Annotated in this window: 104 protein-coding genes, 3 tRNA genes and 2 pseudogenes (1 of these 109 only partly in view); 39 read left to right on the top strand and 70 right to left on the bottom strand. The window is 71.9% G+C overall.

Translation table 11 applies throughout. The features are described from left to right. The 3 genes in view from ASF78_RS15180 to ASF78_RS23240 are tightly spaced (at most 18 nt apart) and all read right to left on the bottom strand, a layout consistent with a single transcriptional unit that may run on beyond the window. Positions 1-220, bottom strand: the beginning of a protein-coding gene (locus ASF78_RS15180) for a putative zinc-binding metallopeptidase (protein ID WP_082495114.1). It extends 830 nt beyond the left edge of the window; 220 of the gene's 1050 nt are visible here — the first part of the coding sequence; its start codon is at positions 218-220; its stop codon lies off the left edge, out of view. A gap of 9 nt (positions 221-229) precedes the next feature. Next, complete coding sequence (gene cofC / locus ASF78_RS15175) at positions 230-832, bottom strand: 2-phospho-L-lactate guanylyltransferase (protein WP_056591185.1); 603 nt, start codon at positions 830-832, stop codon at positions 230-232. A gap of 18 nt (positions 833-850) precedes the next feature. Continuing rightward, the gene (locus ASF78_RS23240; RefSeq protein ID WP_255354826.1) at positions 851-982 is read right to left on the bottom strand and encodes a hypothetical protein; all 132 of its coding nucleotides are present in this window, start codon (positions 980-982) and stop codon (positions 851-853) included. Positions 983-1099: 117 nt separating this feature from the next. On the opposite strand from ASF78_RS23240, the gene ASF78_RS15170 reads away from it, so the two are divergent. Continuing rightward, positions 1100-1678, top strand: a complete 579-nt coding sequence (locus tag ASF78_RS15170) for an HhH-GPD-type base excision DNA repair protein (protein WP_056591184.1) — start codon at positions 1100-1102, stop codon at positions 1676-1678. Positions 1679-1690: 12 nt separating this feature from the next. On the opposite strand, the gene ASF78_RS15165 is transcribed toward ASF78_RS15170, so the two are convergent. The 5 genes from ASF78_RS15165 to ASF78_RS15145 form a co-directional block, all read right to left on the bottom strand. Beyond that, positions 1691-1915 (bottom strand): hypothetical protein, encoded by a 225-nt coding sequence (locus ASF78_RS15165; protein ID WP_056591182.1) that lies wholly within the window; start codon positions 1913-1915, stop codon positions 1691-1693. Positions 1916-2091: 176 nt separating this feature from the next. Next, a complete protein-coding gene (locus ASF78_RS15160) occupies positions 2092-2856 on the bottom strand; it encodes a coenzyme F420-0:L-glutamate ligase (protein ID WP_056591179.1) in 765 nt (254 codons plus the stop codon). After that, a complete protein-coding gene (locus ASF78_RS15155) occupies positions 2853-3869 on the bottom strand; it encodes a TIGR03557 family F420-dependent LLM class oxidoreductase (RefSeq protein ID WP_056591177.1) in 1017 nt (338 codons plus the stop codon). Before ASF78_RS15155 ends, ASF78_RS15160 begins: the two co-directional genes overlap by 4 nt. Positions 3870-3923: 54 nt before the next feature. Beyond that, positions 3924-5246 carry a M1 family metallopeptidase gene (locus ASF78_RS15150; protein WP_200940631.1) on the bottom strand — a complete coding sequence of 441 codons (1323 nt, stop codon included), beginning with the start codon at positions 5244-5246 and terminating at the stop codon, positions 3924-3926. After that, positions 5243-9082 carry a Pls/PosA family non-ribosomal peptide synthetase gene (locus tag ASF78_RS15145; protein ID WP_056591175.1) on the bottom strand — a complete coding sequence of 1280 codons (3840 nt, stop codon included), beginning with the start codon at positions 9080-9082 and terminating at the stop codon, positions 5243-5245. The genes ASF78_RS15150 and ASF78_RS15145 overlap by 4 nt, the downstream gene beginning before the upstream one ends. A gap of 174 nt (positions 9083-9256) precedes the next feature. On the opposite strand from ASF78_RS15145, the gene valS reads away from it, so the two are divergent. Next, a complete protein-coding gene (valS, locus tag ASF78_RS15140; RefSeq protein ID WP_056591172.1) occupies positions 9257-11896 on the top strand; it encodes a valine--tRNA ligase in 2640 nt (879 codons plus the stop codon). Position 11897: 1 nt separating this feature from the next. Further along, on the top strand, positions 11898-13700 hold the full coding sequence (locus ASF78_RS15135; protein ID WP_056591167.1) for a long-chain fatty acid--CoA ligase: 1803 nt from the start codon (positions 11898-11900) through the stop codon (positions 13698-13700). A 161-nt stretch (positions 13701-13861) separates the two neighbouring features. On the opposite strand, the gene ASF78_RS15130 is transcribed toward ASF78_RS15135, so the two are convergent. The 8 genes from ASF78_RS15130 to ASF78_RS15095 form a co-directional block, all read right to left on the bottom strand. Next, on the bottom strand, positions 13862-15058 hold the full coding sequence (locus ASF78_RS15130; protein WP_056591164.1) for a hypothetical protein: 1197 nt from the start codon (positions 15056-15058) through the stop codon (positions 13862-13864). A gap of 203 nt (positions 15059-15261) precedes the next feature. After that, a complete protein-coding gene (locus ASF78_RS15125; protein WP_056591160.1) occupies positions 15262-15576 on the bottom strand; it encodes a chorismate mutase in 315 nt (104 codons plus the stop codon). Between the two features lie 30 nt (positions 15577-15606). Then, positions 15607-16887, bottom strand: a complete 1281-nt coding sequence (clpX, locus tag ASF78_RS15120; RefSeq protein ID WP_056591159.1) for an ATP-dependent Clp protease ATP-binding subunit ClpX — start codon at positions 16885-16887, stop codon at positions 15607-15609. Positions 16888-17121: 234 nt separating this feature from the next. Further along, positions 17122-17823, bottom strand: coding sequence for an ATP-dependent Clp protease proteolytic subunit (locus ASF78_RS15115; RefSeq protein ID WP_056591158.1), 702 nt, complete (start codon positions 17821-17823; stop codon positions 17122-17124). A gap of 34 nt (positions 17824-17857) precedes the next feature. Then, the gene (locus ASF78_RS15110; protein WP_156374199.1) at positions 17858-18457 is read right to left on the bottom strand and encodes an ATP-dependent Clp protease proteolytic subunit; all 600 of its coding nucleotides are present in this window, start codon (positions 18455-18457) and stop codon (positions 17858-17860) included. A 222-nt stretch (positions 18458-18679) separates the two neighbouring features. Further along, positions 18680-20086, bottom strand: coding sequence for a trigger factor (tig, locus tag ASF78_RS15105; RefSeq protein ID WP_056591154.1), 1407 nt, complete (start codon positions 20084-20086; stop codon positions 18680-18682). Between the two features lie 184 nt (positions 20087-20270). After that, positions 20271-21563 (bottom strand): glycosyltransferase, encoded by a 1293-nt coding sequence (locus ASF78_RS15100; RefSeq protein WP_056591151.1) that lies wholly within the window; start codon positions 21561-21563, stop codon positions 20271-20273. Between the two features lie 162 nt (positions 21564-21725). Beyond that, positions 21726-21799: transfer RNA gene (locus tag ASF78_RS15095), tRNA-Pro, on the bottom strand. A 107-nt stretch (positions 21800-21906) separates the two neighbouring features. Here ASF78_RS15095 and ASF78_RS15090 point away from each other — a divergent pair. Continuing rightward, positions 21907-21977 (top strand) — tRNA-Gly (locus tag ASF78_RS15090). An 18-nt stretch (positions 21978-21995) separates the two neighbouring features. Here ASF78_RS15090 and ASF78_RS15085 read toward each other — a convergent pair. The 5 genes from ASF78_RS15085 to ASF78_RS15065 form a co-directional block, all read right to left on the bottom strand. Continuing rightward, positions 21996-23687 (bottom strand): SulP family inorganic anion transporter, encoded by a 1692-nt coding sequence (locus tag ASF78_RS15085; protein ID WP_056591149.1) that lies wholly within the window; start codon positions 23685-23687, stop codon positions 21996-21998. A 20-nt stretch (positions 23688-23707) separates the two neighbouring features. Continuing rightward, complete coding sequence (locus tag ASF78_RS15080; RefSeq protein ID WP_056591146.1) at positions 23708-25612, bottom strand: alkyl/aryl-sulfatase; 1905 nt, start codon at positions 25610-25612, stop codon at positions 23708-23710. A 48-nt stretch (positions 25613-25660) separates the two neighbouring features. After that, positions 25661-26518, bottom strand: a complete 858-nt coding sequence (locus tag ASF78_RS15075; protein WP_200940630.1) for a bile acid:sodium symporter family protein — start codon at positions 26516-26518, stop codon at positions 25661-25663. 9 nt (positions 26519-26527) lie between these two features. Beyond that, positions 26528-26770 (bottom strand): hypothetical protein, encoded by a 243-nt coding sequence (locus ASF78_RS15070; protein ID WP_056591144.1) that lies wholly within the window; start codon positions 26768-26770, stop codon positions 26528-26530. A gap of 68 nt (positions 26771-26838) precedes the next feature. Further along, positions 26839-27480: a hypothetical protein gene (locus tag ASF78_RS15065; protein ID WP_056591141.1), complete on the bottom strand. Its 642-nt coding sequence runs from the start codon at positions 27478-27480 to the stop codon at positions 26839-26841. Positions 27481-27636: 156 nt separating this feature from the next. Between ASF78_RS15065 and ASF78_RS15060 the strand changes: the two genes are divergently transcribed. Further along, a complete protein-coding gene (locus ASF78_RS15060; protein WP_200940629.1) occupies positions 27637-27936 on the top strand; it encodes a dihydrofolate reductase family protein in 300 nt (99 codons plus the stop codon). Positions 27937-28210: 274 nt separating this feature from the next. Then, positions 28211-28516: a hypothetical protein gene (locus ASF78_RS22815; protein WP_056591140.1), complete on the top strand. Its 306-nt coding sequence runs from the start codon at positions 28211-28213 to the stop codon at positions 28514-28516. Between the two features lie 81 nt (positions 28517-28597). Here the strand turns inward: ASF78_RS22815 and ppk2 are convergent, their stop codons facing one another. The 8 genes from ppk2 to ASF78_RS15020 all read right to left on the bottom strand — a co-directional run bounded on the left by ppk2 (position 28598) and on the right by ASF78_RS15020 (position 35628). Beyond that, positions 28598-29527 (bottom strand): polyphosphate kinase 2, encoded by a 930-nt coding sequence (ppk2, locus tag ASF78_RS15050; RefSeq protein ID WP_056591139.1) that lies wholly within the window; start codon positions 29525-29527, stop codon positions 28598-28600. Between the two features lie 99 nt (positions 29528-29626). Beyond that, positions 29627-29755 carry a hypothetical protein gene (locus ASF78_RS23235; protein ID WP_255354824.1) on the bottom strand — a complete coding sequence of 43 codons (129 nt, stop codon included), beginning with the start codon at positions 29753-29755 and terminating at the stop codon, positions 29627-29629. A gap of 221 nt (positions 29756-29976) precedes the next feature. Next, positions 29977-30378, bottom strand: a complete 402-nt coding sequence (locus ASF78_RS15045) for a universal stress protein (RefSeq protein WP_056591138.1) — start codon at positions 30376-30378, stop codon at positions 29977-29979. Continuing rightward, a complete protein-coding gene (locus tag ASF78_RS15040; RefSeq protein WP_056591134.1) occupies positions 30375-31847 on the bottom strand; it encodes a mannitol dehydrogenase family protein in 1473 nt (490 codons plus the stop codon). The genes ASF78_RS15045 and ASF78_RS15040 overlap by 4 nt, the downstream gene beginning before the upstream one ends. Before the next feature lie 70 nt (positions 31848-31917). After that, a complete protein-coding gene (locus tag ASF78_RS15035; RefSeq protein WP_200940628.1) occupies positions 31918-32988 on the bottom strand; it encodes an ABC transporter substrate-binding protein in 1071 nt (356 codons plus the stop codon). Positions 32989-32990: 2 nt separating this feature from the next. Further along, on the bottom strand, positions 32991-34157 hold the full coding sequence (locus tag ASF78_RS15030; protein ID WP_056591133.1) for an ABC transporter permease: 1167 nt from the start codon (positions 34155-34157) through the stop codon (positions 32991-32993). Then, positions 34154-34924 (bottom strand): ATP-binding cassette domain-containing protein, encoded by a 771-nt coding sequence (locus tag ASF78_RS15025; protein WP_056591132.1) that lies wholly within the window; start codon positions 34922-34924, stop codon positions 34154-34156. Before ASF78_RS15025 ends, ASF78_RS15030 begins: the two co-directional genes overlap by 4 nt. A gap of 2 nt (positions 34925-34926) precedes the next feature. Continuing rightward, positions 34927-35628 carry a nucleoside/nucleotide kinase family protein gene (locus ASF78_RS15020; protein WP_235518611.1) on the bottom strand — a complete coding sequence of 234 codons (702 nt, stop codon included), beginning with the start codon at positions 35626-35628 and terminating at the stop codon, positions 34927-34929. Positions 35629-35881: 253 nt separating this feature from the next. Between ASF78_RS15020 and ASF78_RS15015 the strand changes: the two genes are divergently transcribed. After that, entirely contained in the window at positions 35882-36610 is a 729-nt protein-coding gene (locus tag ASF78_RS15015) for an SDR family oxidoreductase (RefSeq protein ID WP_056591131.1), read from the top strand. Positions 36611-36644: 34 nt separating this feature from the next. Further along, positions 36645-37631: a LacI family DNA-binding transcriptional regulator gene (locus tag ASF78_RS15010; protein ID WP_056591128.1), complete on the top strand. Its 987-nt coding sequence runs from the start codon at positions 36645-36647 to the stop codon at positions 37629-37631. A gap of 9 nt (positions 37632-37640) precedes the next feature. On the opposite strand, the gene ASF78_RS15005 is transcribed toward ASF78_RS15010, so the two are convergent. From ASF78_RS15005 to ASF78_RS14990, 4 genes are read right to left on the bottom strand one after another with little or no spacing between them, the layout of a single operon-like run. Further along, positions 37641-38639 (bottom strand): LacI family DNA-binding transcriptional regulator, encoded by a 999-nt coding sequence (locus tag ASF78_RS15005; protein ID WP_056591124.1) that lies wholly within the window; start codon positions 38637-38639, stop codon positions 37641-37643. A gap of 35 nt (positions 38640-38674) precedes the next feature. After that, complete coding sequence (locus ASF78_RS15000) at positions 38675-39262, bottom strand: AAA family ATPase (RefSeq protein ID WP_056591120.1); 588 nt, start codon at positions 39260-39262, stop codon at positions 38675-38677. Between the two features lie 19 nt (positions 39263-39281). After that, complete coding sequence (locus ASF78_RS14995; protein ID WP_056591117.1) at positions 39282-40184, bottom strand: tagatose-bisphosphate aldolase; 903 nt, start codon at positions 40182-40184, stop codon at positions 39282-39284. A 57-nt stretch (positions 40185-40241) separates the two neighbouring features. Continuing rightward, positions 40242-41621, bottom strand: a complete 1380-nt coding sequence (locus ASF78_RS14990) for an L-fuculokinase (protein ID WP_056591115.1) — start codon at positions 41619-41621, stop codon at positions 40242-40244. 415 nt (positions 41622-42036) lie between these two features. Here ASF78_RS14990 and ASF78_RS14985 point away from each other — a divergent pair, with 415 nt between their 5' ends. Further along, positions 42037-43347 (top strand): vanadium-dependent haloperoxidase, encoded by a 1311-nt coding sequence (locus ASF78_RS14985; RefSeq protein WP_156374188.1) that lies wholly within the window; start codon positions 42037-42039, stop codon positions 43345-43347. Between the two features lie 307 nt (positions 43348-43654). Here the strand turns inward: ASF78_RS14985 and ASF78_RS22445 are convergent, their stop codons facing one another. The 4 genes from ASF78_RS22445 to ASF78_RS14970 all read right to left on the bottom strand — a co-directional run bounded on the left by ASF78_RS22445 (position 43655) and on the right by ASF78_RS14970 (position 46107). Beyond that, entirely contained in the window at positions 43655-43807 is a 153-nt protein-coding gene (locus ASF78_RS22445) for a hypothetical protein (RefSeq protein WP_156374187.1), read from the bottom strand. A 4-nt stretch (positions 43808-43811) separates the two neighbouring features. Further along, positions 43812-44981: a S9 family peptidase gene (locus ASF78_RS14980; RefSeq protein ID WP_056591113.1), complete on the bottom strand. Its 1170-nt coding sequence runs from the start codon at positions 44979-44981 to the stop codon at positions 43812-43814. A gap of 39 nt (positions 44982-45020) precedes the next feature. Continuing rightward, a complete protein-coding gene (locus ASF78_RS14975; RefSeq protein ID WP_056591112.1) occupies positions 45021-45560 on the bottom strand; it encodes a DUF6790 family protein in 540 nt (179 codons plus the stop codon). 85 nt (positions 45561-45645) lie between these two features. Beyond that, the gene (locus ASF78_RS14970; RefSeq protein ID WP_056591109.1) at positions 45646-46107 is read right to left on the bottom strand and encodes a peptidoglycan-binding protein; all 462 of its coding nucleotides are present in this window, start codon (positions 46105-46107) and stop codon (positions 45646-45648) included. 139 nt (positions 46108-46246) lie between these two features. Here ASF78_RS14970 and ASF78_RS14965 point away from each other — a divergent pair, with 139 nt between their 5' ends. Both ASF78_RS14965 and ASF78_RS14960 read left to right on the top strand, forming a co-directional pair. Beyond that, positions 46247-46885, top strand: a complete 639-nt coding sequence (locus tag ASF78_RS14965) for a response regulator transcription factor (RefSeq protein WP_056591106.1) — start codon at positions 46247-46249, stop codon at positions 46883-46885. Further along, positions 46882-48090: a sensor histidine kinase gene (locus tag ASF78_RS14960; protein ID WP_056591103.1), complete on the top strand. Its 1209-nt coding sequence runs from the start codon at positions 46882-46884 to the stop codon at positions 48088-48090. The genes ASF78_RS14965 and ASF78_RS14960 overlap by 4 nt, the downstream gene beginning before the upstream one ends. A gap of 84 nt (positions 48091-48174) precedes the next feature. Here the strand turns inward: ASF78_RS14960 and ASF78_RS14955 are convergent, their stop codons facing one another. The 4 genes from ASF78_RS14955 to ASF78_RS14940 form a co-directional block, all read right to left on the bottom strand. Then, complete coding sequence (locus ASF78_RS14955) at positions 48175-48876, bottom strand: Pr6Pr family membrane protein (protein WP_056591727.1); 702 nt, start codon at positions 48874-48876, stop codon at positions 48175-48177. A gap of 11 nt (positions 48877-48887) precedes the next feature. Beyond that, complete coding sequence (locus ASF78_RS14950) at positions 48888-50039, bottom strand: esterase family protein (RefSeq protein ID WP_056591100.1); 1152 nt, start codon at positions 50037-50039, stop codon at positions 48888-48890. A 23-nt stretch (positions 50040-50062) separates the two neighbouring features. Continuing rightward, positions 50063-53428, bottom strand: coding sequence for a bifunctional lysylphosphatidylglycerol synthetase/lysine--tRNA ligase LysX (gene lysX / locus ASF78_RS14945; protein WP_082495112.1), 3366 nt, complete (start codon positions 53426-53428; stop codon positions 50063-50065). 284 nt (positions 53429-53712) lie between these two features. Beyond that, positions 53713-54291 carry a hypothetical protein gene (locus tag ASF78_RS14940; RefSeq protein WP_056591099.1) on the bottom strand — a complete coding sequence of 193 codons (579 nt, stop codon included), beginning with the start codon at positions 54289-54291 and terminating at the stop codon, positions 53713-53715. An 82-nt stretch (positions 54292-54373) separates the two neighbouring features. Between ASF78_RS14940 and ASF78_RS14935 the strand changes: the two genes are divergently transcribed. Then, the gene (locus ASF78_RS14935) at positions 54374-55150 is read left to right on the top strand and encodes an SDR family oxidoreductase (RefSeq protein WP_056591098.1); all 777 of its coding nucleotides are present in this window, start codon (positions 54374-54376) and stop codon (positions 55148-55150) included. Between the two features lie 32 nt (positions 55151-55182). Beyond that, positions 55183-56181: a tetratricopeptide repeat protein gene (locus ASF78_RS14930; protein WP_056591092.1), complete on the top strand. Its 999-nt coding sequence runs from the start codon at positions 55183-55185 to the stop codon at positions 56179-56181. Between the two features lie 6 nt (positions 56182-56187). Here ASF78_RS14930 and ASF78_RS14925 read toward each other — a convergent pair whose 3' ends face one another. Further along, on the bottom strand, positions 56188-57717 hold the full coding sequence (locus ASF78_RS14925) for an alpha-N-arabinofuranosidase (protein ID WP_056591089.1): 1530 nt from the start codon (positions 57715-57717) through the stop codon (positions 56188-56190). Positions 57718-57785: 68 nt separating this feature from the next. Beyond that, positions 57786-58790, bottom strand: coding sequence for a LacI family DNA-binding transcriptional regulator (locus ASF78_RS14920; RefSeq protein ID WP_056591088.1), 1005 nt, complete (start codon positions 58788-58790; stop codon positions 57786-57788). A gap of 334 nt (positions 58791-59124) precedes the next feature. Here ASF78_RS14920 and ASF78_RS14915 point away from each other — a divergent pair, with 334 nt between their 5' ends. The 3 genes from ASF78_RS14915 to ASF78_RS14905 all read left to right on the top strand — a co-directional run bounded on the left by ASF78_RS14915 (position 59125) and on the right by ASF78_RS14905 (position 62838). Further along, positions 59125-60798, top strand: a complete 1674-nt coding sequence (locus ASF78_RS14915; RefSeq protein ID WP_056591087.1) for an extracellular solute-binding protein — start codon at positions 59125-59127, stop codon at positions 60796-60798. A 79-nt stretch (positions 60799-60877) separates the two neighbouring features. After that, positions 60878-61912: a sugar ABC transporter permease gene (locus ASF78_RS14910; RefSeq protein WP_082495111.1), complete on the top strand. Its 1035-nt coding sequence runs from the start codon at positions 60878-60880 to the stop codon at positions 61910-61912. Then, positions 61906-62838, top strand: a complete 933-nt coding sequence (locus ASF78_RS14905) for a carbohydrate ABC transporter permease (RefSeq protein WP_082495110.1) — start codon at positions 61906-61908, stop codon at positions 62836-62838. The genes ASF78_RS14910 and ASF78_RS14905 overlap by 7 nt, the downstream gene beginning before the upstream one ends. Positions 62839-62874: 36 nt before the next feature. Here ASF78_RS14905 and ASF78_RS14900 read toward each other — a convergent pair whose 3' ends face one another. Then, complete coding sequence (locus ASF78_RS14900; protein ID WP_056591086.1) at positions 62875-64509, bottom strand: beta-xylosidase; 1635 nt, start codon at positions 64507-64509, stop codon at positions 62875-62877. A gap of 123 nt (positions 64510-64632) precedes the next feature. On the opposite strand from ASF78_RS14900, the gene ASF78_RS14895 reads away from it, so the two are divergent. Genes ASF78_RS14895 through ASF78_RS14885 form a run of 3 tightly spaced genes read left to right on the top strand, consistent with a single transcriptional unit; the run spans position 64633 to position 66909 of the window. Beyond that, on the top strand, positions 64633-65694 hold the full coding sequence (locus ASF78_RS14895; RefSeq protein WP_056591085.1) for a LacI family DNA-binding transcriptional regulator: 1062 nt from the start codon (positions 64633-64635) through the stop codon (positions 65692-65694). A 30-nt stretch (positions 65695-65724) separates the two neighbouring features. After that, positions 65725-66141 (top strand): nitroreductase/quinone reductase family protein, encoded by a 417-nt coding sequence (locus tag ASF78_RS14890; RefSeq protein ID WP_056591082.1) that lies wholly within the window; start codon positions 65725-65727, stop codon positions 66139-66141. Between the two features lie 27 nt (positions 66142-66168). After that, on the top strand, positions 66169-66909 hold the full coding sequence (locus ASF78_RS14885; protein ID WP_235518609.1) for a GH25 family lysozyme: 741 nt from the start codon (positions 66169-66171) through the stop codon (positions 66907-66909). A gap of 119 nt (positions 66910-67028) precedes the next feature. On the opposite strand, the gene ASF78_RS14880 is transcribed toward ASF78_RS14885, so the two are convergent. Both ASF78_RS14880 and ASF78_RS14875 read right to left on the bottom strand, forming a co-directional pair. Then, entirely contained in the window at positions 67029-67229 is a 201-nt protein-coding gene (locus tag ASF78_RS14880) for a hypothetical protein (protein WP_056591080.1), read from the bottom strand. 344 nt (positions 67230-67573) lie between these two features. Continuing rightward, the gene (locus ASF78_RS14875; protein WP_056591077.1) at positions 67574-68656 is read right to left on the bottom strand and encodes a winged helix DNA-binding domain-containing protein; all 1083 of its coding nucleotides are present in this window, start codon (positions 68654-68656) and stop codon (positions 67574-67576) included. Between the two features lie 74 nt (positions 68657-68730). Between ASF78_RS14875 and ASF78_RS14870 the strand changes: the two genes are divergently transcribed. The 9 genes from ASF78_RS14870 to ASF78_RS14830 all read left to right on the top strand — a co-directional run bounded on the left by ASF78_RS14870 (position 68731) and on the right by ASF78_RS14830 (position 76576). Next, the gene (locus ASF78_RS14870) at positions 68731-69144 is read left to right on the top strand and encodes a VOC family protein (protein WP_056591071.1); all 414 of its coding nucleotides are present in this window, start codon (positions 68731-68733) and stop codon (positions 69142-69144) included. 17 nt (positions 69145-69161) lie between these two features. Next, the gene (locus ASF78_RS14865) at positions 69162-69776 is read left to right on the top strand and encodes an SGNH/GDSL hydrolase family protein (RefSeq protein WP_056591070.1); all 615 of its coding nucleotides are present in this window, start codon (positions 69162-69164) and stop codon (positions 69774-69776) included. 376 nt (positions 69777-70152) lie between these two features. Beyond that, entirely contained in the window at positions 70153-71088 is a 936-nt protein-coding gene (gene cysK, locus ASF78_RS14860) for a cysteine synthase A (protein WP_056591069.1), read from the top strand. 49 nt (positions 71089-71137) lie between these two features. Then, positions 71138-71722: a serine O-acetyltransferase EpsC gene (gene epsC / locus ASF78_RS14855; protein ID WP_056591066.1), complete on the top strand. Its 585-nt coding sequence runs from the start codon at positions 71138-71140 to the stop codon at positions 71720-71722. Between the two features lie 46 nt (positions 71723-71768). Then, entirely contained in the window at positions 71769-72119 is a 351-nt protein-coding gene (locus tag ASF78_RS14850; RefSeq protein WP_056591062.1) for a GntR family transcriptional regulator, read from the top strand. After that, on the top strand, positions 72116-73099 hold the full coding sequence (locus ASF78_RS14845; protein ID WP_056591059.1) for a DUF1648 domain-containing protein: 984 nt from the start codon (positions 72116-72118) through the stop codon (positions 73097-73099). The genes ASF78_RS14850 and ASF78_RS14845 overlap by 4 nt, the downstream gene beginning before the upstream one ends. A gap of 75 nt (positions 73100-73174) precedes the next feature. Further along, positions 73175-74218 (top strand): LLM class F420-dependent oxidoreductase, encoded by a 1044-nt coding sequence (locus ASF78_RS14840; RefSeq protein ID WP_056591057.1) that lies wholly within the window; start codon positions 73175-73177, stop codon positions 74216-74218. 8 nt (positions 74219-74226) lie between these two features. After that, positions 74227-74559, top strand: a complete 333-nt coding sequence (locus ASF78_RS14835; RefSeq protein WP_056591054.1) for an MGMT family protein — start codon at positions 74227-74229, stop codon at positions 74557-74559. Positions 74560-74662: 103 nt separating this feature from the next. Then, positions 74663-76576 carry an acyltransferase family protein gene (locus ASF78_RS14830; RefSeq protein WP_056591053.1) on the top strand — a complete coding sequence of 638 codons (1914 nt, stop codon included), beginning with the start codon at positions 74663-74665 and terminating at the stop codon, positions 76574-76576. Positions 76577-76578: 2 nt separating this feature from the next. Here the strand turns inward: ASF78_RS14830 and ASF78_RS14825 are convergent, their stop codons facing one another. Further along, positions 76579-77670 (bottom strand): PP2C family protein-serine/threonine phosphatase, encoded by a 1092-nt coding sequence (locus ASF78_RS14825; protein ID WP_056591052.1) that lies wholly within the window; start codon positions 77668-77670, stop codon positions 76579-76581. Positions 77671-77763: 93 nt separating this feature from the next. Here ASF78_RS14825 and eis point away from each other — a divergent pair, with 93 nt between their 5' ends. Next, complete coding sequence (gene eis / locus ASF78_RS14820) at positions 77764-79032, top strand: enhanced intracellular survival protein Eis (RefSeq protein WP_056591050.1); 1269 nt, start codon at positions 77764-77766, stop codon at positions 79030-79032. Positions 79033-79035: 3 nt separating this feature from the next. Here the strand turns inward: eis and ASF78_RS14815 are convergent, their stop codons facing one another. Then, positions 79036-79485 carry a ribose-5-phosphate isomerase gene (locus ASF78_RS14815; RefSeq protein ID WP_056591708.1) on the bottom strand — a complete coding sequence of 150 codons (450 nt, stop codon included), beginning with the start codon at positions 79483-79485 and terminating at the stop codon, positions 79036-79038. Positions 79486-79609: 124 nt separating this feature from the next. On the opposite strand from ASF78_RS14815, the gene ASF78_RS14810 reads away from it, so the two are divergent. After that, positions 79610-81598, top strand: coding sequence for a M13 family metallopeptidase (locus tag ASF78_RS14810; RefSeq protein WP_056591048.1), 1989 nt, complete (start codon positions 79610-79612; stop codon positions 81596-81598). A gap of 21 nt (positions 81599-81619) precedes the next feature. Here ASF78_RS14810 and ASF78_RS14805 read toward each other — a convergent pair whose 3' ends face one another. From ASF78_RS14805 to ASF78_RS14795, 3 genes are all read right to left on the bottom strand, one after another. Further along, the gene (locus tag ASF78_RS14805; RefSeq protein ID WP_056591705.1) at positions 81620-82147 is read right to left on the bottom strand and encodes a hypothetical protein; all 528 of its coding nucleotides are present in this window, start codon (positions 82145-82147) and stop codon (positions 81620-81622) included. Positions 82148-82253: 106 nt separating this feature from the next. Next, positions 82254-82874: a DsbA family protein gene (locus ASF78_RS14800; RefSeq protein ID WP_056591046.1), complete on the bottom strand. Its 621-nt coding sequence runs from the start codon at positions 82872-82874 to the stop codon at positions 82254-82256. Positions 82875-82941: 67 nt separating this feature from the next. Continuing rightward, positions 82942-84486, bottom strand: a complete 1545-nt coding sequence (locus ASF78_RS14795) for an NAD(P)/FAD-dependent oxidoreductase (protein ID WP_056591044.1) — start codon at positions 84484-84486, stop codon at positions 82942-82944. A gap of 82 nt (positions 84487-84568) precedes the next feature. On the opposite strand from ASF78_RS14795, the gene pepN reads away from it, so the two are divergent. Then, positions 84569-87169 carry an aminopeptidase N gene (gene pepN, locus ASF78_RS14790; protein ID WP_056591041.1) on the top strand — a complete coding sequence of 867 codons (2601 nt, stop codon included), beginning with the start codon at positions 84569-84571 and terminating at the stop codon, positions 87167-87169. Positions 87170-87342: 173 nt separating this feature from the next. Here the strand turns inward: pepN and ASF78_RS14785 are convergent, their stop codons facing one another. Then, positions 87343-87894: a toxin gene (locus ASF78_RS14785; RefSeq protein WP_056591038.1), complete on the bottom strand. Its 552-nt coding sequence runs from the start codon at positions 87892-87894 to the stop codon at positions 87343-87345. A 20-nt stretch (positions 87895-87914) separates the two neighbouring features. Next, positions 87915-90047, bottom strand: coding sequence for a 4-alpha-glucanotransferase (gene malQ / locus ASF78_RS14780; protein WP_235518608.1), 2133 nt, complete (start codon positions 90045-90047; stop codon positions 87915-87917). Between the two features lie 100 nt (positions 90048-90147). On the opposite strand from malQ, the gene ASF78_RS14775 reads away from it, so the two are divergent. Together ASF78_RS14775 and ASF78_RS14770 are read left to right on the top strand one after the other, a co-directional pair. Further along, positions 90148-92289, top strand: coding sequence for a prolyl oligopeptidase family protein (locus ASF78_RS14775; RefSeq protein ID WP_056591028.1), 2142 nt, complete (start codon positions 90148-90150; stop codon positions 92287-92289). Next, positions 92286-93425 (top strand): mechanosensitive ion channel family protein, encoded by a 1140-nt coding sequence (locus tag ASF78_RS14770; protein WP_056591027.1) that lies wholly within the window; start codon positions 92286-92288, stop codon positions 93423-93425. The genes ASF78_RS14775 and ASF78_RS14770 overlap by 4 nt, the downstream gene beginning before the upstream one ends. Positions 93426-93429: 4 nt before the next feature. On the opposite strand, the gene ASF78_RS14765 is transcribed toward ASF78_RS14770, so the two are convergent. The 3 genes from ASF78_RS14765 to ASF78_RS14755 are packed head-to-tail and all read right to left on the bottom strand — an operon-like array spanning position 93430 to position 94780. Next, positions 93430-93999 carry a dihydrofolate reductase family protein gene (locus tag ASF78_RS14765; protein ID WP_056591026.1) on the bottom strand — a complete coding sequence of 190 codons (570 nt, stop codon included), beginning with the start codon at positions 93997-93999 and terminating at the stop codon, positions 93430-93432. 60 nt (positions 94000-94059) lie between these two features. After that, positions 94060-94521: a glucose PTS transporter subunit IIA gene (locus ASF78_RS14760; protein ID WP_056591023.1), complete on the bottom strand. Its 462-nt coding sequence runs from the start codon at positions 94519-94521 to the stop codon at positions 94060-94062. A 16-nt stretch (positions 94522-94537) separates the two neighbouring features. Continuing rightward, positions 94538-94780, bottom strand: coding sequence for a glucose PTS transporter subunit EIIB (locus ASF78_RS14755; RefSeq protein ID WP_255354833.1), 243 nt, complete (start codon positions 94778-94780; stop codon positions 94538-94540). 130 nt (positions 94781-94910) lie between these two features. Here ASF78_RS14755 and ptsP point away from each other — a divergent pair, with 130 nt between their 5' ends. The 5 genes from ptsP to ASF78_RS14730 are packed head-to-tail and all read left to right on the top strand — an operon-like array spanning position 94911 to position 100619. Further along, entirely contained in the window at positions 94911-96614 is a 1704-nt protein-coding gene (gene ptsP / locus ASF78_RS14750) for a phosphoenolpyruvate--protein phosphotransferase (protein WP_056591022.1), read from the top strand. A 21-nt stretch (positions 96615-96635) separates the two neighbouring features. Next, the gene (locus tag ASF78_RS14745) at positions 96636-97019 is read left to right on the top strand and encodes a globin (protein WP_056591019.1); all 384 of its coding nucleotides are present in this window, start codon (positions 96636-96638) and stop codon (positions 97017-97019) included. A 20-nt stretch (positions 97020-97039) separates the two neighbouring features. Continuing rightward, a complete protein-coding gene (locus tag ASF78_RS14740; protein ID WP_056591015.1) occupies positions 97040-97909 on the top strand; it encodes an acyl-CoA thioesterase II in 870 nt (289 codons plus the stop codon). A gap of 45 nt (positions 97910-97954) precedes the next feature. After that, on the top strand, positions 97955-98959 hold the full coding sequence (locus ASF78_RS14735; protein WP_056591012.1) for a DNA topoisomerase IB: 1005 nt from the start codon (positions 97955-97957) through the stop codon (positions 98957-98959). A gap of 52 nt (positions 98960-99011) precedes the next feature. Further along, the gene (locus tag ASF78_RS14730; protein ID WP_082495108.1) at positions 99012-100619 is read left to right on the top strand and encodes an SDR family oxidoreductase; all 1608 of its coding nucleotides are present in this window, start codon (positions 99012-99014) and stop codon (positions 100617-100619) included. On the opposite strand, the gene ASF78_RS14725 is transcribed toward ASF78_RS14730, so the two are convergent. From ASF78_RS14725 to ASF78_RS14695, 7 genes are all read right to left on the bottom strand, one after another. Next, positions 100597-101091: a thioesterase family protein gene (locus tag ASF78_RS14725; protein ID WP_056591009.1), complete on the bottom strand. Its 495-nt coding sequence runs from the start codon at positions 101089-101091 to the stop codon at positions 100597-100599. The genes ASF78_RS14730 and ASF78_RS14725 overlap by 23 nt on opposite strands. A 20-nt stretch (positions 101092-101111) precedes the next feature. After that, complete coding sequence (locus ASF78_RS14720; protein ID WP_369816339.1) at positions 101112-102761, bottom strand: GTPase; 1650 nt, start codon at positions 102759-102761, stop codon at positions 101112-101114. Beyond that, on the bottom strand, positions 102737-104584 hold the full coding sequence (locus ASF78_RS14715) for a dynamin family protein (protein WP_056591007.1): 1848 nt from the start codon (positions 104582-104584) through the stop codon (positions 102737-102739). The genes ASF78_RS14720 and ASF78_RS14715 overlap by 25 nt, the downstream gene beginning before the upstream one ends. A gap of 184 nt (positions 104585-104768) precedes the next feature. After that, positions 104769-106451, bottom strand: a complete 1683-nt coding sequence (ettA, locus tag ASF78_RS14710; protein WP_056591004.1) for an energy-dependent translational throttle protein EttA — start codon at positions 106449-106451, stop codon at positions 104769-104771. A 176-nt stretch (positions 106452-106627) separates the two neighbouring features. Beyond that, positions 106628-107152 carry a single-stranded DNA-binding protein gene (locus ASF78_RS14705; RefSeq protein WP_056591000.1) on the bottom strand — a complete coding sequence of 175 codons (525 nt, stop codon included), beginning with the start codon at positions 107150-107152 and terminating at the stop codon, positions 106628-106630. Positions 107153-107283: 131 nt separating this feature from the next. After that, complete coding sequence (locus tag ASF78_RS14700; RefSeq protein WP_056590997.1) at positions 107284-108771, bottom strand: GTPase; 1488 nt, start codon at positions 108769-108771, stop codon at positions 107284-107286. Beyond that, on the bottom strand, positions 108768-110534 hold the full coding sequence (locus ASF78_RS14695; RefSeq protein WP_056590995.1) for a GTPase domain-containing protein: 1767 nt from the start codon (positions 110532-110534) through the stop codon (positions 108768-108770). Before ASF78_RS14695 ends, ASF78_RS14700 begins: the two co-directional genes overlap by 4 nt. Positions 110535-110652: 118 nt before the next feature. On the opposite strand from ASF78_RS14695, the gene ASF78_RS14690 reads away from it, so the two are divergent. Next, a tRNA-Arg gene (locus ASF78_RS14690) sits at positions 110653-110725 on the top strand. A 78-nt stretch (positions 110726-110803) separates the two neighbouring features. On the opposite strand, the gene ASF78_RS14685 is transcribed toward ASF78_RS14690, so the two are convergent. From ASF78_RS14685 to ASF78_RS23100, 7 genes and pseudogenes are all read right to left on the bottom strand, one after another. Further along, positions 110804-111838 (bottom strand): alpha/beta fold hydrolase, encoded by a 1035-nt coding sequence (locus tag ASF78_RS14685; RefSeq protein ID WP_162243368.1) that lies wholly within the window; start codon positions 111836-111838, stop codon positions 110804-110806. 637 nt (positions 111839-112475) lie between these two features. Beyond that, positions 112476-113057: pseudogene (locus tag ASF78_RS23105) on the bottom strand (hypothetical protein); the annotation flags it as partial. After that, positions 113054-113578, bottom strand: a complete 525-nt coding sequence (locus ASF78_RS14670) for a DUF6318 family protein (protein WP_235518643.1) — start codon at positions 113576-113578, stop codon at positions 113054-113056. The pseudogene ASF78_RS23105 and the gene ASF78_RS14670, both read right to left, overlap by 4 nt. A gap of 26 nt (positions 113579-113604) precedes the next feature. Next, entirely contained in the window at positions 113605-113883 is a 279-nt protein-coding gene (locus tag ASF78_RS22810; RefSeq protein ID WP_200940639.1) for a hypothetical protein, read from the bottom strand. Positions 113884-114095: 212 nt separating this feature from the next. Next, positions 114096-114419: an XRE family transcriptional regulator gene (locus ASF78_RS14665; protein WP_056590990.1), complete on the bottom strand. Its 324-nt coding sequence runs from the start codon at positions 114417-114419 to the stop codon at positions 114096-114098. After that, on the bottom strand, positions 114419-114793 hold the full coding sequence (locus ASF78_RS14660) for a type II toxin-antitoxin system RelE/ParE family toxin (RefSeq protein ID WP_056590989.1): 375 nt from the start codon (positions 114791-114793) through the stop codon (positions 114419-114421). The genes ASF78_RS14665 and ASF78_RS14660 overlap by 1 nt, the downstream gene beginning before the upstream one ends. Positions 114794-114845: 52 nt before the next feature. Continuing rightward, a pseudogene (locus tag ASF78_RS23100) lies at positions 114846-115062 on the bottom strand (hypothetical protein); the annotation flags it as partial.

Below are 115062 nucleotides of genomic sequence, written 5' to 3'. Positions count from 1 at the left end.
ACTGCCCCGAGCCGGAGTCGGCCGCCGCGAGCCAGTTGCACTCCCAGAGCCGGTTCGCGCACGGGAACCACCACGTGCCCTCGACGTCGCTGCCCTGCGCAGGTGCTGCGCGCATCGTCAGCGTCGGCGGGTGCAGTCCCAGCTCCAGGCCGCACCCGTCGCAGGCCACGGACTCGATGAATGCCACGTCCCCGCAGCGGGGACAACGGAAGAGGCGCACGCGCCGACGCTAGAGCACCGCGCGTGTCGCCGGGCCGACGCCGAGCCGCGCCACCTCGACCAGATCGTCGGGGACGTCCACGTCGCGACGCACGGTCGACATCGCACCGACCGCCAGCCGCACGTGCCCGGCCAGCTCGTGCGCGGCGGCGGACCCCGGCCCGAACTGCGGATCGAGCACCACCCCCGGCAGCGCCGCGAGGAGGGTCGTCCCCGTGCCGTCGGCGTCGGCCACGAACGCGCGCTCGTGGGCGCTCGCCATGCTCAGGGCGTCCGCGAGGTCGTCCGGCCGCAGCGCGGGCAGGTCACCCAGCAGGACGGCGACTCCGTCGCCACGTACCGCCGCGCGCTCGATGCCCGCTCGGACCGCACCGTTGAGCCCGCCGCCGGGTTCGTCGACGAGATCGACAGTCCCGCCGAGCAACCTCCGCAGCGGCTCGTCCGCCGTCACCACCACGACCCGCAGCACCTCGGGTGTCACCACGGCAGCCGCGATCGTGTCGAGCGCCATCGCCCGCACCAGCCCTTCCCGCGCAGACGCGGACAGCACGCCGGCGAGCCGCGTCTTCCCGTCGGCCGCCGGCTTCACGGGCACCACCACGACCCACCGCACCGTCGCATCCTGCCCCACTCAGCGCAGCTTCAGCCCTCGCGAGTCCGTCCCACCCATCGCGAGCAGGATGATCGCGTCGACGAACGCCCCCGTGCTCGCGAGAGGATGGACGAACCACCGTCGCTCCCTGCGCACGGTCGGGCCGAGCACGAGTGGACCGACGACGAGCGCTGGTTCGCCACCATCCCCACCATGCTGTCGTTCGCCGCGCGACGCGAGTGAGGCGTCCGACGGCCGTCGCGACCGGTCCTGCGCCAGAATGACCCCATGACCCTCTGGATGACCGGTGACGCCGACGCCGACCGCCTGCTCGACGACGACCCGTTCGCACTCCTGGTGGGCATGCTCCTCGACCAGCAGGTCACCATGGAGTCCGCCTTCGCCGGGCCCGCCAAGATCGCGGCGCGCATGAACGGCCTCGACGTGCACCGCATCGCGGAGGCCGACCCGGAGACGTTCGCCGCCCTGTGCGCGACGCCCCCGGCGGTCCACCGCTACCCCGGCTCGATGGCGGGCCGCATCCAGGCCGTCGCCGCTGCCGTGGCCTCCGACTATGACGGCGACGTCACCCGCCTGTGGACCGACGGCGACCCCGACGGGAAGACCGTGCTGAAGCGGCTCAAGGCGCTGCCCGGCTTCGGTGACCAGAAGGCGCGAATCTTCCTGGCACTCCTCGGTAAGCAGCGCGGCGTGCAGCCCGCGGGCTGGGCCGAGGCCGCCGGCGCCTACGGCGAGCCGGGCGCGCGCCGGTCGATCGCGGACGTCACAGACCCGGTGTCGCTCAGCGAGGTGCGCGCGACGAAGCAGGCTGCGAAGGCCGCCGCGAAGGCGACGGCTGCCCCCTGAGCCGGCTGGCGCTCAGGCGAACCGGACGGCACTGAGGATCGCGACGCCGACGAACAGCAGGGCGGGCGGGGCGACCGCTCCCACCAGCCGACGCCGGACCGCGATCACGACCGCTGCGCCGAGCGGGATCAACGCGACCAGTCCCACCACTGTCGCGGCGTGATCGTTCTGCACGACGCGTGCCAGGACGGCCGTGACGAGGTACACGATCAGGCCGAGGCCGGTCAGCGCGGACACGTCGGCGTCTCGTCGTCTACGCGTCGTCCGCGTGCCGTCGTCATCACGGTCGTCCTGCATGTCCGAGTCCCTTTCGCCTGGCCCGTGGCTCTCCCCGGGGCAGGCGCCGACGCTAGCCGGGTCGGGCACCGCGCGGACTGCTCCATCCACAGCTCCGCAGGCCAGCCGTCGAGGGCTCACTGCTCCCGCAGCGCGTCCTTCCAGCCCTGCGAGTACGCCTCGGCGCTGCCCTGCGCGAACATGTCCTCGGCGCCGAGGCGTACGAGCGCCCGGGCACCGGGTCCGTCCTCGTCGGTGACGAGGTGGCCGAGCCCGCGGACGACCGCGAGAGGTCGCCCCTCGGCCTTGCCCTTGACCAGCTCTCCTGCGGACGCGATCTCGTCGGCGACGGCGGCCTGGGTCATGACGAGCGGGCGGCCGAACGTGTCGACCTGTCCGCGCAGGTCGTCGAGGACGACGACCCCGGCGGCGCCGATCGCGATGTCGGTCACGCCCTGCCGCCACGGCCGCCCGGCGGTGTCGGTGACGACCACACCGATCCGGACGCCGAAGGCTGCGGACAGACCGGCCCGCAAGGATCGGGCGGATGCGTCCGGGTCGACCGGGAGCAGCAGGACGGTGCCCTCGGGCGTGTTCGAGGCGTCGACGCCGGCGGCTGCCATGACGAGCCCGAGCCGGTTCTCGACGATCCGGGTGACGCCGGTGGCGTGCTCGCGGGTGGCGACGACGCGGACGGTCTCGTCGGTGATGGCTTGCTCGCGGTCGTCGGCGGAGACGACCCTGCCCTCGGCCTTGGAGACGACCTTGCTGGTCAGGACGAGGACGTCCCCGTCGATCAGCGGGTCGTCGCGGAGCAGCTCGGTGAGCAGCTCCACGAGGTCGTCGCCGGGCGCGATCTCGGGCAGCCCGTCGGGCGCCCAGACCTCGAGCCGCGTGCTCATCGCACGAGCTTGGGCAGCACGTCCGCCCCGAACGTCTCGATCCACTCGCGCTGGTTGCGTCCGACGTTGTGCAGGTAGATGCGGTCGAAGCCGAGGTCGACGTACTTCTGGATCTCGGCACGGTGCTTGTCCGGGTCCGCGGAGATGACCATGCGGCCCTCGAAGTCCTCGGGGCGCACGAGCTTGGCCATCTGCTCGAAGTCGAACGGGGAGCGGATGTCGGCCTTCGGGAACTTCATGCCGCCGTTGGGCCACTCGTGCATCGCGTGCGCGAGGGCAAGCTCGTCGGTCTCCGCCCACGACAGGTGGAGCTGGAGGACCTTCGGCATCGCGTCGGGGTCCTTGCCGGCCTCGCGGGCGCCCTCGTCGAACTTGCCGAACAGGCCGGAGATCTTCTCCAGCGGCGCCCCGACGGTGATGAGCCCGTCGGCGTGCCGGCCGGCGCGCTTCGCGGTGACCGGGCCGGCGGTGGCGACGAGGATCTCGGGCGCGACCTCGGGCATGGTCCACAGGCGGGTGGACTCGACCTTGTAGAACTGCCCGGCGTGCTTGACGTCCTTGCCCGCGATCGACGCGGTGAACAGCTTCTTGATGATCTCGATGGCCTCGAACATGCGGTTGATCCGCTCGGGCGCCTCGGGCCAGTAGTTCGCGACGATGTGCTCGTTGAGCGCCTCGCCGGAGCCCAGCCCCAGCCAGTGGCGTCCGGGGTACATCGCGGCGAGCGTGGCCGACGCCTGCGCGACCATCGCGGGGTGCCAGCGGAACGTCGGTGCGGTGACGCCGGGGCCGATGTCACCGGTGGTGCGCTCGCCGAGGGCGGTCAGCACGTTCCAGACGAACGCCGCCTGTCCCTGCGCGGGGACCCACGGCTGGTAGTGGTCGGCGGCCATCACGCCGGAGAACCCGTGGGCCTCCGCGTGGACGGACAGCTCGACCGCCTCGGTCGGGTGGAACTGCTCGAGCATCGCCGCGTACCCGACCGTGAGGCCGTCCGCCGTGACCTGTGCCATCTACTGACTCCTGTGAGCGCGGGGTACGCGGTGCTCCGCGAGGTCGTCCCCGAATCACCCTAACCGCGGGACCAGGCCGGATGATCCCGGCGGCAGCTCGGGCAGGGCGGCTCGGTAGACCCACGACTCGACGAGGAGCGCCAGCGGGACGCCGGCCACCTCGGACGCGCACGCGACGAACAGCTCCGTGCTGACCGTCCCGTGCCGGTATCGCGCGGTCCATGTCCGCAGGATGTCGAAGAACACGTCGTCCCCCACGGTCAGCCGCAGGGCGTGCAGGGTGAGCGCTCCGCGCTTGTAGAGCCGGTCGTCGAACATCGCCGCCGCGCCGGGATCCCCGATGAGCAGGTCCTGCGGCAGCAGGGACAGGCGGGCGTGCGCCGAGCGCGCCTGGCGGTGCGCCGTCCAGCCGCCCGACTGCTCCGACCACAGCCACTCGGCGTAGCAGGCGAAGCCTTCGTGCAGCCAGATGTCCCGCCACCGTCCGACGGTCAGGCTGTTGCCGAACCACTGGTGGGCGAGCTCGTGGGCAACCAGCCGCTCCGACCCGCGCCGACCGTCCAGGTGGTTGGCACCGAACACGGACAGCCCCTGGGCCTCCAGCGGGATCTCGAGGTCGTCGTCGGTGACGACGACCGTGTACGGGGCGGCGAACGGGTAGGGCCCGAACCGGTCCTCGAAGAGCGCGATCATCGCCGGCTGACGAGCGAGGTCGTGCTCGGCCGCTGCCAGCAGCCGCGAGGGGACGATCAGCTGGGTGCCGTGCATCAGGCGCTGGTACCGCCCGATCTGCAGCGTGGCCAGGTACGGCGCCATGGGTTCGGCCTGCTCATAGGCCCAGCGGACCCGCCCGGCCCGGGGCGTGCGCGAGACCAGCTGCCCGTTGGCGAGCACCTCGTACCCGGCCTCCGCCGTCACGACGACGGAGAAGCTCGCCTTGTCGGCGGGGCTGTCGTGGCACGGGAACCACGTCGGTGCGCCGTCGGGTTGCCCGGCCACGATGAGCCCGTCCTCGAGCTCCTCCCAGCCGACCTCGCCCCACGGTCCGCGCGCCGGACCCGGCTGCCCGCCGTAGCGGACCTCGATCACCAGGGCGACGCCGACGGTGAGCGTGGCGCTGAGCCGGATGTCGATCCGGTCGTCGCGATGCGTCCACCGCGACGGCCGCTTCCCGTCGACGAGCACCTGACCGACGCGCAGCCCGTGCAGGGACAGCGAGACCCGGTCCACGGGGCGCGACGCCTGCGCGTGCACCACGGCGCGCGCGTCGAGCCGGTTGGTGGCCACCCGGTAGTCGAGCTCGAGCTCGTACCGGTCCACGGTCAGGCCGCCCTCGGGGCGGCCGGGAAGGTACGGGTCCTCCGGCGGTTGGGTCACGCCGGGGACACCGGGTTGCCCGTCCAGCGGGACCCGGCGGGGATGGTGTCGCCGCGCAGCACGAGCGACGCGGGTCCGACGCGGGCGCCGTCGTCGAGGCTCGCCGCGGGCAGCACGACCCCGTGCGGGCCCAGGCTCGCGCCGCGTCCCAGCTCGACTGTGTCCATGCTCATGACCCGATCATGGAACAAGTGTGTCTGCAGCACGCACCCACGGTTCACGGTGGCGGCGTCGCCGAGCGTCACGAGGTCGGCCTCGGGCAGCCAGTAGGTCTCGCACCAGACCCCGCGGCCGATGCGCGCACCGAGCGTCCGCAGCCAGACGGTCAGGGCAGGCGAGCCGTTCGTCGCCGGTCCCAGCCACGGCACGGCGACGACCTCCAGGAACGTGTCGGCGAGCTCGTTGCGCCAGATGAACGAGCTCCACAGGGGGTGGTCCCCGGGGCGGAGCCTGCCGACGAGCAGCCACTTGGCCACGGTGGCGAGCGCGCACGCGACACCCGCTGCCGCCAGCACGACGAACGCGGACGACGCGGCAGCCGCACCCAGACCCCACGCGTCGAGCGCGGCCTGCAGGACCAGGAGCACCGCGACCCCGAGCCCGAAGGTGCAGATCACCGGCACGATCCGGCAGAGCTCCACGAGCGCCCGGGCGACCCGCAGCCGCGTCGGGGGCGCGAACGTGCGGGCGTCGTCCGACTCCCCCGCCACCCGCCGCAGCTTCACGGGTGGCGACCCGAGCCAGCTGGTCCCGGCCCGCGCGTCCTCCGGCGTGGCGGACAGGACGGCGACGAGGCCCCGCTTGGGCACCGCGCGGCCGGGTGCGATCATCCCCGAGTTGCCGAGGAACGCCCGCTTCCCGACCTTGCTGCGCTCCACCCGGAGCCACCCGTGCCCGAGCTCGTAGGAGCCGATGAGGGTGTCGTCGGCGAGGAACGCCCCGTCCCCGACCGTGGTCAGGGTGGGGAGCATGAGAGCGGTCGACGCCTCCACGTCCTTGCCGATGTCCGCTCCGAGCGCCCGCAGCCACACCGGTGTCGCCATGCTGGAGTACAGCGGGAACAGGGTGGTGCGTGCGTCGTCCATGAGCCGCAGCGTCGCCCACACCTGCCAGCCCGCCCGGCTGCGCACGGCGTGGTACCCCTCGCGGAATCCCAGACCCAGCAGCCGCACGGACACGAGCGTGACCACGGCGAGCACGACGACCATCGTGATCGCGCCGAGCGGGGCGGCCCGCAGGGCGTCGACCGCCGCCTCGGACCAGGTCGTCGCGTCCCGCAGACCGAGCCCGACCACGAGCAGCCCGCACGCGGCCGCGACCACGGGCAGCGCGGCCAGCGCGGCGGCGGTCGCACCGTAGGCGGCCACCCAACGCCCGCCGCGGGGCGCCTTGTCACGCGGCCAGTGCCGCCGCGACGGTCCGTCGAACACCGCCGGCGACCCCACCCAGAGCTCGCCCGGCGGCACGGAGTCGAGCACCGCTGACCCGGGCGCGACCTCCGCCCACGCCCCGACCCGGGTGCCGGGCGCGAGCGTGCTGCGCGTCCCGACGGTGGCCCGCTTGTCGATCCGCACGCGACCCACCCGGAGCACGTCCCCGTCCAGCCAGTGCCCGCGCAGGTCGACCTCGGGCTCGACCGCGCACCCGTTGCCGAGCGTGAGGAGCCCGGTGACCGGCGGGATCGCGTGCAGGTCGACGTCACGGCCGATGCTCGCACCGAGCGCCCGCGCGTACTGCAGGGTCCACGGGGCGCAGGACAGGTTCTCCGCGCCCGCCGCCGCGGCCCACGACTCGGTGAACCAGAGCCGCAGGTGCACGGACCCGCCGCGCGGATACCGGCCGGGCTCCAGCCCGCGCAGCAGCGTCCGGGCGACGGCCACGGTGGTCCCCATGCGCCCGAGCGGGCTGATGAGCACCAGCCACCCGAGCGCCACCCACCACCAGACCCCGGGCACGACGGGCACCCAGGGCGCCCCGGTCGTGGCGACGAGCACCGCGTCCGCCGCCAGCAGCCAGGTCAGCCACCGCAGCCCGACGAGGGCGGCGAGCGGGAGCGCCAGCACGGTCTGGACCGCCTGCGCCCGGAACGGTGTGGGTGCCACGACACGCGCCTCGGCCACGACGGTCGGCTCGAACTCGTCCAGACGCCGGGCGAGGTCACCGATCCGCGGGTACTCGTAGACGTCGGCGACGGTCACCGTCGGGAACCTCGTGCGCAGCGCGCTCACCAGCTGCGCCGCGACCAGGCTCCCGCCGCCGGACGCGAAGAAGTCGTCGCGCGGTCCGGCCACGGCGACGCCCAGCGCCGCCGTCCACCGCTCGGCCACCCACTCGCCCGTCGGCGTCAGCCCGACGGCGGGAGCGGACTCCTCGTCAGGACGCGCGAGCGGCCAGGGCAGCGCATCTCGGTCGACCTTGCCGGACCCCCGGGTCGGGATCGACTCCACAGGGGCGAGCAGCGGGACCAGCGCGGCCGGGAGCGTGCCGGTGAGGCGGTGGCGGGCGTCGGCGAGGTCCAGCTCGACCCCGGGCTCGGGGACGAGGTAGCCGACGAGGACCGACGTGCCGGCCGGTGTCCGCCGTACGGCCGCAGCGGCTCCGGCGACTCCCGGCAGGCCGAGCAGGGCGGAGTCGACCTCGCCCAGCTCGATCCGTCGGCCGCCCACCTTGACCTGGTCGTCGGCGCGCCCGACGAAGACCAGCCCCTCGGGCTCGTAGCGCACGAGGTCCCCGCTGCGGTACGCCCGCTCCCAGCCGAGGCCATCGGCGGGTGCGTACTTCTCGGCGTCCTTGGCCGGGTCGAGGTACCGCGCGAGGCCGACGCCGCCGATGATCAGCTCGCCGAGACCGCCCTCCTCGACCGGCGACCCGTCGGGTGCCACGACGGCGAGGTCCCACCCGTCGAGCGCGTGCCCGATCCGCACCGGCCCGTCGCCGGTGAGCAGCGCCGCGCACGCCACGACGGTCGCCTCCGTCGGCCCGTACGTGTTCCAGACCTCGCGCCCCTCCCCGACCAGCCGCGCGACGAGCTCGGGCGGGCACGCCTCGCCGCCGAAGATGAGCAGCCGGACGCCTGCCAGCTCCTCGGCACGCCAGAGCCCGGCGAGCGTGGGGACGGTCGAGATGACCGTGATGCCCTGCGCGACCAGCCACGGTCCGAGGTCCATGCCGGTGCGGACGAGGGCCCGCGGCGCCGGGACCAGGCAGGCGCCGTGCCCCCACGCGAGCCACATCTCCTCGCAGCTCGCGTCGAACGCGACCGACAGCCCCGCGAGCACGCGGTCGCCCGGGCCGAGCGGCGCCGCCTGCAGGAACAGGCGGGCCTCGGCGTCGACGAACGCGGCGGCCGACCGGTGCGTGACCGCGACACCCTTGGGGGCGCCCGTGGAGCCCGACGTGAAGATGATCCAGGCGTCGTCGTCGAGCGTCGGGCGGCGTGGCTCCGCGGTGCGCCGCAGCGTAGCCACGTCGCCCTCGGTGAGCACCCGCGCCACTCCGGCCTCCCGGAACACGGTCTGCGCGCGCTCGTCGGGGTCGTCCACGTCCACCGGCACGTAGGCCGCCCCGGCGGCGAGCACCGCGAGGATCGCCGTGTACAGCTCGGCCGTGCCCGAGGGGATCCGCACGCCGACGCGATCCCCGGGTCCGACGCCCCCACCGGCCAGTCCCGCCGCGGCCGCCCGGACCGCCACCAGCAGCTCGGCGTACGTCAGGACCGTGCTGCCGTCGTCGATCGCGGGGGCGTCGCCGTGGGCCAGTGCGCTCGCCTCGAGGACGTCCAGGAGGGTGCGCGGGGCGGGCGCGAGGTCGGCACGGAGGAACCCCTCGGCCGCCATCGCCAGCCTCCCCGTCCGATCGTGTGTTCCCGATCATGCGCTCACGACCCGGCGAGTGGCGATCCTTGCACCCTGGCCACGCCGGACCGTGCGGTGACCGGCCCCGTTCACCGAGTGTTCGCCTGATCGTCGACGGAGCCTCGACGCCCCAGCTATCTGGGAAGATGTCGACCCATGAGCTCTGAGTACCCCACTGCGCCGTCCGACTCGCCCGCCGCACCCCTGACGACCACGGGCACGCGGCAGGTACCGGACCGGGTCTCGCTCGACGGTGTCGAGACCCGCTGGGACGAGGCGTGGACCGCGCAGGACCTGTACACCTTCGACCGGACGGCCACCCGCGAGCAGGTCTACTCGATCGACACACCTCCCCCGACGGTCTCCGGCTCGCTGCATGTCGGCCACGTGTTCTCCTACACGCACACCGACGTCGTCGCGCGGTTCCAGCGGATGCGCGGCCGCGAGGTGTTCTACCCGATGGGCTGGGACGACAACGGTCTGCCCACCGAGCGCCGCGTGCAGAACTACTACGGTGTGCGCTGCGACCCGTCGCTGCCGTACGACACCGACTTCACGCCCCCGTTCGAGGGCGGCGAGGGCAAGTCCGGCCCGCAGGTGCCGGTGAGCCGCAAGAACTTCGTCGAGCTCTGCGAGCGCCTGACGGTCGAGGACGAGCGGCTGTTCGAGGCGCTGTGGCGCCGGCTCGGCCTCTCGGTGGACTGGTCGCGGACGTACCAGACGGTCTCCGCGGAGTCCCGCGCCGTCGCCCAGCAGGCGTTCCTGCGCAACCTGTCGCGCGGTGAGGCGTACCAGGCCGAGGCTCCCGGTCTGTGGGACGTGACGTTCCAGACGGCGGTCGCGCAGGCCGAGCTCGAGGCGCGCGACTACCCGGGCGCGTTCCACCGCGTCGCGTTCCACGGTGCCGACGGGCCGGTCTTCATCGAGACCACGCGCCCCGAGCTGCTGCCCGCGTGCGTCGCCCTCATCGCGCACCCCGACGACGAGCGCTACCAGCACCTGTTCGGCACGACGGTCCGCTCGCCGCTGTTCGACGTCGAGATCCCGGTCCTGGCGCACTCCCTGGCCGAGCCCGACAAGGGCGCCGGCATCGCGATGTGCTGCACGTTCGGCGACCTCACCGACGTGCAGTGGTGGCGCGAGCTCCAGCTGCCGACGCGCTCCGTGGTGGGTCGCGACGGCCGCATCCTGCGCGAGACCCCGGACTGGCTCGCGTCGGACGCCGCCCGCGCCCGCTACGAGGAGCTCGCCGGCAAGACCACCTTCTCCGCGCGCGAGGCGGTCGTCGCCGGCCTGCGCGAGACCGGCGACCTGGACGGTGAGCCGGTGAAGACCGAGCGCAAGGCGAACTTCTACGAGAAGGGCGACAAGCCCCTCGAGATCGTCACCAGCCGCCAGTGGTACATCCGCAACGGCGGTCGCGACGAGACCCTGCGCGACGCGCTGCTGGCCCGCGGCACGGAGCTCGGGTTCAACCCCGACTTCATGAAGGTCCGGTACGAGAACTGGGTCAGCGGCCTCAACGGCGACTGGCTGGTGTCGCGGCAGCGGTTCTTCGGGGTGCCGTTCCCCGTCTGGTACCCGCTCGACCAGGACGGTGAGCCGCGCCACGACGCACCGCTCCTGCCCACCGAGGACCAGCTCCCCATCGACCCGTCCTCCGACGTCCCGGCGGGCTACACGGCCGACCAGCGCGGGGTGCCCGGCGGCTTCGTCGCGGACCCCGACATCATGGACACCTGGGCGACCAGCTCGCTGACCCCGCAGATCGTCGGCGGCTGGCGCACCGACCCCGACCTGTTCAGCCGCGTGTTCCCGATGGACCTGCGCCCCCAGGGCCAGGACATCATCCGCACCTGGCTCTTCTCGACCGTGGTCCGCTCGCACCTGGAGCACGGCTCGCTGCCGTGGTCGTCGGCCGCGATCAGCGGCTGGATCCTCGACCCGGACCGCAAGAAGATGTCGAAGTCCAAGGGCAACGTCGTGACGCCGATGGGCCTGCTGGAGGAGCACGGCTCCGACGCCGTCCGGTACTGGGCCGCCTCGGCGCGTCTGGGCACGGACGCGGCGTTCGAGGTCGGTCAGATGAAGATTGGGCGCCGCCTCGCCATCAAGGTGCTCAACGCCTCGAAGTTCGCGCTGTCGTTCGGTGCCGCCGACGAGCCGCTCTCGCTCGACCCCGCGCTGGTCACGTCCGAGATCGACCGCGCGATGCTGGCCGGCCTGGCAGACGTCGTCGACAGGGCCACCACGGCCCTCGCCGCGTACGACCACACCCGCGCGCTCGAGCTGACGGAGACGTTCTTCTGGACGTTCTGCGACGACTACCTGGAGCTGGTCAAGGACCGCGCCTACGGCGACCCGTCCCCGGAGACCGTCTCGGCCCGCGCCGCCCTGGCGATCGCCCTCGACGTGCTGCTGCGCCTGTTCGCCCCGGTGCTGCCGTTCGCGACGGAGGAGGTCTGGTCCTGGTGGCGCGAGGGGTCGGTGCACCGCGCGTTGTGGCCCACCGCCGAGCCGCTGCGCACGTCGGCGGACCCGGGCGTCGTCTCGGCCGCAGGCTCGGCGCTCGCCGCGCTGCGCAAGGTGAAGTCCGAGGCCAAGCTGTCGATGCGCACCGAGATCACGTCGGTCGACCTCGTCGTGCCCGCTGCCCTGCGCGCGGGCGTCGAGTCGGCGCTCGGCGACATCCGCGCGGCCGGTCGCGTCGTGGGCACGCTCACCCTCGTCGACGGTGAGGGCGAGACGTGCGTGGCGCGCGACGCCGTCCTGGTCCCCCCGGCTCCGAAGGACTGACGTGCGCGAGTTTCGGTCGGACGCCCTGGTCGAGCCGGACCCGGCCGCGAGCATCCCCGGGCTGCTCACGGCCCGGCTGGCCCGCGACCCCGACGGGGTGTTCGCCGAGCGCATCGTCGACGGCCGCTGGACGCCGGTCACGGTCTCGGCGTTCGTCGCCGAGGTCACAGCGGTCGCCAAGGGGCTCGTCGCGCGCGGCGTCGAACCCGGCGACCGCGTCGCGATCATGTCCCGCACGCGCTACGAGTGGACCCTGCTCGACTTCGCCTGCTGGGCAGCGGGTGCGCTCGGCGTGCCCGTCTACGAGACGTCGTCGGCGGAGCAGGTCCGCTGGATCGCAGCCGATGCCGGGGTGCGCCTCGCGATCGTCGAGACCGCCAAGCACGCCGCGGTCGTCGCACAGGTCCGGGACGACCTCCCCGGCCTGCGGGACGTGCTCGTGGTCGACGACGGCGCCGTCGCCTCGCTCGTCGCAGCCGGCACCGACGTCACCGACGCCGAGGTGGCCCGTCGCAGCGCGCTGGCCCGGGCCGACGACCTGGCGACGATCATCTACACCTCCGGCACCACGGGCCGACCGAAGGGGGTCGAGCTGACGCACGGCAACTTCGTCGCGCTGACGCTCAACGGCGTCGCGGGGCTCGGGGACGTCTGCGCGCAGCCCGGCTCGCGGACCCTGCTGTTCATGCCGCTCGCGCACGTGTTCGCGCGGTTCATCCAGGTGCTCTGCGTCCCGTCGGGCGCGGTCCTGGGACACACGCCCGACGCGAAGAACCTGCTCGACGACCTCGCGGCATTCCAGCCGACGTTCATCCTGGCCGTGCCGCGCGTCTTCGAGAAGGTCTACAACTCGGCCGAGCAGAAAGCCGGCTCGGGCACGAAGCTGACGCTGTTCCGGTGGGCCGCCAGGGCCGCGGAGGACTACTCGCGCGCGCTCGACGGGTCCGGCCCCGGCGCCACCCTGCGTGCCCGGCACAAGCTGGCGGGCACCCTCGTGCACGGCAAGCTCCGCGCGGCGCTCGGTGGCCGCGCGCAGTACGCCATCTCTGGCGGCGCCCCGTTGGGCGAGCGGCTCGGGCACTTCTACCGCGGCATCGGCGTCGAGGTGCTGGAGGGCTACGGGCTCACCGAGACCACCGCGCCGACCGCCGTGAACCGGCCGGGCCTCACCAAGGTCGGCACCGTCGGCCCCGCGTTCCCCGGCACCGCGCTGCGGGTCGACGACGAGGGGCAGATCTTCGTGTCCGGCCCGCACGTGTTCCGCGGGTACCGGCACGACGCCGAGGCGACCGCGGAGGCCCTGGTCGACGGCTGGTTCCGCACCGGTGACGTCGGCACGCTCGACGACGACGGGTACCTGAAGATCACCGGCCGGACCAAGGAGATCATCGTCACCGCGGGCGGCAAGAACGTCGCCCCGGCGGTGCTCGAGGACCGCCTGCGCGGTCACCCGCTGGTCAGCCAGGTCGTCGTCGTCGGCGACCAGCGCCCCTTCATCGGCGCGCTCGTGACCCTCGACGCCGACATGCTCCCCGGCTGGCTGTCCAACCACCGCCTGCCCGCCCTGTCGGTCCAGGACGCGGCGACGCACCCGGCGGTCCTGGAAGCGCTCGACCGCGCCGCCGACCGCGCCAACGAGGCCGTGTCCCGCGCCGAGTCGATCCGCAAGCTCCGCGTGCTCACCACCGACTTCACCGAGGCGAACGGCTACCTCACCCCGTCCTTGAAGGTGAAGCGCGCGCTGGTCCTCAAGGACTTCACGGCCGACATCGAGGCGCTCTACACGGACACCCGGGGCGACTGACCCCGCTCTCCCCTCGCTTCCCTCGCTCCACCGGAGCGTCCGAGGAAGTGGCTGCCAGAGCGCTCACTTCCTCGGACGCAACGGTGCGTCTCACCGGGACGTCCGAGGTTCTGAGCGCCCTGGCGACCGGATCCTCGGACGTTGCGGGCGGGATCCGGGGGTTACACCACCGTGCGGAGCCGGGCCTGGTCGGCCGACTGCGTCGGGACCGCCTCGCTCGGGGTCGAGTCGTCGGACCAGCGCAGCACCGCGCCGATGCCGTCGACGAGGTCCACGGTGCCGTCCTCGGCGAACGTGAGCCCGGCGTCCTGACCCAGCGCCGCCCGCACGAGCGCCACGTTGGCGTCCATCTCCTCGGCGCCACCGGTCACCCCGATCGAGGCGAGGTCGCTCTGGCTCGTCGCCACCTGGAGCGGCTCGGGCCCGACCCAGAGGGTGCGGTCCGCGAGCCCGGACGTCAGGGAGTCGACGTGCAGCACCAGCTCGGCCACCTGGCCGCGCCGGAGCACGTCGATCACGTCGTCGAGCGCCGTGACCGCTCCACCACCGCGTCCCTGGGCCTCCCGGAACCGGTCCAGCACCGCGTCGCTGCGCCGTGTCCGGAACCCCGCCAGCGCCTCGGCCACGTGCGCCTCGAACGACCCCTTCTTCAGACCCTCGCCCCGACCGCCCCCCGGCACGTCGACGAGCAGCTCCCGCGTGGGCTGACCGACGGCGTCCCGCACGAGGGAGACCGCACGTACGTCACCGGTGATCAGCACCAGGTCCGGGGTCCGCTCAGCGACGCGCTTGTCGAGCACCGCCGCGACCGCCTCGGCGTTGCGGCCCCAGGAGTCCTCCGCCCGCGTCTGGCTGCGCCTGTCCAGCCCGCCCTCGCGCGTCTTGTGCACGTCGTCGTGCCCACCGTCGACGGTCTCGGTCTCCGGACCGCCCTCGGTCCGGACCGTCCCGCCGGCGGCCCAGGTCAGGTCCGCACCGTTGCGGTCCACCGCGACCAGGAGGTACGTCACCGTCTCGTCGGCTGCGCGCACCGCCGGGAGCAGGGCAGGTGCGGGTCCGAACACCGCGTAGGACTGGGCCGGGGGCTCGGAGAGCACCCGGTCGACGACGACCCCCTCGGCGTCCGCCACGACGACCCGGCCGTGCGGGCCCCGCACACCGGTCGGGACGGAGACCAGCTCGGCGATGTCGTCGAGCACCCCCGCAGACGCGCCGTCACGCTCCAGGGCGCGTCGGACAGCCCTCCAGCGGTCGGCCGCCTCGGCGTCAGCGTTCGCGCCGGTCCTCGTCGCGTCCAGGTAGACGGTCGTGAACGGCGACGGCCGTCCGAGCAGCGGCTTGAGCCAGTGCAGGTCCATGGGCATCCCTCCGGGATCGAGATCCCCGGCTGCCGCACACTCACCCCCGCGGCCGGCCGGAGCTGACCCCACCTACCTTCCGCTCCTGCGGCACGCGGCGCCACCCCATCTTGTGGTCGGACCGAGCCTGCGCTCCGCTGCGGGCGAGTGACGCTCCGCGCCCCTCACCCTGCGCGGCGCTCCGGCACACCCCTTCGGACTTCTCAGTCGCGCTGCGCGTGCCCCTGGGCGATGGCCTCGTGGTGCTGGATGACCTCTTCGACGATGAACGCGAGGAACTTCTCCGCGAACACCGGGTCGAGGTCGGCGGTGCGCGCCAGCTCGCGCAGCCGGCCCACCTGCTGCTCCTCGCGCGCCGGGTCCGACGGCGGCAGACCCGTGGTCGCCTTGAGCACGCCCACCTGCTGGGTGGCCTTGAACCGCTCCGCCAGCAGGTACACCAGCGCGGCGTCGATGTTGTCGATGCTCCCGCGCAGGCGGGCCAGCTCGGCAGGGATCGGGGTCGGCAGGTCGCTCACGATCGCGATCCTAGGCGGATGACGGACCCGTCAGGCGCTCTTCTCGCGGGGTGTGCGCTTCTCCTCGCCGCTGTCCCGGGGGATCAGCGTCGGGTTGACGTTCTCCAGCACCACGTCCCGTGTGATGACCACCCGACCGACGTCATCACGGCTGGGCACCTCGAACATGACCTGCTGGAGGACCTCCTCCATGATGGCCCGCAGGCCACGTGCACCGGTCCCGCGCAGCAGCGCCTGGTCCGCGATGGAGGCGACCGCCTCCTCGTCGAACTCGAGCTCGACGCCGTCGATCTGGAACATCCGCTGGTACTGCTTGACCAGCGCGTTCTTCGGCTCGGTGAGGATCCGGACGAGCGCCTCCTGGTCGAGGCGGGAGACCGCGGCGACCACCGGGAGGCGCCCGATGAACTCGGGGATCAGGCCGTACTTCTGCAGGTCCTCGGGACGGACCTCCGCGAACAGGTCGCCCTCGTCGACGGCCTCCAGCAGAGGGGCGCCGAAGCCGACGACGCGCTTGCGCGCCCGGGCCGCGATGATGTCGTCGAGCCCGGAGAAGGCACCGGCCACGATGAACAGCACGTTCGTCGTGTCGATCTGGATGAACTCCTGGTGCGGGTGCTTGCGTCCGCCCTGCGGCGGCACCGAGGCAGTCGTGCCCTCGATGATCTTCAGCAGTGCCTGCTGGACGCCCTCACCGGAGACGTCGCGGGTGATCGACGGGTTCTCGCTCTTGCGGGCGATCTTGTCGATCTCGTCGATGTAGATGATCCCCGACTCGGCCTTCTTGACGTCGTAGTCGGCTGCCTGGATGAGCTTGAGGAGAATGTTCTCGACGTCCTCACCGACGTAGCCGGCCTCCGTCAGGGCCGTGGCGTCCGCGATGGCGAACGGGACGTTCAGCATGCGGGCGAGGGTCTGCGCGAGGTACGTCTTGCCGGTGCCCGTAGGGCCGACGAGCAGGATGTTCGACTTCGCGATCTCGATGTGGTCGTCGGTCGTCGACGTCCGCGCCTCACCGGCCTGGACCCGCTTGTAGTGGTTGTAGACCGCCACCGCGAGCGCCCGCTTGGCCGACTCCTGGCCGATGATGTACTGCTCGAGGAAGTCGAAGATCTCCTTCGGCTTCGGCAGCTCGACCAGGCCGACCTCCGTGGCCTCCGCCAGCTCCTCCTCGATGATCTCGTTGCAGAGCTCGATGCACTCGTCGCAGATGTAGACCCCAGGCCCGGCGATCAGCTTCTTGACCTGCTTCTGCGACTTGCCGCAGAACGAACACTTGAGGAGATCGGCCCCGTCCCCGATACGAGCCACGTCGATCCCCTTCCTCGTGTCGCCCTCCGCCCGACGGGCGGTGCGTCGTCAGCACGTCACCCCGCAAGGTGCGCGTCCTCCCCCATTGCACACCACCCGGGCCCCGATGTCAGCCGAACACACGGCTCGGCGAGTCCGGCGTGTTGTTGGACATCTGTCCGGCGTGTCGCGCGGCGCCAGCACCGACACGCTCGAGCCGGACACGCCGCAGCGTGTCCGGCTCGAGCGAAAGCGCTACTTGGCCTGCACGGTCGTCGGGACGACGCCCTTGCGGCTGGCGAGCACCTGGTCGACGATCCCGTACTCCAGCGCCGCCTGCGCGGTGAGGATCTTGTCGCGCTCGATGTCCTTGCGGACCAGCTCGATGTCCCGCCCCGTGTGGTGCGCGATCGTCAGCTCGAGCCACTCGCGCATGCGGATCAGCTCGTTGGCGTGGATCTCGATGTCGGACGCCTGCGCGTAGCCGCCACCCTCCATCGCGGGCTGGTGGATCAGCACGCGCGCGTTCGGCAGAGCGAGACGCTTGCCGGGCGAGCCGGCCGCGAGCAGCACCGCCGCCGCCGAGGCGGCCTGCCCGAGGCAGACCGTCTGGATGTGCGGCTTGATGTACTGCATCGTGTCGTAGATCGCCGTGAGCGCCGTGAACGAGCCACCGGGCGAGTTGATGTACAGGATGATGTCGCGGTCCGGGTCGGTGCTCTCCAGCACCAGCAGCTGGGCCATGACGTCGTCGGCCGAGGCGTCGTCCACCTGCACGCCGAGGAAGATGATGCGGTCCTCGAACAGCTTCGTGTACGGGTCCTGGCGCTTGAAGCCGTAGGCCGTGCGCTCCTCGAACTGCGGCAGCACGTACCGGGCGGCGGGCGAGGACGGCGCGAGGCCACCCGGCCCCGCCAGCATCCCGGCGCGCGCCATGAACTGGGATTCCATGCTCATGAGCTTCTCCTCAGAAGATAAGGGTGGGAGGCCGTCAGGCCGTGCCGCCGCCGCCGGCGACCGCGTCGGCCTTCGTGACGACCTTGTCCACGAAGCCGTACTCGAGCGCCTCGGGGGCGGTGAACCAGCGGTCACGGTCGGCGTCGGAGTTGATCTGGTCGACGCTCTTCCCCGTCTGGGCGGCAGTCAGCTCGGCGAGCACGTTCTTCATGTGCAGGATGAGCTGGGCGTTGATCCGCACGTCCGTCGCGGTGCCGCCGATGCCGCCCGAGGGCTGGTGCATCATCACGCGGGCGTGCGGGAGGGCGTAACGCTTGCCCTGGGCGCCCGACGAGAGCAGGAACTGCCCCATCGACGCGGCCATGCCCATCGCGATCGTGGCGACGTCCGGCTGGATGTACTGCATCGTGTCGTAGATCGCCATGCCCGCGGTGATCGAGCCACCGGGCGAATTGATGTACAGCCAGATGTCCTTGTCCGGGTCCTCCGCGGCCAGCAGCATCATCTGCGCGCAGATGGCGTTGGCGTTCTCGTCGCGCACCTCGGAGCCGAGCCAGATGATGCGCTCGCGCAGCAGCCGGTTGTAGATGGAGTCATTGAGGCCGAAGGCCGGGCTGTCGGCCCTGGCCATCATCGGCGCTAGCTCGTTCACGAAGGCTCCCTCGTCTGACGGTGACGTCTGTCCTGCACCGCACGTCGATCCCCGGTCCGGGTACCCGTGCGATGCAGTGACCCTAACGCGGACCCCCGCCCGCCCATGTCCCGCCACCGCGGGTTTTCGCTGTCGGCAGAGCAGACCCCCGGGGAACGCGGAAGGCCCCGCACCCGACGGGGTGCGGGGCCTTCCGAGCGCAGGTCAGGCCTTGGTGTCCTCGGCCGTCTCGACCTCGTCGTCGTACACGTCGAACGCGGAGATGTCCGACGCCGCGTCGGACGCGGTCGCGGTCGCTGCGGCTGCCTCCTCGGCGTCCTCGGCGTCGGAGCCGATGAACTCGGACAGGTCCACGGCCTGGCCGGAGCCGTCGGTGACGGCGACGCGACGCAGAGCGACGGCGAGCGCCTTGGACCGCGCGACCTCGGCGACCATCGTCGGGATCTGACCCTGCTGGTCGATGGTCTGGATGAACGTGTTCGGGTCCATGCCGTACTGGCGCGACGCGTTCACCAGGTAGTCGAGCAGCTCGTTCTGGCTGACCTTGATCTCGAGCTGCTCGGCGAGCGTGTCCAGGAGGATCTGGTTGCGCAGCGCCGTGGTGGCCTGCTCGCCGACCTCGGCACGGTGCTCGTCGTCCTCCAGACGACCCTCACCCTCGAGGTGGCGGTGCACCTCGGTCTCGACGACACCCGCCGGGACGGGGATCTCCGTGCCGGCGAGCAGCTGCTCGAGCAGCAGGTCGCGGGCCTGCACGGCCTGGTTCGACGCCTTGATGCTGGACGCCTGCGTGCGCAGGTCCGCCGTGAGCTCCTCGAGCGTGTCGAACTCGCTGGCCAGCTGCGCGAAGTCGTCGTCGGCGTCGGGGAGCTGGCGCTCCTTGACCGTCGTGGCCGTGACGTTCACCTGAGCGGTCTCGCCGGCGTGGTCGCCGCCCGCGAGGGCCGTCTCGAACGTGGTCGACTCGCCGGCCGAGAGGCCCGTGAGCGCCTCGTCGAGCCCCTCGAGCATGTTGCCCGACCCGATCTGGTAGCTGACGCCGGAGACGTTGTCGACCTGCTCGTCGCCGATCGTGGCGGTCAGGTCGATGACGACGAAGTCGCCCTCGGCCGCGGGACGGTCGACGCCGACCAGCGTGCCGAAGCGCTCGCGCAGCGCGTCGAGACGGGCCGCGACGTCCTCGTCGGAGACCTCGACGTCGTCCACCGTGACGGCGATGCCGTCGAGCGCCGGGACGGTGATCTCGGGGCGGACCTCGACCTCAGCGGTGAAGTGCAGCTCACCCTCCTCGCCGGCGGGCGCGGCGGTCAGACCGGGGACCTTGGTGACCTCGACCTCGGGCTGGCCCAGGGGGCGCAGCTTGTTCTCGCGGACGGCCTCGGCGTAGAAGCCGGACAGGCCCTCGTTGATCGCGTGCTCGAGGACGGCCGGGCGGCCGACGCGCTGGTCGATGATGCGCGGCGGCACCTTGCCCTTGCGGAAGCCGGGGACGACGACGTCCTGGGCGATGTGCTCGTACGCGTGATCGATGCTCGGCTTGAGCTCGTCGTACGTCACCTCGACGGTCAGCTTGACCTTGGTGGGCTCCAGGGTCTCGACGGCGCTCTTCACTTCGATGGTCTCCAACTGATCGGGGCGGGCGCCGGCGACTCCGGCGATCTCCGGTGTTTCAGGGCCGCACGCCGTCGCCCACGCCCCGAGAACGGGGCCGACGACCGCACGCTGGCGACCCTCGACCTTACGCCACGGGGAGCGACGCTCCCAAGCCGAGAGGCTGTGGGACCGCCCACGCTCCTCACCGTCCGGCGCCCGCGACCTCCGTGATCACCGAGACGCTCCGTGCGATGCCGTCGTACCCGGCGTACTCGTTCGCCAGCTCCGCCGCCCGACGCGCGAACGACGGGTCGTCCAGCACCCGGCGCACCCCGTCGCGGACCGCCCGTGACGTCGTGCCGTCCGAGACCTTGTCGGTGGGCAGCGCCAGACCGACACCGGACCAGACCACCCGCGCTCCGACCTCAGCCTTGTCCTCCGAACGCCCGGCGACGACCACGGGCACGCCCGCGGCGAGCGCCTGCTGGACACCCCCGAAGCCCCCGTTGGTGACCAGGACGTCGACGAGCGGCAGGAGTCTGTCGAACGGGACGAACGGCGTCGCCCGGACGTTCGCCGGGTAAGCGCCGACCGGCTCGGTCGTCGCGACGACGAGGACGTCCTCGTCGGCAAGGCCGTCGATCGCCGGCCAGAGGAGCCGCTCGTGGTCGGTCGCGACCGTGCCCTGCGTGACCAGGACGACCGGGCGGCCCGTCGCACGCGCCGCCAGCACGTCGTCCCACCAGGAGGGCGGGTCGAACCGGTCGATGCCCGCCGGCAGGAATGGGCCGACGAGCTCGACGTGCTCCGGCAGGTCGCTGCGCGGGTACTCGAACGACGGGATCGACGGGTGCAGCACGCGGGTGACCTCGGTCTGGGCCCAGTCGAGAAAGAAGCCGTCCGGAACGGGCTGGCCCGCGTCGGCGACGATCCGCTCGGCCGCCCTCTGCACGTCCCGGAACACGACCGTGCGCGTGAACCAGCCGAGGAGCGCGTGCCGCAGTCCGTCGAGGCCGGTCCGCGGCGGCTGCAGTCCCAGGCCGAACGGCGCCGTGTCCTTGCTGGAGAGGGCCAGCGGCGAGACCGAGAACAGCACCGACGGCAGGTCGTGGCGGCGCGCGGCGATCGCCCCCGCCACGAACGCGTTGTCCATGACGATCACGTCGGGACGCTCGGCGGCGACGACGGTGTCGATGTCGGCCAGGAACCCGGGGACCGTGGCGACGAAGTGGTGGAGCACGTCCCACTGCACCCGCCTGATCCCGGGAGCGGGAGCGCCGTGCGCCGTCGACCAGGCCTCGAGCTCGGCGTCGTCCAGGTCGCGACCCTGCACGATCGGCGCATGCTTCGCCCCGGTCGCGGCGACGGCCTGCCCGAACTTGCGGCCCGTGTAGACGACGACGTCGTGACCGTCCTCGACGAGGGCGCGGGACAGCGGCAGCGCAGGTCGCACATGGCCGGTGACGGGGGTGAGGGCGAACAGGATCCTGCTCATGACGGTTCTCCGAGAGGTGACGGGGGCACTCCCCGACCAAGATCCTGGGCGATTCGCCCTGATACATCCCCCGGTTCAACGCCACCCCAGGATCGGGTCCGAGCTCCGCAGGCGCCGTCGGACGGGCGACCGTGCGAGCCCCGCCGCTTCGGTCTCTCTCTGTCGGGATGGCGGGATTCGAACCCACGACCTTCCGCTCCCAAAGCGGACGCGCTACCAACCTGCGCCACATCCCGGCGCACCCCACCAGGCCCGGGGGCCGAGGGAGGTGCACGATGCGCCCTCGCACACCCGGTACCCTGGGTGCCGCGGTCCGGGCTGAGCATGCGGCAGCCGGACCTGTGCGGACGTAGCTCAATGGTAGAGCCCCAGTCTTCCAAACTGGCTACGCGGGTTCGATTCCCGTCGTCCGCTCCCCTTCCTCTGTGCAGGTCAGGGTGACACGCCCGGCTTCCCGCCTCGCGCCCGTTCGGCGATCTCGTATGCGGCCGTCACGGACTCCATGAGGCGCGGTGTTTCCAGGACGACGGAGTCGCGGCCCAGGACGTCGAGCGTGCCGGAACGTTCGAGGAGCTGGTGCAGGCTCGGTGGCACGCCGCACAGGACGAGCTGGACGTCGTGCTCGCGCAGGCGCAGGCAGGCCCGCTCGAACGCGCGGAGGAACGTCGCGGACGGGATGCCCGCCGAGCCGCGCAGGGAGAGCACGACTGCCGCGTCGTGGGTGCCGCGGGCGTCGGGCCACTCGTCCTCGAGCCGGTTGATCTCAGCGAAGAAGCCGCCGCCGACGTAGTGCAGGACGGTGGTGCGATCGGACGGGATCTGCTGCGGGGCGTCGTCGATGAGCCACCCGCCGTCGCCGTCGGGAGTGAGCTGCACGAGCCGGCCCCGTCGGGACTCGGCGAAGGCATAGAGCAGGATCGACAGCGCAGCGCCGATGAAGATGGCGTCCTGCAGCGGGAGCTGGGTCGTCGCGAGGAAGGTCACGACCATCGCGGTCGCGGACAGCGGTGACGTGCGCAGGACGAGGACGATGTCACCCGCCCGCCCCGCGATCAGCTCGCCGCCGATGACGAGCAGGAGGCCGCCGATGACCGCCATCGGGATCTGCCCGGCCACCGGTCCGACGGCCAGCACGAGCAGCGCCAGCCAGACCCCGGCGAAGATCCCCGACCAGCGGGTCTGCGCGCCGGCGCTCGTGCCGACACCCGTGCGGGACAGCGACCCACCGGTCGGCAGCGCGGAGAAGAACCCGCCCGCGATGTTCGCCAGGCCTTGCGCGGTGAAGTCCTTCGACGCGTCTGGCCGCGAGCCGTCCGGGTTCCTGACCGCGGCGCCGATCCCTGCGGCCTGTGCCAGCCCGACCAGCGCGATCGCGATCGCGCCGGCGGCGAGCGCGGGCACGGCGCTCAGGTCGGGCAGCGAGAACGGGGGCAGGGAACGCGGGATCGCGGCGATGTCCTGCACCAGCTCGACGTCCGGCCGCACCACGGCGCACCCGACGGACACGACGAGCAGCGCGATCAGCGTCGCGTAGGACGTCAGCCGCCTGACGAACCGGAACGCCGCCCACACCGCGACGGTCGCGAGAGCGACGACGACGGTCGCCGGGTCCCAACTGCCCACGTGCACGACCGCGTCCCACACCTTGCCGAGCGTGTTGTGCGGGGTAGGGACGTAGCCCGTGGCGTCCTTGATGACGCCCGCGACGATCTGCAGCGCGATGCCTGTCGTGAACCCGGTCATCACGGCGGTGGACACGAACGACATGACCGAGCCGAGCTTGAGCAGCCCCATCACGAGCATGACGACGCCCACCAGCACGGTGAGCGTCGCGAGTCCTCCGAGGTCACCGGGGTCGAGCCCGGCCGCGGCCAGCACGCTCTGCGACGACAACGCGATCGCGCTGGTCAGCGTCGTGACCATGAGAACCGTGCGTGCGAAGACCGAGCCCACGATCGTCGGGACGACCCCGGACCACAGCCCGAGCGGCGCCGCGAACCCTCCGATGCTCGCGTATGCCATGCCCTCGGGGATGGAGAACAGCCCGGTCACGAACCCCGAGCTGACGTCTCGCGGGGTCGGGCGGCCGAAGGCGAGCTTCTCCGCAGCAGCGGGCGTACCCACGGTGCCTTCTCGATCCACCGTCACGGGGTGACGATGGCGAAGTTCTTGTCGCCGGGATCGAGCACCGCGCCGAGACGGCCGAGCACCGCGGTATCGCCGCTCAGCTCGATGCCCGCCCGCGCCAGGCCGTCCGCCGTGAGGTCACCTCCGGCGAGAGCCGGGAGCCGGTGCCGGGTGGTCGTGAGCGTGACGTCCGCGGCGCCGGACTGGGCGGCGGAGCTGTAGGTCAGGACGCCGTTGCCCAGGCGCAGCCGGTACCGCTCATCGACGTCGGTCAGGACCACGTCGAGAGAGAGCTTCTCGTCCCACGCCTTCGGTCCGTCCACCTGGATCGCGATCGCGTCGAACAGCATCGACGGGGTCAGCGCCGCGATGACGTCGGGTGCGTTGGTCTCCGTCGGGGTGCCGAACTGACCGTCGCGCAGCTCGACCGCGCCGGAGAGGTAGAAGTCGCGCCAGGTGCCGTTCTCCGAGCCGTAGCCCAGCTGCTCGTACGTGTCGGCGAGCAGCTCGCGCGCGGCGGCGTGGTCCGGCTGCGCGAACACGACGTGGTTGACGAGCTCAGCCACCCAGCGGTAGTCGCCCGCCTCGAACGATGCGCGCGCCTTCTCGACGACGGCGTCCGAACCGCCGCCCAGCTCGACGTACCGCTTCGCCCGTTCCACCGGTGTGTGCTCCCACAGCGTGGCCGGGTTGCCGTTGAACCAGCCCAGGTACCGCTGGTAGATCGCCTTGACGTTGTGGCTGACCGAGCCGTAATAGCCACGTGTGCTCCAGGCGTTCTCCAGCGCCGGCGGCAGCACGAGCTCCTCCGCGATCTCCGGGCCGGTCAGCCCCTTGTTGAGCAGGCGGAGCGTCTGGTCGTGCAGGTAGCCGTACAGGTCGCGCTGCAGGGACAGGAACTCGACGACGCGCTCGTTGCCCCACGTGGGCCAGTGGTGCGAGGCGAACACGACCTCGATGTCGCCACCGAACAGGTCGATCGTCTCGGTCAGGTAGTGCGCCCATGCGTGCGGGTCGCGGACCACCGCACCACGCAACGTCAACAGGTTGTGCAAGGTGTGCGTCGCGTCCTCAGCGGCGCACAGGGCCTTGTGGTCCGGGAAGTAGAAGAGCATCTCCGACGGGGCCTCGGTGCCCGGAGCCATCTGGAACACGATCCGCACTCCGTCGATGACCTCCTCGTGACCTGTCGTCGTGATCAGGTCCGTGGGCTCGATGAGGGTGACGGTGCCGGTCGACGTCGTCTGCCCGAGGCCTGCCCCCACCCCACCCCGGGGATCGCGTGCCAGGGCGGCGCCGTACATGTAGCCGGCCCGGCGACCCATGGCGGTGCCGGCGTAGACGTTCTCGGAGACGGCGTGCTCGACGAAGCCTTCGGGTGCGTAGATGCGCACCCGGCCGGAGTCGACGTCCTCCTGCGAGGTCACGCCCTTGACGCCACCGAAGTGGTCGACGTGCGAGTGGGTGTAGATGACCGCGACGACGGGCCGGGTACCGCGGTGCTCGCGGTAGAGCTCCATCGCAGCCGCTGCGGTCTCCTTCGAGATCAGCGGGTCGATGACGATGACACCGGAGTCACCTTCGACGAACGTGATGTTGGACAGGTCTGCTCCGCGGACCTGGTAGATCCCCGGAACCACCTCGAACAGCCCATCCGTCGCGACGAGTGTGGACTGCCGCCACAGGCTGGGATTCACCGTCTCTGGCGCGTCGCCCTGCAGGAAGGCGTACGACGCGTTGTCCCACAGGACGGTGCCGTCCTGCGCCGTGACGACGTTCGGCTCTCGGCGTCCGACGAGGCCGCGCGTCGCGTCCTCGAAGTCCTGCCGGTCCGCGAACGGCAAGCTCTCGAGGAGTGCCTGGTGCGCCCGGACGATCGGCGCGGCGGCCGGCTTCGGGGTGGTTCCGCTGCTCTCTGTCATGCTTCCCCCACTGTGACGAGGTGGACGTCTCGCCCACCGTTGATGTGCTCACCTCGGTGTCGGTGCCCGCCCCGCCCGTCGGCCCAGCTCCGCGGCGACCGGCAGCAGGATCACCTCGATGAGGACCGCGCCGACCATCACCATGACCAGCACCTCCGGCTGGTCGATGAAGCTCGTCGTGGCGATCAGCAGCGCGGCGGAGAGGTTGCGCTGCGCAGCGCCGAGCCCCGAGACGACCCGCGTGTCACGGTCCGAACCTCCGATGAGGTACCCGACGACGAGCGTGACGACGACGAACAGCGCCGACGCGACGAACGCTCCCGTGCCGAACGCGTCGACCAGCTCCGGCAGACCGAGGCCGATCGCCAGCACGAGGCCGAGCGCGAGCGAGACGGTAGCGACGGTGTTGAGCGGCGCGGCGAGCGCCTTCGCCTCGTCGTACCGCGCCCGCACCGCCAGCGCGACGGCCAGCGGAAGGAGCATCAGGAACACCAGGGGCTTCGCGATGTCCCAGGCACCGACCTCCAGACCTGGCACCAGCCACCCCAGCACGAGCGGGACGTACGGGATGGTCACCACCATCAGCAGGATCATCAGTCCCACGGAGTAGGGGACGTCTCCCTTCGCCAGCTGAGCCAGCTTGGGAAGGAACGGAGCGCCGGCGGCCGTGCCGAGCAACAGGAGCCCGAGCGTCAGTGAGTCGTCGAGACCGAGCACCTCGGCGAGCCCCCACGCCACCGCGGGCGCCACCACGAAGTTCGCGACGAGCGCGAGCACCACGAGCCGGGCGTTCCTCAGCGGCTCGACGATCTGCCGCACCGTGAGCGACAGCCCCAGCGCCACCATCGACGCGAGCACGAAGGTCAGGATCGCGACCTTGGCCACATCGAGCAGCGCATCCGACACACGTCGACGCTACAGAAGCCTCGATCCGGCCGCAGGTCGGGAGATGCCGTGCCCGCCGACGGTCGTCGCGTTCGGGGGCAGCGTGATGTCGCCCGTCGCGCTGCAGCTGAGGGAGGTGAACGGGTGGGGCGTCGCGGTGGGGTCGACGGGGTCCTGGACGACGAGCTGGTCCACGGGGTCGTTCGAGGACTGCACGGCGTCGCCCGGCTCGTACGGGCCGGAGCTGGTCTCCGTGTCTTGCTGATCCCCCACGTCGCTGCCGCAGCCGGGAGTTCGGGAACGAGCACCAGCGGGAATGCCGGCACCTCTGCAGCGTGGCGTCAGATCAGCTTGGGGAACGTCAGCAGGAGCACCGTCGCGGCGACGAAGAGGACGATCCCCAGTCCGAGGAGGACGTACCGACCGCGGGGTGTGCGCATCCGCTCGGAGATCGCGGTGAAGAACAGGACGGACGCGAACGCCACCGTGAGAACCGTGTAGTTGTCTCCTCGCTGGTTGTCGGCGAGGGCCTGGGCGAACTTCGCGTCCGCGCGCCGGTCCGCGTCGGCGGACTGCGCAAGCTCCGGGATCGCGTACTCGGGCATGTCGAACGGCGACAGCGGCGCGTCCGCGTTCTTCAGGGGTTCCAGGGCGATCCACGCGTCGAACGCTGTGGCGAGCGGTTCGGGGAATCGCGTCTGCAGGAACTCGGCGACGGGCTCGTTCTGTGAACCGGTCGCCTCGACCCACTGAGCGAACAACGACGACTGGACGTCGAGCTTGCGGTTGGCGACACCTTCGAGGCGGCTCGCTTCGATCCTGGCCGTCGACGCCTGGCTGAACGAGATCGACATCGACCCGCCCCACTTGCTGGCCTGGAAGCCGACCCACGCGGTGAGGATCGTGGTGACCGACAGGAGCAGCACGACGACGACCTCCCGCCAGTCCACCCGCCGCTCGGCCTGGATCTCGACGCTGCTCACGTCGTGAGTATCGACCGCTCGCATCGCCATCGCGCGCCGAACCGGGCGACGGTCGCCCGCAGATGGTCAGGGGGTGATCCGAAGGCGTCCACGACGATCGGATTCGCTCCCGTCGAGAACTACCCCGAGACCCTGCCCGGACCTGCGCGCGCGGCCATGGGCATCGACGGCCCCGGCCGGGTCTTCGACACGGTCCTCGAGGGACGCGCCTCGTACAAGCTCGGGCTGACCGCGGGCATGACCGACGCGTACCCCCATCTGCGGCACCTCGTCTTCTCCACGACCCTGGCCACGAGCCCGGACCCCGCTGTCGAGATCGTCGCTGCCGACGCCCTGGAGCGGGTCCGCGCGCTCAAGGCCGAGCCCGGCCTGGACCTGTGGCTGGTCGGCGGCGGCACGATCGACGAGACCCTGCTGGAGTCTGGGCTGCGCGACCTGACCTACGACCGCGCCTGACGCCTACCACCCCGAGGAACACGACATCGGCGACACCTCTAGCAACATCGTCGTCCGACCCATCACCGGCCCCGACGAGCCGGCCGCGCGACGACCCAGCCGCGCGCCGCGTCGTCGAGTCGCGCATGTCCGTCCTCGAGGGACTCGGTGCGACGCCGCTCGTCGAACGTCTTCGCCTGGAGTCGCAGGCCGGGTCCCCGGTTCGGGTCCCGAGCGGGTCCCGTCCGCGGACGACGCGGCGTTCGCGCCGTAGTCGAGGAGATCGCCCGTCGGGTTGACGACCTCGCCCCCCGCATCGCCCACGCGTGACCCGTCGAAGGAGACGAAGCGACTGGCCAAGGTCGAGGGCACGTCACACGACGGCCGACCTGTCGTGCTGTTCCTCTGTGTCCACAACGCTGGCAGGTCCCAGATGGCGCTCGGCTTCCTGCAGCACCACGCAGGTGAGTCCGTCGTCGGCTGGTCGGGCGGCTCGCAGCCCGGCAACGTCGTCGAGGCCGGCGCCGTCCGCATCGTCCGTGACGACATCGAGCGCCGCGTCCTGCGTCTCGTCGACTCCCTCTGCGTAGCAGCCGCGTAGCGGTGATGACGAGCTCGTACGAAGGGTTCACATCCGCTCCCCTGGAGAGCGAGCACGAGTGGTCGCTGAGCCGGACCGGTTTCAGTCCCCGACGGTGTCCCTGCCCCGCTGCACGATCAGCGGGTCGACCTCGCCGATGACGTCCTCGTCCTTGCCCTCGTAGGAGAACTGGCCGAGGAAGTAGCGCATGGCGTTGAGCCGGGCTCGCTTCTTGTCGTTGCTGCGGACGCTGATCCACGGCGCGTGGTCGGTGTCGGTGCCTGCGAGCATCGCCTCCTTGGCGGCGGAGTACTGCTCCCAGCGGTCGAGGGACTCCAGGTCCATCGGTGACAGCTTCCAACGGCGCACCGGATCGATCTGACGGATCGCGAAGCGGGTGCGCTGCTCGCGGCGGGTGACCGAGAACCAGAACTTCGTCAGATGGGTGCCGTCGTTGACGATGAGCTTCTCGAAGTCCGGGACCTGGCCCATGAACGCGGCGTAGTCGTCGTCGGAGCAGAAACCCATCACGCGCTCGACACCCGCGCGGTTGTACCAGGACCGGTCGAACAGCACGATCTCCCCTTGCGTGGGGAAGTGCTGGACGTAGCGCTGGAAGTACCACTGGCCCTGCTCGGTGGTGGTCGGCTTCGTCAGCGCCACGACGCGTGCCGCACGCGGGTTCAGGTGCTCCATGAACCGCTTGATCGTGCCGCCCTTCCCTGCCGCATCCCTGCCCTCGAACACGATGATGTGGCGCTCTCCCATGTCCTCCGCCCAGTACTGCAGCTTGAGCAGCTCGATCTGCAGGCGGTACTTGGCGTCCTCGTACTCCTCGCGATCCATGAGCTCGTCGTACGGGTACTCCTCGCGCCACGTCTCGACCGCCTTGCCGCCCGGGTCGATGAGCACGGGATCGGCACCCTCGCCGCCGGAGACGCTGTAGCCCTCCGCAACCAGGCGGTCGATGTACTCGCGCAGGTTGTCCTCCGCCTCAGGTCGATACCCGTCGAGATCGAGCGTCGAGTCCATCGGATCCTCCTGGCAGGCCGGCGTCGTCTGCGACGCAGAGACGTTGTTCCATGATGACCACTGACGCGACGCGACGACTCTCGGCCAGGTCGCGACCGGCTACTTCTTGCGCGCGGCTGCCTCGCGTCGGCGACGGTGGGGGTCTCTCTTGACCCGGTCGGCGGTACGGCAGGACTTGCCCAGTGCGGCGTGGCACCGAGGGCACTCGACATCCAGGGGCGTGGTCATGCGCGGGACCATAGACCAGGAAGGTGAACGGACGTCCTGATCCACCTCGCGAGGTGGACGGTCACCCGAAGCGGCCGGGCACGTACGCGGCGGTGCGCTCGTCCTGCGGGGAACGGAACATCGGCCGCACCGATCGGCACGCTGCGCCGGACCGCCAGGGCGGTCCCGACTCATGTCGTCCGCATCGTCGCAGTCCCCGCTCCGACTCGCCCGGCAGCAGGTCAGGTCGCGGGTTGCCGCTTGACCGCGAGCACCGGGGCGTCGGCCTCGAGCAGCACCCGCTGCGCCGTGCTGCCCAGGATCAGCTTGCCGACGGGGCTGCGTCGTCGCAGGCCGATCACGATCAGCTCCGCGCCGCTGGTGCGCGCCCGGTCGAGGATCTCGTCGGCCGGGTCGATCGTCGGGTCGTGGGGGTAGACCACGTTGCGCACGTGAAGGCCGTCGAGTCTCGCGTGGAGCGCGTCCGCGTGCTGCTCCAGCGAGATCTCGAAGGCGTTGTCGGCACCGGTGTCCGGGCCGCTGATGACGAGCAGCTCGGCGTCCGAGGACCGCGACTGCCCGATGGCCGCGTCCAGGGCGGCGTCGCCCTCGGGCGTGTGCACGTAACCCACGACGATCTTCATGTTGGTTCCTCCTGTGAGATCAGAGCGGCGATCGCGGCGCGGGCGCCGTCGTGGGCGAGGCTTGCCCGGGCCGCGACGAAGGCGTCGCGCAGCACGGTGCTCGACCCGAGCTCGCCGAAGACCGGCGCGTACGACAGGAACGCGCCCGGCGACCGAGTCTCGGCCTCGACGTACTGCAGGAGCTCGGGAAGCCTCGTGTCCGTGATTCCCCCGTCCGCAGCACCCTCGAGGTAGCGGGACCACGCCGCCAGCACCAGGGCGCACCGCGTGATCTCGCGACCCGCCGCCAGCTGTGCACGCACGACGGGGAGCAGGAACTTGGGGATCCGGTCGGAGGCGTCGACCACCTGACGGGCCAGGGTGTCGCGGATGGCCTCGCTGCTGAACCGCGCGATCAGCTGGTCGCAGTACTCCGACAGGTCGATGCCGGGCACCGGCTGCAGGGTGGGGATCGCCTCGCGGTGCATGTAGTCGAGCAGGAACCCGACGAACAGCGGGTCGCGGCACACGTCGTGCACGTACGTCTCGCCGGCGAGGATCCCGAGGTAGCCCATGGCCTGGTGGGAGGCGTTGAGCAGACGCAGCTTCATCAGCTCGTACGGCGTCACGTCGTCGACGACCTGCACGCCCACCGTCTCGAAGGCAGGCCGTCCGGCGCTGAACCGGTCCTCCAGGACCCATTGCGTGAACGACTCGGAGCGGACCGGCCAGCGGTCGTCGATGCCGAGCGCGGCCACGGCGGCAACCACCTCGCCGGTCGTGGCGGGCGTGATCCGGTCCACCATCGAGCTCGGGAACGCCACGTGCTGGTCGATCCAGCCCGCGAGCTGGGCATCGCGGGCGCGGGCGAACGCCGTGATCGCGGTCCTGGCGACGTGCCCGTTGCCCTGGATGTTGTCGCAGGACATGACGGTGAACGGCGCGGTCCCGGCGGCCCGGCGGGCGTCCAGGGCGGCGACCACGAGGCCGAGGACGCTGGAGGGCGGCGACGCTCCCGCCAGGTCCGCGAGCGTCGCCGGGTCGCGGGGCTCGAACTCGCCGGTGGCGTCGTCGACGCCGTAGCCGCCCTCGGTGATCGTCAGCGAGACGATGCGCGTCGCGGGGTCGGCGAGGCGGTCGACGACCGCCTGCGGATCGGCTGGTGCGTGCAGGTGCGCGACGTGGGAACCGATCACTCGTGCGTCGGTGACGCCCGCCGGGTCCACGGTGAGCAGCGTGTACAGGCCGTCCTGCTCGTCGAGCACGTCGGCGATGGTCCGGTCGGACGGCAGCACGCCGACCCCGCAGATCCCCCACTGCGACTCCCCCGCGTGCAGCAGCCGGTCGACGTACATCGCCTGGTGCGCGCGGTGGAAGGCTCCGACGCCGAGGTGCACGATCCCGGCGGTGACCTGGCCCCGGTCGTAGCCGGGTACGGCCACGCGAGGGGCGAGGCCGTCGAGGGCCGTCGCGTCGAGGTGGGTCGTCATGGTGTGGCGTCCTCCGGAACGGGGTGGACGTGCGGCTCCCCCTGCACCAGGGGAAGCCGCACGCTGGTGCTCAGCAGCTGGACTTGTAGAGGTACTGAGCGCCCTCGCCGTCCACGTTCTCCGCGGTGATGATGTGGAAGCCGGTCTGGATCTTCGGGGTGACCTCACCACCGGTCAGGGCGGCCATGGCCTGGTCGACGCCGTCGACGCCGATCTGGTACGGGTCCTGGGCGATGAGCGCCTGGACGGTGCCGTCCTTGAGCTGGCCGACCTGGTCCGGGCCGGCGTCGAACCCGACGACGGTGACCTGGTCCTGCTTGTCGGCCTGGCGGACACCGGTCGCGGTGCCGGCGGCGGAGAAGGTGTTCGTCGCGAAGACGCCGATGATGTCCGGGTCCTTCGCGAGGGCGGCCGTGATCAGCTGGGCGGCGGTCGCGGTGTCGTTGTGGCTGTACTGGACGCCGAGGTACTCGAACGTCGAGTCTGCTGCCGCGGCCTCCTCGAAGCCCTTGACGCGGGCGTCGACGGTCGAGATGCCCGGGTCCGTCGACATGACGAGGATCTTGCCGCCGTCGGGGTTGGCCGTCTGGATGGCCTCGAACGCAGCCGCGCCACCACCCTCGTTGTCCGAGGAGATCTGCGAGGCCGCGAAGGACGGGTCCTCGACCGTGGTGTCGACGAGCACGACCTCGATGTCCTGGTCGGCGGCGGCCTTCAGCGGCGCCTGCATCGCCGAGACATCGGTGGGGGCGATCAGGATCGCGTCGGGCTGGCTGGCGACCACCGAGTCGACGATCGGCTTCTGGAGGGTCGGGTCGAACTTGGCCGGGCCCTGCGTGTTGACCTCCGCGCCCACCTCCTCGGCCTGGGCCTCGATGCCGCACTGCATGGTGACGTAGAACTCGTCGCCGGCGACGCCTTGGATGAACGTCAGCTTCTGGGCGCCGCCGCTCGCGCTGTCGTCGGAGCCTGAGTCGCCGTCCCCGCCGCTGCAGGCGGTGAGCGCGAGCGCGCTCGCGGCGATCAGCGGGACGAGCTTGGTGATGGTCTTCATGATCTGCTTCCTCCGGGGTGTCGAGTCGAGCGCGTCGTTGGCGCCGTCGAGCTGGGTGACGGGGTGGTCGTGCGAGTGCCGGCTCACGCTCACCGTCGGAACAGGTGGGCGAGGGACCGCTTGCCGGTCTTCGTGGCGCGGGAAGCCGCGGCCCGACGACGCTGGTCGATGTAGACCGCGACGATGAGGACGGCGCCGATCGCGACCTGCTGCCAGAAGGGCTGCACGCCGGTGATCACGAAGCCGTTCTGCAGGATGGCCGGGATGAACAGGCCGACGATCGTGCCGAAGATCGTGCCGACGCCACCGAAGAGGCTCGTGCCACCGATGACGACTGCGGCGATGACGGCCAGGCTCGTCGTGGACTGGCCGGCGATGGCCGTCGTCGAGTACTGCGCGAGCGACAGGATTCCTGCCATGCCCGCCATGAGCCCCGACAGCGCGTAGACGAAGATGAGGTGGCGGTCGACCTTGACGCCGACCCGTCGGGCCGACTCCTCGTTGGAGCCCACCGCGTACGTGTACAGACCGAACTTCGTCTTGTGGAGCACGACGCCGAGGATCAGCAGGAGCACCAGCGCGATCACGGAGATGGTCGGGATGGTCGTGCCGGGGATGTTGCCGTAGCCGATGTTGCTGGCGAGCACGGCGGGCACCTCGCGGATGTCGACGCCGCCGGTGATGACCTGGGCGAGCCCGAGGGCACCGCTGAGCGTGCCCAGGGTGACGATCAGCGGGGGGACCTTCGCCTTGGCGATGAGCAGCCCGTTGAAGATGCCCCACAGGACGCCGCAGACGATCGACACCAGGATCCCGACGATCGCGGTCCCCCAGCCGTCCCCGCCCATGCCCTGCATGACCTTGGCGGCGATGACGCCCGAGAACACCAGGACCGAGCCGATGGACAGGTCGATCCCGCTGGTGATGATCACGTAGGTCATGCCGATGCCGAGGACGGCGAGGATCGACACGTTCTGGATGACCAGTCGCATGTTCGACCAGGTCGGGAAGGTGTCCGGCGCGAGGGCCGAGAACACCACGAAGATCGCCAGCAGCACCAGGAGGATCTGGAACGACTGGACCTTGACGATGCGGCGGAAGAAGCCGCCGATGCCGCCCTCCGAGCCCGACGTCAGGAGCGAGGCGTCCGGGCTGACCGCGGCCTCGCTCCGAGGCTCACCGGTCGGCGACGCGTCGGCCGCGACACCGGCGGCGTCGGCCGTGGCGTTCTTGGCGGAGATGCTGTCGTTGCTCATGACTTCGCTCCTGCGTCCAGTGCGCCGGTCATCGCGCCGACGAGCTCTTCGACCGAGGTGTCCTTGGCTTGGAAGGTGGCCACGCGACGCCCCAGCCGGAGCACCTGGACCCGGTCCGAGACCTCGATCACGTGCGGCATCGAGTGGCTGATGAAGACGACCCCGACGCCCTTGTCGCGGACCTTGCGGATCGTCTCCAGCACGGCCTTGGTCTGGACGACGCCGAGTGCTGCGGTCGGCTCGTCGAGGAAGACGACGCCCTTGGCCCAGACCACGGCCCGCGCGATGGCGATCGCCTGGCGCTGGCCACCGGACATGCTGCCGACAGGGCTGCTGTAGCTGCGTACCGTGGCGCCGAGCTCGTCGAACGCCACCTTCGACCTGGCCCGCATGGTCTTGTTGTCCAGGAAGCCGAGCTTGCCGAGGAAGCCGGGCGCCGGGATCTCGCGGCCGAGGTACATGTTCTGCGGCGGCGTGAGGTGTGGCGCGAGCGCGAGGTCCTGGAAGACCGTCTCGATGCCCATGTGACTGGCCACGCTCGGGGAGCTGAGGTCGACCTCTGCCCCGTTGAAGAGGATGGTGCCGGAGTCCAGCGCGAGGTTTCCCGACAGCGCCTTGACCATGGTCGACTTGCCGGCGCCGTTGTCGCCGATCAGGGCGACGACCTCGCCTGCGTGCACGTCGAAGTCGGCTCCGTCGAGGGCGCGCACGGCGCCGAAGCTGCGGGTCAGACCCCGAGCTTCGAGAATGGGGGTGGTCGACGACATCGTCAGAGCTCCTTCGGTGGGATGGGTACTGGTGTGAGCCGGACGACGAGGTCGGCCTTGGCACGCGTGGCCTCGACGATGAGGCCGTTGGCGGTGTCGACGTTCGCGACCCACGCTCGTGCGTCGTCCGGTGAGTCACCGAACGACCGGCGTCGCTCCTCCAACCTCCCGCTGCGGACGTCCGGGTGCACGTCGAGGAACCAGACCTCGTCGAGGCACGGGCGGACGGCGTGCCACCCGAGGTCGTCCAGCAGGAGGTAGTTGCCCTCCGTGATGACCAGGGGGGTCTCCACGTGGATGGGGACGGCGCCGGCGATCGCCGCCTCGAGACCGCGGTCGAAGCGCGGCGCGTACACGACGGGGTCGGTCTGAGTACCCAGCCGGCGGAGCAGGTCCACGTAGCCGCCGATGTCGAACGTGTCGGGGGCTCCCTTGCGCTCCCGTCGGCCGAGGCGGACGAGCTCGTCGTCGGCGAGGTGGAAGCCGTCCATGCCCACCAGGACCGCGTCGTCGCCGAGGGCGTCGAGCAGTGCTGCGGAGACCGTCGACTTGCCGGCCCCCGGCGCGCCCGTGATGCCCAGGACGGTGCGCCGGCCTGACCGGGTCAGAGCACGGGCACGTTCGATGAGGTCGTCCACCGACATCTCGCGCACCGGGTCGGGTGCGGCGATCGCGGGCTTCGTGGTGTCGACGTTGGTCACCATGGAGAACTCGTTTCGCAGTGGCTGTACTGGCGGTCCGCCGGTCGTGATCGATCCGTCGGTGTCGAGTTGTGGAGGACGCTAAACCGGACATGTCACCGGTGTCAAGGACCTTCTGTCACCGGTGACAGAACATTTCATGTCACCGGTGACACAGCGGGCGTTCCGGGGCTACATTGACGGGCGTCGCGGAGGACAGGGCTGCGCCCTGACCACCACGAGCAGGCCTCGCACCACCGACCCAGGGAGAGTTCCCATGTTCGATCTCAACGGCCGCACGATCCTCGTGACCGGTGCCGGTGGTGGCATCGGTGGCACCACCGTGCGCCACCTCGTGCGGGCCGGCGCCGACGTCATCGCGAGTGGCAGGACCCAGGACTCCGTCGACGCCCTCGCGGCCGAGACGGGCGTCCGGACGCTCCCGTTCGACCTGACCAGCGAGGACTCCGTGCGCGACGCGCTGGACGGCGCCGATCTGTGGGGCGTCGTGAACTGTGGCGGGTTCGGCGGCGAGATCGCCACACCGATGGACACCGACATCGCGGTGTTCGACAAGGTGATGGCCGTCAACGCACGCGGCACCTTGCTGGTCACCAAGTACGCGTCACGGTCGATGATCCGCCTCGGCCAGGGCGGAGCCATCGTCAACGTGTCGAGCCAGGCAAGCCTCGTCGCCCTCACCGGCCACATCTCGTACGGCTCGTCCAAGGCCGCGGTGGACAACATCACGAGGGTCTCGGCGCTCGAGCTGGGCAGGTACAACATCCGGGTCAACAGCGTGAACCCCACCGTGGTGATGACGCCGATGTCCGCCTGGTACTGGGGCCGGGAGGACATCGAGGGCCCGTTCCTGGAGGCCATGCCGCTCGGGCGATGGGCGACCGAGGACGACATCGCCGGACCCATCACCTTCCTACTCAGTGACGCCGCCTCCATGATCTCGGGCGTCTCGCTGGCGATCGACGGTGGCTACACCGCCCGATGACCAGGTCGTCCGACTGACGGAAGGGGCGCGACACATGGCGACGATGCGCGATGTCGCACGTCGTGCCGGGGTGAGCGCCAAGACGGTGTCGCGGGTCTTCAACCACGATCCGCACGTCAGCGTGGTGACGAAGGAGCGCGTCGAGACCGCCTTGCGCGAGCTGAACTACGTCCCGAGCACCCTCTCGACGACGTTCCGCTCGGGTCGGGCGCCGGTCATCGGCGTCGCCGTCCCCGACATCGCCGACCCGTTCTTCGGAGCGCTCGCCAAGGCCGTCGAGGCCGTGGCGGCCGTGCACGGGATGTCCGTCGTGATGACCAGCCTCGGCGAGGACCCCACGCGTGAGCCCGCGATCGTCCAGTCGCTCCTGCGCCAGTCGCTCAGCGGGCTGGTCATCGCGCCGATCGCAGGCGACCAGTCCTACCTGGACGCCTGGGTGGCCCGCACCCGGCTCGTGTTCGTGGACCGTCGGGCCTCGGGCATCGTCGCGGACTCCTTCACCGAGGACGACCACGCCGGCGCCCAGCTGGCCACCCGCCACCTCGTCGAGCACGGCCACGTCCGGATCGGCTTCCTCGGTGACAGCACCGCCATCCCGACGAGCCGCGGCCGGCTCGTGGGATACCGGGCTGCGCTGCTCGACGCGGCGATCGACTACGACGAGTCGCTCGTCGTCCTGGGAGCCCTGGACCGCAGGTCGGCCGCGGCCGCCTTCGCTGCCCTGGAGCGACTCGAGGAGCCACCCACGGCGATCTTCGCCTCGAACGCTCGGGTGACGATGAGCCTGGTGCCGGTCCTGCGCGGCCACGGGCACCTGGCGCTGGCAGGCTTCGGTGACTTCCCGATGGCCGACATGCTCGATCCTTCGGTGACCGTGATCGACCAGGACCCGGCTGCGCTGGGCACGCTCGCCGCGCAGCGGATCCTCGATCGCCTGGCGCATCCCCGGCGTCGATATCGGCGCCACACCGTTCTCCCGGTCGAGCTCGTGGAGCGCGCGTCGTGCTTGTCCACCGGGTGACGAGCCCGATCAGGCCGTCATGGTCCTCGCGGCGGGGTTGCGGTCGACCAGCCGGACCGGCAGCACGGTCTTCCGGCGCAGCCGCCGATCGGGGTTGTCGATCCGCTGGAACAGGCGCTCAGCCGCAAACCGCCCGACCTCGGCCGGGTCCTGGTCGATGACAGTGATCGGCGGTGTGAGCGATCCGGCCATCGGGAAGTCGCCGAAGCTCACCAGCCCGACGTCGGTCCAGCCGAGGCGCTGGAGGGCAGGTACCGCGTCGAGGCTGCAGCGCGCGTTGGAGGAGAAGATCGCCGTGGGCGGGCTCGACATCTCCTGCCACTCCCGCAGCGCCGCGTCGAAGTCGGCGCCGTCCGTGTCGCCCAGGTACACCAGCTCGTCCTCCGGCCCGACTCCCGCCTCGGCCAGCGCCTCCCGATAGCCCTGCAGCCGCAGTGCTGTCGTGCGGAACCGATAGGCGTCACCGACGAACGCGATGCGTCGGTGGCCGTTGGCCACCAGGTAGGCGGTCGCGTCGCGACCTCCCCCCTCGTCGTCCTCGATGACCGAGTCCGCGACCAGCTTGCCCGGCGCTCGGTCGACGAACACCATGGCCGTCCTCGCCTGCCACGGTCGCAGGTAGGACTGGTCCGGCCCGATGGGGCACGAGATGAGACCTGCGATCTGTCTCTTCAGCAGGTTCTCGAGGGCTTCCTGCTCGTGGCTCGCGTCGTTACCGAGACTGGTGACGATGACACCCGTGTGCCGCGCCTTGGCGACCGTCTCCACCGCGTGGATGACCTGCGCGAAGAACGGGTCCGCGATGTCCGGCACCGCGACGCCGATCGCAGACTCGCGCCCGGCGCGGAAGCTCACGGCCAGGACGTTCGGGACATAGTCCAGCTCCCGCACGGACGCCTGGACACGCTCGCGCACCTCGGCCCGGACGTAACCCTCGTTCCTCAGGACCCGCGAGACGGTCTTGGGGCTGACGCCGGCGTGCGCGGCGACGTCACGCATGGTGGCCATGGTCTTCTCCGTCCGACGTCGAGTCTGCGGAGAATCTATGACACCGATGGCACATCACCGCGGAGCACGCGCTCGAGCACGGCGTCCGCCAGCGTCTCGGGCGCTTGTGCGGCGTCGGCACGGATGTGCGGCACCGGCGGGGCGGCGAGGTCCACGCCGGACACGCCGCCCCCTCGAGCGAGCCTGGGAGCGTCCCGACCGGCGCCGCGCCGTCGGATCCGTTCCTCGACAGTCGCGGCGTCGATCTCGAGCCAGACGAGGGCGGGTCTGCCGCCCGCAGCCTCGAGCCGAGCCGCCAGGGCGGCCCACGCCGTCGGGTCGCGGCGCTCTGCCGTGAACGGTGCGACCAGCACGACACTCAGGCCCAGCCGCAGGTTCTCCTCTGCCAGCGCGGTGATCGCCGCGTAGCGCGCGGTCCGGGTGGCGCGCGCCAGCACCGGGTCGTCGAGGTCCTCGACCTCCAGCAGGTCGCCGACGACGGCGGTGAGATCGGCCGTGGCCGTGTCGAGGTCGAGCAGGGCTGCGCCCAGGCGCGCCGCCAGGACGGCTGCCAGGGTGCTCTTGCCCGACCCCGGCGGTCCCGTGACGACGACCGCCTGGGGCTCCCGGACCCGCTCGTTCACGGCACTGTCCGGCGACAGCTCATCGTGCGCCGGCCGGCGCTCCGTCGACGACCGCGGCCAGCTCGCGCAGACGGGGCAGCGCCCGCGTCGTGAGCAGGTCGTGCCGGGTCTCGTGCGACACCGCGAGGCTGTCCTTCCACAGTGACCGCCCGGCCATCGCGCCTCGGGCGCCGTTCGCGACGGCGATCTCGACCTGCTTGATGAACGTCTCGTGGTTGACGCCAGCGGACAGGACGGCCCACGGCACGCCGTCCGCGGCCGCGGTCACGGCCGCGCACGCGGCGGCAGACCCGGGGTAAGGGAGCTTGAGTACCTTGGCGCCGCACTCGACCGAGATGCGCGCTGCGTCCGCGACGAGCTGCGGGAACGCCGCCTGGTAGTCGGCCTCGCTCTCGTCCTCGAGCCGGTACGTGAGCACCTCGACGATCAGCAGCAGGCCCTCGGCCTCGCAGGACTTCACCAGGTCACGGATCTCGTCGCCCACGCGCGAGGCGGCGTCCTGCTTGTCGGGCCGCATGTACCAGAGCATCTTCGCGACGTCGCCGCCCAGCTCGCGGACGGTCCGCGCCGTGACGCCGTCGACGAAGTGCGTGAACTTCAGACCGTCGACGGTCTCGAACCCGGACGCGTCCATGCCCACGACGAGCGCGGTGCCACGGGCGAGCGTGCCGTCGTCGACGATCGCCGGCAGCGCGACCTCGGGATCGAGGAGGATCGCGGGTGCCTCGTTGCCCAGGTACTCCACGAGGTCGGCCTTCGCACCGGCGAGCTGGGCCAGCGTGACGGAGCCCGGTCCGTCGGGGGCATCGGTCATCACGGCCTTCATGCCGTTGCGCTGGTCGGCCGCCACGATCAGCATGTGGCCGGCGGGCGTCGAGATCGCGGCCATGCCGCGACGCTCGAGGGTGGTGAGCTCGTTCATGGGACTCTCCAGATTCACTATCGGTTCCGAGCGGGTGCTCGCGGACTGTGCAGGACGTCAGGCCGAGTCGCGGCTGACGGCAGGTTGGAGGTCTGTCTCGAGCAGACCTAGGGCGAAGAGGGCCGCGCCGTACGCGGTGTCCTGGTCCCGGCCGGAGACGACCAGCCCGGGAAGCACGGCGCTACGCGCTCGTTGGACGCTCGCCATGCCCGCCCACCCGCCGGTGAGCAGGCTGGAGCGGGCCGGGGCGATCACTCGGTCCATGGCGTCGACGAGAAGCTGGATCTCGTCGTTGCTGTGCCGCAGCACGGCGTTGAACAGCTCGGCGGGGCTGACTCCGTCCCCGCGGACCGTCAGGGCGAGCACCCCGTCGTCGTTGCGGGCACCACGGACCTCGACGCTGCCCGCGTCGAGCGCACCGTCGAGCGGCAGCGCGGAGGCGTCCTCGTCCAGCCTGTCCCGGCCCGCTCGGTCCGTGATCCCGGCCAGCTGCAGGGCGCGGCGCATCAGGAGCCCGCTCTTGACCCCGGCGACGATCACGGACTGGCCAGGGATGACGTGCCGGACCGAGTTGATGAGGTGCCGGGCGAGCTCGGCGCGATCGTCGAACGACAGCGGCTCGTCGATGACCCGCAGGAGCACCTCCGCGGTCCCCATGGACACGTGGTAGCGATCGCGGGAGATGACCCCGCCGGACACCGCGGAGACGAGGTGGTCGTGGCCGGCGACGGTGACCTGGGCGCCCAGGAACCCGTCCGGGACCCAGGGAGCACTCGCCGTGCCGAGTGGAGTGCCCGCGTGCACGAGCGGTGGCAGCAGACGCTCGGATGCGCCCAGGTGCTCGATCAGCTCGAGCCACGGCTTCCCCGTGTCTTGATCCAGGAGTCCGGTTCGCGAGGCGAGGGAGTACTCGCTCACCCCCTCCGTGCCCATCGTCATCGCGATGAACTCCGGGAGGTTGAACCACCGCACGTCGCGCAGGTCCACCCCGGAGTTCCGCAGGTGGATCAGCTTGGCCACGGATACCTGGGCGCCCGCCGGGAGCCCGGTGCGCCCGGCGAACTCCTCGAGCATGTGCGTCGGCAGGGAGCCGATCTCGGCTCGGCCCCGAGGGTCGAACCACGCGATGCCGGCGGCGACGGCGCGGCCGTCGCGACCGACCAGGAAGCCGGTCTCCCCCATGCCCGACACGGCGAGCACCTCGATCGTCGCGAGGGGATCGTCCGTGGCTGCCCGCACGTCCTGGGCTGCGGTCGACAGGAGCGCCCGGACGCTCCCGATCAGGGCGCCCGCATCGAGCTCCGTCGTCCCGCCCGGCCCGGCGCGCCAGGGCGTCGGCTGCTGACGGACCAGGACCTCCCTCCCGAGCTCGTCTGCGATCAGGACCTTGATCCCCGTGCTGCCGAGATCCAGGCCGGCAACGAGTCGTCGGCTCACCGCTGTCGCACTGCTTCCTCCACTGGGGCGTCGATTTCGTCGTGCCTGCAGGTCTGGCGCGCGTCTCCGGCGGCGCCGGTCCCTGCTTCTCTCCCTTTGTGACACCGGTGTCTGACACCGGTGTCATATCAGGTCTAGATACTGCGGCTCGAGGCAGGTCCATGTCAATCCCGGAGGACGCACGGGGTTGGCCGCCCTGCCTCGCCCGAGTGCACTCCCGCGCCAGTGGTCACGGAAGGACGTCATCAGGCTCTGGTGTCGTCCACCCTGCCGAGGCGGCGGCTCGTCGGTTCGTGTCGGATCCTCCGCACCGTTTCCCTCGTGTCGGGCGTCTACTGGTATCGACCGGACCGGATGGCCCTGCCGATGTCTCGGGGTGCCCGAGGCATGCGAAAGTCAGCCGAAGGAGACAACGATGTCCAGGCGCACCAGCAGTTCCGTGCAAGCACGCAGTCTCGGTGGCCGTCGATGGCGTGCTCCCGCCGTCGTGGCAGCGCTCGCCGTCGGGTGCACGATGGCCGGATCCGGGGTCGCCGTCGCCGGCGACCACTCCCACGGCACTCCGGACCCCTTCGTCGCCGCGTGGGACCTCACGGCCACCCAGGCCATCGTCGCCGCCGGATTCAACCCCGTCGAGAGCCACGTGATGTTCGCCTACGTCGCGATCGCGGAGTACGACGCCGCGGTGGCGGTCCACGGCCGCGGCGATCACTTCGCCGTGGACGCCGACGCCCCTCGCGGCGCGTCCGCCGAGGCGGCGGTGTCGACCGCCGCGCACCGGGTCCTGGCACATTACCTACCCGCCCAGAAGCCGACGATCCTCGACCCGGCGTACCAGGCGGCGCTCGCGTCGATCCCCGACGGCAGCGCCGAGACGGCCGGTGTCGCCGTCGGCGAGCGCGTCGCCGCCGCCTTGATCGAGCTGCGCCGCGACGACGGCTTCCGCGTCCCGGTGCCCTACACGCCGCCGGTCCCGGCGCCGGCCGGGACGTGGGTCCCGACCGCTCCTACCCCGCCGTTGGGGACGTTCCTCCCCGGGATGCGCCCGTTCGCGCTGCGCTCGGCAGACCAGTTCCGCCCCGACGGGCCACCGAACCTCGACAGCCGGCGGTGGGCCAAGGACTACGCCGAGGTGGCAGCGATCGGGTCGGCCACGAGCACCGTCCGGACCCCGGACCAGACGGCGGCCGCCCGGTTCTGGGGCGAGCCGCCGTTCACGCAGGCCCACGCCTCGTTCCGCTTCTTCCTCGACCAGCACGACCTTGACCTGGCCGACGCCGCGCGTTTCCAGGCCATGATGTCCGTGACCTACGCCGACGCCTTGATCGCCTGCTTCGACGCCAAGTACCGGTACGCGTTCTGGCGCCCGGTGACAGCGATCCCCGCTGGGGACACCGACGGGAACCGCCGCACGATCGCTGACCCGTCCTGGACGCCACTGATCCCGACGCCGAACCACCCGGAGTACCCGAGCGCGCACGGTTGCATCACGCCCGCCTCCGGGATCGTGATCACGCGGTTCCTGGGCACCGCGCGCATCGACTTCACCGTGCCCAGCGTGACCGGCGCCGCGGCCCGGCACTTCGACACCCGGCACGACCTCGACCTCGAGGTCGCGAACGCCAGGATCTGGGGCGGCGTCCACTTCCGCAGCGCCGTCGACGACGGCACCGAGATCGGCCAGCGGACCGCCAGGTACGTCCTGCGCCACCACTTCGACCGCTAGGAACACCCGGGGCGGGCCGCGGGAAGGCCGGCGGTCCGCCTCGTGGTGGCTCTCCCTGCCCGACTCACGGCTCCGGGCGGGTCTGTTCGTACGGGAGCGTCGGCCGCGCCGTCGCCCGCTCCTCGACGGTGAGGCCGCGGCCCGCAAGGTCGCGTGGCTCCCCCAGCTACGTCGCTCGTCGTGATGCGGTGGGTGGTGTTGAGAGGGCCATCCGCGGGCTGCCCGTGTCGAGCAAGAGTGCGCCGCGCTTCCTCTCGCTCTGCTCCGCGGAGAACCTCGCGAGCGCGCAGCCAGCAAGGACACCCGCTCAGGAGTGGTGCGCGTAGGAGTGGTCGGTGCGGGAGTCCGAGTACATCTCCGAGACGATGAGCCAGCTCCCGTCGGTCTGCCGGCGGAGGACGTGCAAGGAGTGGTTGTCCCGCAGCGGGATCGCCCCACCCCCGTCGGTGGGTGGGGGCAAGGCGTCAGACGTGCAGCTCGGCCGCGATCCAGTCGTAGACGGCTCCTTCCCACACCCGTTGGCCGAGGCCTCCGACGTGACCCCCGGCGCCCTGGGCTGCGCCGAGACGGATGAGCGTGTTCCGGCACCGCAGGGCGGCCTGCAGGACGGGTCCGGCGCCGCCGGCGAAGTCGCCCTCGCACTCGACGAGCAGGGTGGGGCAGGTGATGCGCCCGGCGTCGGCGAGCATGTCGAAGCGGCCGAGCTCGCGGAGGTAGGCCCGGACGTCGGTGAGGCCGTGGCCCGCCATGCGGGCGCCGAAGAACTCGGCCCGGTCGACGCTGCGGCGCATCTGCAGCCGGATGACCGGCACGGCGATCCTGCCCACCACACCGGCGGGGATCTTCATCGACATCGCAGGCTGCGCCGGGTCGCAGACCAGTGCGGCGAGACGGTGCTCGACCGTGGCGGCCTGGGGCGCGAGGTACCCGGCGAAGGACCTGCCGATGAGCACGACCTTGTCGGCCGACACGTCGGCCCGCGTGAGCAGGAGGTCGATCAGCGGTGACAGCACGGCGTCGAAGTCGGGGCGGAACGGCAGGTGCTGTCGGTACAGCGCCTCTCCCTGGCCGGGCCCCTCGAAGACCACGGCGTTGTACCCGCGCGCGAGCGCCGCGGGCACGTTGACGTACCCGTTCTCCGCGGTCGAGTCGTACCCGGCGGGGAACACCATGGTCGGACGGGCCGTCCCGGCGTCGTCGGGGGCGAAGAAGAAGCCCTTCAGGGTGGTTCCCTCGTAGGGGATCGCGATCGCCTCGGCATGACAGTCGAGCATCGGCAGCGCCCGGGCGAAGCTGGCCACGTGGCGCTCGAGGGCGCCGAGCAGGCGCGGGTCCTCAGGGTCCCGACGGATGAAGAACAGGGCCTGGCGGTAGTACTCGCTGGCCCGCAGGAACGCGGCCCGGGCCGTGAGGTGGTTCCCGGCCGTCTCGGCGCGCTCGCCGAGGGCGTTGACGCGGTCGGCACGGGCTGACCAGGCGGTGTACCACCCCTGCGGTGTCGGCCTTCCCACTGCCCGGGCGGTGGCGAGGGCCTCGCCGAGATCGGCCATCTCGGCGTAGCTGGCGGCGAGCGTGCGGGCCAGCGCCCCGTCGTAGAACTCGTCCGCGAAGACGATCGTGTCCGGCGTTCCCATGCTGTGCCCCCGTGATCTCGGTGCCTCGTCGGTCGGGCCTCAGGCCCAGGTGGTGTACGCGAACAGCAGGAACGCCGGGACCAGGAAGTTCACGACCAGGATCGCGGTGTTGTTGATCGCGAAGTTGCGGTCGCGGACCATCGAGCGGATGTGCCCGATGCCGCATCCGACCCGGTAGATCGAGCTGACCAGGATGATGGCCAGTGCGTACTCCTTGGAGTAGCCGGCGGCCAGCAGAGCCGTGACGCCCATGGCGAGGTCCGCGAACCCGACCTCGGTCTGGAAGCCGCCCGGTGTGAAGCCGATCGACGCCGAGGTCCGGCGGCTGAACAGCAGGTGCGCGATGCCGGCGCCGAGCATGCTCCAGCCGATCAGGTACACGACGGCGTTGGTCACGAGGGTCGGCCCCCAGTCGCCGGCGGCGGCGACCCCGCCGGAGAACTGCTGGTAGGAGGCGACGCCGAACAGGATCACGCCGATGTAGGGCAGGACGCCCATCACGCCGTGGCGGCGCGCGGCCGGCGCAGGTGCGGTGGGGGCCGGTGCGGGAGTGCTGGTCCGGGTCTGGGTGGTGGTCATGGTGGTCAGGTCCTCTCGATGTGCTGGGCGCGCCCCCTCGGCGTCGAGGGCCAGGGGCTCGGGGTGTGGCTGTCCGCGACCGGGGTCAGCCGGCCATCTGGTTGTTGCCGTGCGCGAGGTCGTTCATCAGCGCCGCGTTGGTCGCGGTGTTCATGACGCCGGTCTGCGGCAGGCCCGCGTCGCGCTGCAGGTAGGTGATCGCCGCCGTGGTCTGCGGGCCCATCACTCCGTCGATCGACCCGTTGTAGTAGTTCAGCTGACCGAGCTCCTCCTGGAGCGTGGACACCGCGGACGACGGCTGCGGCTGCGGCTTCGGGGTGGGAGCCGGGGTCACGGAGTGGTTCGTGTCGTCGTGGATCACGATGCTGTGGGTGTCCGGTGCCGGTGCCGGGACGTTGTCCGCCGCCGACGAGGGGGTGGTGCCCGTACCGCCCAGGCCGAACATCAGGCCGCCGACGAGGGCGCCTCCGGCGATGACGGCCGCGGCGCCGGCGATGATGCCGCGGTTGCGCGTGGTGGTGGTCGGGGTGGGGAGCTGGGCGGTCATCGTGCTGTCCTCCGGTGAGTGCGTGCCGTGCTGATGTCTCCACTCTCCGGCCGCGCCGGACCCCGCCCCGTCGGCCGGTCGGACGGTCCACCGGCTGATGCTGGTGTCCCCCGATCGGTGGACCTCTACGCTGACGAAGGTGCAGAACCTCGTGCGCGCCGTGGTCGTCGACGACCATCCGTTCTTCCGGGACGGCATCCGTCGGGGGCTCGTCCAGAGCGGTCGGATCTCGGTGGTGGGAGACGCGGGGGGCGGTCGGGACGGCCTGGACCTGATCAGGTCCGAGAGCCCGGACGTCGCGGTCGTCGACTACCAGATGCCGGACCTCGACGGCATCGAGGTGGTGCACGCGGTGGTCCGGGACGCCCTGCCCACGCGGGTGCTGCTGCTGTCGGCGGTGACCGACAGCGCGGTCGTGTTCCGCGCTCTGCAGGAGGGCGCCCGCGGGTACCTGTCCAAGGACGCGAGCCGCACCGAGATCGTGGAGGCGGTGCTGCGCGTCGCGAGGGGCGACACCGTCGTGCCGCCCGAGCTGACCGCGGCGCTCGTCGACCAGATCCGGCTGCGCGCCCAGCCCGACCAGCCGGTGCTCAGCGAGCGGGAGCGGCAGGTCCTCGACGGGTTCGCGCGCGGCCTGTCGATCCCCCAGCTGGCCGCCGAGCTCTACATCGGCGCGAGCACCGTCAAGACCCACACCCAGCGGTTGTACGAGAAGCTCGGCGTGTCGGACCGCGCGGCGGCGGTGGCGGAGGCGATGCGACGAGGGCTGCTCGAGTGAGCGACCTGGCGCGGCTGTCCCAGGAGCCGGCGATCCGCCGGATCCTGCTCGAGCACGCGTCGCGCGGGGTCACGGTCCAGGTGGTGCTGCGCTGCTTCCTGGCGGCGTTCGTGCTCCTCGTGGTGATCGTGGTGCCGCCCGCGAGGGACGCTCCCGCATGCCTGGCGATCGCGATCGCGTACCTGACCTGGTCCGCGGTCGTCACGCTCGTCCCGCAGCGTCTCATCCTGTACATCTGGCTCGCCCTGCTGGTGGACGTCGTCGCGCTCACCGCGGTCACCACCATCGCGGGCCTCTCGGACGACGTCAGCTGGACCGCGGACATCCTCATCACCGGGTTCTTCGTGCTCCCCGTGCTCGCCGCGACACAGCTGCGGCCGTGGATCTGCGTGGCGGTCGTCGTGCCCACGGTCGCGGCGTTCTTCTGGTCTGCGGTCGTGGCGCAGCGGGCGAACGGCGAGCCCTGGCCCTCGGTGCTGCTGCGCACCCTGGTGCTGGTCGGCGTGGGGATCGGCTGCATCCTGCTGACTCGACTGCAGCGCTCTCGGGTGGACGCCATCGGCGACCTGGCCGCGGACCGCAGCGCGCTGCTCGACGAGACGCTCCAGGTCGAGGACCGCGAACGACGGACTCTCGCCGAGAACCTGCACGACGGCGCGCTGCAGTACGTTCTCGCCGCACGCCAGGAGCTGGTGGACGTCCGCGACGACCCCGAGGCGCTCGCCCGGGTCGAGCATGCGCTGCGCGAGACGTCGCAGCTGCTGCGGTCGACCATGACCGAGCTGCACCCTGCCGTACTCGACTCGGCGGGCCTGCCCGTCGCGTTGCGCACCCTCGTCGAGTCGACCGGCGCTCGGGCGGGTCTCGCCACGAGCGTCGACATCACGTCGTGGCCGCGGGATCTGCCGACGTCCGCGGACGAGCTGCTGTTCGGCGCGGCGCGCGAGCTGCTGAACAACGTGGTCAGGCACGCACAGGCGTCGCGGGTGGACGTGAGCCTGACGCTGGCCGACGGAGTCGCGCGCATGGTCATCGTCGACGACGGGATCGGCTTCGACCTCGACGAGGCCGACCGTCGCGTGGGTGAGGGTCACATCGGGCTCGCGTCGCGACGCATCCGGCTGGAGTCGGCAGGCGGCAGCCTGCACCTCGCGCGGGGCGCCGAGCGAGGCACCACGGCGGCGGCCGAGCTGCCGCTGCGGTGACGGGCGGAGGGCCGATGTTCGCCGGCCGACACCGGCCCCGTGCGAGGTCCCCTCGTCGCACCGGTGCCACGCTCGCGACGCCGTCTACTGCGGGGCAGCGGTGGTCGACACGGGGCGCTCGCCGATGCTGCGCATCCGGTCGAGGCGCGTGAAGATCGCGACCAGGACCCCGGCGACCGCGAGGACGGCCACGGTGGCGCCGAGGGCCTCGGCGTAGCCGACCTTGTCCACGTCCAGGAACGGGTAGGGGTACCAGTCGACGAGGGCGCCTCGGATGAACGTGCAGGCGATCCAGGCAATCGGCCACACCGACGCCCACGCGATGGTGGAGCGGTCGATGCGCGGGCGGGGTCCGTACAGCAACCAGCCGAGCAGGGTCCCCCACGGCGCGATGTAGTGGAAGCCGATGGTCGCGACCAGCTGCCAGCCCGTGGGGTCGACGTAGTCGATGAGGATCAGGTCGAAGACCAGGCCGGTGATCGTGATGCCGAGCAGCGCGTCCAGGCGCAGGACCCGCCAGAACCGTCCGTCCCGGACGGGGTCGATGACCAGGGTGACGGCAACGATCAGGACCAGGAGGTTGCTCTGGATGGTGAAGAAGCTGAGCGTCTGGACCATCCGGGTGGCGACCCCGACCGTCGCGACGGTCTCGCCGGTGTTCGGGTCCGGGCCACCGGTCAGGATGAGCCAGACCTGGATGACGAGTGCGGCCACGACGTTCAGCGCGATGAGCAGGTGCCACACCCGTGATGCCGTGCGGGGTTCAGCAACGCGTGTCGTCGTCACCGGAGCGGAGCTCACGGCGTCGTTCCCATCTGCCTCGACGCGAACACCAGGCCGTACGGGATCGCGGCGCGCGCGAAGTTCCACGTGTGGTCGAGGCCCTTCTCCTCGCGCTGAAAGACGTCCTGGCCTCGTGCGCGCAGCGCGTCGGCGATGGCCGTGCTGTCCTTGCGCGGGTCGCCGTCGTTGGCGCCGGCGAGATCCACGAAGACGGCGACCGGGTGCGGCAACGGGATCGTCGACGCGTAGGCCGTGACGTCGTGCTCCTCCCACTCGGCCTGCGTGGCGAGCATCGCGGTTCCCCCGGTCCCCGGGTCGCCCGTCGTGTCGAGTGCCAGGATCGTGCCGTACAGCTCGGGGTGGCGCAGCCCCTGGTCGAGCGCACAGAAGCCGCCCGACGAGAATCCGCCGATCGTGCGGTGCTTCCAGTCCGCTGTCGTCCGGTAGGTGGCGTCGACCCACGGGACCACCGTCCGGGTCAGGTAGGTCTCTACCTGAGAGCCTCCGGTGGTCGAGTCCAGGCACTCGGTGTCCACGGCCGAGGGTCCTGTCCCGTTGACGTCCAGGGCGACGACGATCATCGGGTCGACCAGCTGGTGGTCGAGCAGGATGTCCATCACGTGCGCCACGTCGCCCGCAGCGAACCAGTCGCCGCCCTCCCCCGGGCTGCCGTGGACGAGGTAGACGACGGGGTACCTGCTCGACGGGTCTGTGCCGTACCCCGGTGGCGTGTAGACCCACGTCAGGCTCGACGACGGCATCGCGTCGGCGGCCGGCGCCGGGACGTGGACGGCCTCGACCGAACCTTCGTCGCGACCGCCCGCCCGTGAGCGGGCGGAGCCGTGCTCGATCGGCGCGGGCGGTCCGGCGAGGCCCCAGCTGGAGAGCGTGACCCGCGCCGCCGCCACGTTCGGCACGTAGCCGACGACGATGTTCGCCGTGAGCCCGAGCGCAGCGAAGACCGCCAGGGAAGCGCACGTCCACATCGGCCACGACCAGCGGTGCGCACGACGCCGGCGCACCGCCCAGAAGACGCCCCCGGCCGCGAGCAGTGACAGAAGCGCCACGCTCCACCAGGAGCTGATCCAGTCACCGCCGCCTGCGAGCTCCCTGAGCACGTCGGGAGGGATCCGGATGTCGGAGGTGTCCGACCCGAGCGTGATCATCGGCGACAGCCCGCGGTCCGCCGTCAGCGGGTCGGTCGGACGAGGGGGAACAGGATGGTGTCCCGGATGCTCAGCCCGGTGAGGTTCATGACGAGCCGGTCGACGCCGAGACCCATCCCGCCCGTCGGCGGCATCGCGTACTCCAGGGCGGTGAGGAAGTCCTCGTCGACCTGCATGGCCTCCGGGTCGCCCGCGGCTGCCAGCAGCGACTGCGCGACGAGCCGTCGGCGCTGCTCGAGCGGGTCGACGAGCTCGGAGTACGCGGTGCCCTGCTCGGCCGCGAAGATCACCAGGTCCCACTTCTCCGCCAGCCGCGGGTCCACCCGGTGCTCGCGGGTCAGCGGCGAGTTCTCCTTGGGGAAGTCGGTGTAGAACACCGGTGTCGTGGTCGTGCTCTCGCACAGCTCGCCGTAGATCTCCTCGAGCACCACGCCCCACGTGGCGTCCGGGTCGAGGTCCAGCCCGAGGACGTCCGCGTGCCGGTTCAGCACCTCCAGCGACGTGTCGGCCGTGATCTCCTCACCGAGCTTCTCCGAGACGGCCTGGCAGATCGTCTTCACCGGCCAGGTCCCGGACAGGTCGTACTCGGTGATCTTGCCGTCGGCGTCGGCACGGCGTGCGACCGGTTCCCCGTACACGGCGACGGCCGCCTCCTGGATCATCTCCTGGGTGAGCACCCGCATCGTGTCGTAGTCGCCGTACGTCTCGTACACCTCGAGCGACGTGAACTCCGGGTTGTGCTTGAAGTCGACGCCCTCGTTGCGGAACTGCCGCCCGATCTCGAACACCTTCTCCATCCCGCCCACGACGAGCCGCTTGAGGTGCAGCTCGGTGGCGATACGCAGGTACAGGTCCAGGTCGTAGGCGTTGATGTGCGTCTCGAACGGGCGGGCGTTGGCGCCGCCGTGGATGGTCTGGAGCACCGGGGTCTCCACCTCGGTGAACCCGCGCGCGTGCAGGGAGTCGCGCACGCTGCGCACCACCGTGGCCCGCGTGTAGGCGATGTCCCGCGCGGCCGGGCGGACGATCAGGTCCACGTACCGTGCGCGGATGCGAGCCTCGGGGTCGGTCAGGCCCTTGTGCTTGTCGGGCAGCGGACGCAGGGACTTGCTGGTGATCGCCAGCGACTCCGCACGCACCGACAGCTCCCCGCGCTTCGTCGTGATCACCTCGCCCGTGACCCCGATGTGGTCGCCCAGGTCGACGTCGTGGCGCCACAGCTCGAGATCGTCGGCGCTGACGACGTCCGCACCGACCATGACCTGGAGGTCCCCGCTGCCGTCCCGCAGCGTCCCGAATCCCAGCCTGCCGCCGTCCCGCTTGCGGATGACGCGGCCGACGACGGAGACCTGCCGTCCTGTCGCGGTGTCAGGGGGCAGCGCCCCGGCCTCGGCACGGACGGCGGCGAGCGTGTCCGTTCGCGGGTACGTCACCGGGTAGGGGTCGATGCCGCGGGCGCGCAGGCGGTCGGCCTTCGCACGACGGACCCGCTGCTGCTCGGGCAGCTTGTGCGCCGACATCGCCTCCTCGACAGCGTCCGTCGCGGCGGGGATCTGCGCCACGACCTGGGCCGCGTAGTCCTCCCCCGCTCGGTCCAGCGTGTCGACTCCGCGTCCGCGCCGGTTCAGCAGCTTCAGCGACGGGCGGGTCAGGAAGCCTTCGGCGCTGCCGGCAGCGGTGCCGACGCGGGGCAGGTCGGAGGTGTACTCGAAGCAGATGAACCGCGGCTGCCACTCCGGCTGGTACTTCGCGTTCGAGCGGTACAGCGACTCCAGCTGCCAGTTCCGGCTGGCCAGCACCAGCGACTGCCGCCACAGCCGCGCGATGGGACCGGCGCCGACCTCGGCACCGCGCTCGAACGCCTCCCGGAACATCGCGAAGTTCAGGGACACGCGGCCCGCTCCGAACGCCGTCGCGCGCTCGGCCAGGGAGGAGACCATCAGCTCGACCAGGCCGTTGTCGGCCGTCGGATCACGCCGCATCAGGTCGAGCGACACCCCCGTGCGCCCCCACGGCACGAAGCTGAGGAACCCGCGCAGCACCCCGTCGCCGTCGTGCGTCTCCACGAGCACGCAGTCGCCGTCGAGCCGGTCGCCGAGGCGGCCGAGAGCCATCGAGAACCCTCGCTCGTCGCCGCCGTCGCCACGCCACTGGGCCGCCGCCGCGTCGAGCGCAGCGAACTGCTCCGCGTCGAGCGCCTCGTGCTTGGTGACCCGAGTGGTGTACCCCTTGCGCTGCAGCCGCGTCACGGACTGCCGGACCGCTTTCATCCCGGGGCCCGCGAGCGAGAACGACCGCATGTCCAGGATCGCCTCGTCGCCGATCTCCCACGCCGTCAGCCCGGCCTCCGTGTAGGCGAGCGCGCCGGCGCTGCCCGCGCCCATGACCGCCAGCGACCAGCCGTTCCGCCGGGCCTGCCGACGCCACTGCTCGATCGCGGCCGGCCAGTGCAGCGGGTCCCCGACCGGGTTGCCGCTGGCCAGGCTGACCGACCCGACCACCCGGTACGACACGCCCGCCCGCGCCGTCGCCGCGTCCCCCGTCTCCCACACCACGGCCTTGTCCCGGCGCGTCGCGAAGTAGCCCAGCGAGTCCTCCGACCCGAACTCCTTCAGCAAGGTCCGCACCCGCGCCTCGTCCGTCGCATCGAGCATGCGGGTGTACGACGGGGACCGGAACAGCAGGATGGTCGCGCCGATGATCGTCGCCGCGCCGAGCAGGTTGAGGATGCCGCGCACCCACCACGGAGCCGTCGCGTCGCTCTCGGTGTCCACCTCGCCCAGGTCACCGACCATGGCGTCCCACACGAAGAACGCCGCGGACCCGCTGTCGGGGGCGTTCCCGAACCGGGTCACCAGCCACGCCCCGACGAACAGCATCACCGCCCCGCCGACCAGGAAGAACGCGAGTGCCCGCCAGAAGCTGCCGCGGACCGTCCGGGCGCTGAACTGCGGCCGCGCCCGCACCGCGACCACGAGCCCCGCGGTGACCAGCACCAGGCCCGCCACGTTCAGCGGCGACCCGCCCTCGACCAGGTCCACCACCCGGCCCACCTGCGGCAGGAGCAGCCACCAGATCACCAGCACCCACCACGCCGCCCGCAGCCGGCGGTGCAGCGCGACCGCGATGCAGGCCAGCAGCGCCGCGTAGACGATGTTGGGGATGATCGGGATGGTCAGCGTCGACACGACGTCGTCGGGGTGCATGAAGTAGTGCCGGAGCGGCGGGGTGGCCGCCGAGAGCAGCACCAACCCGGCGGCGAGGAACATCACGGCAGCGAAACGGTCCGGCCATCGGTCGTCGAGTCGGCCGGTGTCACGCACCGTGGGCGGCTCCGGCGGTCGTGCGACGTCCTCGCGGGGCGGCGCCGTGATCGCTCCGTCGGCCATGGTGCTCCCTGCGCTCCGAACCGGGCAGGGCCGCGCTCGTCCCTCGCCATGACGGTTGCTCTCTGGAACATAACGGGGGCTTCGGCCGCGGCGCCAGACTTACCCCCGTCGATCCGGTCTCGGCCCGCGACACCGTGCCGACGTGGTGGGTCACGAAGCGAGCACCCAGCCGCGCACCGGCCCGACGCGCGCGCTCGGGCTCCCGCAGGCGACGGCGCTCGTGCTCGGCTCGATCATCGGCGTGGGCCACCTGCACCCCGCTGCGCGTGGCGACCCGAGGCGGCTCAGTCGCCGGCGCTGCCGCCGTCGTTGTAGACGTCACCCGTGCCGTCGCTCTCGGCTCTCCGTGCTCGTCGGCGCTCGTCCCGCTGGGCCTTGACGCGCTCACCGGCGCTGGGGTCCCGTTCCGCGACGGCCGAGGACGAACCTGCCGGGGGCGGCGTGGGGCTCGCCCAGACGTGGTTCGCGCGACCGGTCTGCTCGGAGCGGACGGTGCGCCCGGCTTCGAGAACGAGCCGGTCGGCGTGCACCGACCGCACACGGGCGACCTGGGTGCGGCTCCCCGCCAGCACGACCCAGTGGCCCGGGACGACGTCGCGCGGCCGGACCGCCCGGAACGTCGGGTTCGAGCTCCGCGACCATCCGTCTCGGAGGATGGCGACCACGACCACGAGCACGGCCAGCCCGACCACGATCCCGACCGCGGGGGTGACGACCACGCCCGCGACGATCGCGAGCACGCCGCCGACGAGCGTCGCGAGCACGACCCACAGCACCGCGTCGGCGGGCGAGAACCGGGGGACGGGCCTGGCGAGCGTGAGCACGCCGTCGGACGACGGCGCCCCCTCCTGGACCTCGGTCATCGATCGCTCCTCGTTCGCTGCTCCACTGTCGTGGGCAGGCGCGAGCCTACTGGCCTCGGCGGCTCGCTCTACGGTGGTGCCCGTGGGTACCGCACTGATCACCGGGGCAGCCGCCGGGCTGGGGCTCGAGTTCGCCTGGCAGCTCGCCACCGCCCGCCACGACCTGGTCCTCGTCGACCGGGACGCCGAGCGGCTCGAGCGGCTGGCCGGTCAGCTCCGAGCCGCTGCGGCGGTCCACGTCGAGACGCTCGTCGCGGACCTGTCGGTGCGCAGCGACGTCGAGTGCGTCGCGGAGCGGCTCCGGTCCACCGACCGCCCGGTCGGGCTGCTCGTCAACAACGCCGGCGCCGCTCCGGGGCAACGGTTCGTGGGCGGCGACGTCGAGCGCGAGGAGGCCGTGCTCGCCGTCATGGTCCGCTGCGTCCTGGTGCTGTCGCACGCCGCCGCAGGGCAGATGGCGGCACGCGGGCGCGGTGCCATCCTCAACGTCGCGTCGGTCGCCGCGCTCATCACGCTCGGCACGTACTCCGCGCACAAGGCGTGGGTCCGGACGTTCACGGAGGGCCTGGCGGTCGAGCTGCGGGGTACCGGGGTCACGGCGACCGTCGTGTGCCCCGGGTTCGTCCACACCGACTTCCACGACCGCGCCGGCATCGACATGTCGTGGCTGCCGGAGATCGCCTGGCTGCGCGCCGAGGACGTCGTCGCCTCCGCCCTTGCCGCCGTGCGGCGCGGCGCCGTCATCTCCACGCCGAGCCTGCGCTACCGGTTGGGGTCCGGCGCGGCTCGGGTCATGCCCCGCTCGGTGGCACGGGCGATCGGCGCACCGCGGCCACCTAAGACGACCACGAGGCGATAGCGCCCGGGACGTGCGGCTCCTAGGCTCCGATCGTGGACGCCGTCGTCGCCGCCGCGCTGCTGGAGATCGCCGAGGATGCGCGTGTGCGTGCTCGGCAGCAGGATCCGGTCGCGAACCGGCTCGTGGCGGATCGCTACCCCGAGATGCTCGAGGCGCTCGACTGGCACCTCTCCGTGGGGCAGCCGGAGGCGGCGTACCGCCTGGCGTCGGCGCTCGTGCCGTTCTGGGTCGCGACCGCGCGGATCGACGACGGCGACGACTGGTTCGAGCGGGCTCTGGGAGCCGGCGACGAGTCGGCGCGGGCACTCTACGACCACGGTTACCTCGTCTTCTTCGCGGGTCGGTACGAGCTGGCCGACCAGCGGTTCGCGAGCGCCCTCGCGCTGGCGGAGACGGTCGGTGACCGTTCGCTCCAGGCTCTCGCCCTCGCGGGGTCGGCCCGCGTGGCGCTGAGCACGGACGCGGACGCTGCCGTGCGACTGCTGCGGCAGGCGCTGACGGTCACCGAGGGACTTCCGGACAGCGACCCCGGGCGGTCCAGCAGCCTGCACGTGCTGGGTGTGGCGCTGCAGATGTCGGGTGACCTCGCGGGGGCGCGGGAGGTCATGTCGGCGCGGCTGTCGATGGGTCGGTCGTCTGGTGACGAGTTCGTGGTGTGGACGGAGTCGGCCAACCTCAGCATGGTCGAGCGGCGGCTCGGCAACCTGGAGCGCGCTGAGCAGCTCTCCCTCGAGGCGTTGCAGGTCAGCGCGGCCCGCGGCGAGGAGATGATGATCGCGTGGACCGTCAACGGCCTCGCCGCGGTGACCGCAGCAGCGGGTGACCACGGGCGCGCGGCGGTCCTGCTCGGGACAGCGGCCCAGATGCTCCGGCGCGCGGGCGGTGAGTGGCCGCCCGACGAGCGCGAGCAGTACGACGAGTCGCTCGCCGAGGTGGCGGCCGCCCTCGGTCCGGACGCGCTCGCCGGAGCGCTCGCTCGGGGGGCCGGGTTCTCTCTCACCGACGGCGTCGCGTACGCGCTTCGCCGCTGACGCCGTTCAGCCCAGCTCGAGCGCCACGGTGACGTACGAGTGTGCCGGCAGGTCGACCTCGAGACCCCGCGGGTGCGCGCGCACGCCTGCGTGCGCCGTCGGCGCGACGGCGTCGTCTCGCTCAGGGGTGTTGTGCGCGTCGAGCGTGGCCGCGGTCAGCACGCGTGCGGTGTGCCCGACGACGTCCCGGCCGCGCAGGTCCAGGACGAGGGTGCGGTCGGCGTCGGCGTCCAGGTTCGAGAGCGAGACCAGGGAGGTGTCGTCCTTGACGGAGGCGGACGCGGAGACGAGCGGCAGGTCGGCGCACCCCTCGACCTGACGGGTGGGCACGTCACGCAGGTGCACCGTGAGGGCGCCGGCGTCATGGTGGCCGACGTTCATCGCGAACACGTGGTACGTGGGGGTGAGGACCAGCGCGCCGGTGTCCGGGTCGGTGAGGATCATCGCCTGCAGCACGTTGACGGTCTGCGCGATGTTCGCCATCACGACGCGGTCGGCGTGGGCGTGGAACGCGTCGAGGTGGAGCGTGGCGACGAGCGCGTCGCGCAGGGTGTTCTGCTGGTACAGGAACCCGGGGTTCGTGCCCTTCTCGACGTTCCACCACGTGCCCCACTCGTCCACGACGAGCCCGACCTTGCGGTGGGGGTCGTGGCGGTCCATGACCGTCGAGTGCCGGGTCAGCAGCTCGTCGACGTAGCGCGCACGCGCCATCGTCCGGTACCACTCGTCGGTGGTGAAGTCCGTCGCGTCACCCTTGTCGGACCAGGGGCCGCTCATCGTGTAGTAGTGCAGGGACAGGGCCTGGAACGGTCCCGCGGGGGCCGTCGGGTCGGCGGCGAGATCGCCCAGCGACCGCATCAGCGTCTCGGTCCAGTGGTAGTCCGCGTCGCTCGCCCCGGCCGCGATCCTCGTGAGCGTGTTGCCGCCCTGGTTGCGGGCATAGGTCGCGTACTGGCGGGCGAGCGAGGCGAACTGCTCGGCGCGCAGGTTCCCGCCGCAGCCCCACGCCTCGTTCCCGAGGCCCCAGAACGGCACCCGCCACGGCTCCTGGCGCCCGTTCGCCCGCCGGAGGTCCGCCATCGGCGAGTCGTCCGCTCGCGTCAGGTACTCGACCCACTCGCTCATCTCGCGCACGGTGCCCGACCCGATGTTGGCCGACACGTACGGGTCGGCCCCGAGCAGCTCGCACAGGTCCATGAACTCGTGCGTGCCGAAGGCGTTGTCCTCGACGACGTCGCCCCAGTGCGAGTTCACCATGCGGGGTCGGGCCTCCCGCGGGCCGATGCCGTCGCGCCAGTGGTAGTCGTCGGCGAAGCAGCCGCCCGGCCACCGCAGGTTCGGGATCGCGATCGCGCGCAGGGCGTCGACGACGTCGGTGCGGATGCCTCGCACGTTTGGTTTCGCGGAGTCCTCTCCGACCCAGAACCCGCCGTAGATGCACCGGCCCAGGTGCTCCGCGAAGTGTCCGTACACGTGCCGGGAGATCGTCGCGCCCGGCAGGTCCAGGTCGATGACGGCGGTCGGGGTGGTGCTCACGGTGGTCCTCTCGATGACATGGGTTCGTGTCGCACGGCCCTGCGGCCGCGCGACGAGGGAGCGCCTGCCTACCGACCCCCTCGGGTCGACCCGCGCACCACCAGGCTGACCGGTGCGACGACGTGCTCGGCCGGCCCGGCGCCGCCGGCCATCCGCCGGTGCAGCAGGCCGACGGCGTGCTGGGCGACTCCCCGGTGGTTCGGGTCCACGGACGTGATCCCGGGAGGGACGAAGCTCGACACCTCGAGGTTGTCGAAGCCCGCGAGCTGGACGTCGTCGGGCACGTGCAGCCCACGAGAGGCCAGGGCCGCGACCGCGCCGAGCGCGATGACGTCCGTCGCGGCGAAGATGCCGTCGAACGGCAGGCCCGACGCGATGACGTCGAGCAGGGTGCTGCGGGCGGCCTCCGAGGAGTAGGTCGCGATCGGCACGACGTACCTCTCGTCGACGGGGAGACCGGCGTCCCGGTGGGCGACCTCCCAGCCGACCCGGCGGTCCGAGGTCATCATGTGGGTCTGGTCGAGGGTGCAGCCCAGGGCGAGGATGCGGCGCGAGCCGCGTTCGATCATGTGCGCGGTGGCCAGCCGCGCGCCCTCCTCGTTGGCGAGCCGCACGTGGTCGAAGTGGTCGGGCACGTCGCGCTCCCCCAGGAGCACGATCGGCTTCGACGTCCGCACGCGGCTCAGCTGCTCGGGGTCGAGACCCGCCACGGAGAGCAGGACGCCGTCGTAGAGCTGGAGCCGGGCGACGCTCACCGCCTCCATCTCGTGCTGGGCGTTGGCGCTCGTCCGTTCCAGGACGAGGTGGCGCCCGTGGGCCTCGACCAGAGGAGCGATCTGGTCCGCGACCTCGCCGAAGTAGTCGTGGAAGCTGGGCACGATGAGCGCGACCGTGTCGGTCCTGCCGGCCCGCAGGTGCCGGGCGGTCAGGTTCACCTCGTACCCGAGCGCCTCGACCGCGGCCAGGACCCGGGCACGGGTCGGCGCGCCCACAGGCAGGCGTTCGTTGAGCACGTTCGACACGGTCATGACCGAGACGCCCGCCTCGCGCGCGACGTCAGACATCGTCACCATCGGCATCCTCCTGCGGGCATTGTGTCAGGCGGGAGACCTCGCGAGGCCTCGACCATCCTGACCGCCGCAGCGCGAGTTCGCAGACAATATCGTTAAAATACGCCGTGTCGGAACCACCCGGCGCGCAGCGGACACGCAGGGAGCGGGCACCCGGCTCCGTCACCGGGCGTCGTCACGACCGCCGAACACTCGTGCCGTCGAACGGTTGACTCAGCGGGCGGTTGCTCCTATTTTAACGCTAAAATCGCAGACGCGACCGGTGTGGACCCCCCTCGCACCTCAGGGCGGCATGGAGCTCGGGCGACAACGCCCGGGACGTTCTCAAAGGAGAGACATGAAGCTTGACCTGGCAGCACGCCTGACCCACCGTGCACGGCAGCGCGCGGCGGCGCTCGTCGCGGCGACGGCCCTGATCAGTCTGGCTGCGTGCAGCTCCGGCGGCTCGGGGGACGATGACGCGAGCAAGAACGACGCCGCCTCGATGAGCAGCTTCGCCGCGGACACGACCTTCAAGGCGACCGAGCCCGTGACCTTCTCGATGCTCTGGACCGACTGGCCCGAGACGCCGATCACGGACTCGTGGGAGATCTTCGACGAGATCGCGGAGCGCACCAACGTCTCCCTCGACCTGACGAACATCCCGTTCAGCGACGCGGTCGAGAAGCGCAGCCTCCTCATCAGCTCGGGTGACGCGCCCGACATCATCCCGCTCATCTACACGGGCGACGAGCAGCAGTTCGCGGCCTCCGGCGCGGTCCTGCCCCTCAGCGACTACGAGGAGCACATGCCCAACTTCCGCAAGTACGTGGAGGAGTGGGACCTGGGCGACATGGTCGACAACCTGCGCCAGGCCGACGGCAAGTACTACATGACGCCGGGCCTGCAGGAGGTATCGGTCCCCACGTTCACGGTCCTCATCCGCAAGGACATCTTCGACGAGGTGGGCGCCCCGATCCCCGAGACCTGGGACGAGCTGCGCGATGCCCTGGTGAAGATCAAGGCGAAGTACCCCGAGAGCACGCCGCTGGCCGACGGCTTCGAGGGTGCGTCGATGCTGAACTACGCCGCGCACGCGTTCGGCACGGTCGCCGGCTGGGGCTTCGGCAACGGCACGTTCTACGACGAGGACAGCGGCGAGTTCATCTACGCCGGTACCAGTGACGGGTACAAGGACATGGTCGAGTACTTCCACGGCCTGGTCGAGGACGGCCTGCTCGACACCGAGTCCTTCACCGCCGCGAACGACGGCGAGGGAACGGTCACCGAGAAGTTCGCCGCCGGGCAGGTCTTCGCCGCGTCCGGCGCGAACGGCACGGTCAACGACTTCTCCACGGCGCTCGACGCCACCGTCGGCAAGGGGAACTACGAGGTCGTGCAGATCGCCCCGCCGGGCGGCGAGGCCGGGCAGGTCGTCGAGCCGCGCAACTTCTGGAACGGCTTCATGCTCACCGCCGAGGCCAAGAACCACCCGAACTTCATCGCGATGCTGCAGTTCCTCGACTGGCTGTACTACAGCCCCGAGGCTCGCGACCTGCTGCGCTGGGGTGTGGAGGGCGAGACGTACACGAAGTCGGACGACGGGAAGTACACGCTCGACCCCGAGTTCTCGCTCGACGCGTTCAGCATCAACCCGGACGCGGAGACCGACATCCTCAAGGACCTCGGCTACTCCAACGACGTCCTCGCCGGCTCGACCGAGTCCCGGGCCCTCAAGGAGTCGTACAACGCGCCCCAGTACGTCGAGTACATCGACTCGGTGCTGTCCACGCGCACGCCGCGCGACCCGTTCCCGCCGGCACCTCTGGACGAGGCCGAGCTCGAGCAGGCCTCGCTCCTCGCGACCCCGCTCAAGGACACCGTCGACACCAACACGCTGAGGTTCATCCTCGGCGAGCGCCCGCTGAGCGAGTGGGACGCGTACGTCGGCGAGCTGGAGTCGCAGAACCTGCAGGGCTACCTGGACCTGATCAACGGCGCTCGCGAGCGCTACGCCGAGGACAACGGCTGACCGGTCCGAGCCCGAGGTCCGGTGGGGCGGCGACGATCGTCGCCCCACCGGCACCAGTGCAGGTGTGGAGGTGTGACCGATGACCATCCCGCGCGAGCGCACGGACGCCGTGCTCGTCGCCGCTGACCCCGGAGGGATCGGGGCGGCGCCCGCAGCGCCCCCGGTCGACCCGGTGCGGCGACCACCACGCCCGACGCGCCAGAAGGTGCCGAAGGTGTCGTGGCGTCTGGCGCTCCGGCGGGACGGCGCGCTGTACCTCATGGCGCTGCTGCCGCTGATCTTCCTGCTGATCTTCCGGTACCTGCCGATGGTCGGGAACGTCATCGCGTTCCGCCGGTTCCGGCCGGGCGGGAGCATCTTCGGCGAGGAGTGGGTCGGGCTGCGCTACGTGCGCATGTTCATCGAGGACCCGACGTTCTGGCACGTCTTCGCCAACACGGTGATCCTCGGGGGGCTCACCCTCCTCGTCTGCTTCCCGTTGCCGATCGTCCTGGCGCTCCTGCTCAACGAGGTGCGCAAGAAGTGGTTCAAGGGCGCCATCCAGTCGATCTCGTACCTGCCGCACTTCCTGTCGGTCGTGATCGTGGCCGGCATGGTGATGCAGCTGACCTCGCTGCAGGGCACCGTGAACCAGATCGTCGAGGGGTTCGGCGGCGAGGCGATCCCGTTCCTGCAGCGACCCGAGTGGTTCCGGGCGATCTACGTCGGCTCCGAGGCGTGGCAGACCGTCGGCTGGGGCACGATCCTCTACCTCGCGGCCCTCACGACGGTCGACAGCTCGCTCTACGAAGCGGCCCGCATCGACGGCGCCAACCGGTGGCGCCAGACCTGGCACGTGACCCTGCCGGGCATCCGGCCCACGATGATCACGCTGCTGATCCTCAACATCGGCCTGTTCCTCAACGTGGGCTTCGAGAAGGTGCTCCTCCTCTACACGCCCCTGACGTACTCGACCGCCGACGTCATCTCGACCTACCTCTACCGGGTCGGCCTGGTGTCCAACAACCTCAGCTACGCGGCGGCGATCGGGCTGTTCCAGGCCGTCATCGGTCTGGTCATGGTCCTGTCCGCGAACTTCATCTCGCGGCGAGTGGTGGGAGCAAGCCTGTGGTGAGCACCGATCTGACGCCCCGGGGAGACGAACGCGCCGGCGTCCCGGTCGGCCCGCGCGACTCCCGCGGCTACCGCCTGTTCACCGGGCTCAACGCGACCGCCCTGGTGCTGGTCACGCTCCTGATCCTGTACCCGTTCGTGACGCTGCTCGCGCAGTCGTTCTCCAGCTCGGGAGCGATCAAGGCCGGCCTGGTGAACGCCGTGCCGGTCGGCTTCAACCTCGAGACGTACCGCGTGGTGGCCGGCGACGACCGGTTCTGGACGAGCTACGGCAACACGGTCCTGTACACGGTGGTCGGGACGGTCATCGCGATGGTGCTCACGACGACCTTCGCCTACGCGATCTCGAAGCCGCACCTGCGGGGCCGCAGCGCGCTGATCGGGATCGCGGTCTTCACCATGTTCTTCAACGGCGGGATCATCCCCAACTACGTGCTCATCTCCTCGCTCGGCATGAAGAACACCCTGTGGGCCCTCGTCCTGCCCGGGGCGCTGTCGGTGTTCAACCTCCTCGTGATGAAGTCGTTCTTCGAGAACATCCCCCGCGAGCTCGAGGAGGCCGCCCAGATCGACGGCCTGGGGTGGTTCGCGACCTTCACCCGGATCGTCCTGCCGTTGTCGAAGGCCGTCATCGCGACGATGATCCTGTTCTACTCGGTCGCCTACTGGAACGACTGGTTCACCGCGTTCCTCTACCTCGACGAGGACAACCTCTTCCCGCTGTCGTTGTTCCTGCGCAACCTCATCGCGGGTGCGACGACGACCACCGCGGCGAGCGCAGCGGCGGCCGGGACCACGTCGGCCGCCATCTCGGCGAACATCCAGGCCGTCACCATGATCCTGGCGATCATCCCGATCCTGTGCGTGTACCCGTTCGTCCAGCGGTACTTCGTCACCGGCGTGATGCTCGGCTCGGTCAAGGGGTGAGCTGCGGTCCGCCAGCGGGCCCGGGCACCGACGCGGTCATGCCTGCTGGACGAGCGACGCCACAGCCCACGGAGCCAGGTCGAGCACGATCTCCAGGACGCCGGTGGCCGGCACGACCAGCGTCTCGCGGTGCAGCGCGTCCGCGACGTCGCGGAGCCGGTCCGTCTGCTGCGGCGTGAGGTTGAGCGGCTCCCCCAGCCGGTGCCACGCCTCGGCGACGTTGCCGTGGTCCCAGTCGAGCACCTCCAGCGTGAAGCGGGTCCCCGGCGCGAGCCCTTCGACGGTGTGCCGGACCGTGCGGCTGGGACCCATGTCCCTCAGCGGGCGCGTCGCCGTATAGGTGATCTGCGAGCCGATCGCCCTCGTGCCCATGTCGTCCGGGTAGTTGAGGAAGACGGCGGCGAGCGCCCCGTCGCGGCTGCTGCGCGTGATCACCCCGTGGGGCGTGGACACCAGGAGCCGGTCACCCAGGCGCGCGAGCATCGCCATCGCGTGGAACGTGGGCTTGTGGATGCCCTGCTGGTTGACCAGGCCGAACCCGCCGTGGAACGGGCCGATGCCGGCACCGCCCTCCTCGAACACGTCCGTGAAGGTCCAGTACGAGATCGAGTCCGCCAGGGCCGCGCCGCGCAGGTACGCCCGCACGATGTAGGTCGCCGCGAAGAGGGTGTCGTGCATCCTGTCCCGGCTGGACGGCGAGCTCGACCACTCGCTGATGTGGAGCTCCGCGTCGGGGAACGGGCTCGCGTCGATGATCGCGCGCATCACGACGAGGTCGTCGCGGGTCGCGTCGACGTGCCGCTGGATCGGACGCCCCTGTCCGCCGGCGTCGAACGCGTAGTCCGTCGGGTAGAGATGCGTGGAGAGGAAGTCGACCGGGACGTCGCGCGTCGCGCACCAGTCGACGAACTCGTGGATCCACACCGGCTGCCAGTCGAGCGCGTCCGGATCGGCCGCCTCCGCCGTGGCGACCTCCGCCGACCTATCCTGCGTCTCCCCCGCGTAGCGCGCGTCCGGCACGAAGACGCTCGTGGACGGTCCTCCCACCTTGAGCCCGGCGTCGAGGTCCTTGATCGCCCGCGCGGTCGCCTCGTACAGCTCGAAGTACTGGGTCCGCGTCCCGGTCCAGAAGTGCGGCACCAGGTTCGGCTCGTTCCACACCTCGAAGCGCCACTCGCGGACCTCGTCGATGCCGTACCGCTCGATCCAGTGCTGCACCGTCGTGGTCACCAGCTCCACCCAGCGCCACATGTCCTTCGGCGGGCTGCCGTGCGCTGTCCACCAGAACACGGTCCCGGTCTGCGTGGCCAGCGCGCTCGGCATGAAGCCGAGCTCCACGAAGGGCCGCGCTCCCGTGGCAAGGACGGCGTCGAACACCGTGTCGACGTAGGCGAAGGTGTAGACGGGCTCCGGCAGCGGCTCGGGCGGTCCGAAGCCACCGCCGTCGCTGACCCGGTACACGAACATGTCGTCGTGGAAGACGCCGTGGAAGCGCACGAACCGCGCTCCGAGCACGTCGACCGCCTCACGGAAGTGGGCCTGCCAGTCGGCGCGCAGGGCCTCGTTCGCCCGCCCTGCCCCGACGCACTCGTTCCAGACGCGCCGCAGGTCGGTCTCGGCGGGGACCCCGCCGTCGATCAGCAGCGTGGTCGGTCCGGCGTCCGACGGCATGACGACTCCGATCCATCTCGAAAGGTTTTCGACCGTCTGGGGCGGTCGAGGCTAGGCTAGCGTGCGGGTAGGGCGCGTTGGCTGGCTCGGCTCGTCGAAAACCTTTCGAAAGGACTGGCTCCCATGGTCGGCCATCGCAAACCCACGCTGGCCGACGTGGCACGGGTGGCGGAGGTCTCTCCCGCCACCGCCTCCAAGGCGCTCAACGGTCGTCTCGACGTGGCGGCGACCACGCGTGAACGCGTCCTCGCCGCCGTCGCGGAGCTCGGGTACCGAGCCGGCACGGCGCCCGTCCCGGGCACGGCACGCCGGGCGCTGGCCGTGGTGTTCGACCTCCCCGCGTCGCCGTACATCCTGAACGTGCTGCAGGGGGTGCTCGCGTCGGCCACCGACGCGCACCTCGACCTGCTCACCCGCCTCGCCCCCGACCGTGCGACGCGCACGCAGCACGCCACCGCCCGCGCCTGGATCGCGGACCAGCGGTCCGCCGGCGCGGTCGGGATCGTGGGCCTGACCCTGTCCGAGCCCGACGGGCTGCTGGCCGCCGCCGCGGACGCCGGGCTCCCGTTCGTCATGGTCGACCCCGTCGACGCCCAGCACCGGCCGATGGTGAGCGTCAGGTCGAGCAACTGGGCGGGCGCCCGTACCGCAGCGGAGCACCTCATCGCGCTCGGCCACCGACGGATCGCCTGGATCGGCGGCCCCGACGCCTCGGCCTCCGCCCGGGACCGCTTCTACGGGTACCGCGCGGCACTCGAGTCGGCGGGGATCGACCCGGACCCGGAGCTGGTGCGGAGCGACCGGTTCGACGTCGATGCGGGCGCCCGGCACGCCCGCGACCTGCTCACCCTGGCGTCCCCACCGACCGCCATCATGGCGGCCGACGACGAGATCGCCGTCGGGGTGCTCGCCACAGCCCACCGGCTCGGCGTGCAGGTTCCGCGGCACGTCAGCGTCGTCGGGTTCGACGACACACCGCAAGCCGCGTGGACCACCCCCGCACTCACCACCGTCCGTCAGGACCTGGACGGGATGGGACGGCTGGCCGTGCACACGATCCTCGCCCTGTCGTCCGAGGAGCGCCCGCGGTCGCGGCACATCGAGCTGGCGACGTCACTGACGGTGCGGGACACCACCGGACCGGCTCCGGCACCGGCGGAGGAGCGGTCACGAGCCGACTCGTGAGGCGGGCGCCGGAGCGACGACACTAGGTGGATGAGCGACTGGAACCAGCAGATCATCGACGAGTTCCGCACGAACGGTGGTGACGTCCGGACGAACGGGTTCGGCAAGAGCCTCGTCCTGCTCCACCATCGCGGCGCGCGCACGGGCGTCGAGCGCGTCAGCCCTCTCGCCGGCATCCGGGTCGACGCGGACACCTGGCTCGCCGCCGCCTCCAAGGGCGGCGCGCCGGACAACCCCGCCTGGTTCCACAACCTCCTCGCGCACCCGGACGTCGAGATCGAGACGCCGGACGACGGGACCGTACCGGTCCGAGCGACCCAGCTCCTCGGCGCCGAGCGTGACGCGGGCTGGGCCCGGTTCACGGAGCGCTCGGCAGGGTTCCGCTCGTACGAGGAGCGCACGTCGCGCACGATCCCGGTGCTGCAGCTGACGCGCAGGGACGCCTGACCGTCGGACATCCGCCACACTTCCCGGGTGCAGACCCGGAGCAAGCTGCTCGTCGCCGCCACGGTCGTCCTCGTCGTCGTCGCCGTCCTGGCCGCGCTAGTCGTGCGAGGGGTGATCTGGCCCAACCGCCTGCTGGCGGCGCGGTACGAGGTGCGCGGCGTCGACGTGTCCTCCTACCAGGGGGTGGTCGACTGGCAGGTGCTCGCTGATCAGGACGTCGACTTCGCGTACGTCAAGGCGACCGAGGGCTCGGGCTTCGTGGACGACACGTTCGCGACCAACCTGCGCGGCGCCCAGGAGGTCGGTGTGCTCGTCGGCGCCTACCACTTCTTCAGCTTCGAGAGCCCAGGTCGCGCGCAGGCGGAGAACATCATCGCGACCGTCCCGGCGCAGGACGGACTGCTCCCGGTCGCCATCGACGTCGAGCACTACGGAGAGTTCTTCCGGGACCCGCCCGACCCGGACGCGATCCGCGCCGAGCTCCGGGTGCTCGTCGCGACGCTTCGTGAGCACTACGGCGTCGAGCCCGTGATCTACGCGACGCAGGCCGCGTACACCCGCTACGTCGCGGGTGAGCTCACCGCGTCGCCCCTCTGGATCCGGGCCGTGTACCTCCCGCCGCGCGTCTCCGACGGTCGGGAGTGGACCTTCTGGCAGTACTCCCACCGGGACCGGCTCGACGGGTACGACGGCGAGGAGTCGTTCATCGACATGAACGTGTTCCGGGGAGACCTCGCCGACCTGCGCCTCCTGCGGCAGGGCGGTTGACTCGCTCGACGCCGGTGCGACGGAGCTGCTCGGCCCGCACGAGAGCCCGGGCATGCCGCGCTCGTCAGCCGTCCGGGACCCGGACGCGAACGTCGTGTGGCTCTACCAGGGCTGACGCGTCAGTACCTGGTCTGGCCCAGCTCCGCGTCGAAGATGTGCCGGCAGCCCGGGCACTCGCCGCGGTCGGGACCGTCGTCCTCGGGGAACCGGGTGATGGGGGTGACGAACCGGCCGCAGACGCTCATGCCGTCGCGGAAGAAGTGCTGCCGTCGGTCGTTCCTGGTGAGCCGGAGCCAACCCTCGGCGTACGTGGTGAGCATGCCGACGAGTCTTCTCCGACCGCTGCGACGTCGGCAGGGTCGAAAGGCCCGAGCGGACGACAACGGCCCGGTGCTGCGCCGCGACTCTCGTCGCGGGCTGCACCGGGGCCGCATGTCCGTCAGCACCTGTTGGCCTTCGCCCACCGCGCCCGCTTGTCCTTGTTGCGCGCGGCTTGAACCGCCCCCAGCGCCATTGGGGGCTGTCGAAGATCAGCCACCCGGACCATGGCCGTCCGCCGCTCTCGTAGCGGCGCGTTCCACATCCGGGCCGATCCTTCGTGATGGGATGCTGACACCATCACGCAGACCGGGAGATCCAAAGCTGAACTATACACGGATCCTGGTCATCCGTCTAGGTCGAGCCTGACCGGCATCCCCGCGAAGCCCGCGAGCCGGTCGAACGACGCCCGCATCGCGTCCTGCTGCGCCCCGTCCAGCGTCACCGCGAGGTGCGGTTCCGCCACGATCTCGTCGCGCTCGACCACCCGCCGCCACCAGCCGACGACCTGGCTGTCGAGGACCAGCGGCTGGATCACCTGGTTGGTACCGGCCGGCGCGATGGACAGGTCGGCGATGTTCGCCGCCGTCCGGCCCTCCGTGTAGGCGACGCCGTACTCGTCGTATCCCTGCAGGACGTGGACCGTCGGAGACGCGTCCCGCACGGGCGCCTCGGCCGGGCCGAACCAGTAGGTGAGCCCGTCCACGTCGACGGACGTCAGCTCCTCCCCCACGATCGCGAGGCCGCGGCGGATCTGCGTGAGCGTCAGGCTCGACCACCAGCGGAAGTCCTTGACGGTCGCCGGCCCGTGGCTGACGAAGTACCGGCGGGTCAGCTCGGCGAGCGCCTCGTCCGCGTCGAGCACCGACGTCGGGGGCACCCGCTCGTCGAGGAGAGCGTAGGTCCGCTGCTTGCCGCTCAGGACCCCGCTGACCACCACCGCATCCAGCTCTGCCGCCATGATTAGGTAGGCCAGACGGATGCCGCTCGCCACGATCCCAGCACGCGCCAGCGCCTCCTGCAGCTGGGGGCGCGTCAGGTGGTTCCCGCCCCGGAGCGCCTCACCCATCGCGGCCGTCGCGCGGTCCACGAGGTCGTCGTCGATCCCCGACCGACGCTCGTAGTAGCGGCTCATCTGCCGCACGCGCGGTCCCGTGAGCGCCAGCATCCAGCGGATGTCCTCCGGTGCGACGAAGTGCCACGTCGGACGAAGGACGTGCGTGCGCAGGACCTCCCCCGCGTCGAGCGCCGCCTGGACCGTAGCGTCGTCGGCACCCTCGCTGCGCTGGCCGAGCGACCACTTCGCCATCGCGTACTCCTGCGCCTGCGACGCGCCGAGGTGCCGGACCACGGCGCCCGGGCCGGGCAGCGGCGGACCCGACAGGCGCTGGTTGTGGAGCCGGCGGTGCGCGACCTCGAGGCGGTCCATAGCGTTCGATCCTGTTGCGTGTGGGCGGGCGGTGACAAGGTGGACGCGTCCGAACCGAGTCGAAGGAGACCCCCGTGGCGACGCACCTGAACCCGTACCTGAGCTTCCGTGACGACGCCCGCCAGGCGATGGAGTTTTACCACTCCGTGTTCGGCGGTGAGCTGACCATGAGCACGTTCGCGGAGTTCCACGTCAGCGAGGACCCCGCCGAGGCGGACAAGCTCATGCACGCGAACCTCTCCACGCCCGGTGGACTGATCCTCATGGGCGCGGACACGCCCAACTCCCAGGAGCGCGCCGAGACGAGCAACATCTCGGTGTCCCTCAGCGGCGAGGACGAGACGGAGCTCCAGGGCTACTGGGACGGGCTCTCGGCAGGCGGGACGGTCGCCGTCCCGTTCGCGAAGGCGCCCTGGGGCGACACCTTCGGCATGCTCACCGACAAGTTCGGCGTGGACTGGATGGTGAACGTCGTCGCAGCGGGGTGAGACGCTAGCGTGCCGCCGTGACCTTCCTGCAGCCGCACGACCGCATCCTGCTGACCGGCGACTCGGTCACCGACTGGGGCCGCGACCGCTCCGACCCGGCGAGCCTCGGACACGGGTACGCGGGCATCGTCGCGGCGCTCGCCGGCGCCCGGCGTCCGGACCTCGGACTGACGTTCCTCAACCGGGGCGTCGGAGGGGACACCTCCGCGATGCTGCGTGCGCGGTGGGAGCAGGACGCGGTCGCCCTGGCTCCGACGGTCGTCTCCGTCCTCATCGGCATCAACGACACGTGGCGCCGGTACGACTCCGGCACGCCGACGTCCACCGACGAGTACGAGGAGAACCTGCGGGCCGTCGTCGGCACCGTCGACCGGCTGGTGCTGATCGAGCCGTTCGTCGTGCCCGTCACCGCGGCGCAGCACGCCTGGCGCGAGGACCTGGACCCGCGGATCGCGGTCGTGCGCCGCGTCGCGACGGAACGGGGTGCGGTGCTCGTGCCGGCGGACGGTCTGTTCGCCGCCGCGGCCGCCCGGACAGGACCGGCGACGTGGGCGGACGACGGCGTGCACCCGACGCCCGCCGGTCACGGACTGCTCGCCCAGGCCTGGCTGGACGCGGTCGGACTCGGCTGACCGTCCGCCTGGTGGGGATGCTTTGCGCGCGCGTACGCGTTGACGCTAGCGTCGTGGCCGGTCGTGTCCCGCACGACGTCAGACCTGCTCTGACCGACAAGGTCCCGGAGGACGAAGCGATGCGCGTGCAGCCTGCCGCTCCCGCCGTCCTGCGCCGCGCCTGCGTGGCGCCGCGCTGTTGTCGCTGTCTGTAGAGCGCTGGCTGCTCCTTCGCGCGAGAACCCCTGAACCAGGGGCCTCTCCTGCGCCAGCGCTCGCCCCTCGGACGGGCAGCCCCCCACCGGACCGTCCCCCGCCCGGCGCACCCGTCGGACCCCTGCCTTCGCTAGTCCCCCACCCGCTGCCGGCCGGCCGGCAGCTCGACCGAAGAGGAACCATGGCACGCATCTACGACGACGCCACCGCGCTCATCGGCAACACCCCGCTCGTCCGCATCAACAAGATCACCGACGGCGCCCCCGCGACCGTCGTCGCGAAGCTGGAGTTCTACAACCCGGCGAACTCGGTCAAGGACCGCATCGGTGTCGCGATCATCAACGCGGCGGAGGCGTCCGGCGAGCTCAAGCCCGGCGGCACGATCGTCGAGGCGACGTCCGGCAACACCGGCATCGCACTCGCGTTCGTGGGTGCGGCCCGCGGCTACAACGTCGTCCTGACGATGCCGGAGACCATGTCCAAGGAGCGCAAGCTCCTGCTCCGCGCGTTCGGCGCCGAGCTCATCCTCACGCCGGGCTCCGAGGGCATGCGCGGTGCGGTCAACCGTGCCGACGAGGTCGTCGCCGAGCGTCCGGGCGCCATCCTGGCCCGCCAGTTCGCCAACGAGGCCAACCCGGAGATCCACCGTACGACGACCGCCGAGGAGATCTGGGCGGACACCGACGGCGAGATCGACATCCTCGTCGCGGGCATCGGCACCGGCGGCACCATCACCGGCGTCGGCCAGGTGCTCAAGGCCCGCAAGCCCGGCGTGAAGATCGTCGGCGTGGAGCCGGCCGAGTCGCCGATCCTCAACGGTGGCGCTCCCGGCCCGCACAAGATCCAGGGCATCGGCGCCAACTTCGTGCCGGAGATCCTCGACACGACGGTCTACGACGAGATCATCGACGTCGACGCGGAGACGGCCGTGAAGGTCGCCCGTCGCGCCGCCGCCGAGGAGGGCCTGCTGGTCGGCATCTCGTCCGGCGCCGCCCTGCACGCCGCGACGCAGCTGGCCCAGCGCCCCGAGAACGCCGGCAAGCTCATCGTCGCCATCGTCCCGTCGTTCGGTGAGCGCTACCTGTCGACCGTGCTGTACGCGGACCTCGTCGACTGACACCCCGCAGGAGCGCACGACCCCACCCCACCGACAGGACGAAGGCACCGTGTCCGACCACCTGCACTTCTTCGCGACCCTCAGGGAAGACCTCGAGGCCGCCCGGCACCGCGACCCCGCGGCCCGGTCGCTCGCCGAGGTCGCCCTCGGGTACCCGGGGGTGCACGCGGTGTGGGTGTACCGGCTGGCGCACCGGATGTGGCACCAGCCCGGCCTGCGGCTGCCCGCGCGGCTGATCTCCCAGCTCGCGCGGGCAGTCACCGGCATCGAGATCCACCCCGGCGCCCGGCTGGGGCGCCGGCTGTTCATCGACCACGGCATGGGCGTCGTCGTCGGTGAGACCGCCGAGGTCGGCGACGACGTGGTCCTGTTCCACGGCTCGACGCTCGGCGGGAAGTCGATGCGGCACGGCAAGCGGCACCCGACGCTCGGCGACAACGTGGTCGTCGGCGCGGGTGCGAAGATCCTCGGCCCCGTGTGGGTCGGGGAGGGCGCGCAGATCGGTGCCAACGCGGTCGTCATCCACGACGTGCCGCCCGGGGCGATCGCCGTCGGGGTTCCCGCGACGATCCGGCTGCGCTCGGCCGCGGCACCGTTCGACATCGAGATCGACGACCCGGCGATCTACATCTGAGCACCCGCAGTTGTTCTAGTTGTCGTCAAACAACTAGAGTGCCGCTGTGCTCTTCCGCGTCGACCCCGCGTCCACCGACCCGCTGTTCACGCAGCTGGCCGGGCAGGTGCGTGCCGCCGTCGCGCGCGGCGAGCTGACCGACGGCGAGCGGCTTCCCGGCGCCCGGGAGCTCGCCTCCTCCCTCGACATCAATCTGCACACCGTCCTGCGCGCCTACCAGGAGCTGCGCGACGAGGGCGTGATCGAGCTCCGCCGAGGTCGCGGAGCCGTCGTCACCGCACCGGCGCAGGACAACTCCGAGCTGCACGCGGCCGTCGAGACGCTGGTGCGCGTCGCGCGCTCGCTCGGCATCGCGCCGCAGACCACCACCGCCCTGGTCAAGGAGGCCCTCCGATGACGCCGCCCGTCCCGCCGCCCGCCCCCTACCGGTCCGTCAGCACCGTCCTCACGCTCGTCGTCCCGCTCGCGCTCGCCGCCGTCCCGCTGGTCGTGGCCCGCGCGTGGGAGGCCGAGCTGCCGGACCCGGTCGCGGTGCACTTCAGCGCGGACGGACCCGACGGCTTCTCCTCGCTCGCCGGGGCGGTGTGGCCGGCGTTCGCGATCGGTGCGGTCGTGGCGGTCTCCGCCTGGGCGCTCGCGTTCTTCTGGGGCCGCACGGCACAGGTCCGCCGCGTCGCCGCGGGCAGCGCGCTGGGCCTGACGGCGTTCGTCAGCGCGGTCGTCGTCGGGACCCTCGAGCTCCAGCGGGGCCTGACCGACGCGGCCGACATGGGCGGGGTGGGCCTCGTGCTCGCGCTGGCGTTCGCGATCGGCATCGCCGCCGCCGCCCTGGGAGCCTGGGCGGTCCCGCCCGACGCGCACCAGCCCGCGACGGACCCCGTGCCGGCCACGGCCGCGCTGCTGGATCTCGGTCCCGGCGAGGCCGCCACCTGGGTCACCCACGCGGAGAGCCGCACCGCCCTCGTGGTCGGCGGAGCCGTCGTGGTGCTGCAGGTGGCGCTCGCGCTGCTGCTCACGCTGCCCTTCCTGCTCCTGCCCGCGGTCGTCGTCGCGGCGATCGTGCTGTCGAGCACGTGGTTCACCGTGACGGTCGACCGGCGCGGGCTCACCGTGCGGTCCGCCCTCGGTCGGCCGCGCTTCGTCGTGCCTCTCGACGAGGTGCAGCAGGCGCACGTGGTCGCGGTCTCGCCGCTGACCGAGTTCGGCGGTTGGGGCTACCGCGTCGGGCGCGGCGGCCGGGTCGGCGTGGTCCTGCGCACCGGCGAGGCGCTGCAGGTCGAGCGGTCGGGCGGTCGGTCGTTCGTGGTGACGGTGGACGACGCCGCCACCGGCGCCGCGCTGCTCAACACGCTCGCCGCTCGCACACGCATCGGCTGAGCGACACGCGATACCCGGGGTAGCAGGTAGCCTGGCGCGGGCGTCGACGACGACGCCGGACCAGGAGGTTGTGCGATGCGGCTGGGCTACCACACGGGCTACTGGTCGGCGGGTCCCCCGCCCGGTGCGCAGGAGGCGGTCCTCGGCGCCGAACAGCTCGGCTTCGACTCGGTGTGGACGGCCGAGGCGTACGGCTCCGACGCCCTGACGCCGCTCGCCTGGTGGGGTGCGCGCACCTCGCGCATCCGGCTGGGCACGGCGATCGCGCAGATCTCCGCGCGGACACCGACGGCCGCCGCCATGGCGGCCCTCACGCTCGACCACCTCTCCGGAGGCCGATTCGTCCTGGGGCTCGGCGCTTCCGGCCCCCAGGTCGTCGAAGGCTGGTACGGCCAGCCCTACCCCAAGCCGCTCGCCCGCACCCGCGAGTACGTGTCGATCGTCCGCCAGGTGCTCGCCCGCGAGGCCCCGGTCACGTTCGACGGCCAGTTCTACCGGCTACCCCTGCCCGCCGACCAGGGCTCGGGCCTGGGCAAGGCGCTGCGTTCGACCGTGCACCCGCTGCGGTCGGACCTGCCGATCCACCTCGCCGCCGAAGGGCCGCGCAACATCGCGATGTCGGCGGAGATCGGCGACGGCTGGCTGCCGCTGTTCTACTCGCCGCGCATGGACGGCGAATACCGGACGCTCCTCGCGGAAGGCTTCGCGAAGCGCGCACCCGGGCTCAGCCCCATCGAGGACTTCGAGGTCGTCGCCACCGTCCCCGTCGTGCTCGGTGCCGACGTCGAGTCCGCCGCCGACAGCGTCCGCCCGTTCATCGCGCTCTACGCCGGCGGCATGGGTGCCAAGGGCGCCAACTTCCACCGCGACGTGCTCGACCGGCTCGGGTACGCCGAGGCGTGCGACGAGATCCAGGCGCACTACCTCGCCGGCGACCGGGCCCGGGCCACGGCGGCCGTCCCGCTGGAGCTCGTGCAGGACATCGCTCTGGTCGGCACCGTCGAGGACATCCGGGCCCAGCTGCCGGCGTGGGAGGGCACCGCGGTCACGACGATGCTGGTCCAGGCCGACCCGCGGACGCTCCCGGCGATCGCGGACGCCCTGCGCGCACCGGCCTGACCCGCGGCATGGACGACGACTACGCGGAGGCCGTGCTCGATCTGGTCGCCGCCATCCCCGCCGGCCGTGCGATGACCTACGGGACCGTCGCGGACGTCGTCGGGGACCTGCTCGAGGCGCGCGACGGCGCCCGGCGCGGCGGCCCACGGCAGGTCGGGCAGGTCATGAGCCACGCCGGCTCGGGGGTGCCCTGGTGGCGCGTCGTCAACGCCGCGGGCCGGCCGCCCGCCCGGCACACCACGCGCGCGCTGGCCCTCCTCGCCGACGAGGGCACCCCGCTGTCCGCCGACGGGACGCGAGTGGCGCTGCGCCGCGCCATCTGGTTCCCCGACGAGGACTGAACGTCCCGCGTGTCTCCCGCCGGATCGCCCGTCGACCCGACCTACCCTGGCCGCACGGGAGCCCTCACCGGCACCCGTGCACGTGCACCGACCCGGGAGATCCATGACCGTCACCGCCCAGCGCCCCGCGCTCGCGGAGCAGCGGTCGCCCCGACCGGCACCCCCGGCCCGCATGCCCTACCTGGGCGGGCTCGACGGGATCCGCGCGGTCGCCGTCGCCGGGGTCGTGGTCTACCACCTGGGCGCTCCGTGGATGCGCGGCGGGTTCCTGGGTGTCGACGTCTTCTTCGTCCTGTCCGGCTACCTGATCACCACGCTCGTGCTCGACGAGGTCGAACGCACGGGCTCCTTCTCGTTCCGCCGCTTCTACGCCCGGCGCGCCCGCCGCCTGCTGCCCGCGCTCGCGCTGCTGCTGGTCGCGATGGCCGGCGTCGCCGTCGCGATGCCGAGCGAGGCCGCCGAGCTGCGCGGGGACATCGCCGCCGCCGTGGCGTACGTGTCGAACTGGTGGCAGGTCTTCGCCGACCGCTCCTACTTCGAGATGGTCAGCCGCCCACCGCTGCTCCAGCACCTGTGGTCGCTGGCCATCGAGGAGCAGTTCTACCTGGTGTTCCCGCTGGTCGTCGTCCTGGCGCTGCGGGCAGGGCGGGCGCGGGTCGGCCAGGTCGCCGGGATCCTCGCGCTGCTGTCCACGGTGGCGATGGCGGTGCTGGCCATCCGTTCCTCCTCCCCCGTACCGAACGACCCGAGCCGGGTGTACTTCGGCACCGACACCCACTCGATGGGACTGCTCGTCGGCGCGGCGATGGCCGCGGCCTGGACGCCGTGGCGCACGTGGGACCGGGCCGGCTCGTGGCTGCGCGAGCGCGGACGAGCGGTCCGCCGCTTCGAGGCGGGCGTCACGGACGTGCTGGGAGTCCTCGCCCTGCTCGGGGTCGTCGCGGCGTTCGTGTGGGTGGACGAGTTCAGCGACGCGCTCTACCGCGGGGGCTTCCTGGCGTTCTCGCTGCTCGCGGCGGTGCTCGTCGGGGCGGTCGCGGACCCCGCCGGGCTGCTCGGCCGCGCGCTCGGCCGGCAGCCGTGGCGGTGGCTCGGTCAACGGTCCTACGGGATCTATCTGTGGCACTGGCCCGTCTTCATGCTCAGCCGCCCCGGTGTGGACGTGGACCTGTCCCCCTGGCTGGCAGCGATCCTGCGCCTGGCAGCCGTGCTGGGCCTCGCCGAGCTCTCCTACCGGTTCGTCGAGCTCCCCGTGCGCCGGGGAGCGGTGGGCCGCGCGGTCGCACGCGTGCGCCGACCGCACGAGGACCGCGCCCGCACCCTGCTGCGGGTCGTCGCGGCGGCGGTCGGCCTCGCGGTCGTCGGAGGCGTCGCGACCGCAGCCCTCGCCCAGGTGCCCAAGGTGGGAGCAGAGACCACGACCTGGCAGCCGGACCCGGTGCCCGCGATGACCACGCAGCGGGCGACCACGACCCCCACCCCCACCCCCACCCGGGCTCCCACCCCGACGCCCACCCCGGCACCGGTCGAGACGCCCCCGCCGCCACCGCCCGAGGAGGTCGGCGCCGTCACGAGCATCGGGGACTCGGTCATGCTCGGTGCCGCCGCGGACCTGGCCGCGCGCGGGGTCGTCGTGGACGCCGTCGAGTCCCGCCAGTTCGGCGCGATGCTGGAGCTCGTCCGGGGCGGCGTCGCGGCCGGCACCCTCGGGCACACCGTGATCGTGCACGGCGGGACCAACGGCCCGATCGACGAGGCCAGCCTCCGGGAGCTGCTCGAGCTGACCCGGGACCGGCGCGTGTTCCTGGTCAACGTCCACGTCCCACGCACGTGGGCGACCTACAACAACGAGCTGCTCGCCCGCGTCATCCCGGAGTACCCGCACGCGCACCTGCTCGACTGGAACACGCTCGGCACCGCCAACCGTCCGTGGTTCTACGCCGACGACATCCATCTGAAGGCCGGCGGCGGTCGCGAGGGGTACGCCGACTGGCTGGTCGCGTCGGTCCAGCCCTGACGTCAGTCGCGGTGGACGAGCACGACCGCGCGATCGTCGTCGTCGCCCGCCTTCACGCCCGCCAGGACCGCCGCCGCCGAGCCGCGACCGGGTGCGAGGACACGGTCCGCCACCCCCATGAACCGGTCGATGCCCTGGTCGAGGTCTCCCCCGCGCAGCTCGACCAGCCCGTCCGTGTAGAGCACCAGGACGTCACCTCGCTCCATGCGGCCCGCGCGTGACTCGCAGCGGATGTCCGCCACCACCCCGAGCGCGGGGCTGCCGACCGTGTCGAGCAGCTCGAGACGCCCGGAGCCCGCGTGCAGCTGGACAGCCGGCGGGTGCCCGGCCGACGACACCCAGAAGTCGCCCGTGCGCAGGTCGAGAGCCACGTGGATCGCCGTCGCGAAACCTTCGTCCCACGCCTGCGCGAGCAGGTACGCGTTGGCGGCCCCGAGGAACTCGTCGCGGGGCATGGCCCCGAGCAGACCTCCGAACGCGCCGGACAGCTGCAGCGAGCGCACCCCGGCGTCGAGACCCTTGCCGGACACGTCGACGAGCACGATCTCCAGGGCGTGCTCGTCGGACCGGGTGCCCGCCACCATGAAGTCCCCGGAGAAGCCGTCGGCGTGCGCCGAGCGGATCTCGCTGTCGACGCGCCAACCGGCGGGCAGCGGGGGCACTCGTCCGTGCGCGGCGAGCCGGTCCCGCAGGTCGACCAGCATGAGGTCGCCCGGCGCCCCCTGCAGGCCGAGCCGTTGGCGCTCGCGCGCGAACGCGACGGTCGCGGCCACGGAGACGGTGATCACGACGAGGATGCCGGGGATCATCGACGGCGCCCCCCACCACCACAACCACCACGCACAGGCGAGGATCGCGACGCCGAGCACCACGATGTTGCGCAGCCGCAGCAGGAACACCGCGACCAGCTCGAGGAGCAGGAAGGTCGACGGCGGGACCCACTCGGGCTGCTGCGTGATGCCGAAGGTCAGGAGCCCCACGCAGAGCACGAGGATCGCGGTGAGCGTCACCTGGGACCGGCTGCTCCACCGGCGCAGGAGGATGGTCGCGCGGGTGAGCAGGCCCTGCGCCGGCACCCATCGAGCTCCCCACATCCGGCGAGCGTATCCGCAGGTCACCGGCACGAGATACCGCCCGTTCGCCCAATGAGGATGCCGTCAGGGCATGCCATGCCGGACGATGGCGGCATGAGCCTGCTTCCCGACGGATACCGCCTCGTCGACGTGCCCGAGAGCCGCAAGGACGAGTACATCGCGGTCGACCACCTGGCCTTCGCCTTCGACACCAACGCCGAGACCGACGCCCTCGTCCCGATCACCTTCGAGTGGGACCGGGCACAGGCCGTCGAGGATCCCGACGGCGCGCTCGCGGCGGTGCACGCCTCGTACGCGCACACGATGCCCGTCCCGGGCGGGACGGTCGCCTGCTCCGGGCTCACCTGGGTGGGAACCCGCCCTGACCAGCGCCGCCGCGGTCTGCTCACGGCGATGATCGACTCGCACTTCGCCCGGTCGCTCGCCCGGGACGAACCGATCTCGGCGCTGTTCGCCGCCGAGCACGCGATCTACGGGCGCTACGGCTACGGCTCGGCCTCCGACGACGTCCGCGTCAAGCTCYCCCGCGGGGCCGCCCTGCGTGACGTCGCAGGATCGGACGCACTGACGGTGCGGCTGGCGACCGCCGACACCGCCCGGGACAGCGCCCTGGTCGACACGGTCCACCGCGCGGCGGGCGCCGGCCGGCCGGGCTGGACCACCCGCGACAGCGAGGCGTGGCGCACCCGCGTGCTCGTCGACCCGCCGGCGTGGCGCGAGGGCGCCGAGCCGCTGCGGATCGTCACGGTCCACGACGCCGCGGGCGAGGTCCGCGCGTACGCGTTGTTCCGGCGCAAGGACAACTGGGCGGAGGGCGGCCCGGCCGGCATCGTCAAGATCCGCGAGGCCGTCGCGGTCGACGCCCCCGCGACCCACCGCCTGTGGACGTTCCTGCTGGACCTCGACCTCATGGCCACGGTCGAGAGCCCGATGCTGCCCGTCGACGACGCCCTGCTGCACCTGCTCGTCGACCAGCGCGGGGTGGTGCCCAAGGTCACGGACAACCTCTGGGTCCGGCTGCTGGACCTGCCCGTCGCCCTCGCCGCACGCCGGTACTCCGCGCCGGTCGACGTGGTGCTCGACGTGTCGGACACCCGCCTGCCCGCGAACGCCGGCCGCTGGCGCCTGACCACCGGCACGCAGGAGGAGGACGGCACCTACCCGGCCGAGGTCACCCGCACGCAGGACGACGCTGACGTGACGCTCGACGTCCGCGAGCTCGGCGCCGTGTACCTGGGCGGCCGGTCGCTCGCGGCACTGGCCCGTGCAGGGCTCGTGACGGAGCAGACGCCCGGGACGCTCCGGTCGGCTGCTGTCGCCTTCCTGTCGCCCGTCGCCCCGATGTGCAACTACATCTGGTAGGGACTAGTGAGCAGCCTCGTAGTCCGCGAGGAGGTCGATCCGGCGCTGGTGGCGCGGGTCGTGGCTGAACGGCTCGGCCACGAACGCGTCCACCAGCTCCAGGGCCTCGTCGACGGAGTGCTGGCGGGCGCCGATCGCGACGACGTTCGCGTCGTTGTGCTGCCGGCCCAGCTGTGCGGTCGCGAGGTTCCACGCGAGGGCGGCACGTACCCCGGTGACCTTGTTGGCGGCGATCTGCTCACCGTTGCCCGAGCCGCCGATGACGACGCCGAGCGACCCCGGATCGGCGACGACGGCCTCCCCTGCTGCGAAGCAGAACGGCGGGTAGTCGTCGAGCGCGTCGTACGTGTCGGCACCGTGGTCGACGACGTCGTGGCCCGCGGCCCGCAGGTGCTCGACGAGAGCGACCTTGAGCTCGTAGCCGGCGTGGTCGGAGGCGACGTGGATGCGCATGGGACCATCCTGCCGCACCACCACCGGGGCGCCGCGTCCGCCGTCCGGCAGGCGGTCGTCAGCCCTCGGCATAAGCGGCTGTCTCCACGGTGGACGCGATGCCCCTCGTCCGTAGGCTGTGCGCATGACGCGCAGTGGCATCGACCTGACCGCACTCGACCCCGACGTCCGTCCTCAGGACGACCTGTACGCCCACGTGAACGGGCGGTGGCTCGAGTCCCACGTGATCCCCGCCGACCGGGCCATGGACGGAGCGTTCCGTGCGCTGCACGACCAGGCCGAGGAGCAGGTCCGCGACATCATCGCGGACGCGGGAGCCTCGGCCGCAGCCGGGACGTCCACCGACCCGGTCGAGGCGAAGGTCGGCGCGGTGTACGCCTCGTTCATGGACACGGACGCCGTCGCGGCAGCCGGCGTCGCACCGCTGCGCACCGACCTCGCGCTCGTCGAGGCGGCGACGACGCAGGCCGAGCTCACCGGTGCGCTGGGCGCGTTGCAGCGCACCGGCGCCGGCGGTGCGGTCGGCTTCTACGTCGACAACGACGCCAAGGAGCCCACCCGCTACGTCGTGCACCTCGTGCAGGGCGGCCTGGGCCTCCCCGACGAGGCCTACTACCGCGACGCGCAGTACGCGCCGGTGCTCGCGGCCTACCGCCCGCACGTCGCCCGCATGCTGCACCTCGGCGGAGCCGCGGCGGACGAGGCGCAGGCCGACGAGCTCGCCGGCCGCGTGCTGGCGCTCGAGACCGGGCTGGCCGCCGGACACTGGGACGTCGTCAAGGACCGCGACGCCGACCTCACCTACAACGCCCTGACCCTCACCGAGCTCGTCGAGCGGGCCCCCGGGTTCGACTGGCACTCGTGGGTGCTCGCGCTGGGCGCCCCGGCGGAGGCGTTCGACCACCTCGTCGTGCGGGAGCCGTCGTTCGCCGAGGCGTTCGCGGCCCTGTGGGTGAGCGAGCCGCTCGAGGACTGGAAGGCGTGGCTGAGCTATCACGTCATCTCCGACCGTGCGCCCTACCTGAACGACGAGCTGGTCGAGGCGAACTTCGACTTCTACGGCCGCACGCTCACGGGTGCGCAGGAGCTGCGCGACCGCTGGAAGCGCGGCGTCTCGCTGGTGCAGGGCGTGCTGGGCGAGGCCGTCGGCAAGGTCTACGTCGACCGGCACTTCCCGCCCGCGCACAAGCAGCGGATGGAAGGGCTCGTCGCCAACCTGGTCGCCGCCTACCGCGAGTCGATCTCGCAGCTGGACTGGATGGGCGAGGAGACGCGCGCGAAGGCCCTCGCGAAGCTCGAGTCGTTCACCCCGAAGATCGGCTACCCCGCCCGCTGGCGCGACTACTCGACGCTCGAGGTCTCCGCGGACGACCTCCTGGGCAACGTGCGCCGCGCCTACGCGTTCGAGCAGGACCGCGAGCTGGGCAAGATCGGCAGGCCGATCGACCGCGACGAGTGGTTCATGACTCCGCAGACCGTCAACGCCTACTACAACCCGGGGATGAACGAGATCGTGTTCCCGGCCGCGATCCTGCAGCCGCCGTTCTTCGACGCCGACGCCGACGACGCCGTCAACTACGGCGGGATCGGTGCCGTCATCGGCCACGAGATCGGTCACGGGTTCGACGACCAGGGTTCCAAGTACGACGGCGACGGACGCCTCGAGGACTGGTGGACGGCCGACGACCGCGCGGAGTTCGAGACGCGCACCAAGGCCCTGATCGACCAGTACTCGGAGTTCTCCCCCGTCCAGCTGAACGGGTCGCACCACGTCAACGGCGAGCTCACCATCGGCGAGAACATCGGCGACCTCGGCGGGCTGTCCATCGCGTTCACGGCCTACCGGATCGCGCTCGGCACCCCGCTCGAGGACGCCCCCGTGATCGACGACCTGACCGGCACGCAGCGCGTGCTGCTCGGCTGGGCGCAGGTGTGGCAGTCGAAGGGTCGCGACGAGGAGGTCATCCGCCGGATCGCCACGGACCCGCACTCCCCGAACGAGTTCCGCTGCAACGGCGTCGTGCGCAACGTCGACGAGTTCTACGAGGCTTACGACGTGCGGCCGGGCGACACCCTCTACCTCGCCCCCGAGGACCGCGTCCGCATCTGGTGATCCGGGTCCGGGCTGCCTGCGTCAGGCAGGCAGCTCGGTCCAGGACGCCCGCGCGAGCTGGAACCCCGTGCCGGAGCCGTCCGTGCACTGCACGCCGTCGGTCGCGCTGCGGCACGTGTAGTCGCCGACGCTCGTGGTCAGCCCGTACTCCAGCACCGGGACGTCGTCGCCGGCCACCGCGGGCGGGGGTCCGCTCACGCAGTCGAACGCGACGCCCTCCGCGTTGAGCACGATCACGTGACCCGTCTTCTCCGTGCACCCCGCCACGACGGGCGGCGCGTACGTGTAGCTGGCGATGGTGCACGTGACGCCGTCGACGGACATCGTGCACGCGATGTTCCCGCTGGGCAGCGCGAACGCGACAGGCTCGGTCGACGTGGACGATGCGCTCGACGTCGGGGTGCTCGACGTGGTCGCCCCGGTGGTCGCGTCGTCGGAGCCCCCACCGCTGCCGCCGCGGCTCGCGTAGACGATCGCGAGGATCAGCAGGAGCACCACCAGCACCACGTCGACGATGACGAAGAGCCGGATGTTGCGCGCCGAGGTCATGCTGCTCCGTTCCTGCCCGTGGGGATCACCGACCCCGCCCGGGGCGGAGTCGGCGACCAGGATCACACGGGACGAACCGGACGGGCCACTCGCCCTGGTCAGATGCTCAGAACGACGGGCCGGCGGTCCGCGAGCGCTTGAGCTCGTAGAAGCCGGGGACGCTGGTCACGAGGGCGAGCCCGTCGAACAGGCGACCGGCGGCGTCGCCGGTCGGGGCGGGCGTGATGACGGGACCGAAGAACCCGACGCCGTCGATGGCGACGACCGGGGTGCCCACGTCGTCGCCGACCAGCGAGATGCCCTCGCCGTGCGACTCGCGCAGGAGCGCGTCGACCTCGTCGGTGCCGGCGACGGCTGCGAGCTCCGCGGGCAGGCCGACCTCGGCGAGCGACTCCGCGATGATCGCGTCGGTGTCCTTGCGCCCACCGGGGTGGCGGCGCGTGCCCATCGCGTCGTAGAGCGGCTTGATGACCTGGTCGCCGTGGTCGCGTGCTGCGGCGACGATGACGCGCACGGGGCCCCAGCTCTCGTCCATGAGGTCGCGGTACCGCTGCGGGAGGTCGTCCTTCTTCTCGTTGAGGACGGACAGGCTCATGACGTGCCAGCGGACGTCCACGTCGCGGACCGCGGAGACCTCGTCCATCCAGCGGGACGTCATCCACGCCCACGGACAGGCCGGGTCGAACCAGAAGTCGACGACGGGGCGGGCGGTGGGCGTGCTCGTCACAGAGTCCTCCAGAGGTGTCGGTGCCTGGCGCAACCATCGGGTCGCGCCGCGATATTCCCGCAGGTCGTCAGGCCGTGCCCAGCACCGCGAGCGCGGCGGCGCGGCCGGGGATACCGCTCACACCGCCCCCGCGCCGGGCGCCGGCGCCGGCGATCAGGATGCGTGGGTCGGCCGTCTCGACGCCCCAGGTGCCCACCTCGTGGTCGTGCTCGGCCCAGGGCCAGGCGAGGTCGCGGTGGAAGATGTGGCCGCCCGGCAGGCCGACGTCGGCCTCCAGGTCGACGGGGCTGCGTACCTCCAGGCAGGGTGCTCCGGTCGTGTCACGCGCGAGGCAGTCCTCGAGCGGTTCGGCGAGGACGCTGTCGATCGACCGGAGCGTCGCCGCCAGGGCACGCTCCCGGGCACCGTCGGGGTCGGCGGCGAACAGGCGTGCGGGCATGTGCAGCCCGAACGCCGTCAGGGTGTGGTGGCCGTTGGTGCGCAGGTCGGCGCCGAGGATCGAGCCGTCCGTGAGCGAGTGGCAGTACGTCTCGACGGGCGGCACGTCGGGGATCCGGCCGGCGGCGGCCTGCTGGTAGGCGGTCTCGAGCTCGGTGGCGGACTCGTGCACGTGGAACGTGCCGGCGAACGCGACGCTCGGGTCGATCCCCGAGCGCAGCCGCGGCAGGCGGGTGAGCAGCATGTTCAGCTTCAGCTGCGCGCCCTCCGGTGCCGGTCCGGGCTCCCGGCCGAGCAACCGGTCGAGGACCGCCGGCGCGCACGCGGCCAGCACGTGCCGCGCCCCCACCCGGCGCTCGGTCCCGTCCGCGTCGGTCCACGTCACCTCCGCGGGTGTCGTGGCGCCCCCTGGGTCGATCGAGGTCACCTCGGCGGACGTGCGCACCTCCGTACCGGCCGCGCGCGCCGCGTCTTCCAGCGCACCGGCGACGGCGCCCATGCCTCCGACGGGCACGTCCCAGTCCCCCGTCCCGCCGCCGATCACGTGGTAGAGGAAGCACCGGTTGGCCCGCCCGTCCGGGTCGTGCGGGCGGGCGAACGTGCCGATGAGCGCATCCGTGAGGACGACGCCGCGGACCAGGTCGGAGTCGAAGGTCGCGTCGACGACCTCGCCGACCGGGCGTTCGACCAGGTCGCGCCAGTCGTCCTCACCGAGCAGCCGTCGGGCGTCGGCGCGGGACAGGAGCGGCTCGGTCATGGTCGGCCACAGCCGGGTGGCGAGCGCGCCGGTGCGTGCGCCGAACGCCCGCCATGCGGCGACGTCGCGACCCGCTCCGACGCCCGCGAACGAGGCCGCGGTCGCGGTGTCGTCCGCGGTGTCGACGAGGAGCCCTCCGTCGCCGGACGGCGTGTAGGAGGAGATGCGCCGGCGCCGGAGCTCGACGCGCAGGCCGAGCTCCGCGCGGACCTGCCGGGGCATCAGGGAGACCAGGTAGGAGTACCGGGAGACGTTGGCGTCGACGCCCGGGAACGCCCGCGCCGACTGCGTCGCGCCGCCCACGTGGTCGGCCCGTTCGAGCAGCAGGACCGTCCGCCCCGCCCGGGCCAGGTAGGCCGCCGCCGTGAGGCCGTTGTGGCCTCCGCCGACGACCACGGCGTCGTAGGTGTTGTCCACAGGTCGACCTTAGGCGAGCGCCGCTGCGTGCGATGATCGACCCGGCCAAGAGCCACCCGATCGCGTCCCGAGGAGTACCTGCGTGCCTGGAGAGAACCTCACCCGTGCAGAGGCGCGCGAGCGCGCCGCAGTCGTGACCACAGAGGCGTACGACGTCACCCTGGACCTCACCACCGGTCCCACGACGTTCGCCTCCCGTACCGTCGTGCGGTTCGGCGCGACACCCGGCGCGAGCACGTTCATCGACCTCATCGCCCCGACCGTGCACGAGGTCACGCTCAACGGGGTCGCGCTCGACGTCTCCGACGTGGTCGGCGACGCGCGGATCCGGCTGGACGACCTCGCCGCGCGCAACGTGCTGGTGGTCGTGGCCGAGGCCGCGTACATGAACACCGGTGAGGGCCTGCACCGCTTCGTCGACCCGGTGGACGACGAGGTCTACCTGTACTCGCAGTTCGAGGTGGCCGACTCCCGGCGCGTGTTCGCCGTGTTCGAGCAGCCCGACCTCAAGGCGGAGTTCACCTTCACGGTGACCGCCCCCGCGCACTGGACCGTCGTGTCGAACTACCCGCAGGTCGGGATGCCCGCGGTCGTCGAGGGTGGCACCAACCGCAACGGCGGCGTCGACAAGGGCACCGCCACGTGGACGTTCGAGACCACGCCGCGCATCTCGTCGTACATCACGGCCGTCATCGCCGGGCCGTACCACGCGGAGCACCGCGAGCTCACCAGCCAGGACGGCCGCATCATCCCGCTGGGCGTGTACTGCCGCGGCTCGCTGGCCGAGCACCTGGACACCGACAACATCGTCGACCTCACGCGGGCGGGCTTCGACTTCTACGAGCGGGCGTTCGACGTCCCGTACCCGTTCACCAAGTACGACCAGCTCTTCGTGCCGGAGTTCAACGCCGGGGCGATGGAGAACGCCGGCGCGGTGACGTTCCTCGAGTCCTACGTTTTCCGGTCCAAGGTTCCCGAGGCCACCATCGAGCGCCGCGCGGTGACGATCCTGCACGAGCTGGCGCACATGTGGTTCGGCGACCTGGTGACCATGCGCTGGTGGGACGACCTGTGGCTGAACGAGTCGTTCGCCGAGTACATGTCGACCCTCGCCACCGCGCAGGCCACCCGCTGGACCAGCGCGTGGACCACGTTCTCCTCGATGGAGAAGAACTGGGCCTACCGCCAGGACCAGCTGCCCTCCACGCACCCGATCGTCGCGGACATGCGCGACCTGGAGGACGTCGAGGTCAACTTCGACGGCATCACCTACGCCAAGGGCGCGAGCGTGCTCAAGCAGCTGGTGTCGTGGGTGGGGCAGGACGAGTTCTTCGCCGGCGTGCGCGCCTACTTCGCCAAGCACGCGTGGGGCAACACCGAGCTGCGCGACTTCCTCACCGAGCTGGAGGCCACCAGCGGCCGCGACCTGTCCGCGTGGTCCGGCCTGTGGCTGGAGAAGGCGGGCGTGACGCTGCTGCGGCCGTCGCTCGAGGTGGACGACGCCGGGATCATCACCTCGTTCGCCGTCCTGCAGGAGGTTCCCGACGAGTACCCCGTGCAGCGCCCGCACCGCCTGGCGATCGGCGGCTACGACGTTGAGGCCGCCACTGGTCGGTTGGTTCGCACCGTGCACGTCGAGCTCGACATCGACGGCCCGCGCACCGAGGTCCCTCAGCTCGTCGGGGTTCCGCGACCGGCCCTGCTGCTGGTCAACGACGACGACCTGGCCTACGCCAAGGTCCGTCTCGACGAGCAGTCGCTGGCCGCCTCGATCGAGCACCTGGGCAAGTTCGACGACTCGCTGCCTCGCACCCTCGTGTGGACGGCAGCCTGGGACGCCACCCGCGACGGGGAGACCCCCGCCCGGGACTTCGTGGACCTGGTCCTGCACAACATCGCCCACGAGACGGACTCGTCCGTCGTGCTCGTCCTGCTGCGCCAGCTGTCCACGGCCCTCGACCTCTACGTGGCACCCGAGCACCGCTCCGCCACGGAGATCGCGGCGGCCGACCGGCTGCTCGAGCTCGCCCGGTCGGCGCCCGCGGGCTCGGACACACAGCTGCAGCTGGTGAAGTCCTTCGCCGGTCGGGCCGCGACCACCGAGCAGCTCGACGCCGTCCGGGACCTGCTCGACGGACAGGCGACGCTCGAGGGCCTGTCCATCGACACGGACCTGCGCTGGGAGCTGCTCACCTCGCTGGTGACGGGTGGGCGGGCGGGAGACCCCGACATCGCCGCCCAGCTCGCCGCCGACGCGACCGCGACCGGGCAGCGTGCCGCCGCCGCCGCCCGCGCGGCCGTGCCGACAGCTACCGCCAAGGCGACCGCATGGGCGTCCGTGGTGGACCAGGACGGTCTGCCGAACGCCATCCAGGCCGCGACGATCGCCGGCTTCGGCCGGGTGCACGACCGCTCGCTGCTGGTCCCGTACGTCGAGCCGTACTTCGCGGCACTCGAGACCGTGTGGGCGGACAAGACGAACGAGATGGCGCAGAACATCGTCGTCGGGCTGTACCCGACCGAGCTCGCCGACGACGTGTCCGTGGACGTGCTCGGCGCGACCGACGCCTGGCTCGACAGTCACCCGGACGCGCCCTCCGCGCTGCGCCGCCTCGTCCTGGAGTCCCGCGACGGTGTCCGTCGCGCGCTCGCTGCACAGAAGGCGGACCTGCGCCGCGCGTGACCGGCTCACCGGGCAGGCCCGCATCCCTCCGGGGTGCGGGCCTGTCGCATCCCGGTCCGGGGCCAGGCGGCTCGTTCAGCGCAGCACGGCAACGGGACACGACTCGACGACGAGATCGGCTCCATGAGCCGGAGGACGAGCGGAACCAGCTCAGGCTCGGTGCGGTCCTGACGTCAGAGGGAGTCCGGCACCACGCCGTCCAGCCAGCGGTTCGCCTCGCGCGGGCTGCGCAGGCGGATGACCGGGGTCGGCGACTCGGTGGCGAGCGTCCCGTACCGGACGCGGTTGCGGGCGTGCGAGCTCCACGACCACAGCACCACGTTCTGGTCCGGGTCGGCTCTCAGGACGTTGCGCAGGTTCTCGCGGTTGCCGTGCCACAGCTCCGTGCGCAGCAGACCCCGCCGGAGGGTGCGTCGGACCACGCGCGACATCACGATCCGGCGGGGGTAGTCGAGCCAGACGAACGCGTCGACGTCCGTGAGCACCCCGTCGGTCCCGGCGGTCCAGTTCCCGTCGGTCACCCAGCCGCGATCGGCCGCGGAGACGAACGCCTCGATCAGCGCACGCGCCTCGGCCGGGTCCCGCTTGGTCCAGCCGGCGTCCCAGAACACCTCGTCGAGCTCCAGGTGCGGCACGTCGAGGACCGCAGCGAGCCGCCGCGCGAAGGTCGTCTTGCCCGACCCGGTGGTCCCGACGACACGGACGCGGCGCAGGTGCTCAGGCATCCGAGCATCCTAGGACGCACTCAGCCGTTGAGGACCGCCGCCAACGAGCGCAGACGCTGGTTGGTGAACAGGTCCTCCACCAGGACGACCCGGCCGGAGGAGTCCGCGAGGGGCACCTTCCAGTTCGGGTACTCCTGGTCGGTGCCGGGCTGGTTCTGCGCGCGCCGCTCCCCCACGGCGTCGGCCAGCGAGACGCCGACGAGGACGGACGGGGTCGCCATGACGTACCGGTGCAGCGCCTCGACGATCTCGCGCTCCGAGGGGTCATCGCCGACCAGGGCACGGTCGCGCAGGACGCCGAGCATCTGGTCCTTCTCGGCCAGCGCCGCGGCACGGACCACGGCCACCGGGTCGGTGAGCAGGCCGAGCCGCTCCCGGATGGCCACGTGCTCCCCCGCCAGGTACCCCGCGGTCGGGGGCAGGTCGTGCGTCGTCACGGTGGCCAGGACCAGGGGCCGGTAGTGCTCGGGGGCCAGCGGGGAACCGTGCATGTCGCGCTCGAACCAGAGCACGGAGGTGCCGAGGATCCCGCGCTCCGAGAGGTAGTCCCGCACCCACGGCTCGACGACGCCGAGGTCCTCGCCGATGACGACGGCGCCGGCCCGGTGCGCCTCGAGCGCGAGGATGCCGACGAGCGCCTCGTGGTCGTACCGGACGTACGCACCGTCGGCGGAGTCGGCACCCTCGGGGATCCACCAGAGCCGGAAGAGCCCGATGACGTGGTCGATGCGGATGGCACCGGCGTGGCGCAGGACGGTGCGCAGCATGTCCCGGTACGGCTTGTACGCGGCTCGGGCCAGGGCGTCGGGGCGCCACGGCGGCTGCGACCAGTTCTGCCCTTGCTGGTTGTACATGTCGGGCGGAGCGCCGACGGTCGCGCCGCGGGCGAGCACGTCGCCGAGCGCCCAGACGTCGGCGCCCTGCGGGTGCACGCCGACGGCGAGGTCGTGCATGATGCCGAGCGCCATCCCGCCGTCGAGGGCGGCCCGCTGGGCGGCGGCGAGCTGCTCGTCGGCCACCCACTGGAGCCACAGGTGGAACTCGACGCGCTCGGCCAGCTCGACGCGGAGGCCCGCCACCAGCGGGGACGACGGGTCCAGGGCCTCGGTGGGCCACGGGGTGACGTCGGCGTACTTCTCGGCGAGCGCGCACCAGAGCGCGAACGTCTCCAGCCCGGTGCCCTCCTGCTCGACGAACGCGTCGAAGGCCGCCTGCCGGGCGGCCGACCGGGGTGCGGCGAAGACCACCTCGAGCGCGGCGCGCTTGGCGGTCCAGGCGGCGTCACGGTCGATGGGGCCGGCGTCGTCGTCGGTGGCGAGGACCGGTTCGGAGGCCCACTCCACCAGCGTGCGGTCCGCCGACGACAGGTAGCCGGCCTCGCGGACGTCCTCGACGCGGATGTAGAGCGGGTTCACGAACCGGCGCGTCGTGGGCAGGTACGGCGACGGCGTCAGCGGGACGGTCGGCTCGGCGGCGTGCAACGGGTTGATGAGCAGGAAGTCGGCGTCGAGCTCACGGCCGGCGAGCCAGCCGATCTCGGCGAGGTCCGCGAGGTCACCGACACCCCACGACGCCCGCGACCGCACCGAGTAGAGCTGCGCCATGAGCCCCCACGCCCGGCGCTCCCGCAGGGCGTCGGGGAGCTCCAGGTGCGACGGCGTGACGACGAGCGGGCTGTGCGCGCTGGCGCTCGGCCCCTCGGCGACGACCTCGTGCCAGCCGAGCGGGAGGTCCGTCGGCAGCGTGAACGTGGCGCGCCCGACCAGCCGGCCGTCCACCATCCGGGGCTCCACGGGCACGTCAGCCTGCGCGACCTCGCGCCGACCACCCCCGACCTCGGGGTCCAGCTCGATCCACACCTCGACGGGGTCCCCGTGCGTGACGTGGACGGACACGTGCGCCTGGCGACCTTCCCGGACGACGAGCACGGGCGGCAGCACGCGGCGCCACGGCATGTCCTCGACGTGGGCGATGGCCAGGTCGACGCGCTCCGGGGAGGACGCGTCGACGCCGAGCGCCCCGAGCACCCCTTGCAGGGTGGCGGCCGACGCGCGGCGGCTCTGACCGTGGAAGTCCCAGTGGTCGGGCACCACCCCGTAGGCCCCCGCGAGGCGCAGGAGGGCGTCGGACGCGGTACCCGGGTCGTCTGCCACACGCCGATCCTGCCAGAGCCACACGCGCATACGCAGGACGGACGCTCCCGATCGCGTCACTCGCGCACCCTCGCAGGTACGCGTCGTAGCCTTGCGGACCATGACCGCACCTGCTCTGCGCACGTACCCGACCGCGCCTCGCACCGACCTGGTCGAGGACCTGCACGGGCACCGCGTCGCCGACCCGTTCCGAGGGCTGGAGGACGCGACGTCCGACCGGACGGAGGCGTGGTCGTCCGCGCAGGACGAGCTCTACGCCCGGTACCGCGAGTCACTCGGCGCCACCGGTCCCTTCGCGACGGACGTCCTGACCGACCGCCTGGGTGCTCTCCTGGGTGCCGGCTTCGTGAGCCCTCCCGCCTGGCGCGGCACGCGTCGGTTCTTCTCCCGGCGGGTCGGCGACCAGGAGCACGCGGTCGTGGTCGTCGTCGACGGCGACGGCGAGCGCGTCCTGCTGGACCCCATCGTGATCGACCCGGCCGGCACGACGACGCTCGACACCTGGCAGCCCTCGAAGGAGGGGCACCTGGTGGCCTACCAGGTGTCCGCCGGGGGCACCGAGGAGAGCGTCCTGCACGTGCTGGACGTGGCCACCGGTGAGCTGGTCGACGGGCCGATCGACCGGGCGCGGTACTCCCCCGTGGCGTGGCTGCCCGGCGGCGAGGCGTTCTACTACGTCCGCAGGCTGCCGCCCGAGGAGCTGCCGGAGGACGAGACGCAGTACCACCGTCGCGTCTGGCTGCACCGCCTGGGCACCCCGTCCACGGACGACGTGGACGTGTTCGGGGCCGGCCTCGACCACACGAACTACTACGGCGTGTCGGTCTCCCGTGACGGACGCTGGCTGATCGTCTCGGCATCCGCGGGGACCGCGCCGCGCACGGACGTGTGGATCGCGGACCTGACCGCGTCGGGCCTCGAGGAGCCGTCGTTCGTCGACGTCGCCGTCGGCCTCGACGCGGAGACCGGCGCATGGGTGGCCCGGGACGGCCGGATGTACGTGCACACCAACCTCGACGCGCCCCGCGGTCGGATCGCCGTCACGGAACCCACCGCGCCCGGCGTGGAGCACTGGACGACGTTGCTCGCCGAGGACCCGACGGCCGTTCTCGAGGACGTCGCGTTCATCGACGGCGGCGGTGCCGACACGACGCCGACGCTGCTGCTGGCGTCGTGGCGCCGGCACGCGGTGTCGGAGGTCAGCGTGCACGACCCCCGCACGGGCGAGCGCCGCCCGGACGCGTTCGTCCTGCCCGGGCTGGGCTCCATCTCGGGCCTGGCGACGCACCCCGACGGCGGTCCCGAGGTCTGGTTCTCGTACGCCGACCACACGACGCCGACGAGCGTGCACCGCTTCGACGCGCGCACCGGCGGGACGACCCTGTGGGCGGCGCCTCCCGGACTCGTCGCGGACCTGCCCGACGTGCGCGCCCAGCAGATCGAGGTCACCAGCCCGGACGGCACGACCGTTCGCGCGTTCGTCGTGGCGCGCACCGACGCGCTCGACGACGCCGGTCGGCCCCTCGCGACGGCGCCGACCATCCTCTACGGCTACGGCGGGTTCCAGATCTCGCTCGACCCGGCGTTCTCCGCGACGACGCTCGCCTGGGTCGAGGCGGGCGGCGTGTATGTCGTCGCCAACCTGCGCGGCGGTGGCGAGGAGGGCGAGGAGTGGCACCGCGCCGGAATGCGTGCCCACAAGCAGAACGTGTTCGACGACTTCCACGCCGTCGGTGACCACCTCGTCGCGCAGGGGTGGACCACCCCGGACCAGCTCGCCTGCTGGGGCGGCTCGAACGGTGGCCTGCTCGTCGGCGCCGCCCTGACGCAGCGGCCCGACCTGTTCGCGGCGGTCGTGTGCTCGGCCCCGCTGCTCGACATGGTCCGCTACCAGCGGTTCGGCCTCGGGGTGACCTGGACCGAGGAGTACGGCGACGCCGACGACCCCACCGAGCTCGGCTGGCTGCTCGGCTACTCGCCGTACCACCGCGTCGTCGACGGCACCGCCTACCCGGCGACGCTGTTCACCGTGTTCGAGGGCGACACCCGCGTCGACCCGCTGCACGCCCGCAAGCTCGCCGCGGCGCTGCAGGCGGCGACCGGCAGCGATCGACCCGTGCTCCTGCGGCGCGAGCGCGGCGTCGGCCACGGCGGGCGGGCGCTGTCCCGGACCATCGCTCTCACCGTGGAGCAGCTGCAGTTCGTCGCGGACCGCACCGGGCTGGCGGGGAGCGACGCGTGAGGGCGGCGTTCCTGCTCGCCGCAGCGACCCCGGCGCCCCAGGAGACGGAGAACCCCCTCGGCCCGGACGACACGACGTCGGCGCAGTCGTGGGGACAGTGGTTCCTCGGCATCCCGCTGAAGATCGTCCTCATCGTGGGGATCAGCAGCATCGCGCTGTTCCTGCTCCGTCGCACGATCCGGACGATCACCAACCACGTCGCCGACGGCACGCCGTTCCTCGACCGCGGGATCCTGCGGCCCATCGGCGAGTCCGAGGTCGGCGGCGTCCTGGCGAAGGCCAACCCGCTGTCCAGCGCCCGCCGCGCCCAGCGCGCGCGCACCATCGGCTCGGTGCTGCGCTCCAGCGCGACGATCGTCGTCGGCGGGATCGCCTTCTTCCTGGTCCTGGACACGCTCGGGGTCAACATCGCCCCGTTCATCGCATCGGCCGGGGTCATCGGCGTCGCACTCGGCTTCGGTGCGCAGAGCCTGGTCAAGGACTTCCTCACCGGGCTGTTCATGCTCCTGGAGGACCAGTACGGGGTCGGTGACGTGGTCGACGTCGGCCCGGCGAACGGGACCGTCGAGGCGGTCACCCTGCGGATCACCAAGATCCGCGACTCCGACGGCACGCTCTGGTACGTCCCGAACGGCACGATGCTGCGCGTCGGCAACAAGACCCAGGGCTGGGCGACCGCGGTCGTCGAGATCGACGTCGACTACTTCGCCGACCTGGACCAGGTCCGGAGCCTGCTGGCGCAGGCCGCGTCGCGCGTCGTGAAGGACCCCGTGGTGGGCGCGCACGTGCTCGGGGAGCCGACGATCACCGGCATCGAACGGCTGAGCGCCGACGCCGTGACCCTGCGCCTCAAGGTCAAGACGTCGCCGGCCATGCAGTGGGAGGTGGCCCGCGAGCTGCGGACCGCGACCCGGGAGGTGCTCGAACGGGCCGACGTCCCGCTGGCGGGCCAGCGCGACCTCATGGCGACGCACCGGGCCGCCGGGCTCCCGCCCGGCGACGAGCCGGAGCCCGCCCCACGGGACCCGCGCAACACCCCGCTGGACGACGTCGTGAGCAACCGCGACGCCCGGGTCGCCGCCTCGGGCGACGAGCCCGTGCCGACGGAGGAGCCGCTCCCCGCCGACGAGCGCTGACCGTCTACGCGCCCGGCGGGCCGGCGAGAACCGTGGGCACGTACTCGACGAGCTGGATCTTCCCGTCGAACGTCCTGGCGTCCACCATCTCCAGGCCGACGTCGGGGTAGCCGTCGTAGATCCGCTCGCGTCCCGTGCTCCCCGTGATGACGGGGAACACGACGACGCGGTACCGGTCGACGAGGCCCGCCTCGAGCAGGGTCCGGCAGAGCATCAGGCTGCCGATCGTGCGCAGGCCGGGCACGTCGGGATCGTCCTTCATCGACCGGACCGCCCCGACGGGGTCCTCGCGCACGAGGCGGGTGTTCGCCCACTCCAGCGGCTCGTCGAGGGTTGAGGAGAAGACCACCTTCGGCAGCGCGGTGAGCTCGTCGACGCCTTCCTCGCCCGCGGCGGCGAACTGCGACATCAGCCGGTACGTGGTGGCGCCCATCAGGGTCGTCCACCCGCCCTCCGGCGACGCCTCGAGCCAGGCCAGGTACTCGGGCCCCTCGAGACCCCACCAGCCGGGCCAACCCTCCGCGGACGCGTACCCGTCGAGCGAGGTGATGAAGTCGACCAGCAGCTCTGCCATCGGAACCTCCCGTGCTCGACTCCACCGTGCCGCCGTCGTCGGCCCACGGCAAGCGGGCGGTCAGGCCCAGTCGAGCAACGGCTCCCCGGCCTGGACGGTCTCCCCGTCGGCCACGAGCAGGGTCAGCAGGTCGGGGTCGGCCTGGAGCGCGACGACGGGGCAGATCGTCGCCAGTCCCGCGGCCGACACGTCGACCGGGGACCAGGACACCAGGCGCTCCCCTGCGCGGACGGTCTGCCCGCCGTCGACGTGGAGCGTGAAGCCCTGCCCGGCGAGCCCGACGGTGTCGATGCCGAGGTGGACGAGGATCGTCCGACCCTCACCGAGCTCGAGCGCGAACGCGTGCGGGTGCAGGGCGCCCACCACCCCGTCGGCGGGCGAGAGCACCGTCTGGTGCTGGACGTGCTGCGGCTCGATCGCGATCCCGGGACCGACCATGCCCTCGGCGAAGACGGGGTCCGGGACGGCCGACACGGGTCGGACGACACCCGTCAGAGGGCTCAGCAGCCGAATCGCGGTCATCGGCCGGCGTGACCGGTCAGCGCAGGCTGTCGAGCTCGGCGGCGAGGTTGTCTGCCTCCGGGCCCACGATCACCTGGACGATGCGGCCGGACCGCACGACGCCGAACGCGCCGCTGGCCTTCAGGGCCACCTCATCGACCAGATGGGCGTCGCTCACCTCGACGCGGAGCCGGGTGATGCACGGCTCGAGGTCGACGACGTTCGCGTCGCCACCCAGCGCTGCGAGGATCTGCTCTGCCTTGCTCATGGAACTCCCCAGCTCACTCGGCGCCGATCTGCGCCCGGGGGCAAGCCTAACCCTGAGACACCGCTCACAGTCCGTGTCCGGCTGGCGTCCGTGGACGTGGAGGGACCACACTGCCGTCAGGTCGACGAGGAGGTCCCGTCAGGTGAGTTCTACGAGTGCTGCGCACGCGCCCACGGTCATCACCGGCATCGGGGTGAGCCCCGGTCGTGTCGTCGCGCCCGCCGTGCTCATGCCCGACCCGATCGCCGAACCGCCCTCGGGCCGACGGCTGCCGCCCGGCACGGACTACGCGGCCGTCTCGAAGCGGATCGGCGTTGCCTCCGAGGTGGTCCGCGCCGCCCTGGACGCCGCTGCGGACCGCGCCCAGGGTGAGAGCGCCGACCTCCTGCACGCCACCGCGGCGATCGCCGCCGACCCGACGCTCGTCGCGGACGCCGAGCAGCGCGTCGTCGACGACCGCCTGGTGCCCGAGCGTGCGGTCTGGGAGGCCGCCGAGGCGGTGTCCGCGCAGTTCGAGGCGCTCGGCGGCTACTTCGCGGAGCGCACCCGGGACATCGCCGACGTCCGCGACCGGCTCGTCGCCGAGCTCACGGGCCGTCCCGCCCCGGGGGTCCCGGCGCACGAGGCACCGTTCGTGCTGGTCGCGGCGGACCTGGCGCCCGCGATCGTCGCGACGCTCGACACCGAGAGAGTGCTCGCGATCGTCACGGGGACCGGCGGGCCCACGTCGCACACCGCGATCCTCGCCCGCGCCCGCGGCATCCCGACGGTCGTGGCCGCACGCGGTGCCGAGGCGGCCGTGCTGGCGGAGGGCCTGGTGCTCGTCGACGGGTCCGCGGGCACCGTCACGGTGGACCCCACCGAGGAGCAGGTCCTGGCCGCACTCGCGCTCGCCGCGCAGGTGCGGACGTTCGACGGGCACGGGCACACCGCCGACGGCCACCACGTCGAGCTGCTGGCGAACGTGGGCGACCCCGCCGACGCGGCGCCGGCGGCCGCCGCGGGTGCCGAGGGCGTCGGGCTGTTCCGGACCGAGTTCGGGTTCCTCGACCGCGACGAGGCACCGAGCATCGACGAGCAGGTCACCGCCTACCGCCGCGTGCTGGCTGCCTTCCCCGGTCGCAAGGTCGTGGTCCGCACTCTCGACGCGGGTGCCGACAAGCCTCTGCCGTTCCTGGCCGGTGACGCCGAGGTCAACCCCGCGCTCGGGGTCCGGGGACTGCGCACGGCCACCCGGCACCCTGAGGTGCTCGACGACCAGCTGACCGCGATCGCACGCGCGGCCGCCGCCGAGACGGCCGACGTCTGGGTCATGGCGCCGATGGTCTCGACCGTCGACGAGGCCCAGCAGTTCGTCGCGGCGTGCACCGCCCACGGCCTGCCCGTCGCCGGCGTGATGATCGAGGTGCCCAGCGCGGCCCTGCTGTCCGGGCCGATCCTGGCGCACGCGGCGTTCGCGAGCATCGGCACCAACGACCTCACGCAGTACGCGATGGCCGCCGACCGCCTGCTGGGTGCCGTCGCGGAGCTGTCCGACCCGTGGCAGCCCGCCGTCCTGCACCTGGTCGCCGCGGCCTGTGCCGGGGGTGCGCAGCAGGGCAGGCCCGTCGGCGTCTGCGGCGAGGCCGCCGCCAGTCCCGCGCTCGCGGCGGTCCTGGTCGGGCTCGGGGTGTCCTCGCTGTCGATGACTCCGCGCGCCCTGCCGGACGTCGCCGCGCTCCTCGCGGTGACGCCCCTCGACGAGTGCCGCCGCCTGGCGCAGCTCGCACTCGCCGCGTCCAGCGCTGCCGACGCACGGGCCGTCGTGCGCGCCGGGCTGCCCGTGCTGGAGGAGCTCGGCCTCTGACGCGCGTGTGAGGATGGCCGCGTGAGATCCGACTCCTTCTACGAGGCGATCGGCGGGCACGACACGTTCGTCCGCCTGGTCGACGAGTTCTACCGCGGCGTCGCCGACGACCCGGTGCTGCGGCCCATGTACCCGGAGCAGGACCTCGGCCCGGCCGCCGAGCGGCTGACGTTGTTCCTCGAGCAGTACTGGGGCGGGCCGACGACCTACTCCGACGAGCGTGGGCACCCGCGCCTGCGCATGCGGCACGCCCCGTTCAAGGTCAACCCCGACGCACGCGACCGCTGGCTCCTGCACATGCGCGCCGCCGTCGACAGCATCGACCTCGCGCCACTGCACCGAGCGCAGCTGTGGGACTACCTGGAGCGGGCCGCGTACTCGATGCTCAACACGTTCGACGACTGAGCCGTGAGACGCTGCCGTCCATGACGACCGAGCCCGACCCGACCGCCTCCGTGCTCGACATCCTCCGGCTCGAGGACGACCCCACCACCCCCGACCTGTTCACCGGGCAGAGCCTCCCGCAGCCGCGCGGGCGGGTGTTCGGCGGGCAGGTGCTCGCGCAGGCGCTCCTCGCCGCGGGCCGCACGGTCTCCGCCGACCGCCTGCCGCACTCCTTGCACGGGTACTTCCTGCGCGCCGGTGACGTGCGCGAGCCCATCGCGTTCGCCGTCGAGCGCCTCCGGGACGGCCGCTCGTTCAGCGCCCGCCGCACGCACGCCCTGCAGGGTGGCGAGGCGATCCTGTCGATGATCGCGTCCTTCCAGGAGGACCAGCCCGGGCTCGACTACGCCGACCCGATGCCGACGGGGATCCCCGGTCCCGACGAGGTCCGGTCGGCGCACGACCTGCTCAGCGGCATCGACCACCCCGTCGCGAAGTTCTGGACGCAGGAGGCCGCGTTCGACGTCCGGCACGTCGGCGGGGCGCTCTACCTGGAGCCACCGACGGAGGCCGTCGGTCAGCAGGCGGTGTGGTTCCGGTCGCGGGGGCCGCTGCCCGACGACCAGCTCCTGCACCGCGCCCTGCTCGCCTACGCCTGCGACCAGGTGATGCTCGAGCCGATCCTGCGACGCGCCGGCCGGTCGTGGCGGACGAGAGGGCTGTCGATCGCGAGCCTCGACCATGCGATGTGGTGGCACCGCGACGTACGGGTCGACGACTGGCTGCTGTACGTCCAGTCGACGCCGAGCGCGCAGGGCGGTCGTGGGCTCGGGGCAGCCCGGGTCTTCACGCAGGACGGCACGCTCGTCGCGTCGGTGGCCCAGGAGGGCATGGTCCGCTTCCCCGACTGACGCGCTCAGCGCGCGGTCTCGCAGGGCGCGGGCGACACTGCCCGCATGGTCCGTCTGCGTCGCGTCCGCATCGACGCCCCCGGCTGGTCGCGACGTCGCGCCGGCCGGGGGTTCGTCTATCTCGACCTCGACCGGGTCCGGATCGTCGACGAGGAGCACCTCGAACGGATCACGACGCTCGCCATCCCGCCCGCGTGGCGGGAGGTGTGGATCAGCCCGTGGCCGAACGGCCACATCCAGGCCGCAGGACTCGACGACGCGGAACGTCGCCAGTACCTGTACCACCAGCAGTGGACGCTGCGTCGGGGACGACTCAAGCACGACCACGTGCTCGACGTCGCCCGTCGCCTGCCCGCTGCGCGGCGTCGTGTCCGGGCGGACCTGGCCCTGGACGGGATGCCGAAAGAGAAGGTGCTCGCCCTCGCCTTCCGCCTGCTCGACCTCGCGTACCTGCGGGTCGGCGGCGAGGGCTACGCGCTCCAGCACGGCTCGTACGGCCTCGCGACGCTCCTGCGCTCGCACGTGCGCGTCCTGGCGCCGGAGAGCGACAGTGATCCCGGGCGGGTGCACCTGAACTTCCCCGCCAAGTCCGGCCAGGTCCGGGACACGGTGGTCGAGGACGACGACGTCGCGACACTCGTGCGGACCCTGACCCGGCGGCGGGACGACGGCCCCGAGCTCCTCGCCTGGCGCGACGAGGGCGGCAGCTGGCACGACGTGACCAGCGCCGACGTCGGCGCCTACGTCAAGGCGCGGCTGGGCCAGGACGCGACCCCGAAGGACTTCCGCACGTGGCATGCGACCGTCCTGGCTGCGCGGGGGCTCGCCGACGCCGGTCCCCCGCCCGCGAGCGAACGCGCTCGCAAGCGCGTCGTGACCCAGGTCGTGCGCGACGTGGCCGAGGAGCTCGGGAACACCCCCGCCGTGTGCCGCTCCTCGTACATCGACCCGCGCGTCATCGACCTGTGGGAGCGGGGCACGACGATCCGCGCCACCCGGTCGCAGGCCGTCGCCGAGCGGGAGACGCTGGCGATGCTGAGCGGCGGCTGAGGATCCGGTCCGACCGGGTGCGCGTCGCGGTCGGGCACCGCAGACTGCGCAGATGGCCACCTCTGTCGACGACCTCCTGCCTGCCCCCGTGGCGGACGCCCTGCCCGGTCTGGTCCCCGGCCTCGACGCCGACGGCCGGCCGCGACCGGACGCACCGCTCGTGGCGGTCACCGGCGTCACCGGGTACGTCGGCGGGCGGCTGGTCCCGGAGCTGCTCGCGGCGGGCTACCGCGTCCGTGCCATCGCCCGGCACCCCGACCGGCTCCGCGGCCGGGACTGGTACGCCGACGTCGAGGTGGTCGCGGCCGACGCCGCCGAGCCGTCGCAGATCCGAGCAGCACTCGACGGGGCGCAGATCGCCTACTACCTGATCCACTCGCTCGGCTCGGGCCGCAGCTTCGAGTCGACCGACCGGCACACCGCGCTCGTCTTCGGGCAGGCCGCACGCGAGGCCGGGGTGGGCAGGATCGTGTACCTCGGCGGTCTCTACCCCGAGGGCGAGGACCTCTCCCCGCACCTCGAGTCCCGCACGGAGGTCGGCGAGATCCTGCTGGCCAGCGGCGTCCCGACGACCGTGCTGCGGGCCGCCGTCATCCTCGGGTCCGGGTCCGCGTCGTTCGAGATGATGCGCTACCTCACCGAGCGCCTGCCGGCGATGACGGTCCCGCGCTGGGTGGAGAACCGCATCCAGCCCATCGCGATCAGGGACGTCCTGCGCTACCTCGTCGGCTCAGCGGCGATGGCGCCCGACGTCAGCCGCGGGTTCGACATCGGCGGACCCGACGTCCTGACGTACCGCGACATGATGCAGCGGTACGCCGAGGCGGCGGGCCTGAAGCGACGGGTCATCGTCGGGGTGCCGGTGCTGACCCCGAAGCTGTCGTCCCTGTGGGTGTCGCTCGTCACGCCGGTGCCGGGTGGCCTGGCACGACCGCTGGTCGAGTCGCTGGTGCACGAGGTGGTGTGCGACGAGCACGACATCGCCGAGCACGTCCCGGACCCGCCCGACGGGCTCATCGGGTTCGACCGTGCCGTGCGGCTCGCGCTGCGCCGCGTGCAGGATGCCGCCGTCACCACGCGGTGGTCCTCGGCGGCCGTCCCCGGTGCACCGAGCGATCCCCTCCCGGGCGACCCCGACTGGGCCGGCGGCTCGCTGTTCGTCGACGAGCGCAAGGTCACCGTCGCCGCCTCCCCCGCGGCGCTCTGGCGCGTGCTCGAGGCCGTCGGCGGCGAGCGCGGCTGGTACTCGTGGGGGCTCGCCTGGCGGATCCGCGGGGTCGCGGACAGGCTCGTCGGCGGACCCGGCCTGCGCCGCGGCCGGCGCGACCCCCTGCAGCTCCTGGTGGACGACGCCGTGGACTTCTGGCGCGTCGAGGAGATCGAGGAGGGCAGCCTGATCCGGCTGCGCGCCGAGATGCGCGTCCCGGGCCTCGCGTGGCTGGAGCTGCGCGTCGAGCCGACGAACCGGTCCGACGAGACGGTCTTCGCGCAGCGCGCCCTCTTCCACCCGAAGGGGCTGCTCGGCCAGGTCTACTGGTGGTCCGTGTACCCGTTCCACGGCATCGTCTTCGGCGGCATGCAGCGCAACATCGCCCGCGCCGCGGAGACGGCCGAGCGCGCGCGCACCGACCGCCGCGTCAGCGCCGCCGACGGATCGTGACCGGCTCCTCCAGGAACGTCGACCACGCCTCCCGCTGCTCCGGGGCGATGCGCCGGGGAGACCCCGTCGCGTTGTCGACGAGGACGAGCGTGGTCAGCGCTCGCGCGTAGGTGACCCGCTCGGGACCGGGCTCGCCCGCATCGCGCACCTCGTAGCAGACGTCCAGGCTGGCGCCGCCGAGGTGACCCAGCCACATCTCCACGATGACCGGCGTGCGGCGGTAGCCGAGCGGCTTGAGGTACTCGATCTCCTGACGGGCGACGAGCGTGGACACCTCCGCACCGGGACCGGCGTCGATCACAGCGGTGGGGAACGCGCTCTCGACGCGGCTGCCGTCGGGTGCCACCGGGTGGCTCCAGAAGGCCTCGATCCGCGCCTCCTCCAGCAGCCGGAGCATCTCCACGTTGTTCACGTGCTGGTAGGCGTCCATGTCCGACCAGCGCAGCTGTACCGGGATCTCGAGGCGAGTCATGCGCTCGATCCTAGGAGCGGTCAGGCTGCAGCCTTCGACGCCGCCGCACGGCACCCGGCCAGCGCGTCCATCTCCGCCGCCACCGGCCCGATGACATGGTCGTTCACGGCCTGCGCCACCGAGGCGCCGAGCCGACGACGCGCCTTCGCGGCCCGGCGTCGGCCCGCGAGGACGCCGAGCACCCACCCGAGCCCGGCCACGAGCAGCCCGGCCAGCACCCCACCGAGCAGGAGCACGGTCGGAGCGGGGAACCCCCACCACATCGGCGTCTCCGGCGGGGGGATCTGGAGCCAGCCGAGGCCGGCGAGCAGAAGGAGCCAGACCAGCCCCACGGCCGCCACCGCGAGCAGGACCCACTGGAGGAGCGCGAGCACACGCCACGTCCACGGCACCCGGACGTTCCCGACCGGGACGCGCACGACGGTCCGGTCCAGCACGTCGTCCAGGTCGACGTCAGCCGCGCGGGACCGGGCGGCGAGCACCCAGTGGTCGGGTGCCCCCGCCGTCGCGGCGTCCACGTACGACCGCACGGCGCTCAGCGCCGCGGACCGCTCGCCCGCGGCCGGAGCCGGCCGGGACGAGCGCAGCAGGTCGTCCTGACCGGCCTGCACGCGCTCACGCCCGAGGCCCAGGCGGCGCAGCGGGTCGGGTCGCAACCGTGCGACCCACCGCGTCACCGGCCAGCCGGTCGCCGCGCGCGCGGACCGTTTGGTCGACCGCCGCACGGCGTCGGCGACCTCGTCCACCCCCGCGGCGGTCTCCCAGGCACGGACCAGTGCCGCGGCGGCACCGACCTCCCGGCGCGCGTCCGGCGGCGAGCCGCACGCGTCCACCAGCACCCGCGCCACCTGCCGCACGTCGCCGGTCACCCGCTCCGTCGCCGCGAGCCGCCGCTGCGCAGCCCGGGCCAGCAGGTCCCGCAGCTCGGTGACGCCGGCGCCGGTCGACGCGCTGACCGCGAGCACCGGCGACGCGCCCAGCCCGTCCTCGGCCGCGAGGCGCTGCAGGTCCTCGACCATCGCGCGTTGCTCGGCGGGGGCGAGCCGGTCCGCCTGGTTGAGCACGAGGACCACCACGTTCGCGTGGTCGCGCAGACCCCGCAGGTACCGGGCGTGCAGAGCCGCGTCGGCGTACTTCTGCGGGTCCACCACCCAGACCAGCAGGTCGACCCGCTCGTACAGCCGCTCCGCGATCGTGCGGTGCTCCGTGACCACGGAGTCGTGGTCGGGCAGGTCGAGGAGCACGAGACCCGTGGCGGACTCCTGCAGCGCCCGGCTGCCCGCGACGTGCCGGTCACGGACGTCGAGCCAGTCGAGGAGGTCGTCGGCACCGTGCTCGTCAGCGGCGCCCTTGACGGGGACGATCACCGCCACGGGCTGCCCCGTCGTCGGTCGTCGGACGCCCGGCTCGGCGACGTGCGCCTCCGCGAGCGCGTTGATGAGGGACGACTTCCCCGAGCCGGTCGCACCCGCGAGCGCGACGACGGTGTACTCACCGGACAGCGCGGCGCGGTCGCGAGCCCGGGCAACCACAGCCGCGGGCGCCTCGAGCGTGGCGTCAGGCAGCCGCCCCCGCGCCAGACCGACCGCCTCGTCCAGCGACGCGACGCGCCCTCGCAGTGTGCCCGCCGCACCCCCGCCCCGGTTCATCGCCACCAGCGTGACCACCACCGGGTGCGCTCCGGCTGCTCCGGCTCGGCGACCTCGGTCGACCGCGCGACAGCGCCCGTCCCGCGCAGGTGACCGGCACCCCCGGCCGGGAGCTCACCCGCCCCCCACGCGGTCGCCGCGGTGCGGGTCGACATCGCGGACTGCACCCGCCCGGCCGCGGCCCGCAGGTCGTCGCCGTCCCGGCTCGCAGCGCCCGTGGCGTCCAGCTGCCGGGTGAACCGCGACGACTCCTCGTCCAGCAGCGCGTCCGTCCGGGCGGCGAGCCGTGACTGCGCCTCCTGCGTGAGCCGCCGCACGGCCTCGTCGCCGAACACTGCCTCCAGCACCCGCTGCGCGAGCAGCGCCGAGCCGCCGACGATGCCCACCTCGGCCCCCGTGAGACCGCCGGTGGACGCGAAGACCGCGACCATGAGCACCGCACCGAGCCCGTTGACGCCGTAGGACAACGCCCGCGCGGTCGTCCGCCGGTCCGCACCTTCCGTCTCGACCAGGCCCAGCACGTCGCCCTGCCACGCCCGCACCTGCTCGGCCGTCCTCGCCCGCAGGTCCGCCGACGCCCGGGACAGCGCCAGCCCGTCCAGCAACGCCAGCCCGGCAGGATCGTGCCGCCACGCCGAGTGCGCCGTCTCGGCCGCCTCCTCGGCGGAGTCCTGGATGACCGCGGACAACCCGTGGGCGACCGCCTCGACGAGGGCCGGTTCCGCCGGTCGGCGCCCGCGGACGAAGCCGATGACCCGGTCACGCAACCGGGACACCCCCTGCTCCAGCGACCGGAACCACTCGCTCGTGCCGACGACGTCCTGCCACCGCGCCAGCACCTCACCGCGCAGCAGCGACCCGTCCGACGTCGCGTGGCCGATCCGGTCCGACGCCGTCGCGTACGCCGCAGCCACCGCCGCGCGCAGCCGCACGTCCGCCGCCCGCTGCTCGTCGGCCGCGGTCGCCAGGTCCAGCGCCCGCCGCGACACGTCCGACACGGCGCCGTCCCACGTCTCCGCCAACGCCGCGGCACGCACCGCAGGATCCGTCGCGGTCCGCGTCAGGACGTCCGCGATCGGGCCGATCGCCGCCTCCGGCAGCAGCCCGTCCTGCAGCTCGACCTCCGGGACGACGATGACCGTGGCCGACGAGAGCCCCGCGTCCTCCAGCATCTGGCGCAGATGGTCGCCCACCGCGGTCTCGGCGCCGGGGTCCACCCGGTCGAGCACGAGCGCCAGGTGCGTGCCGCGGCGTGCCGCGTCCGCGAGCAGCTCCCACGGCACGGCGTCCGCGTACCGTGCCGCGGTCGTGACGAACAGCCACACGTCCGCGGCCCCCAGCAGCTGGGCGGCGAGCACACGGTTGCCCTCCTCGACGGAGTCCACGTCGGGCGCGTCCAGCAGAGCCAGGCCCACCGGGACCGCCTCCGACGCGACCAGCCGGAGCCCAGGGCGCGCACCGGTCAACCCCTGCTCCCCCGCCGACTCGGCGCGGCTGAGCGACGGCAGCACCCGGTCCGAGCTGAACCACCGCACGTCGAGCGGGTGGTGCACCAGCACCGGCCATCGTGTCGTCGGGCGCAGCACGCCCGACGGGCTGACCTCCGCCCCGACCAGCGAGTTGACCACCGTCGACTTGCCCGCACCCGTGGAGCCACCGACGACCACCAGCACGGGCGCGCCCGGGTCCCGCAGTCGCGGCAGGAGGTAGTCGTCGAGCTGGTCCAGGACGCGCGTGCGGTCCGCCCGCGCGTTCGGCGCCGTGGCGGTCTCGAGCGGCAGGCGCAGGTCCGCCACGCGCTCCCGGAGCCCGAGCAGCGCGCTGACGAGCTCGTCGTGCTCCATCGCCGCACCGCCTCTCAGGTCGTCAGCAGCGTATCTGCGCAGGTCGTGGGCGGCTCATCGACGACGAGGCCGCCCGATCCCCAGGGAGCGGGCGGCCTCGTCGGTGTCGTCGGTCCCGACGTCACGCGGTGTCGTCGGTCGCGACGTCACGCGGTGTCGTCGGTCGCGACGTCACGCGGTGCGGTCAGTCGCGACGCAGCTTGCGGTACGTCACCCGGTGCGGGCGCGCCGCGTCGGCGCCGAGGCGCTCGACCTTGTTCTCCTCGTAGGACGCGAAGTTCCCCTCGAACCAGTACCAGTTCCCCGGGTTCTCCTCGGTGCCCTCGTAGGCCAGGATGTGCGTCGCCACCCGGTCGAGGAACCAGCGGTCGTGGGACACCACGACGGCGCAGCCGGGGAACTCGAGCAGCGCGTTCTCCAGCGAGCCGAGCGTTTCGACGTCCAGGTCGTTGGTGGGCTCGTCGAGGAGCAGCAGGTTGCCGCCCTGCTTGAGGGTGAGCGCGAGGTTCAGACGGTTGCGCTCACCACCGGACAGGACGCCCGCGGGCTTCTGCTGGTCGGGACCCTTGAAGCCGAACGCGGCGACGTACGCCCGCGACGGCATCTCGACGTTGCCGACCTTGAGGAAGTCGAGCCCGTCGGAGACGACCTCGAACAGCGTCTTCTTGGGGTCGATGCCACCGCGCGACTGGTCGACGTAGGAGATCGAGACCGTCTCGCCGACCTTGAGGTCACCGGCGTCCAGCGGCTCGAGCCCGACGATCGTCTTGAAGAGCGTGGTCTTGCCGACGCCGTTGGGGCCGATGACGCCGACGATGCCGTTACGCGGGAGCGTGAAGCTCAGGCCGTCGATGAGCACGCGCCCGTCGAAGCCCTTCTCCAGACCCTTGGCCTCCAGCACGATCGAGCCCAGGCGCGGACCCGGCGGGATCTGGATCTCCTCGAAGTCCAGCTTCCTCGTACGGTCCGCCTCGGCCGCCATCTCCTCGTACCGCGCGAGGCGCGACTTCGACTTGGTCTGCCGGCCCTTGGCGTTGGACCGCACCCACTCCAGCTCCTCCTTGAGGCGCTTCGCGAGCTTCAGGTCCTTCTTGCCCTGGATGGCGAGACGCTCGCCCTTCTTCTCCAGGTACGTCGAGTAGTTGCCCTCGTACGGGTACAGGCGTCCGCGGTCGACCTCGCAGATCCACTCGGCGACGTGGTCGAGGAAGTACCGGTCGTGGGTGACGGCCAGGATGGCGCCCGGGTAGTCCTTGAGGTGCGCCTCCAGCCACAGCACGCTCTCGGCGTCGAGGTGGTTGGTGGGCTCGTCGAGGAGCAGCAGGTCGGGCTTCTCCAGGAGCAGCTTGCACAGGGCGACCCGGCGGCGCTCACCACCGGACAGCACGGTGACGTCGGCGTCGGGCGGCGGGCAGCGCAGCGCGTCCATCGCCTGGTCCAGCTGGGCGTCCAGGTCCCACGCGTCGGCCGCGTCGATGGCCTCCTGCAACACCCCCATCTCGGCCAGCAGGGCGTCGAAGTCGGCGTCCGGCTCGGACATGAGCACGGAGATCTCGTTGTAGCGGTCGAGCTTGCCCTTGATCTCGGCGACGCCCTCCTCGACGTTGCCGAGCACCGTCTTGGACTCGTTCAGCGGCGGCTCCTGCTGCAGGATGCCCACCGTGTAGCCGGGGCTCAGGCGAGCCTCACCGTTCGACGGCTGGTCGAGACCGGCCATGATCTTGAGGATCGTCGACTTGCCGGCGCCGTTGGGTCCGACGACGCCGATCTTGGCACCCGGCAGGAAGTTCAGGGTGACGTCGTCGAGGATGACCTTGTCGCCGTGCGCCTTGCGCGTCTTGTACATGGAGTAGATGAACTCAGCCACTGGCTCTTCGTCCGCCTCGGTGCTCGATGGGGGTCGCCCCGCACGCTGGGTTCTCGTGGCGCGGTTCTCGGGGCACTGCTGACCGGCTCACCCGCGAGGCTGGTCGACCGCGCTTGCGATGTGCGCGCGGTCCGACCGGCCACGTCGTCGGGTCGCCGGTGCCCCAGCCTAGGCGATCACCTGGCACCGGCCAGCGCGAGCTCCTGCTCGTCGTCCGCCACGGGCTCCAGGCCGGCACCCTCGTCCTCCGGCAGGACCTCGTAGGCGGAGACGTCGGTCACGGAGTCGTCGCTCGCGGCGCCCTCGGCCTCCGACCCCGCGACAGCACTGGGGCTCACGTTCCGCGCGAAGTGGCTGCTGCCGAACGCCAGGTTGGGGCCGAGCGCACTCGCGTCGAGCACGAGGGACGTGCGCGGCCCGTCGGCGCCGACCCACTCCTCGGTGGACAGCAGTCCCTGCACGATGACCGGGTCACCCTTGCGCAGCGACCGCGCCGCGTTGAGCGCGGTGGTCCGCCACACCTTCACGTTGAACCACTCCGTCTGCCCGTCGCGCCACACCCCGGCCTGCTTGTCGAACCAGCGGCGGGTGCTGCCCAGCCGGAACGTGGAGAACGGGACGCCGCCGTCAGACTCGTGATGGATCCGCACGTCCGTGCCGATCCACCCGACGACGGTCAGGTCCAGGGACTGCATGCTCATGGGGTACCTCCGGTGCGGTGCGCCCCGCGGGTGCGGGGCTCGTGCGACCAGGGTCTGCGTGGGCGGCACCGGGCGGCGTCGTGCAGGGCGAACCCGTGGACCGGGCCCTGTGCAGCGGGGCTGTGGGCGGATCAGGTCCGGGCGGACGCAACGAGCTCGCGGACGGTGCGGTGCTCGGCCAGGACCGCCTCGGTCGGCACGGCGAGCCGCGCCCGCGCGACGTTCTCGAGCGCCGCGCGGCCGTCCTGCAGCACGCGCGCGGTCCGCCGCCGACCCGCCGACCGGCGAGCCGCGCCCGCCGCGACGAAAGCCAGCACCGACGCGACGAGCAGCACGACCGCACCGACGGGAGCCCACACGTTCGACTCCCCCGGACCGACCAGCGAGCCGACAGCGACGGACCCGACGAGCAGGGCTGCACCGGCGAACGCCACGGCTGCGACGGTCAGCCCCAGCGCGAGACCGGAACGTCGCGCGGTGAGCGTCAGCTGGGTCAGCGCGTCGGTCACGGCGAGCCGCATCTCGGTGGTCGAGGCGACCCGGGAGGCGATGTCCTTGCCCCACCGCCGAGGCAGTCCCGTCGTCACGGCCTCGAGCCACGTCGCGCGCGCCAGCTCGACCGCGTCCTCCTGGACCGCGCCGAACCCGGGTGTCGAGGACGATCCCGTCCGCACCGCCGCGCCGACTCCGGCGGCCACCGCAGGCAGCCCGATCGCGGCCGCCAGGCGGTCGACGACGTCCGTCACCGACAACGCGGCCGGAGCAGGCTCACGCGCTGCAACCTCCGCCGCGAGCAGCGTCGCGGCGTCGTTCAGCTCCGCGCCCGCCCGCCGGGCGGCCAACGACCGCGACTCGACGTACGTGGCCAGGAGCTCACGCAGCGCGACCAGACCCTCGCCCGTCCGCGCCGAGGCCTCACGGACCGGGACCCCTGTCAGCCCGTCGTCGACCAGCAGGTTCTCGACGTCCGCCAGCAGCGCGGGTCGCACGTCGGGCGGCACGGTGTCCACCTGGTTGAGCACCACGACCATCGACGCCTCGTGCCCGACGAGGCGCCTCAGGTAGCCGCTGTGCAGGGCGTCGTCGGCGTACTTCTGCGGGTCGACCACCCACGCGAGCAGGTCGGCCTGGGGCAGCAGCCGGTCGACGACCTCCCGGTGCTCCGGGGCGATCGAGTCGTGGTCGGGCAGGTCGAGCAGCACCAGACCGCGCAGCGGCGCCTCGCTCTCACCGTCGAGCAGGCTCTCGCGCTGGATGCGACGGTCCGGCACGACGCCGAGCCAGTCGAGCAGCGGGCCGCCGTCGTCGCCCCACACGCACGCCGTGATCTCCGACGTCGTCGGCCGCCGGACGCCCACGTCGGCGAAGTCGAGCCGGCAGATCGCGTTGAACAGGCTCGACTTGCCCGACCCGGTCCCGCCCACGAGCGCGACCACCGTGTGGTCCACCCCGAGGTCGAGCCGTTCCCGCACGCTCTCCACCGTCTCGACCACACGCTTCACCACCGTCGGCGCCAGACGGGCGCCGCCGATCGCCAGAGCACGACCCAGCGCGTCGACGCGCCCCGTCAGCGCTACCGTGTCGTCGCCGTGCAGGGTCGATCCGATCGTCTCGGTCACGTGAGTCCCTTCAGCACGGCGAGCCGCAGCCGCAGCCGCGACGAGGCGTCCTCGGCGAGGTCCGGGTCGGACAGCACCTCGCCGACCGCCGCACGCTCCACCGCCACCTGACCCGCCACCCGGGCGACCAGGTCGTCGCGCAGCTCGTCGGCGGCGCGCTCGCCCGCGGAGTCGATGAGGTCCACGAGGAGGTCACGCGCCTCGCGCACCCCCGACGCCGCAGCCAGCGCGACGACGGCCAGACCTTCGTCGCCCAGCGCGTTCGCCGCCTTCGCGCGTCGGCGGACCTCCCGTGCCACGTCGCGACGAGGCCGCGCGATCCCGTCGGGAGACGACTCCGCAGGCCCGGCCGTCAGCGCAGCGCGCACGACGCGCGGACCCTGCGCCGTCCACGCGCGCGCCGCCTGCTCGGCGGCGCTCCGTCGACCGGTGCGCAGCGTCGACGACTCCCAGGCCGCGTCGACGGACGAGCCGCCAGCAGGCGCGTCGGCACCCGTGAGCGCAGCCCGCAGGACACCTTCGGTGTGCGCACCGGCCGCCGTCAGCGTGGCTGCCGCCGACCGCGTGAGGTCCTCCAGCAGAGGCTCGATCGCGGCGACCCGCGCACGGCCCTCCCGCGACGAGCCACGGATACGACCCGACGGACGGACCACCCGGCCGAGCGGCCCGCTGTCCGCCGCGAGCTCCGACCACCGCGCGCGCACCGCACCGTCCGCGACGGCACCGCCGCGGATCGACGCCGACGCCTGCGCGGTCGGCGCCTCGATCGCCGCGTCGAGCACCGCCGCGATCGCACCTGCGGCGTCAGCCTGCGCCTGCACCGCCTCAGCAAGCTCGTCGACCCACGGCCGCAACGCCGCCAGCGACCCGCGCAGCGTCCGGCCGATGACCGTGCGCGCGCGGTCGGGACCAGCCAGCATCGCGAGCCAGCGCCGGATCGGCGCGACCACCGCGGCCGGCAGCAACCCCTCGTGCGGGCCGAGGTCCGGGACGACGAACAACGGTGACCCCTGCAACCCGTGGCCGCGGAGCCGGTCCAGGAGGTCACCACGCACCGTCGGCAACGACGCCGGTGGCACCCGGTTGAGCACCATCGCGATCGACGCCCCCCGCTCGACCGCGCCCTGCAGGACCCGCCACGGCAGCGCGTCCCCGTACCTGGCGGCGGTCGTCACGAAGAGCCACAGGTCAGCCGCCTCGAGCAGCCGGTGCGCCGACTCCCGGTTCGACTCCAGGACCGAGTCGAGGTCCGGCGCGTCCAGCAGCGCGATGCCCCGCGGGACCTGCTCGTCGGCGATGACGCTCACGGAGTCCAGGACCGGGTGGTGCGAGAGCAGGTCCTCGTCGAGCGGGTTGTGCACCAGCACGGGCCGACGTGTCGTCGGCCGCAGCACCCCGGCGGTGCTCACCTCCGACCCCACCAGCGAGTTCACCAGCGTCGACTTACCCGCCCCCGTCGACCCCGAGATCACCACGACCGCAGGTGCGGACAGCTCCGTCAGGCGCGGGACCAGGTGCTCCCCGAGCTGGTCGACGAGCCGTGCCCGCGACGCCCGCGCCGACGCGATCCCCTCGATCTCCAGCGGGAACCCGGTGCGCTCCACGTCACGGTGCAGGTCCCGGACCGCGTCGAGCAGCGACGTCGCCGCCAGCGGACGCGCCAGGACATCGCGAGGATCCGAGGCCGCATGACGGGCGTGTGCCGCCGGTGGCTGCGCGGTCGGCACAGGCTGCACTGGCGCGGTGCCGGGCTGTGCGCTCACCCGACCATTGTCGCGGTGTCATCTGACCTGGCAAAACGCGCCACGCGGTGCGGTCGCGTCCGGTTCCTCCCGAGCAGAGGATCGGGCGGCCCGCCGTTAGGCTGTGGGCGCACGTCCAGCCCCCGTAGCTCAATGGATAGAGCAACGGCCTTCTAATCCGTAGGTTGCAGGTTCGAGTCCTGCCGGGGGCACCCTGCGCGGGCATCGGCCTGCCGGTCTCGACAGACGTCCGCCCGGTCGCACAGCCCCGACCGCCCGTCCGGCACCGGTCAGTGCATGCCCATCGTGTGGCGCTCCAGGAACGCCTCTATCCGGCGTTCCAGCTCCGTGGTGACGGAGGCATCACCCCACCAGACGAGGTGACCGAACTGGTCGACCGTGACGAGCTCCGAGCCAACGAGCTTCTCGTGGGAGTTGACTGAGTTGGCATAGCCGATGTCGCCGTCGTACCTGCTGCCGATGACGAGCGCAGGTGCGGTGACCTGGGCGAACGGAAGCTCCTCGAGCCCTTGCTGCACGGCGAGATCGTTCATCACACCGTCGAACCGCGGGAGCGCCGGCACCATCGCGTCACTCATGGCGAGGACCTGACGCCTCTGCGCGGGGTCGGACAGCACCTTGTCGATGAGCTTCTTGCCCGTCGACGCGTCGTAGGTCGTCTCGGTCCTGACGAAGTCACGCATGCTGAGCGCCGTCATCGTGTGCATCGCTCGGTTGATCAGGAAGTACGCTACGTCCTGGTATCGCTTCGTCATCACGAGGCGGCCGAGCGAGCTGCTCAGCTGGTCCTGCGAGAGTCCCGTGCGCTGGGAGATCGCCGACAGCAGGACGAGTGCGGCGACGCGGTCCGGGTGCCGCGCAGCGAACTCGATCGCAGCGGGTCCCCCGGCAGACAGCCCGACGACGGCGACTCTGTCGATTCCCAACGTGTCCAGCAGGGCGGCCGCGAGGTCCGCCTGTCTCGACGGTGAACCCTTACCGTCGAGAGGTGTCCCGAGGTAGCCGGGGCGATCCGGTGTCAGGACCTGGTACCCGGCCGTGACGAGGTGCTCCAGGAAGAACCAGCCGTTGTGGCCGACGTTGCCGCCGTGAAAGTGCAGCACCACGGGCCCGGCACCACGCAGTCCGTACTCGACGGGCCCGAGCCTGGTCTCGACGACGACACTGTCCTCCGACGCCCGACGCGTCACGTACTGCAGCCACCTGCGGTACCGCAGCCAGACGATCCACGAGAGCACGCCGAACGCCCCGACCGTGCCGGCGAGCCTCCACAACCACGGCCTGCGAGATCCTCCCGAGCGCATGCCGCTCATTCTTCCGAGGAACGATCGCCTCGGCAGCCCGTAGAGCGCTCCGCCTACCGACCGAGCCGACCCGCTCCCCGCCGAGGTCAGCAGTCCGCCGGTTGCGGTTCGTCGGTGCACAAGCCGGTGACCAGCCGGCTGCGAACCTCCCGCACCTCGAACACAGGGCCAGTCGCGGTCGTCGTGGCMGTACCCGTGACCTCACGCCACTGCGGGTCACCCTCGACCTGATACCGGCCCGACCACTCCGTCGTGATCGAGATCGCGACCTCACCGAGCTCCTCGTAGATGTGGAACACGTCGNGTACCCGTGACCTCACGCCACTGCGGGTCACCCTCGACCTGATACCGGCCCGACCACTCCGTCGTGATCGAGATCGCGACCTCACCGAGCTCCTCGTAGATGTGGAACACGTCGAACGCCGGATACGGCGCACCCGGATCGCTGGTCACGTCCGGYCGCGACCCGTCACCCCACTCATACGTGAACCGCGACGGCGTCGCCTCCACCGTCACCACCCGACCCAACAACTGAGTCGTCAGCACCACCGGCGTCGGATCCGTGTACGCGATCGTCTCCTTGTTCACCAGCACCCAACCCGTATCCGGCTGCATATGCACCGCCGGCACCGGCAANCGTCAGCACCACCGGCGTCGGATCCGTGTACGCGATCGTCTCCTTGTTCACCAGCACCCAACCCGTATCCGGCTGCATATGCACCGCCGGCACCGGCAACGGCAACCGTCGGAACTCCTCAGCCGTGAGCACGGGCGCCACGTCACCACCGCACGACCCGTAGTCCACCTGCTCCCACGCACTCCAGGTCGTCGCGGGCGGCACCCGATATCGACGCCACCGAGGCTCCACCCACTCCTGCCCCGCACAATCCACCGTGGCAGCCTGCGGAACCCCGTTCGGGCACGCGCCAGTTTCGGCGGCGGGCACCCACCGACCTGACACCTCCAAACACGCCATCGCGTTCATGACGTCCCACTCAGTCGTGGGCACGACGCCATGGCCCATTCCGCCGAGATTCTCGTCATCGCTTTGCCATTGCGACCATCCGCCGAGCATGTCGACGGCGCCACCTCGAGGATCATCTGTGAACTGCGAAGAGATCTTCTGACTCGGCGGTGGAGGCGCGGGGGGCACTGAATTTGAGAAACCGCCTGAGGCGCCGAACATGGCGAGAAAGACGGCGCCGAGCCATCGACTCACGCGGGCACCTCGATCACGTCCACCTGCTCGACGCGCCACCGATCTCCGAGCCAGCTAATGGCAAAGATGAAGTCCGCGGTGAGCTTGCCAGACTCGTCCACCACTGCACCTGTCGCGTCCGAGACCCGAGTGAACTCTTGATTCACGCGCAGTCGCGCGGAAAACCACTCGTCCGGCCTGATCTCCGTGCTCGTCGCGTAGGAGACGAGCAGCGGAGCGGCGTCGGACGTGTAGTTGCCCTCCGCCATCTCGCCGACCTGACCAACTACAAAGGCGCAGTGCTTGCAGTCGTCGGCCGATAACGACAGGAGTGGCGCAGTCTCCCCCGATGCAAACGCATAGTCCGTCAGCGACAAGAAGTACGTCGCCGCCGCGATGGCCCCGTCCGTCGTCGGCTCCCTCATCGCAGCGGGTGGCTCCGGCTTCACCACCGGTGTCGGAGTGGGAGTGGGTGTCACCTCGACGGCCGGAGGAGCCGTCGACTCCGCAGGCTCCGGACCTCCGCCCGTGCACCCGACCATCAAGGCCACCCCGAGCACCGCCGGAATCACCCGCCGCTGCCATGCCCACCGTGCTTCTGCCGTGCTGCCCCGTCCACGCATGCGGGAGAACCTACCGATTCCGGACGGGCGGGAACGAAGGTCGACGAGATCTGTGGACAGCAGGAGCGCGCCGACTCCTGGAACGTCGGGGCGTGCGGCGTGCGCACGTGCGCGAAGAAGTCGAAGAAGATCAGACCGACGACGAAGACCACCCCGAGCACCGCCGGAATCACCCGCCGCTGCCATGCCCACCGTGCTTCTGCCGTGCTGCCCCGTCCACGCATGCGGGAGAACCTACCGATTCCGGACGGGCGGGAACGAAGGTCGACGAGATCTGTGGACAGCAGGGAACACGGCCCGCCGCGGTGGATCCCTGGGGCCTCCCGAAGGTAGACACCCGGTGCACTCCACCCCACGGCTGCCATCGTGTCGTACTCCGAGCGTGACGATCCCCGCGACGACGGCGCCTGCGACCCGATCGAACCTGTGGCTGCGATCAGCCGCCGACGACGACGATCGTCTCGTCGTCGAACTCGGCCACGAGACGCAGCCGCCCACCGAGCGCCTCGACATAGGAGCGCAGCGTCCCGATCTCCGTCGCGGAGATCTCACCCCGTTCGATCGCCGAGACGCGAGGTTGGGCAACCCCCATCGCGGCCGCGACAACCTTCTGGGTCACGTGCTGCGACTTGCGCACCTCGGCAAGCTGGTAGGCACGCACTTGACTGCGGAGAGCGTCGGAGACGGCCGCCACACGATCCTCGGACAGGCGGCCCTCGGCCGACGCCTCCGAGCGCACGTGCTTCCAGCTGCGAGCCATCAGTCGTTCTCCTCTGTGTACTCGCCCGCGAGCCACCGTCGGTATCGGTCTTCGGCGAGCGGGATGTTCTCGCTGTACCAACGCTTCCAAGCACCGGCCTTGTCACCAGCCACCAGCAAGATCGCTGACCGCGTGGGGTCGAACACGAACAGGATGCGCGCCGTGTTGACCCGGAGTTCGTTCAGGTTGTGGACGTTGCTCCCTGTGATGCTGTCGACGAGCGGGCGGCCGAGCATCGGGCCGTGCTCCTCGAGCATGTCGATCGCAGCAGCGATCGCATCGGACGCGTCTTGATCGGTGTGACTCAGCTCGACGAACCACTCGTCGACCTCGTCGACGAGGATGACATTCCAAGCATCACGAATATAACGCATACGTTCTACTCCGGCCGGCTCTCGCTCTCAGGTCCCCCGGATGCACCGAGCCTCAGCAGTCGGCTGGTCTCGGTTCGTCGGTGCACAAGCCGGTGACCAGGCGGGTGCGAACCTCCCGCACCTCGAACACAGGGCCAGTCGCGGTCGTCGTGGCAGTACCCGTGACCTCACGCCACTGCGGGTCACCCTCGACCTGATACCGGCCCGACCACTCCGTCGTGATCGAGATCGCGACCTCACCGAGCTCCTCGTAGATGTGGAACACGTCG

Origin of the sequence: Cellulomonas sp. Leaf334 (genome assembly GCF_001424195.1) — a bacterium.
GTDB lineage: Bacteria > Actinomycetota > Actinomycetes > Actinomycetales > Cellulomonadaceae > Cellulomonas.
This window is presented reverse-complemented; position numbering and strand designations above follow the sequence as displayed.

What these genes read in the sequence shown, in the direction of transcription:
- ASF78_RS15170 (WP_056591184.1), top strand. Translation starts at nt 1,100, where the DNA reads ATGACCCTCTGGATGACCGGTGACGCCGACGCCGACCGCCTGCTCGAC.
- ASF78_RS15160 (WP_056591179.1), bottom strand. Translation starts at nt 2,856, where the DNA reads ATGAGCACGCGGCTCGAGGTCTGGGCGCCCGACGGGCTGCCCGAGATC.
- ASF78_RS15155 (WP_056591177.1), bottom strand. Translation starts at nt 3,869, where the DNA reads ATGGCACAGGTCACGGCGGACGGCCTCACGGTCGGGTACGCGGCGATG.
- ASF78_RS15145 (WP_056591175.1), bottom strand. Translation starts at nt 9,082, where the DNA reads ATGGCGGCCGAGGGGTTCCTCCGTGCCGACCTCGCGCCCGCCCCGCGC.
- valS (WP_056591172.1), top strand. Translation starts at nt 9,257, where the DNA reads ATGAGCTCTGAGTACCCCACTGCGCCGTCCGACTCGCCCGCCGCACCC.
- ASF78_RS15130 (WP_056591164.1), bottom strand. Translation starts at nt 15,058, where the DNA reads ATGGACCTGCACTGGCTCAAGCCGCTGCTCGGACGGCCGTCGCCGTTC.
- ASF78_RS15115 (WP_056591158.1), bottom strand. Translation starts at nt 17,823, where the DNA reads ATGAGCATGGAATCCCAGTTCATGGCGCGCGCCGGGATGCTGGCGGGG.
- ASF78_RS15110 (WP_156374199.1), bottom strand. Translation starts at nt 18,457, where the DNA reads ATGATGGCCAGGGCCGACAGCCCGGCCTTCGGCCTCAATGACTCCATC.
- ASF78_RS15100 (WP_056591151.1), bottom strand. Translation starts at nt 21,563, where the DNA reads ATGAGCAGGATCCTGTTCGCCCTCACCCCCGTCACCGGCCATGTGCGA.
- ASF78_RS15080 (WP_056591146.1), bottom strand. Translation starts at nt 25,612, where the DNA reads ATGACAGAGAGCAGCGGAACCACCCCGAAGCCGGCCGCCGCGCCGATC.
- ASF78_RS15060 (WP_200940629.1), top strand. Translation starts at nt 27,637, where the DNA reads ATGGGCATCGACGGCCCCGGCCGGGTCTTCGACACGGTCCTCGAGGGA.
- ppk2 (WP_056591139.1), bottom strand. Translation starts at nt 29,527, where the DNA reads ATGGACTCGACGCTCGATCTCGACGGGTATCGACCTGAGGCGGAGGAC.
- ASF78_RS23235 (WP_255354824.1), bottom strand. Translation starts at nt 29,755, where the DNA reads ATGACCACGCCCCTGGATGTCGAGTGCCCTCGGTGCCACGCCGCACTG.
- ASF78_RS15045 (WP_056591138.1), bottom strand. Translation starts at nt 30,378, where the DNA reads ATGAAGATCGTCGTGGGTTACGTGCACACGCCCGAGGGCGACGCCGCC.
- ASF78_RS15040 (WP_056591134.1), bottom strand. Translation starts at nt 31,847, where the DNA reads ATGACGACCCACCTCGACGCGACGGCCCTCGACGGCCTCGCCCCTCGC.
- ASF78_RS15030 (WP_056591133.1), bottom strand. Translation starts at nt 34,157, where the DNA reads ATGAGCAACGACAGCATCTCCGCCAAGAACGCCACGGCCGACGCCGCC.
- ASF78_RS15025 (WP_056591132.1), bottom strand. Translation starts at nt 34,924, where the DNA reads ATGTCGTCGACCACCCCCATTCTCGAAGCTCGGGGTCTGACCCGCAGC.
- ASF78_RS15020 (WP_235518611.1), bottom strand. Translation starts at nt 35,628, where the DNA reads ATGGTGACCAACGTCGACACCACGAAGCCCGCGATCGCCGCACCCGAC.
- ASF78_RS15015 (WP_056591131.1), top strand. Translation starts at nt 35,882, where the DNA reads ATGTTCGATCTCAACGGCCGCACGATCCTCGTGACCGGTGCCGGTGGT.
- ASF78_RS15010 (WP_056591128.1), top strand. Translation starts at nt 36,645, where the DNA reads ATGGCGACGATGCGCGATGTCGCACGTCGTGCCGGGGTGAGCGCCAAG.
- ASF78_RS15005 (WP_056591124.1), bottom strand. Translation starts at nt 38,639, where the DNA reads ATGGCCACCATGCGTGACGTCGCCGCGCACGCCGGCGTCAGCCCCAAG.
- ASF78_RS14995 (WP_056591117.1), bottom strand. Translation starts at nt 40,184, where the DNA reads ATGAACGAGCTCACCACCCTCGAGCGTCGCGGCATGGCCGCGATCTCG.
- ASF78_RS14985 (WP_156374188.1), top strand. Translation starts at nt 42,037, where the DNA reads ATGTCCAGGCGCACCAGCAGTTCCGTGCAAGCACGCAGTCTCGGTGGC.
- ASF78_RS14980 (WP_056591113.1), bottom strand. Translation starts at nt 44,981, where the DNA reads ATGGGAACGCCGGACACGATCGTCTTCGCGGACGAGTTCTACGACGGG.
- ASF78_RS14975 (WP_056591112.1), bottom strand. Translation starts at nt 45,560, where the DNA reads ATGACCACCACCCAGACCCGGACCAGCACTCCCGCACCGGCCCCCACC.
- ASF78_RS14970 (WP_056591109.1), bottom strand. Translation starts at nt 46,107, where the DNA reads ATGACCGCCCAGCTCCCCACCCCGACCACCACCACGCGCAACCGCGGC.
- ASF78_RS14950 (WP_056591100.1), bottom strand. Translation starts at nt 50,039, where the DNA reads ATGATCACGCTCGGGTCGGACACCTCCGACATCCGGATCCCTCCCGAC.
- lysX (WP_082495112.1), bottom strand. Translation starts at nt 53,428, where the DNA reads ATGGCCGACGGAGCGATCACGGCGCCGCCCCGCGAGGACGTCGCACGA.
- ASF78_RS14940 (WP_056591099.1), bottom strand. Translation starts at nt 54,291, where the DNA reads ATGACCGAGGTCCAGGAGGGGGCGCCGTCGTCCGACGGCGTGCTCACG.
- ASF78_RS14920 (WP_056591088.1), bottom strand. Translation starts at nt 58,790, where the DNA reads ATGGTGACGATGTCTGACGTCGCGCGCGAGGCGGGCGTCTCGGTCATG.
- ASF78_RS14915 (WP_056591087.1), top strand. Translation starts at nt 59,125, where the DNA reads ATGAAGCTTGACCTGGCAGCACGCCTGACCCACCGTGCACGGCAGCGC.
- ASF78_RS14910 (WP_082495111.1), top strand. Translation starts at nt 60,878, where the DNA reads ATGACCATCCCGCGCGAGCGCACGGACGCCGTGCTCGTCGCCGCTGAC.
- ASF78_RS14900 (WP_056591086.1), bottom strand. Translation starts at nt 64,509, where the DNA reads ATGCCGTCGGACGCCGGACCGACCACGCTGCTGATCGACGGCGGGGTC.
- ASF78_RS14895 (WP_056591085.1), top strand. Translation starts at nt 64,633, where the DNA reads ATGGTCGGCCATCGCAAACCCACGCTGGCCGACGTGGCACGGGTGGCG.
- ASF78_RS14890 (WP_056591082.1), top strand. Translation starts at nt 65,725, where the DNA reads ATGAGCGACTGGAACCAGCAGATCATCGACGAGTTCCGCACGAACGGT.
- ASF78_RS14880 (WP_056591080.1), bottom strand. Translation starts at nt 67,229, where the DNA reads ATGCTCACCACGTACGCCGAGGGTTGGCTCCGGCTCACCAGGAACGAC.
- ASF78_RS14875 (WP_056591077.1), bottom strand. Translation starts at nt 68,656, where the DNA reads ATGGACCGCCTCGAGGTCGCGCACCGCCGGCTCCACAACCAGCGCCTG.
- cysK (WP_056591069.1), top strand. Translation starts at nt 70,153, where the DNA reads ATGGCACGCATCTACGACGACGCCACCGCGCTCATCGGCAACACCCCG.
- ASF78_RS14845 (WP_056591059.1), top strand. Translation starts at nt 72,116, where the DNA reads ATGACGCCGCCCGTCCCGCCGCCCGCCCCCTACCGGTCCGTCAGCACC.
- ASF78_RS14840 (WP_056591057.1), top strand. Translation starts at nt 73,175, where the DNA reads ATGCGGCTGGGCTACCACACGGGCTACTGGTCGGCGGGTCCCCCGCCC.
- ASF78_RS14835 (WP_056591054.1), top strand. Translation starts at nt 74,227, where the DNA reads ATGGACGACGACTACGCGGAGGCCGTGCTCGATCTGGTCGCCGCCATC.
- ASF78_RS14830 (WP_056591053.1), top strand. Translation starts at nt 74,663, where the DNA reads ATGACCGTCACCGCCCAGCGCCCCGCGCTCGCGGAGCAGCGGTCGCCC.
- ASF78_RS14825 (WP_056591052.1), bottom strand. Translation starts at nt 77,670, where the DNA reads ATGTGGGGAGCTCGATGGGTGCCGGCGCAGGGCCTGCTCACCCGCGCG.
- ASF78_RS14815 (WP_056591708.1), bottom strand. Translation starts at nt 79,485, where the DNA reads ATGCGCATCCACGTCGCCTCCGACCACGCCGGCTACGAGCTCAAGGTC.
- ASF78_RS14810 (WP_056591048.1), top strand. Translation starts at nt 79,610, where the DNA reads ATGACGCGCAGTGGCATCGACCTGACCGCACTCGACCCCGACGTCCGT.
- ASF78_RS14805 (WP_056591705.1), bottom strand. Translation starts at nt 82,147, where the DNA reads ATGACCTCGGCGCGCAACATCCGGCTCTTCGTCATCGTCGACGTGGTG.
- ASF78_RS14785 (WP_056591038.1), bottom strand. Translation starts at nt 87,894, where the DNA reads ATGCCTGAGCACCTGCGCCGCGTCCGTGTCGTCGGGACCACCGGGTCG.
- ASF78_RS14775 (WP_056591028.1), top strand. Translation starts at nt 90,148, where the DNA reads ATGACCGCACCTGCTCTGCGCACGTACCCGACCGCGCCTCGCACCGAC.
- ASF78_RS14765 (WP_056591026.1), bottom strand. Translation starts at nt 93,999, where the DNA reads ATGGCAGAGCTGCTGGTCGACTTCATCACCTCGCTCGACGGGTACGCG.
- ASF78_RS14760 (WP_056591023.1), bottom strand. Translation starts at nt 94,521, where the DNA reads ATGACCGCGATTCGGCTGCTGAGCCCTCTGACGGGTGTCGTCCGACCC.
- ASF78_RS14740 (WP_056591015.1), top strand. Translation starts at nt 97,040, where the DNA reads ATGACGACCGAGCCCGACCCGACCGCCTCCGTGCTCGACATCCTCCGG.
- ASF78_RS14735 (WP_056591012.1), top strand. Translation starts at nt 97,955, where the DNA reads ATGGTCCGTCTGCGTCGCGTCCGCATCGACGCCCCCGGCTGGTCGCGA.
- ASF78_RS14730 (WP_082495108.1), top strand. Translation starts at nt 99,012, where the DNA reads ATGGCCACCTCTGTCGACGACCTCCTGCCTGCCCCCGTGGCGGACGCC.
- ASF78_RS14725 (WP_056591009.1), bottom strand. Translation starts at nt 101,091, where the DNA reads ATGACTCGCCTCGAGATCCCGGTACAGCTGCGCTGGTCGGACATGGAC.
- ASF78_RS14715 (WP_056591007.1), bottom strand. Translation starts at nt 104,584, where the DNA reads ATGGAGCACGACGAGCTCGTCAGCGCGCTGCTCGGGCTCCGGGAGCGC.
- ASF78_RS14705 (WP_056591000.1), bottom strand. Translation starts at nt 107,152, where the DNA reads ATGAGCATGCAGTCCCTGGACCTGACCGTCGTCGGGTGGATCGGCACG.
- ASF78_RS14685 (WP_162243368.1), bottom strand. Translation starts at nt 111,838, where the DNA reads ATGCGCTCGGGAGGATCTCGCAGGCCGTGGTTGTGGAGGCTCGCCGGC.
- ASF78_RS14670 (WP_235518643.1), bottom strand. Translation starts at nt 113,578, where the DNA reads ATGGTCGGGTGCACGGGCGGAGGTCCGGAGCCTGCGGAGTCGACGGCT.
- ASF78_RS22810 (WP_200940639.1), bottom strand. Translation starts at nt 113,883, where the DNA reads ATGCGTGGACGGGGCAGCACGGCAGAAGCACGGTGGGCATGGCAGCGG.
- ASF78_RS14665 (WP_056590990.1), bottom strand. Translation starts at nt 114,419, where the DNA reads ATGGCTCGCAGCTGGAAGCACGTGCGCTCGGAGGCGTCGGCCGAGGGC.
- ASF78_RS14660 (WP_056590989.1), bottom strand. Translation starts at nt 114,793, where the DNA reads ATGCGTTATATTCGTGATGCTTGGAATGTCATCCTCGTCGACGAGGTC.